109 protein-coding genes, 1 tRNA gene and 2 pseudogenes (2 of these 112 only partly in view) are annotated in these 111,390 nt (G+C 68.1%); 62 read left to right on the top strand and 50 right to left on the bottom strand.

Annotation, left to right across the window (positions count from 1 at the left end; genetic code table 11):
• The 3 genes from glp to sepX all read left to right on the top strand — a co-directional run.
• On the top strand, positions 1–362 hold the end of the coding sequence (gene glp / locus ACYVKL_RS16365) for a molybdotransferase-like divisome protein Glp (RefSeq protein ID WP_379164195.1). The gene continues 898 nt to the left of window position 1, outside the view; only the last 362 of its 1,260 coding nucleotides appear in the window; the start codon falls outside the window, past its left edge; it ends in the stop codon at positions 360–362.
• Positions 363–426: 64 nt separating this feature from the next.
• Entirely contained in the window at positions 427–1,095 is a 669-nt protein-coding gene (locus tag ACYVKL_RS16360) for a GNAT family N-acetyltransferase (protein WP_379165752.1), read from the top strand.
• A gap of 184 nt (positions 1,096–1,279) precedes the next feature.
• On the top strand, positions 1,280–2,413 hold the full coding sequence (sepX, locus tag ACYVKL_RS16355) for a divisome protein SepX/GlpR (RefSeq protein ID WP_379164192.1): 1,134 nt from the start codon (positions 1,280–1,282) through the stop codon (positions 2,411–2,413).
• 335 nt (positions 2,414–2,748) lie between these two features.
• On the opposite strand, the gene ACYVKL_RS16350 is transcribed toward sepX, so the two are convergent.
• Positions 2,749–3,849 (bottom strand): hypothetical protein, encoded by a 1,101-nt coding sequence (locus ACYVKL_RS16350; RefSeq protein WP_379164189.1) that lies wholly within the window; start codon positions 3,847–3,849, stop codon positions 2,749–2,751.
• Positions 3,849–4,595, bottom strand: a complete 747-nt coding sequence (locus tag ACYVKL_RS16345; protein WP_213559358.1) for a ParA family protein — start codon at positions 4,593–4,595, stop codon at positions 3,849–3,851. Before ACYVKL_RS16345 ends, ACYVKL_RS16350 begins: the two co-directional genes overlap by 1 nt.
• Before the next feature lie 293 nt (positions 4,596–4,888).
• Between ACYVKL_RS16345 and ACYVKL_RS16340 the strand changes: the two genes are divergently transcribed.
• Positions 4,889–5,905, top strand: a complete 1,017-nt coding sequence (locus tag ACYVKL_RS16340; protein WP_379164186.1) for a C40 family peptidase — start codon at positions 4,889–4,891, stop codon at positions 5,903–5,905.
• 167 nt (positions 5,906–6,072) lie between these two features.
• On the opposite strand, the gene ACYVKL_RS16335 is transcribed toward ACYVKL_RS16340, so the two are convergent.
• Positions 6,073–6,735, bottom strand: coding sequence for a TetR family transcriptional regulator (locus ACYVKL_RS16335; protein ID WP_213559359.1), 663 nt, complete (start codon positions 6,733–6,735; stop codon positions 6,073–6,075).
• Positions 6,736–6,824: 89 nt separating this feature from the next.
• Between ACYVKL_RS16335 and ACYVKL_RS16330 the strand changes: the two genes are divergently transcribed.
• Together ACYVKL_RS16330 and ACYVKL_RS16325 are read left to right on the top strand one after the other, a co-directional pair.
• Positions 6,825–7,907: a substrate-binding domain-containing protein gene (locus ACYVKL_RS16330; RefSeq protein WP_379164183.1), complete on the top strand. Its 1,083-nt coding sequence runs from the start codon at positions 6,825–6,827 to the stop codon at positions 7,905–7,907.
• Positions 7,908–8,113: 206 nt separating this feature from the next.
• Positions 8,114–8,824 carry a GbsR/MarR family transcriptional regulator gene (locus ACYVKL_RS16325; protein ID WP_379164180.1) on the top strand — a complete coding sequence of 237 codons (711 nt, stop codon included), beginning with the start codon at positions 8,114–8,116 and terminating at the stop codon, positions 8,822–8,824.
• Here the strand turns inward: ACYVKL_RS16325 and ACYVKL_RS16320 are convergent.
• Positions 8,818–9,057 (bottom strand): hypothetical protein, encoded by a 240-nt coding sequence (locus tag ACYVKL_RS16320; protein ID WP_357190781.1) that lies wholly within the window; start codon positions 9,055–9,057, stop codon positions 8,818–8,820. The genes ACYVKL_RS16325 and ACYVKL_RS16320 overlap by 7 nt on opposite strands.
• A 153-nt stretch (positions 9,058–9,210) precedes the next feature.
• Here ACYVKL_RS16320 and ACYVKL_RS16315 point away from each other — a divergent pair, with 153 nt between their 5' ends.
• A complete protein-coding gene (locus ACYVKL_RS16315) occupies positions 9,211–10,167 on the top strand; it encodes an undecaprenyl-diphosphate phosphatase (protein ID WP_379165751.1) in 957 nt (318 codons plus the stop codon).
• Positions 10,168–10,240: 73 nt separating this feature from the next.
• Here the strand turns inward: ACYVKL_RS16315 and ACYVKL_RS16310 are convergent, their stop codons facing one another.
• Both ACYVKL_RS16310 and ACYVKL_RS16305 read right to left on the bottom strand, forming a co-directional pair.
• On the bottom strand, positions 10,241–11,881 hold the full coding sequence (locus ACYVKL_RS16310) for a cutinase family protein (RefSeq protein ID WP_379164177.1): 1,641 nt from the start codon (positions 11,879–11,881) through the stop codon (positions 10,241–10,243).
• A gap of 145 nt (positions 11,882–12,026) precedes the next feature.
• Positions 12,027–13,430, bottom strand: coding sequence for a lipase family protein (locus tag ACYVKL_RS16305; protein WP_379164174.1), 1,404 nt, complete (start codon positions 13,428–13,430; stop codon positions 12,027–12,029).
• Between the two features lie 187 nt (positions 13,431–13,617).
• On the opposite strand from ACYVKL_RS16305, the gene ACYVKL_RS16300 reads away from it, so the two are divergent.
• From ACYVKL_RS16300 to ACYVKL_RS16290, 3 genes are all read left to right on the top strand, one after another.
• Positions 13,618–14,169 carry a DUF4822 domain-containing protein gene (locus ACYVKL_RS16300; RefSeq protein WP_379164171.1) on the top strand — a complete coding sequence of 184 codons (552 nt, stop codon included), beginning with the start codon at positions 13,618–13,620 and terminating at the stop codon, positions 14,167–14,169.
• Positions 14,170–14,278: 109 nt separating this feature from the next.
• A complete protein-coding gene (locus ACYVKL_RS16295; RefSeq protein ID WP_379164168.1) occupies positions 14,279–14,764 on the top strand; it encodes a carboxymuconolactone decarboxylase family protein in 486 nt (161 codons plus the stop codon).
• A gap of 69 nt (positions 14,765–14,833) precedes the next feature.
• Positions 14,834–15,043: a DUF5302 domain-containing protein gene (locus ACYVKL_RS16290; protein WP_379164165.1), complete on the top strand. Its 210-nt coding sequence runs from the start codon at positions 14,834–14,836 to the stop codon at positions 15,041–15,043.
• A gap of 52 nt (positions 15,044–15,095) precedes the next feature.
• Here the strand turns inward: ACYVKL_RS16290 and ACYVKL_RS16285 are convergent, their stop codons facing one another.
• Entirely contained in the window at positions 15,096–15,968 is an 873-nt protein-coding gene (locus ACYVKL_RS16285) for an SDR family oxidoreductase (protein ID WP_379164162.1), read from the bottom strand.
• Between the two features lie 104 nt (positions 15,969–16,072).
• On the opposite strand from ACYVKL_RS16285, the gene ACYVKL_RS16280 reads away from it, so the two are divergent.
• On the top strand, positions 16,073–16,489 hold the full coding sequence (locus tag ACYVKL_RS16280) for a DoxX family protein (protein WP_379164159.1): 417 nt from the start codon (positions 16,073–16,075) through the stop codon (positions 16,487–16,489).
• A gap of 7 nt (positions 16,490–16,496) precedes the next feature.
• Here ACYVKL_RS16280 and ACYVKL_RS16275 read toward each other — a convergent pair whose 3' ends face one another.
• Positions 16,497–16,856, bottom strand: coding sequence for an Rv2640c family ArsR-like transcriptional regulator (locus tag ACYVKL_RS16275; protein ID WP_379164157.1), 360 nt, complete (start codon positions 16,854–16,856; stop codon positions 16,497–16,499).
• A gap of 101 nt (positions 16,857–16,957) precedes the next feature.
• On the opposite strand from ACYVKL_RS16275, the gene ACYVKL_RS16270 reads away from it, so the two are divergent.
• The 5 genes from ACYVKL_RS16270 to ACYVKL_RS16250 all read left to right on the top strand — a co-directional run bounded on the left by ACYVKL_RS16270 (position 16,958) and on the right by ACYVKL_RS16250 (position 20,061).
• A complete protein-coding gene (locus ACYVKL_RS16270) occupies positions 16,958–17,488 on the top strand; it encodes an ArsI/CadI family heavy metal resistance metalloenzyme (protein ID WP_379164154.1) in 531 nt (176 codons plus the stop codon).
• Between the two features lie 63 nt (positions 17,489–17,551).
• The gene (locus ACYVKL_RS16265) at positions 17,552–17,929 is read left to right on the top strand and encodes an ArsR/SmtB family transcription factor (RefSeq protein WP_379164151.1); all 378 of its coding nucleotides are present in this window, start codon (positions 17,552–17,554) and stop codon (positions 17,927–17,929) included.
• Positions 17,926–18,639 carry an aquaporin gene (locus tag ACYVKL_RS16260; protein WP_379164148.1) on the top strand — a complete coding sequence of 238 codons (714 nt, stop codon included), beginning with the start codon at positions 17,926–17,928 and terminating at the stop codon, positions 18,637–18,639. Before ACYVKL_RS16265 ends, ACYVKL_RS16260 begins: the two co-directional genes overlap by 4 nt.
• A 16-nt stretch (positions 18,640–18,655) precedes the next feature.
• Complete coding sequence (locus ACYVKL_RS16255; protein WP_379164145.1) at positions 18,656–19,078, top strand: arsenate reductase ArsC; 423 nt, start codon at positions 18,656–18,658, stop codon at positions 19,076–19,078.
• Positions 19,075–20,061 carry a TauD/TfdA family dioxygenase gene (locus ACYVKL_RS16250; RefSeq protein WP_379164142.1) on the top strand — a complete coding sequence of 329 codons (987 nt, stop codon included), beginning with the start codon at positions 19,075–19,077 and terminating at the stop codon, positions 20,059–20,061. The genes ACYVKL_RS16255 and ACYVKL_RS16250 overlap by 4 nt, the downstream gene beginning before the upstream one ends.
• 49 nt (positions 20,062–20,110) lie before the next feature.
• On the opposite strand, the gene ACYVKL_RS16245 is transcribed toward ACYVKL_RS16250, so the two are convergent.
• From ACYVKL_RS16245 to ACYVKL_RS16235, 3 genes are all read right to left on the bottom strand, one after another.
• A complete protein-coding gene (locus ACYVKL_RS16245) occupies positions 20,111–20,359 on the bottom strand; it encodes a hypothetical protein (RefSeq protein WP_379164139.1) in 249 nt (82 codons plus the stop codon).
• Positions 20,360–20,760: 401 nt separating this feature from the next.
• Entirely contained in the window at positions 20,761–21,261 is a 501-nt protein-coding gene (locus ACYVKL_RS16240; RefSeq protein ID WP_379164137.1) for a CGNR zinc finger domain-containing protein, read from the bottom strand.
• 298 nt (positions 21,262–21,559) lie between these two features.
• Positions 21,560–21,883, bottom strand: coding sequence for a hypothetical protein (locus ACYVKL_RS16235; protein ID WP_379164134.1), 324 nt, complete (start codon positions 21,881–21,883; stop codon positions 21,560–21,562).
• A gap of 197 nt (positions 21,884–22,080) precedes the next feature.
• Between ACYVKL_RS16235 and ACYVKL_RS16230 the strand changes: the two genes are divergently transcribed.
• Together ACYVKL_RS16230 and ACYVKL_RS16225 are read left to right on the top strand one after the other, a co-directional pair.
• Positions 22,081–22,857 carry a DUF6301 family protein gene (locus ACYVKL_RS16230; protein WP_379164131.1) on the top strand — a complete coding sequence of 259 codons (777 nt, stop codon included), beginning with the start codon at positions 22,081–22,083 and terminating at the stop codon, positions 22,855–22,857.
• Positions 22,858–22,889: 32 nt separating this feature from the next.
• Positions 22,890–23,420 (top strand): hypothetical protein, encoded by a 531-nt coding sequence (locus tag ACYVKL_RS16225; protein ID WP_379164128.1) that lies wholly within the window; start codon positions 22,890–22,892, stop codon positions 23,418–23,420.
• Between the two features lie 66 nt (positions 23,421–23,486).
• Here ACYVKL_RS16225 and ACYVKL_RS16220 read toward each other — a convergent pair.
• Positions 23,487–23,559 (bottom strand) — tRNA-Ala (locus tag ACYVKL_RS16220).
• A 103-nt stretch (positions 23,560–23,662) separates the two neighbouring features.
• Here ACYVKL_RS16220 and ACYVKL_RS16215 point away from each other — a divergent pair.
• Positions 23,663–24,583 (top strand): phosphotransferase, encoded by a 921-nt coding sequence (locus tag ACYVKL_RS16215; RefSeq protein WP_379164125.1) that lies wholly within the window; start codon positions 23,663–23,665, stop codon positions 24,581–24,583.
• On the opposite strand, the gene ACYVKL_RS16210 is transcribed toward ACYVKL_RS16215, so the two are convergent.
• Complete coding sequence (locus tag ACYVKL_RS16210; protein ID WP_357192383.1) at positions 24,580–25,185, bottom strand: TetR/AcrR family transcriptional regulator; 606 nt, start codon at positions 25,183–25,185, stop codon at positions 24,580–24,582. The genes ACYVKL_RS16215 and ACYVKL_RS16210 overlap by 4 nt on opposite strands.
• 107 nt (positions 25,186–25,292) lie before the next feature.
• Positions 25,293–26,054 carry a uracil-DNA glycosylase gene (locus ACYVKL_RS16205; RefSeq protein WP_379164122.1) on the bottom strand — a complete coding sequence of 254 codons (762 nt, stop codon included), beginning with the start codon at positions 26,052–26,054 and terminating at the stop codon, positions 25,293–25,295.
• A 67-nt stretch (positions 26,055–26,121) separates the two neighbouring features.
• Between ACYVKL_RS16205 and ACYVKL_RS16200 the strand changes: the two genes are divergently transcribed.
• The 7 genes from ACYVKL_RS16200 (at position 26,122) to ACYVKL_RS16170 (ending at position 33,845) form a co-directional block, all read left to right on the top strand.
• The gene (locus ACYVKL_RS16200; protein ID WP_213559388.1) at positions 26,122–26,796 is read left to right on the top strand and encodes a trimeric intracellular cation channel family protein; all 675 of its coding nucleotides are present in this window, start codon (positions 26,122–26,124) and stop codon (positions 26,794–26,796) included.
• A 105-nt stretch (positions 26,797–26,901) separates the two neighbouring features.
• Positions 26,902–27,345 (top strand): GyrI-like domain-containing protein, encoded by a 444-nt coding sequence (locus ACYVKL_RS16195; RefSeq protein WP_213559389.1) that lies wholly within the window; start codon positions 26,902–26,904, stop codon positions 27,343–27,345.
• Positions 27,342–27,776, top strand: coding sequence for an effector binding domain-containing protein (locus ACYVKL_RS16190; RefSeq protein ID WP_357190832.1), 435 nt, complete (start codon positions 27,342–27,344; stop codon positions 27,774–27,776). Before ACYVKL_RS16195 ends, ACYVKL_RS16190 begins: the two co-directional genes overlap by 4 nt.
• Before the next feature lie 254 nt (positions 27,777–28,030).
• Positions 28,031–28,777 (top strand): hypothetical protein, encoded by a 747-nt coding sequence (locus ACYVKL_RS16185; protein WP_379164118.1) that lies wholly within the window; start codon positions 28,031–28,033, stop codon positions 28,775–28,777.
• Positions 28,774–30,936, top strand: a complete 2,163-nt coding sequence (locus tag ACYVKL_RS16180) for an Rv1355c family protein (RefSeq protein WP_379164116.1) — start codon at positions 28,774–28,776, stop codon at positions 30,934–30,936. The genes ACYVKL_RS16185 and ACYVKL_RS16180 overlap by 4 nt, the downstream gene beginning before the upstream one ends.
• 52 nt (positions 30,937–30,988) lie before the next feature.
• A complete protein-coding gene (locus tag ACYVKL_RS16175) occupies positions 30,989–32,812 on the top strand; it encodes a putative bifunctional diguanylate cyclase/phosphodiesterase (protein WP_379165749.1) in 1,824 nt (607 codons plus the stop codon).
• Between the two features lie 130 nt (positions 32,813–32,942).
• Entirely contained in the window at positions 32,943–33,845 is a 903-nt protein-coding gene (locus ACYVKL_RS16170) for an SDR family oxidoreductase (RefSeq protein WP_379164113.1), read from the top strand.
• Between the two features lie 9 nt (positions 33,846–33,854).
• Here the strand turns inward: ACYVKL_RS16170 and soxR are convergent, their stop codons facing one another.
• Positions 33,855–34,364, bottom strand: a complete 510-nt coding sequence (gene soxR, locus ACYVKL_RS16165; protein ID WP_213559393.1) for a redox-sensitive transcriptional activator SoxR — start codon at positions 34,362–34,364, stop codon at positions 33,855–33,857.
• Positions 34,365–34,480: 116 nt separating this feature from the next.
• Between soxR and arcA the strand changes: the two genes are divergently transcribed.
• The gene (gene arcA / locus ACYVKL_RS16160; RefSeq protein WP_379164110.1) at positions 34,481–35,710 is read left to right on the top strand and encodes an arginine deiminase; all 1,230 of its coding nucleotides are present in this window, start codon (positions 34,481–34,483) and stop codon (positions 35,708–35,710) included.
• Positions 35,711–35,717: 7 nt separating this feature from the next.
• Positions 35,718–36,092, top strand: coding sequence for a GntR family transcriptional regulator (locus ACYVKL_RS16155; RefSeq protein WP_213559394.1), 375 nt, complete (start codon positions 35,718–35,720; stop codon positions 36,090–36,092).
• A 2-nt stretch (positions 36,093–36,094) separates the two neighbouring features.
• Here ACYVKL_RS16155 and ACYVKL_RS16150 read toward each other — a convergent pair whose 3' ends face one another.
• Positions 36,095–37,702, bottom strand: coding sequence for a dolichyl-phosphate-mannose--protein mannosyltransferase (locus ACYVKL_RS16150; RefSeq protein ID WP_379164106.1), 1,608 nt, complete (start codon positions 37,700–37,702; stop codon positions 36,095–36,097).
• 137 nt (positions 37,703–37,839) lie between these two features.
• Here ACYVKL_RS16150 and rsmI point away from each other — a divergent pair, with 137 nt between their 5' ends.
• The 12 genes and pseudogenes from rsmI (at position 37,840) to ACYVKL_RS16090 (ending at position 49,225) form a co-directional block, all read left to right on the top strand.
• The gene (gene rsmI, locus ACYVKL_RS16145) at positions 37,840–38,694 is read left to right on the top strand and encodes a 16S rRNA (cytidine(1402)-2'-O)-methyltransferase (protein ID WP_379164103.1); all 855 of its coding nucleotides are present in this window, start codon (positions 37,840–37,842) and stop codon (positions 38,692–38,694) included.
• Between the two features lie 82 nt (positions 38,695–38,776).
• Entirely contained in the window at positions 38,777–40,009 is a 1,233-nt protein-coding gene (locus tag ACYVKL_RS16140; RefSeq protein ID WP_379164100.1) for a cytochrome P450 family protein, read from the top strand.
• Positions 40,010–40,160: 151 nt separating this feature from the next.
• Positions 40,161–40,763 carry a TetR/AcrR family transcriptional regulator gene (locus ACYVKL_RS16135; protein ID WP_379164097.1) on the top strand — a complete coding sequence of 201 codons (603 nt, stop codon included), beginning with the start codon at positions 40,161–40,163 and terminating at the stop codon, positions 40,761–40,763.
• A gap of 79 nt (positions 40,764–40,842) precedes the next feature.
• Complete coding sequence (locus ACYVKL_RS16130) at positions 40,843–41,724, top strand: LLM class F420-dependent oxidoreductase (protein ID WP_379164094.1); 882 nt, start codon at positions 40,843–40,845, stop codon at positions 41,722–41,724.
• Positions 41,721–42,197 (top strand): nuclear transport factor 2 family protein, encoded by a 477-nt coding sequence (locus ACYVKL_RS16125; protein ID WP_379164091.1) that lies wholly within the window; start codon positions 41,721–41,723, stop codon positions 42,195–42,197. The genes ACYVKL_RS16130 and ACYVKL_RS16125 overlap by 4 nt, the downstream gene beginning before the upstream one ends.
• A gap of 87 nt (positions 42,198–42,284) precedes the next feature.
• Positions 42,285–43,133: an SDR family oxidoreductase gene (locus ACYVKL_RS16120; protein WP_379164089.1), complete on the top strand. Its 849-nt coding sequence runs from the start codon at positions 42,285–42,287 to the stop codon at positions 43,131–43,133.
• 183 nt (positions 43,134–43,316) lie between these two features.
• Positions 43,317–44,477, top strand: coding sequence for an acyl-CoA dehydrogenase family protein (locus ACYVKL_RS16115; RefSeq protein ID WP_379164086.1), 1,161 nt, complete (start codon positions 43,317–43,319; stop codon positions 44,475–44,477).
• 35 nt (positions 44,478–44,512) lie between these two features.
• Positions 44,513–44,923, top strand: a pseudogene (locus tag ACYVKL_RS16110) (Zn-ribbon domain-containing OB-fold protein); the annotation flags it as partial.
• A complete protein-coding gene (locus ACYVKL_RS16105) occupies positions 44,923–45,972 on the top strand; it encodes an acyl-CoA dehydrogenase family protein (RefSeq protein ID WP_379164083.1) in 1,050 nt (349 codons plus the stop codon). The pseudogene ACYVKL_RS16110 and the gene ACYVKL_RS16105, both read left to right, overlap by 1 nt.
• Positions 45,969–47,150 (top strand): lipid-transfer protein, encoded by a 1,182-nt coding sequence (locus tag ACYVKL_RS16100; RefSeq protein ID WP_379164080.1) that lies wholly within the window; start codon positions 45,969–45,971, stop codon positions 47,148–47,150. The genes ACYVKL_RS16105 and ACYVKL_RS16100 overlap by 4 nt, the downstream gene beginning before the upstream one ends.
• Positions 47,151–47,158: 8 nt before the next feature.
• Positions 47,159–47,899, top strand: a complete 741-nt coding sequence (locus ACYVKL_RS16095; protein ID WP_379164077.1) for an SDR family NAD(P)-dependent oxidoreductase — start codon at positions 47,159–47,161, stop codon at positions 47,897–47,899.
• Between the two features lie 57 nt (positions 47,900–47,956).
• Positions 47,957–49,225 carry an MFS transporter gene (locus ACYVKL_RS16090; protein WP_379164074.1) on the top strand — a complete coding sequence of 423 codons (1,269 nt, stop codon included), beginning with the start codon at positions 47,957–47,959 and terminating at the stop codon, positions 49,223–49,225.
• Between the two features lie 17 nt (positions 49,226–49,242).
• Here ACYVKL_RS16090 and ACYVKL_RS16085 read toward each other — a convergent pair whose 3' ends face one another.
• The 5 genes from ACYVKL_RS16085 to ACYVKL_RS16065 all read right to left on the bottom strand — a co-directional run bounded on the left by ACYVKL_RS16085 (position 49,243) and on the right by ACYVKL_RS16065 (position 56,492).
• On the bottom strand, positions 49,243–49,638 hold the full coding sequence (locus ACYVKL_RS16085; protein ID WP_379164071.1) for a helix-turn-helix domain-containing protein: 396 nt from the start codon (positions 49,636–49,638) through the stop codon (positions 49,243–49,245).
• Positions 49,639–49,670: 32 nt separating this feature from the next.
• A complete protein-coding gene (locus tag ACYVKL_RS16080; protein WP_379164068.1) occupies positions 49,671–50,381 on the bottom strand; it encodes an IclR family transcriptional regulator in 711 nt (236 codons plus the stop codon).
• 204 nt (positions 50,382–50,585) lie between these two features.
• Positions 50,586–53,078 carry a beta-glucosidase family protein gene (locus ACYVKL_RS16075; protein ID WP_379164065.1) on the bottom strand — a complete coding sequence of 831 codons (2,493 nt, stop codon included), beginning with the start codon at positions 53,076–53,078 and terminating at the stop codon, positions 50,586–50,588.
• A complete protein-coding gene (locus ACYVKL_RS16070) occupies positions 53,075–54,676 on the bottom strand; it encodes an MFS transporter (protein WP_379164062.1) in 1,602 nt (533 codons plus the stop codon). Before ACYVKL_RS16070 ends, ACYVKL_RS16075 begins: the two co-directional genes overlap by 4 nt.
• Positions 54,677–54,884: 208 nt before the next feature.
• A complete protein-coding gene (locus ACYVKL_RS16065; RefSeq protein ID WP_379164059.1) occupies positions 54,885–56,492 on the bottom strand; it encodes a family 20 glycosylhydrolase in 1,608 nt (535 codons plus the stop codon).
• A gap of 85 nt (positions 56,493–56,577) precedes the next feature.
• Here ACYVKL_RS16065 and ACYVKL_RS16060 point away from each other — a divergent pair, with 85 nt between their 5' ends.
• The 3 genes from ACYVKL_RS16060 to ACYVKL_RS16050 all read left to right on the top strand — a co-directional run bounded on the left by ACYVKL_RS16060 (position 56,578) and on the right by ACYVKL_RS16050 (position 58,893).
• Positions 56,578–57,138 (top strand): TetR/AcrR family transcriptional regulator, encoded by a 561-nt coding sequence (locus tag ACYVKL_RS16060; protein WP_379164056.1) that lies wholly within the window; start codon positions 56,578–56,580, stop codon positions 57,136–57,138.
• 265 nt (positions 57,139–57,403) lie between these two features.
• Positions 57,404–58,156 (top strand): DUF8020 domain-containing protein, encoded by a 753-nt coding sequence (locus tag ACYVKL_RS16055; RefSeq protein ID WP_379164053.1) that lies wholly within the window; start codon positions 57,404–57,406, stop codon positions 58,154–58,156.
• Entirely contained in the window at positions 58,156–58,893 is a 738-nt protein-coding gene (locus ACYVKL_RS16050; protein WP_379164050.1) for a DUF8020 domain-containing protein, read from the top strand. The genes ACYVKL_RS16055 and ACYVKL_RS16050 overlap by 1 nt, the downstream gene beginning before the upstream one ends.
• 6 nt (positions 58,894–58,899) lie before the next feature.
• Here ACYVKL_RS16050 and ACYVKL_RS16045 read toward each other — a convergent pair whose 3' ends face one another.
• The 8 genes from ACYVKL_RS16045 to ACYVKL_RS16010 all read right to left on the bottom strand — a co-directional run bounded on the left by ACYVKL_RS16045 (position 58,900) and on the right by ACYVKL_RS16010 (position 68,402).
• Positions 58,900–60,975, bottom strand: coding sequence for an MMPL family transporter (locus ACYVKL_RS16045; protein ID WP_379165748.1), 2,076 nt, complete (start codon positions 60,973–60,975; stop codon positions 58,900–58,902).
• A gap of 127 nt (positions 60,976–61,102) precedes the next feature.
• Positions 61,103–62,287, bottom strand: a complete 1,185-nt coding sequence (locus ACYVKL_RS16040) for a peptide synthetase (protein WP_379164047.1) — start codon at positions 62,285–62,287, stop codon at positions 61,103–61,105.
• 12 nt (positions 62,288–62,299) lie between these two features.
• Positions 62,300–63,340 carry an NAD-dependent epimerase/dehydratase family protein gene (locus ACYVKL_RS16035; protein ID WP_379164044.1) on the bottom strand — a complete coding sequence of 347 codons (1,041 nt, stop codon included), beginning with the start codon at positions 63,338–63,340 and terminating at the stop codon, positions 62,300–62,302.
• Positions 63,337–63,606, bottom strand: coding sequence for a hypothetical protein (locus tag ACYVKL_RS16030; protein ID WP_379164041.1), 270 nt, complete (start codon positions 63,604–63,606; stop codon positions 63,337–63,339). The genes ACYVKL_RS16035 and ACYVKL_RS16030 overlap by 4 nt, the downstream gene beginning before the upstream one ends.
• Positions 63,603–65,423, bottom strand: a complete 1,821-nt coding sequence (locus tag ACYVKL_RS16025; RefSeq protein WP_379164039.1) for a fatty acid CoA ligase family protein — start codon at positions 65,421–65,423, stop codon at positions 63,603–63,605. The genes ACYVKL_RS16030 and ACYVKL_RS16025 overlap by 4 nt, the downstream gene beginning before the upstream one ends.
• Positions 65,420–66,331 carry a hypothetical protein gene (locus tag ACYVKL_RS16020; RefSeq protein ID WP_379164036.1) on the bottom strand — a complete coding sequence of 304 codons (912 nt, stop codon included), beginning with the start codon at positions 66,329–66,331 and terminating at the stop codon, positions 65,420–65,422. Before ACYVKL_RS16020 ends, ACYVKL_RS16025 begins: the two co-directional genes overlap by 4 nt.
• A gap of 9 nt (positions 66,332–66,340) precedes the next feature.
• Complete coding sequence (locus ACYVKL_RS16015) at positions 66,341–67,393, bottom strand: 3-oxoacyl-ACP synthase III family protein (RefSeq protein ID WP_379164033.1); 1,053 nt, start codon at positions 67,391–67,393, stop codon at positions 66,341–66,343.
• Positions 67,394–67,724: 331 nt separating this feature from the next.
• Positions 67,725–68,402 carry a TetR/AcrR family transcriptional regulator gene (locus ACYVKL_RS16010; protein WP_213559413.1) on the bottom strand — a complete coding sequence of 226 codons (678 nt, stop codon included), beginning with the start codon at positions 68,400–68,402 and terminating at the stop codon, positions 67,725–67,727.
• 190 nt (positions 68,403–68,592) lie between these two features.
• On the opposite strand from ACYVKL_RS16010, the gene ACYVKL_RS16005 reads away from it, so the two are divergent.
• The 3 genes from ACYVKL_RS16005 (at position 68,593) to ACYVKL_RS15995 (ending at position 71,112) form a co-directional block, all read left to right on the top strand.
• Positions 68,593–69,399, top strand: a complete 807-nt coding sequence (locus tag ACYVKL_RS16005; protein ID WP_379164030.1) for a helix-turn-helix domain-containing protein — start codon at positions 68,593–68,595, stop codon at positions 69,397–69,399.
• A 61-nt stretch (positions 69,400–69,460) separates the two neighbouring features.
• Positions 69,461–70,267, top strand: coding sequence for an MmyB family transcriptional regulator (locus ACYVKL_RS16000; RefSeq protein ID WP_379164028.1), 807 nt, complete (start codon positions 69,461–69,463; stop codon positions 70,265–70,267).
• Between the two features lie 23 nt (positions 70,268–70,290).
• Positions 70,291–71,112 (top strand): helix-turn-helix domain-containing protein, encoded by an 822-nt coding sequence (locus tag ACYVKL_RS15995; RefSeq protein ID WP_379164025.1) that lies wholly within the window; start codon positions 70,291–70,293, stop codon positions 71,110–71,112.
• Between the two features lie 212 nt (positions 71,113–71,324).
• On the opposite strand, the gene metG is transcribed toward ACYVKL_RS15995, so the two are convergent.
• Entirely contained in the window at positions 71,325–72,884 is a 1,560-nt protein-coding gene (metG, locus tag ACYVKL_RS15990; RefSeq protein WP_213559417.1) for a methionine--tRNA ligase, read from the bottom strand.
• 54 nt (positions 72,885–72,938) lie between these two features.
• On the opposite strand from metG, the gene ACYVKL_RS15985 reads away from it, so the two are divergent.
• Together ACYVKL_RS15985 and ACYVKL_RS15980 are read left to right on the top strand one after the other, a co-directional pair.
• Positions 72,939–73,766 (top strand): TatD family hydrolase, encoded by an 828-nt coding sequence (locus ACYVKL_RS15985; protein WP_379164021.1) that lies wholly within the window; start codon positions 72,939–72,941, stop codon positions 73,764–73,766.
• A gap of 230 nt (positions 73,767–73,996) precedes the next feature.
• On the top strand, positions 73,997–75,124 hold the full coding sequence (locus tag ACYVKL_RS15980; RefSeq protein WP_379164018.1) for a transglycosylase family protein: 1,128 nt from the start codon (positions 73,997–73,999) through the stop codon (positions 75,122–75,124).
• Positions 75,125–75,264: 140 nt separating this feature from the next.
• Here the strand turns inward: ACYVKL_RS15980 and ACYVKL_RS15975 are convergent.
• The 3 genes and pseudogenes from ACYVKL_RS15975 to ACYVKL_RS15965 all read right to left on the bottom strand — a co-directional run bounded on the left by ACYVKL_RS15975 (position 75,265) and on the right by ACYVKL_RS15965 (position 79,057).
• A pseudogene (locus ACYVKL_RS15975) lies at positions 75,265–76,880 on the bottom strand (FAD-dependent monooxygenase).
• Positions 76,859–78,199 carry a serine hydrolase domain-containing protein gene (locus ACYVKL_RS15970; protein ID WP_379164015.1) on the bottom strand — a complete coding sequence of 447 codons (1,341 nt, stop codon included), beginning with the start codon at positions 78,197–78,199 and terminating at the stop codon, positions 76,859–76,861. Before ACYVKL_RS15970 ends, ACYVKL_RS15975 begins: the two are co-directional and overlap by 22 nt.
• 90 nt (positions 78,200–78,289) lie before the next feature.
• On the bottom strand, positions 78,290–79,057 hold the full coding sequence (locus tag ACYVKL_RS15965; protein ID WP_379164012.1) for an SDR family NAD(P)-dependent oxidoreductase: 768 nt from the start codon (positions 79,055–79,057) through the stop codon (positions 78,290–78,292).
• Between the two features lie 162 nt (positions 79,058–79,219).
• Between ACYVKL_RS15965 and ACYVKL_RS15960 the strand changes: the two genes are divergently transcribed.
• Complete coding sequence (locus ACYVKL_RS15960; protein ID WP_379164009.1) at positions 79,220–80,377, top strand: alpha/beta fold hydrolase; 1,158 nt, start codon at positions 79,220–79,222, stop codon at positions 80,375–80,377.
• A gap of 24 nt (positions 80,378–80,401) precedes the next feature.
• Here ACYVKL_RS15960 and ACYVKL_RS15955 read toward each other — a convergent pair whose 3' ends face one another.
• A complete protein-coding gene (locus tag ACYVKL_RS15955; protein ID WP_379164006.1) occupies positions 80,402–81,907 on the bottom strand; it encodes an alpha/beta fold hydrolase in 1,506 nt (501 codons plus the stop codon).
• Positions 81,908–82,097: 190 nt separating this feature from the next.
• Here ACYVKL_RS15955 and ACYVKL_RS15950 point away from each other — a divergent pair, with 190 nt between their 5' ends.
• Both ACYVKL_RS15950 and rsmA read left to right on the top strand, forming a co-directional pair.
• On the top strand, positions 82,098–83,288 hold the full coding sequence (locus ACYVKL_RS15950) for a lipase family protein (protein ID WP_379164002.1): 1,191 nt from the start codon (positions 82,098–82,100) through the stop codon (positions 83,286–83,288).
• A 48-nt stretch (positions 83,289–83,336) separates the two neighbouring features.
• Entirely contained in the window at positions 83,337–84,218 is an 882-nt protein-coding gene (gene rsmA, locus ACYVKL_RS15945; protein ID WP_379163999.1) for a 16S rRNA (adenine(1518)-N(6)/adenine(1519)-N(6))-dimethyltransferase RsmA, read from the top strand.
• A 30-nt stretch (positions 84,219–84,248) separates the two neighbouring features.
• On the opposite strand, the gene ACYVKL_RS15940 is transcribed toward rsmA, so the two are convergent.
• From ACYVKL_RS15940 to ACYVKL_RS15930, 3 genes are all read right to left on the bottom strand, one after another.
• Positions 84,249–85,838, bottom strand: a complete 1,590-nt coding sequence (locus ACYVKL_RS15940) for an ArnT family glycosyltransferase (RefSeq protein ID WP_379163996.1) — start codon at positions 85,836–85,838, stop codon at positions 84,249–84,251.
• A gap of 466 nt (positions 85,839–86,304) precedes the next feature.
• Positions 86,305–86,664 (bottom strand): hypothetical protein, encoded by a 360-nt coding sequence (locus ACYVKL_RS15935; RefSeq protein WP_379163993.1) that lies wholly within the window; start codon positions 86,662–86,664, stop codon positions 86,305–86,307.
• 73 nt (positions 86,665–86,737) lie between these two features.
• A complete protein-coding gene (locus ACYVKL_RS15930) occupies positions 86,738–87,133 on the bottom strand; it encodes a VOC family protein (RefSeq protein ID WP_379163990.1) in 396 nt (131 codons plus the stop codon).
• A gap of 192 nt (positions 87,134–87,325) precedes the next feature.
• Here ACYVKL_RS15930 and ACYVKL_RS15925 point away from each other — a divergent pair, with 192 nt between their 5' ends.
• Entirely contained in the window at positions 87,326–87,691 is a 366-nt protein-coding gene (locus ACYVKL_RS15925; protein WP_460772019.1) for a chorismate mutase, read from the top strand.
• Between the two features lie 2 nt (positions 87,692–87,693).
• Here ACYVKL_RS15925 and ACYVKL_RS15920 read toward each other — a convergent pair whose 3' ends face one another.
• The 5 genes from ACYVKL_RS15920 to ACYVKL_RS15900 all read right to left on the bottom strand — a co-directional run bounded on the left by ACYVKL_RS15920 (position 87,694) and on the right by ACYVKL_RS15900 (position 92,333).
• Positions 87,694–88,086 (bottom strand): hypothetical protein, encoded by a 393-nt coding sequence (locus tag ACYVKL_RS15920; RefSeq protein ID WP_213559430.1) that lies wholly within the window; start codon positions 88,084–88,086, stop codon positions 87,694–87,696.
• A 184-nt stretch (positions 88,087–88,270) separates the two neighbouring features.
• Positions 88,271–88,771 (bottom strand): LpqN/LpqT family lipoprotein, encoded by a 501-nt coding sequence (locus ACYVKL_RS15915; protein ID WP_379163984.1) that lies wholly within the window; start codon positions 88,769–88,771, stop codon positions 88,271–88,273.
• 222 nt (positions 88,772–88,993) lie between these two features.
• Positions 88,994–91,234: a heavy metal translocating P-type ATPase gene (locus ACYVKL_RS15910; protein ID WP_379163981.1), complete on the bottom strand. Its 2,241-nt coding sequence runs from the start codon at positions 91,232–91,234 to the stop codon at positions 88,994–88,996.
• The gene (locus ACYVKL_RS15905; RefSeq protein WP_379163978.1) at positions 91,231–92,130 is read right to left on the bottom strand and encodes a hypothetical protein; all 900 of its coding nucleotides are present in this window, start codon (positions 92,128–92,130) and stop codon (positions 91,231–91,233) included. Before ACYVKL_RS15905 ends, ACYVKL_RS15910 begins: the two co-directional genes overlap by 4 nt.
• Positions 92,127–92,333 (bottom strand): heavy-metal-associated domain-containing protein, encoded by a 207-nt coding sequence (locus ACYVKL_RS15900; protein ID WP_213559436.1) that lies wholly within the window; start codon positions 92,331–92,333, stop codon positions 92,127–92,129. Before ACYVKL_RS15900 ends, ACYVKL_RS15905 begins: the two co-directional genes overlap by 4 nt.
• A 121-nt stretch (positions 92,334–92,454) precedes the next feature.
• On the opposite strand from ACYVKL_RS15900, the gene ACYVKL_RS15895 reads away from it, so the two are divergent.
• Both ACYVKL_RS15895 and ACYVKL_RS15890 read left to right on the top strand, forming a co-directional pair.
• Positions 92,455–93,393: a 4-(cytidine 5'-diphospho)-2-C-methyl-D-erythritol kinase gene (locus tag ACYVKL_RS15895; RefSeq protein WP_213559437.1), complete on the top strand. Its 939-nt coding sequence runs from the start codon at positions 92,455–92,457 to the stop codon at positions 93,391–93,393.
• A gap of 68 nt (positions 93,394–93,461) precedes the next feature.
• Entirely contained in the window at positions 93,462–95,267 is a 1,806-nt protein-coding gene (locus tag ACYVKL_RS15890) for an ABC-F family ATP-binding cassette domain-containing protein (RefSeq protein ID WP_379163974.1), read from the top strand.
• 174 nt (positions 95,268–95,441) lie between these two features.
• On the opposite strand, the gene ACYVKL_RS15885 is transcribed toward ACYVKL_RS15890, so the two are convergent.
• Positions 95,442–96,311: an Abi-alpha family protein gene (locus ACYVKL_RS15885; protein ID WP_460772015.1), complete on the bottom strand. Its 870-nt coding sequence runs from the start codon at positions 96,309–96,311 to the stop codon at positions 95,442–95,444.
• Positions 96,308–97,630, bottom strand: a complete 1,323-nt coding sequence (locus ACYVKL_RS15880; RefSeq protein ID WP_379163968.1) for a DUF445 domain-containing protein — start codon at positions 97,628–97,630, stop codon at positions 96,308–96,310. The genes ACYVKL_RS15885 and ACYVKL_RS15880 overlap by 4 nt, the downstream gene beginning before the upstream one ends.
• A 350-nt stretch (positions 97,631–97,980) precedes the next feature.
• Here ACYVKL_RS15880 and ACYVKL_RS15875 point away from each other — a divergent pair, with 350 nt between their 5' ends.
• Both ACYVKL_RS15875 and ACYVKL_RS15870 read left to right on the top strand, forming a co-directional pair.
• Positions 97,981–98,868 (top strand): Abi-alpha family protein, encoded by an 888-nt coding sequence (locus tag ACYVKL_RS15875; protein WP_246598358.1) that lies wholly within the window; start codon positions 97,981–97,983, stop codon positions 98,866–98,868.
• A gap of 129 nt (positions 98,869–98,997) precedes the next feature.
• The gene (locus tag ACYVKL_RS15870) at positions 98,998–99,519 is read left to right on the top strand and encodes a nuclear transport factor 2 family protein (RefSeq protein WP_379163965.1); all 522 of its coding nucleotides are present in this window, start codon (positions 98,998–99,000) and stop codon (positions 99,517–99,519) included.
• Positions 99,520–99,531: 12 nt separating this feature from the next.
• On the opposite strand, the gene ACYVKL_RS15865 is transcribed toward ACYVKL_RS15870, so the two are convergent.
• Positions 99,532–101,157, bottom strand: coding sequence for a peptide chain release factor 3 (locus ACYVKL_RS15865; RefSeq protein WP_357190901.1), 1,626 nt, complete (start codon positions 101,155–101,157; stop codon positions 99,532–99,534).
• A gap of 104 nt (positions 101,158–101,261) precedes the next feature.
• The gene (locus ACYVKL_RS15860; protein ID WP_379163961.1) at positions 101,262–101,828 is read right to left on the bottom strand and encodes a TetR/AcrR family transcriptional regulator; all 567 of its coding nucleotides are present in this window, start codon (positions 101,826–101,828) and stop codon (positions 101,262–101,264) included.
• A gap of 109 nt (positions 101,829–101,937) precedes the next feature.
• Here ACYVKL_RS15860 and ACYVKL_RS15855 point away from each other — a divergent pair, with 109 nt between their 5' ends.
• On the top strand, positions 101,938–102,600 hold the full coding sequence (locus ACYVKL_RS15855) for a lysophospholipid acyltransferase family protein (protein WP_379163958.1): 663 nt from the start codon (positions 101,938–101,940) through the stop codon (positions 102,598–102,600).
• 67 nt (positions 102,601–102,667) lie between these two features.
• On the opposite strand, the gene ACYVKL_RS15850 is transcribed toward ACYVKL_RS15855, so the two are convergent.
• Positions 102,668–103,141, bottom strand: a complete 474-nt coding sequence (locus tag ACYVKL_RS15850) for a hypothetical protein (protein WP_379163956.1) — start codon at positions 103,139–103,141, stop codon at positions 102,668–102,670.
• A gap of 98 nt (positions 103,142–103,239) precedes the next feature.
• The gene (locus ACYVKL_RS15845; RefSeq protein WP_379163953.1) at positions 103,240–103,500 is read right to left on the bottom strand and encodes a hypothetical protein; all 261 of its coding nucleotides are present in this window, start codon (positions 103,498–103,500) and stop codon (positions 103,240–103,242) included.
• Between the two features lie 378 nt (positions 103,501–103,878).
• Here ACYVKL_RS15845 and ACYVKL_RS15840 point away from each other — a divergent pair, with 378 nt between their 5' ends.
• Complete coding sequence (locus ACYVKL_RS15840; protein WP_379163950.1) at positions 103,879–104,475, top strand: 50S ribosomal protein L25/general stress protein Ctc; 597 nt, start codon at positions 103,879–103,881, stop codon at positions 104,473–104,475.
• A 25-nt stretch (positions 104,476–104,500) separates the two neighbouring features.
• Positions 104,501–105,082: an aminoacyl-tRNA hydrolase gene (gene pth / locus ACYVKL_RS15835; protein ID WP_379163947.1), complete on the top strand. Its 582-nt coding sequence runs from the start codon at positions 104,501–104,503 to the stop codon at positions 105,080–105,082.
• A gap of 54 nt (positions 105,083–105,136) precedes the next feature.
• Here pth and ACYVKL_RS15830 read toward each other — a convergent pair whose 3' ends face one another.
• Together ACYVKL_RS15830 and ACYVKL_RS15825 are read right to left on the bottom strand one after the other, a co-directional pair.
• Positions 105,137–106,783 carry a fatty acyl-AMP ligase gene (locus ACYVKL_RS15830; RefSeq protein WP_379163944.1) on the bottom strand — a complete coding sequence of 549 codons (1,647 nt, stop codon included), beginning with the start codon at positions 106,781–106,783 and terminating at the stop codon, positions 105,137–105,139.
• A 104-nt stretch (positions 106,784–106,887) separates the two neighbouring features.
• Positions 106,888–108,060, bottom strand: a complete 1,173-nt coding sequence (locus ACYVKL_RS15825; RefSeq protein WP_379163941.1) for an aminotransferase class V-fold PLP-dependent enzyme — start codon at positions 108,058–108,060, stop codon at positions 106,888–106,890.
• Positions 108,061–108,184: 124 nt separating this feature from the next.
• Here ACYVKL_RS15825 and egtA point away from each other — a divergent pair, with 124 nt between their 5' ends.
• The 3 genes in view from egtA to ACYVKL_RS15810 are tightly spaced (at most 43 nt apart) and all read left to right on the top strand, a layout consistent with a single transcriptional unit that may run on beyond the window.
• Positions 108,185–109,483, top strand: coding sequence for an ergothioneine biosynthesis glutamate--cysteine ligase EgtA (gene egtA, locus ACYVKL_RS15820; protein WP_379163937.1), 1,299 nt, complete (start codon positions 108,185–108,187; stop codon positions 109,481–109,483).
• Between the two features lie 43 nt (positions 109,484–109,526).
• Positions 109,527–110,870, top strand: coding sequence for an ergothioneine biosynthesis protein EgtB (gene egtB, locus ACYVKL_RS15815; protein ID WP_379163934.1), 1,344 nt, complete (start codon positions 109,527–109,529; stop codon positions 110,868–110,870).
• On the top strand, positions 110,870–111,390 hold the 5' portion of the coding sequence (locus ACYVKL_RS15810; RefSeq protein ID WP_379163931.1) for a class II glutamine amidotransferase domain-containing protein. The gene runs 334 nt beyond the window's last position; only the first 521 of its 855 coding nucleotides appear in the window; the start codon lies at positions 110,870–110,872; its stop codon lies beyond the right edge, outside the window. The genes egtB and ACYVKL_RS15810 overlap by 1 nt, the downstream gene beginning before the upstream one ends.

Genomic DNA, 111,390 nt, shown 5'->3' with positions numbered 1-111,390 from the left:
TGCCGACCTTCCTGCTGCCCTCGAATCCGGTTGGCGCGCTGGTGGTTTTCGAGGTCATGGTGCGGCCGTTGATCCGGATCGCGCTGGGCCGCCGCCATCCCATGCGGCGGATGGTGCGGGCGCGCACCATTCTGCCGATCGCTTCGATTCCGGGCCGCCGCGGTTATCTGCGCGCGCAGCTCATGCGTGACGAGCAGACCGGTGACTATCTGGTGCAGCCGTTGGGCGGCCCGAACGGCGCGTCCTCGCACCTGCTGGCGACCATGGCGGAGGCCAACAGCCTCATCGTCATCGATCCCGACATCACCGAGGTGCGTACCGGTGACGAGGTGCAGGTTGCGTTCCTTGCGCAGCGTGGGTGAGGCCCGGCATGTGCGGTCAGGGCACGAAGGAGGCAGCTTGCGTAACCACGCAGGGCCCCCGGACATGGCGAGTGGGTACAGCGTGAACGTCTTCCGTGCGGCTCAGCATCCGGGCTGGCCTGCGCATCTGGGGCCGGTCCGGGTCGCCGCGGGCACGGTCACGTTGCGGCCGATCCGGTTGCGTGACGCCTCGGCGTGGGGCCGGATCCGGGTCCGGGACAAGGACTATCTGGAGAAGTGGGAGCCCACCGGTCGCGGCCCGTGGGAGGCGCGCAACCATTCGAGCAATTGGCCCGCGCTGTGGTCGGCGTTGAAGGCCGAGGCCCGGCGTGGCGTCATGATTCCGTTCGTCATCGAGGTGGACGGCGTGTTCAGCGGGCAGTTGACGGTGGGCAATATCGTGCGCGGCGCATTGCGTTCGGCGTGGATCGGTTACTGGGTGTCGAGCGAGCTGGCCGGGCAGGGGGTGGCCACCGCGGCGCTGGCGCTGGGTCTGGATCACTGCTTCGGTGAGGTCGGGCTGCACCGGGTGGAGGCCACGGTGCGTCCGGAAAACCTTGCCAGTCAGGCGGTTCTGCGCAATGTCGGGTTCCGCGAGGAGGGCATGCTGCAGCGCTACCTGGACGTGGACGGCGCGTGGCGGGATCATCTGCTGGTCGGGATGACCGTGGAGGAGGTCTCGGGGACCGTGGTGGACAGGCTGATTCGCGCGGGGCGCGCCACCAAAGCCTGATAACTCGCTGAGCGCGGCGTGTAGAAGTTTTCGCGACCGAAATCGTGTGACTAGTGTTGCGTGTGTGGTCGGCGCGCCTGAGGGGAATGCCTGGGGTGTGGAATTAACCTACGCACGTCGGTGGTGCGTCTGTTTTCCGATCAGAAGGGACAGACAACAGGGCGGGACGGAGGTGTAAGGGCCAATGCCGAATTCGATCTTGTGGATCGGCTTGGTGGTGCTCTGGGTCTTCGTGCTATTCCCGATGCTGGCCAATCGCCATCCCCGCATCCGGCAGCACACCGACGCCGCCCTCTCGACACGAGTGTTGCATCGCGGTGGTGCCAAGCGACGCACCAGGAAAGGTCCGGCGACCGGACATGACACCGACCCGGACTACGTGCCGGTTCGCAGAAAGCTTCACCCGAGCGAGGATCCGGAGGATCGGATGACCAGATCGGACGACAGCCCCGCTGCACCGGACGTGAAGGAAGTCGGCACCGAGGACCGGGCAACCATCGCCGAACCCGAGGCCACCACCGCCGCCGCGGAGCCGCCCGATACCGCCTCCGCCGACATCGTCGCGGCGAGCGCCGAAACACCGGAGCCGGAGCCGGCTTCGGCCGACACCGAAGACGAGGACCAGGAGGCGGACACCGCCGCCGAATCCGAGCCCGCCGCAGCGGAATCCGAGACCGACCCCGAAACCGCCACGGACGAACCCGAATCCGAGACCGCCGAGACCGAGGACGCACCCGAGCCGCGTAAGCGGGTCTCCCGCGCGCCCGCCCTCCGCGCGCCGGAACCGGAGCCGGAACCCGAATCCGACGACGAGGACGAGGATTTCGTGCCCTCCCGGCGCGGCCGGGGCGGATTCGACCCCGAGGCCGACGCCGTCGCCCGCGCGGCCCGCTACACCTTCCGGCAGCGCGCCGTGCTGGGCCTGGTGCTGGCCGTGCTGCTGTTCGCGGCCTCCGGCCTGGCCATCTCCTCGATCCTGTGGTGGCTGTCGGCGCTGTCCGGCACCGTGCTGGTGGCCTATCTGGCCTACCTACGCAAGCAGGTACGCGTCGAGGAGGACATCCGCCGCCGCCGCGCCGCCCGCGCGAACCGCAAGCTCACCGAGTCCGACGAGGACGCCGAGGAGCAGCGCGACACCCGCGAACGCCCCCGCCCGGACCGCGACCAGACCCGCACCCAGCTCCGCCGCGCCGTCCTGGTCGAATCCGACGACGAGGACCCGTGCTTCGAGCACCTCGACCTCTTCGATGCTGCTGAGGCCCGTGCCACCCGCCAGCGCGCCACCAGCGCCCGCGAACGCCGCGCCGTAGGCGAATAACCCCGGACCAACCGAGAGGGGCTCCCCGAGCAATCGGGGAGCCCCTCTCGCATTCCGGGACCGGATCGGATGCAGCGGGCGCGTGGATCGGGCCGTAGGGCGCTCCGAAAGCTTGTCGGGGGTGTAGGGCGGGCTCTGCGAGCTATTGGGGGGTCTGCGGCGGGCTCTGCGGGCTATGGGGGGTCTGGGGGCCAACACTCCAAGCGTTGCCGGGGGTTCGGGGGCAAAGCCCCTGAGAGTTACGAGAGTTGTTCACCGCTTGGTGAATAGGCTTTCCCTATTACAGCGAAAGGGCTCGCCTTTCGGCGAGCCCTTTCGGCGGGTGCTGTCGCGAGCTATCCGGCGTCCGGCGTTCGTCCCGCTGCCGGAATCTGCCGCTCGATGAGTTCGGCGAGAGTCCGGAGTTTGGCCGCGAATTCGCGCGCCGCGACCGGATGATCGCCGGACCCCTTGACCACCTTCTGGGTGAGTGCGGCGAGCCGCGATTCGACCGAGCTGAACACGTCGGCGGTGGCCGGCTGTTCCTCGGTCAGGTCCCCGCGCAGCCACGCGCGCAGCCGCTGCACGACCGCGCCTTCGTCGTAGTCGTCGGGCAGCACCGCGACGGCTTCGCGGAGCTTGCCCGCGGTGACCTTCACGTCGGCGGCCAGCGTGGTGTAGACGGTGACGGCCGCGTCCTCACCGTAGGCCGCGGCCACCGGCAGCAGTTCCCGGATCTGTCCCTCGTTGAGGGCCGGTGCGACCGGATGCAGGCGGGCGGCCAGCGGCCAGGCCCGGATCAGCTTGTGCGCGTAGGACCGTTGCATGTCCCACCGCTTCTCCACGTACTCGTCGAAGGTGGCGTGGTCTGCGCGGTAGAGCCGGCCGTCGCGGACGATCTGCAGGGCGCGCCCGGCGGTCCAGAAGGCGACCCGCAGTGCGTCGATGGAGGATTCGCACACCTCGAGCTGATCGGTCTCGGTCCGGCTCAGCGGACCTTCGCCGCCCGCGGTGGGCAGCGGCATGTCGAGCACGCCGGGTCCCGGTGCGGGGGCCGCGGATTCGACCGCCGCGGCGGCCGGGGCGACTGCTGCCGGTGCCGGGGAGGTGGCGGGCGCCGGGGCCGCCGGTCTCGAGGGGGCGGCCGCCGGTGCCGCGGGCGCGGCCTTCGGCGGCGGCGTGACGGCCCTCGGCTCCGGGGTGACGACCACCGGCTCCGCGGTGATCGTCTCCGGCTTCCGGGTGGCGGTCGCGGTGGCGGTCGCCGGTTCGGCCGGTGGCGGCGCGGGCGTGCCGGGAGCCATCAGGACCGTGGTGGCGGCCTGCGACAATTTCGGTGTGCGCGGCCATTTGGCGTCGCGCAGCGGGGAGACCGGGGGAGTGTGCTCGGCCTCGTCGGAGAGCGGGTTGCGGCCGAGGCCGCCGCCGATCGAGGTCTTGCGGCGCTGCGGTGGCATCAGGCCGACACCTCCGCCGGAATGCGGGCGTCCTGGTCGGCGTCGAGGTAGGCGCGCACCAGTTCGTCGCCGACGGCCCGGTATTCGCCGAGGTCTTCGATCGGGTTCTCGGCGCCGTCGCCGACTTCGCCGTCGGCGGCCTCCCGATACCATTTCCAGGCGCTCACGTAGGAGTCGAAGACGTCGTAGCCGGCGTCCTCGAGATTGCCACGCTGCGTTCGGTATTCGGTGGACACGTTGACGCCGTTCTTCATGGTGACCGGAACCTTGGTCATGAGCACTCGCACCCGGATGGCCTTCTCGTATTCGGCCGCGGCCTCTTCGGCGGCGCGGTAGGTACTGGGTACGCGCTTGACCTCCGAGGGGCTGACGCTGGTGACGAGGATGAGTTCGTCGCTGACGGGCACGGCGGCCTTGAAGATGTCGGCGGATTCACCGCCGGCGTCGACGATGATCACGTCGTAGTTCGCGGCGTTGTCGGTGATGCAGTCGTTGACGTGCCGGGAGGGGAAGGCGAGTAATTCGAAGGGTATGTCGATCTCGGCTTTCTGTAGTCGCCGATACCAGGAGTATCCGGTCTGGCTGAGCGGGTCGGCGTCGATCACGAGTACTCGAAGTTCGTGCGCGGTAGCGAAATACGAGGCGAGGAAGAAGGCCGAAGTCGTCTTGCCCACGCCTCCTTTGAGATTCCCGAGTGTGACTACCAGGGGCTCGGGAAGATTGGGTAGCGCAGCGGTTTTGGTCATCGATCAACCTCCTGTTGATGGGGAGGGCAGCTTCCTCGATCAGTCTCACACGCGCGCGGGACGTGCCCGTGAAGGCTCGCGTGGGGGTGTCGAATTGGTGGAAAACGGCTGTGTCCAATTGGACACAGCCGTCAATGGTTACCGTTTCGTAATGAACAACATGCATGTCATTCGTTGCACTCCCTCGCCTTCCGGCGAAATATGCGATCTCGGATCTGCTGGCAGTACCGAAATTTCGCGTGATGGACGGAAACCGAATGCCTTTCACGGCAAGAATCGGAGGACGACCGCTCATGGAAACAAACGGTGATAGACAGAAGGTTCGATTACTTCCGCGGCTGAGCCTGCGGACCCTGGCGACAGGAGTCCTCGGCGCGGCAGCCGTTGGAGCGGCCCTGCTGTTCACGGCGGGCCAGGCGCACGCAGCGCCGGTGCACATCCCCGGAGTCGGGGAGTTCGAGATTCCCAACGAGATTGCCGCCCCCTTCGGCTTGGCGGCCCCCGCGGTCGACATTCCTGCTCCCGCGGTCGACATCCCGACCCCCGCGATCGGCCATCCTGCCCCGGCGGTCGACATCCCGGTCCCCGCGATCGGCATCCCTGCCCCGGCGGTCACCATTCCGGGCCCCGCCATCGGAGTCCCGACCCCCGCGGTCGGAATCATCGCTCCCGCGCCGGAATCCGTGAACGGCGAGACCGGCGCCCCGCGCATGGTCGTGGCTCCGGGACACATCGCCATCCCCCCGGCCTACCCGCTGCCGGACCCGGTGTCCGCGCTGTCGCTCGCTCCGCAGCCGCTGTACCCGACCGCCGCGACTCCGGCTCCGGAATCGCGCTCGGTGGTGGTGGCCGGTCTCGGTACCTTCGCGGTGCCCGCGAGTCTGCCCCCGCTGTCCGGGATCCCCGGCGTGACCGATTCCGCCGTGGCTCCCTTCCGCACTCCGGTGCCCGCGGCTATGCCGAAGACCGCCGGGCAGCGCGCGGTGGACGCGGCCCGCACCAAAATCGGCGCGGATTACCGCGCGGGCGGCAACGGCCCCGACTCCTTCGACTGCTCCGGTTTCGTGCAGTGGTCGTATCGGGAGGCGGGTGTCGAGGTGCCGCGCACGAGCTACTCACAACTGTCGGCCGGAACCCCGGTGACGCTGGACGAATTGGAACCCGGAGATCTGGTGTCCTACTACGGTGGTGGACACTCGGCGATGTATCTCGGTGATGGGAAGGTCATTCACGCCAGCGACTACGGTTCGGGTGTGAAGGTCTCACCGCTGTCGAATATGCCGGTCACCGGAGCGCGTCGTTTCCAGTGAGTGGGCCGCAGCTCTCATTCGTGACACATCAGATTGTCGTGATCGACCGATGGTGCGAGGACGATATGAGCGTCAGGAAATCGGCGACAGTGGCTTTGGCAGTACGGCCGTGGCGGACAAGGCTTCTCGGCCGGACGGCGGTTCGGCGTCACCTTCGACGGCGTGGTCTACGAGATCCCCGGCGGGTTCGATCCGGACGCCCGCACGGCCGCGCCATGATCGCCGGCGCGTACCGGTTCACTGAGCAGGCCGACGATCATCGCGAGGATGCTTTCCCGCGCGTCGTTTCGCTCGCCCTCGTCGGGCTGGGCGAACCGCTCGTAGTCGGCGAGCAGGGCGAACATCACCGTGGTCATGGCCTGTAGCCGGTAGCGGCGCTGCGCCGGAGTCAGTTCCGCCAGTGCGTGATACAGCCGGGCGACCAGCACTCTTGTTGTCTGCCAACGCTTTTCGTTCAGATTGGGCCCGGTGACCGCGGGATGGGCGCGGGCCTGCTCCAGGAATCGCGCGTAGTGCGTCGATCCCTCCGCGTAGGGCACGTCGAACATGGGTCGCACCAGGATGGCGACCAGCGCGGACACGCTGTCGGGTGCGCCTGAGGCCTCGTGTTCGGCGAGCAGTTCGGTACGACGGGTTTCCAGCGCGGGCTGATGCCGTTCGATGATGGCGGCGATGAGCCCGTCCCGGGAGCCGAAGTGATAGTGGACCGCGGAGTTGTTGCGCTGTCCCGCCGCCACCGCGATATCGCGCAGGGCCACGTGCGGCCCGCGTTCGGCGATGGTGCGCTCACCGGCGAGCAGCATGAGCTCGCGCGCGTCAGGACTGTTCACGGTGCTATCGTGCCTCTTCGTCTTGTGCCGCGCGGTCCCGGGTGGGCGCGTGGGCGGATCCATCGAGGCACGGACGGCGGTGATCACCGATGACGCTACGGCGGTTCCGTTCGCGCCGGGCCACGGTGGACCTCGCTCTGGTCGTCCCGATGAGCGGTTCGGCCGGTATTTTCGGGCCTTCGTGCGAGGCGTGCGCGACGCTGGCGGTCGAGGATATCAACGCGGTCGGCGGGATTCTGGGTCGTCCGGTGCGGCTGCACCCGGTCGACGCGGGCGCGCCGCCGCCGGTGCTGGCCGCCCAGATCGACCGGATGGTGAGCCGGGGCATGATCGACGGCGTGGTCGGGTGGCACCTGTCCAATGCCCGCAAGGCGATCACGCCGTACACCGCGGGCCGGGTGCCCTACATCTACACCACCTTCTACGAGGGCGGCGAGGATTCCGACGGCGTCTACATGGTGGGGGAGACCCCGGACCAGCAGCTGTTCCCCGCGCTGCGCTGGTTCCGCGCCGAATTGGGGGTGCGGCGCTGGTGCATCGTCGGCAACGACTACGTGTGGCCTCGCGAAACGGCAAGGGCCACTTGGGAATTCACCGATTCGACGGATATCGACGTGGTCGGTGAGGTGTTCGTGCCGCTGGGCGGCCGGGATTTCTCCGCCGCCCTGGACCTGATTCGCCGGTCGCCCGCCGAGGGGGTGCTGTTGTTCATGGTCGGCGCGGACTGTGCCGCCTTCAATCGCGCGTTCGCGGCGGCGGGTCTCGACTACGACCGGGTGCGGCTGAGCATGATGATCGGGGAGGATGTGCTCTACGCGGGCGGCCCCGACAGCGCGCGCGGATTGTTCACGGCCTGTGGCTATTTCGAGAGCCTGGTCTCCGGTGCGGGCATGGCCTTCGGCAGCCGCTACACCGCCCGGTTCGGTCAATTGGCTCCGGCACTGAACAATATCGGCGAATCCTGTTACGAGGGCCTGTTGTTGTTCGCCTCGCTGGCGGAGTCGGCGCGCAGTCTGGACGTGCGGCTGATCGAACGCGGCGCGGCGAAGGTGAGTTACGGGGGCCCGCGCGGTGAGGTGCGGGTGCGCGGGGCGCACACCACGCAGCCGGTCTTCCTGGCGGGCGCGGACGTCATGGACTTCACGGTGCTGGCCGACCTGACCGGATTGTGAAGCGGACGCTGTTCGACTATCGGCGAACGCTACTTTGCGTTCCCAACAGGGTCGACGACCGAATGCCGTCACGATCCTGATAACGCAAGTGCGGCACAGGATTTCGCGGATCACGATGATCATTTACGATGCCGCTCCGGCGGGGTTTGTGTTGCAATAGGGTGGAGCCACGCCGCCTCGGCGGCCTCTGATTAAGGAGCCGCTCCGTGCCCGGAGGAAGACTCAGCCAGGATGATCGCCGCCTCATCGCCGCGGGTCTGGCCCGGGGTCTCGGCTATGCCGAGATCGCCCGCCGGCTGGCCCGGCCGACCTCCACCGTCAGTCGCGAGGTGACCCGCAACGGCGGACCCGGCCGCTACCGTGCCGAGCTGGCCCAGGCCGCCACCGCCGTTCGCTCCCGGCGCCACCTGCCGCGCCCCAAGCCCGCCGAGAAGCCTTCGGGCGTAGACGAATACGGTCGTGATCCGATGCTGCTGGCCGAGTTCAGCGACCGGTTCGCGACGCTGCTGGCGCGGTCGGGAATGCCGCGCATGGCCGCGGCGGTACTGGCCCGCCTGTACGCCGCGGACTCGGGCAGCCTGACCGCCGCCGAGCTGGTGGCGCAGCTGCGGGTGAGCCCGGCCACGGTGTCCGCGGCGGTCGGCCAGCTCGAGGAGCGGGCGCTGATCCGCCGCGATCGCGATGCGGGCAGCCGCCGCGACCGCTACGTGATCGACGAATCCGCTTGGTATCGCACCACTCTCGCCGAGGCGCAGGCCAATCAGCGCTTGGCGGCCCAGGCCCGGCACGGCGCCGGCACGCTCGGCGCGACCACACCCGCCGGACTGCGACTGCTGGGCGTGGGCGAATATCTCGAGCGGGTCGGCCTGGATATGGTCCGCTCCGCCGAACACTGGCGTGCGCGGCTCGATCAGTGAGCCATGCCCGGGAATCTGCGGTGAATGCGATCGAGATACCGGCGCACCGTGGAAAGTTCGGCATTGATCGTTTGCCGGTCTTCGGGGGTGGGCGCGGTCTGTAATCGCCGCGTCAGTTTGACAACATGTCTTTCCAATTCCTCGCGGAAGATGCGGGCCTGAGCTAACTCGGGGTCCTCGCCGACATCGGGATTGTCGAATCCCCTGTACTGCATATCGCGGAAGTATTCCACGCAGCCGGTCTCCCCGCCGCGCAATTGGATTGCGTCCCGGAGTCCGCCTCCGGCGCGGGTGCGCGTCACCCCGCCGGATCGAGTAGCCTCGCCAGGCGAGCTGCCCCGGCGGGACCCGGGGTGTTCGGATCCCCGCACCGCCCCCCGACAGGAATTCGAATGGCCATCAGTTACCTGGAATCCATCATCGTCGGCGCACTGCAAGGAGTGAGCGAGCTCTTCCCCGTCTCGAGCCTGGGGCACAGCATCCTGCTGCCGGCCTGGGTCGGCGGCAAGTGGGCCGACGATCTGAGCATGTCCGCCAAGGATTCCCCGTACCTGGCGCTGCTGGTGGCCATGCACGTCGCCACCGCCGCCGCCCTGGTGATCTTCTTCTGGCGGGACTGGGTGCGCATCCTGCGCGGCCTGTGGGACGTGGCGCTGACTCGCCAGATCCGTACGCCGGAAGCGAGATTGGGCGTGCTGCTGGTGATCGCGACGATCCCGGTCGGCGTGGCCGGACTGCTGCTGGAGAAGATCGTCCGCCACTATCTCGGCACCCCGGTGCCCACCTCGATCTTCCTGGCGATCAACGGTTTCGTGCTGCTGTCCGCCGAGATCATGCGCAAGCGCGAGCCCGAGCCGGAGCTCGCCTTCGCCAGCCCGACCGGGCGCACCACGGACCTGTCCATGGAGGACACCATCGTGCTGCCCACGACCGACCCGGACCGCGCCTCGGATGTGCGCCTGTCCCGCTTGAGCATGCGCGACGTCACCCTCATCGGCGCCGCCCAGATCGCGGCGCTCTTCCCCGGCATCAGCCGCTCCGGCAGCACCATCGTGGCGGGCCTGTTCAAGGGCATGCGCCACGAGGATGCGGCCCGCTTCGCCTTCCTGCTGGCCACCCCGGTCATCCTGGCGGCCGGTGTGCTGAAGATGCCGGAGCTGTTCAAGCACGAGAACCACGCCATCCTCGGCCCGGCGCTGGCGGGCAGTGTGGTCGCGGGTGTGCTCTCCTACATCTCGGTCAAGTTCCTGACCGCGTACTTCGAGACCAAGACCCTGACCCCGTTCGCCATCTACTGTCTGGTCGCCGGACTGGGCAGCTTGGTCTGGTTCACGATTCGCTGAGTTCCGCCGACTGCTCGGAAACGCAACGCGCCCCGGTATCCGTGGATGCCGGGGCGCGTTGTTCTTTCGTCTATCAGTGCGTCGGTGTCGTGGTCGGCGGCGCCGTGGTCGTGGTGACGGCCGGGGTCGTGGTCGGGACCGTGGTCGTGGTGACCGGCGGGGTGGTGGTGACCGGCGGCGTCGTGGTGTCCGGGGCGGCCGTGGTGGTGGCCGGCGGCGTCGTGGTGGCGGCCGCCGGGGCCTGGCCGCTGGTGGTGGTCGTGGAACCGGTTGCGGGAGTGGTGGTTCCGGGTTCGCCGGACTGCGGGGCGGCGGCCAGCGCGGCCGGCGCCTTCGACGTGGTGGCCGTGGTGGTGGTCGTCGTCGAGGTCAGCGTCTTCGGGTCGAGCTGGTGGGCCTGGGCCTGCTTGGCCAGTTCGGTGAGCCAGGCGGCGGCGTACTCCGCGGAGCTGACGGGCTTGCCGTTGTCCGGGTTGGAGTCGTGCCAGTAGTCGAAGTGGTGGCCGGTGCCGTTCGGGCCCAGGGTCAGGTTGTACGGATCGTTCATCACCACCGGGATGGTGTTCTGGTTGGTGGTGATCAGGCCGATGACCTCGTTGAAGACCTTCTGCGGCAGGTACGCCAGCGGCGACATGTTCTCGGCGGCGATATTGTCCGCGGCCACCGGGGTCGCGTTCTGCTGATTCGGCTGGTAGCCCGGCTGCGACACCTTGAGCAGCACGTCGAGGAAGGTCTCCTTGCTGGTCCACCAGCCCGGGTTGTGCGCGATGTCGGCGAACGCGTTGCCCGCGATCTTGCCCAGCACGACCGCCACATCGATGCCGGTGGTCGGGTTGAGGCCCTCGTTCTGCATCTGGTCGGCATTGATCTGGCGGCCGACATTGATGGCGAGCTGCAGCAGCGAGATGTTCTTCGGCGCGGCGCAGGTGAGGTCGCCGTCGGAGCAGAAGGAGGCGATCCGGCCGTTCAGCGAGCCGAAGTCACCGGCCTGGTCGGGCAGCGCGCCCTGCCCGCCCGCGATCTGCTTGCCGGTCTGATAGCCCTGGTTGAAGTTGTCGGGGTGGCTGACGTCCTTCGCGCCCGGGAACGGGCCGTCGCCGGCCGTACGTCCCGCGTCGGCGAGAATGACCACGCCCGCGACATTGCCCGGGTCGACGATCCCGTATTTGCCGTCCGCGCCCGCGGTCTGGTGACCGATCTGCATCGCGACCCGGCGCACCACGTCCGCGCCTTCGGAATAGCCGACAATGGCGTACTTGGTGTTGGGGCAGGCCGCCGAGATATCCCGCATGACCTGCTCGGCATTGGCGACACCGGTATTCACGGCGTCCTCGTAGCTGTTCAGATTCGCGGGGTAGGAGATGTAAATGGCCGAATACGAATTCGAGTCGACCGATCCGCCCGGAGCGTTCACCACCGGGTCCACCCAGTGGCTCTGGTAATCGTCGGACAGGGCGGCGGGAAGTTCGTTGCCGTTCGCGTCGACCAGCATCTTGGTGGTGCCGGACTGCGGTGAGTCGTTGCGGCCGGCCACCGAGATGGTCACCATGTCATGGCATTCGGTGACCGACGAGGTCAGCGCCGGATCGGCGGTCCTCGTGTCCGGCCCCGTCAGCGCGTAGGTGGCCGCGACCGCGGCCGCTACGCCCAGTACCGCAGGCGCGGCGACCGCCGACGCGATCCGATGTCGTTTCGCAAACCCGCGAATATCCATGCCCGAATCCCCATCTCACCCCGACAAGTGAACTGTCAGGCCCCGTACCTGACCGGGCCGTCTACCACCGTGGACGTCGTAAGCGGAGATCCGAGTGTTACTTCGGCGAACGATTCGTTATCGCACCATGACCCGAATTGCCTGGTCAGGCGCCGATGGGCTTGCCGAAGAATGAGGCGAGCGTCTCACCCAGGGTGTCGCCCAGGGTTTGCAGCTCACCCGGCGTGCCGAGCATGGAGGGCATGTCGGTGGTGGAGCAGCCCGGCTGCGCGGCCAGGCCGTCGAGGCGGTCGAACAGCCACATGAGCGCGGCGGGTCCGCCGCTGACTTCGGCGACGATGTGCTCGCTGGACCAGTCCCGGGTGTAGGTGACCTGCGCGCCGGGCTGGGCGCAGTAGGTGTCGACCAGCTGATCGGTGGACGGCAGTGGGAGGATCTCGTCCCAGCGCGAATGCCACACGAACAGCGGCATGTCCGGCAGGCTTTTACCCAGGCGGGTGTCCTCGAGCATGGCCTGGACGGCGGGTTCCCGCAGCGGGTCGGGGGAGTCGATCATGCCCGTGATGTTCAGGAACGGCAGCAGCGCGGTCTGATACTGCACGCAGAACGGCGCTTTCACGGTGCGCAGCAGCTGCCCGAGCGGATTCAGCTTCTGGTCCAGCAAGGCATTGAAGTCCGGGTACTCGCGGGAGAGGCCCAGCACCGCGCCCAGTACCAGGCCCGCGGTGGCCTGATTGTTGGCCATCAGCAGGGTCGCGCCCAGATCGGCGCCGGTGCCACCGGAGGCGGCGCCCACGATATTCAGTTCCGGCGCATAGGTTTTGCGCATCTCGGCGGCATGCATGGTGGGCATGGAGCCGCCCGAATAGCCGTACATCGCGACCGGCGTGCCCGCCCCGACCCCGAGCGGCGCGAAGCCGGTGGCGGCGCGAATGCCGTCCAGGGTGATCCGGCCGCCCAGCGGGCCCGCCGCGTACGCCGAATTCGGGCCCTCGTGATCGGGGATCACCACCGCGTAGCCCTTCTGCAGCGCGGACTGCGCGAACAGGAATTCGGCGGGGGCGACGATCTGACCGAGGAACGGCGCGGCCGAAAGGTGTTGCAGCGCATAGGAAGGGCTGCAGTAGCCCTGGGTGGAGTCCTCGGCGATCTGCACCGAGAGCAGTTTGCGCGGGGTCGGCGACGTGCCGCGCGGCTTGATCAGCGTGGCCACCGCCGGGATCGCCGCATCACGACCGTCGTTGGAGCGGTAGGACACCTGCCAGGCGTCCACGTTGAGTGGGATCAGCCCGAAGTTGCCGAGGTTGACCTGCCGGGCCGCGATGATCTCGCCCGGCGCGGCGGCCGCCACCACGTTCGCGGGCGGGTTGTAGAAGCCCGGATCGAGTTCCGGGGGTAGTGGCAGCACCTGCGCCGGTGCGATCGGGGGCAGTGCCGGATCGGCCGGATCGGCTTGCGCCGGCCCCACCGTGAATGCCGCCGCCACCAGTGCCGTGATGGACACCGTCCCGATGCGTACGAGCCGCCCGGTCAGTCGCCTGGTCTTCATCGACCCACTTCCTCACCCTGAATCCCCATTTGTGAGACTGCCTAGTCTCAATATTGCCGGGATCACTGTGCCACAGCTGTGACCGGGCTCGCAATATCCGTGAGCGACGGAAACGAGGGTTGGCTGGAACGGGCAAACCGCACCTTCTTGACCGAAAACTTGCTGCCCGATAACTAGAGTGAGCCGGATGACAGGTATGGAGATGACGAAGAAGATCGTGACTCTTACCGTGGCCCTCGCGGCGGTCGGCGCGCTCGGTGCGTGCAGCAGCAACGACAATTCCAGCTCCGACACCACCTCCGCCCGGGCCGCCGCCACAACCTCGGCGGTCACCTCCTCCACGATGGCGATCCCGCCCGGCTCCCCGGCGGCCCTGCTGTCCTCGATCGCGTGGGAGACCACCTCGGCCACCGACGCGCACGGCAACCAGGTGCCGCTGACCGACGACAACGTCAAGAACTACGTCGGCTTCGCCTACTTCAAGCCCGACGGCACCTTCACCATGTTCAACCTCGACGACACCCCGAAGATGCACGGCGACTGGTCCGTCCCCGCCGACGGCAAGACCCGCACCATCGTCGCGAAAGACGATGCGGGACAGGAGAAGTTCCGCCGCGTCACCGACATCGTCACCTTGAACGACAAGGAATTCACCTACCGCGTCTACCCCGACGCCAACGACAAGTCCGTCTACTTCGACATCATCCACACCCCCACCACCCACCCGGAACCGAAGTAGTTCCGCGCGACCCCGCCGCCCGCGTCATCTCCGGATGCCGGGCGGTGCTTTTTTCGTCGGGCTGTCACGCCGCCGCGACTTCCGGCGTCTTATGGCCATGAATGACAGCATGGAACCCCGAATCAACCTGTACGCCAACGCCGTCGGCGCCAAGCTCGGCAAGCGCTTCGCGAGTGTGGGTGTGGCCGTCCAGCAGACCGGCTTGCCGAAATCGCTGCTCGAACTGGTCGAGTTGCGGGCCAGCCAGATCAACGGCTGCGGCTTCTGCGTGGACGCGCACACCAAGGAATTGGCCGCCGCCGGCGAACCGGCCGTCCGCATCAATCTGGTGGCCACCTGGCGCGAATCCACCGTGTTCACCGAGCCCGAACAGGCCGCCCTGGCCCTCACCGAAGAGGGCACGCGGCTGGCCGACGCGAGCCCCGGCGTCTCCGACGAAACCTGGTCCCTGGTCCGCAAGCACTACGACGAGGACGAAGCGGCGGCCCTGGTCTACGCCATCGCCTTGATCAACGCCGCCAACCGCCTAGGGGTCATCACCAAGACCAAGGGCGGCTCCTACGAGCCCGGCACTTTCGAGAAGATGGCCGACTGATCCGGACCGGATCCGGCCGTGGCGACCGCACTGGCGCACGGCGGGGCTCGGAGGTGGCAGGCTAGCGGGATGGCCGATGAACCGGAAGTCCAGAAGGATCTAGAGAACGACGCGGCGGAAACGCCTGCGGAAGCCACGAAACGGAAGTTCCGGGAAGCGCTCGAACGCAAGAACGGTCACGCCACCGCCGGTGGGGCCGGTCAGAATGCCGCCAAGGTGCGTGGCACCCACGCGCAGGCGGGAGGCAAGCGCACCTTCCGCCGCAGGGCGGGCGGATAACACCGAAACCCCCGGCAGTCGGACTGCCGGGGGTCGGTTTTCGGGGGAGTGGTCAGGCGCCGAAGTCGGCGCGGTGGTCGGCGGCCCACTCGGACAGCGGGCGTCCGGGCTTGCCGGTGACGACGGTCGCGGGGCGCACCCGGTCGGGGGTGGTGAGGGTGTCGGACCAGTAGTCCAGCAGCATCTTCATGATCGGCTCGGGGATGAATTGCGAAGTCTCGGCGCGGAATTCGTCGGCGGTGATCTCGATCAGCGGAATCTCCCGGCCCAGCGCGGCGGCCAGCGTGGCGACCTGCTCGGCGCGGGTCAGCGCCTGCGGGCCGGTGATCGGGATGATCCGCCCGGTGTAGTCATCGGACAGCAGGGTTTCGGCGGCGGCCTCGGCAACGTCGAATTCGTGGATCGGAGCCTGCGCGGACCCCAGGTACGGGGCGCGGATCGGCGCGCCCGAGCTGATCTGCCAACGCCATTCGAGCAGGTTGTTGGCAAAAGTGCCGGGGCGCAGGATCGTCCACCCGCCGGTGCGTTCGGTCACGGCCGCTTCGATGGCGCTGTGGTGCAGCTGGCTGGCCGAGCCCCGGTCGCGGGGGAACTCCATGGCCGCGGCCAGCGAGGACAGCACGGTGAAGCGCTGGACCCCGGCGGCGACGGCCGCGTCGAGGAAGACCTCGATCCCGCGGGTGGGGAAGACGAACACGGCATCGACGCCGTCGAAGACCTGCGCGCCGAGCGTTCCGGCGTCGGTGAGGTCGCCGGCGACGACCTCGACCGCTGCGGGCAGGTTCGCGTCCTCGGGCTTTCTGGTCAGCGCGCGGACTGTGGCGCCGCGGGCGAGGAGGGTGGTGACCAGGTGCCGGCCGACCGCGCCGGTGGCGCCGGTGACGAGGACGGTGGGGCGGGAGTTGCGAATCTCTGTGCTGCTCATGACATGAATGTTTCCGGTAAAGCCCCTGCCCCCACATCACGAGAATTCGTTATTTACCGCGCCTGTCCGTGTCACAACCGGGCCGTGCGGTCGGTCATGGAGGCATGACCATCGCACACACCTGGCCCGGATGGGTCGCCACCGCTTTCCTCTGGTTCCTCGCCCTCGAGTTCTCGATGGGCGCGATCACAAAGTTCTGGCCCGGCCCCACCTTCTTCGGGCCCGCCTACTCGATCAAGTTCCCGGAGTGGGGCTGGCCCGCCTGGTCCCGTTTCGTCGTCGGCGGCATCGAAGGCGTTTGCGCGCTGCTGCTGGTGATCCCGTTCCACGAGGCCAGATTCCTCGCCGCCGCACTCTTGATCCTGGTGCTGACCGGCGCCGTGGTCACCCACATCATCAATCACCACGGCCCCAAGGAAAGCACCGCCGCCCCAGTGCATTTGGCCATCATGGTGATCATCGCGCTCGCCACCTGGCCGCCGCACTGGACCGATGTGATTCAGCCCGGGCAGTGGTCGTAGCGGGTGTTCAGCGGCAGCAGTTCGGGTCGAGGACCAGGCACAACGCCGAGAGCGCGTCGCGCAGGGCGCGGTGGTAGGTGTTCATGCCGCGGCGTTCGGATTCGACGAGTCCGGCCTTCTTGAGCTGGCCGAGGTGGTGGCTGACGGTCGATTCGGCGAGGCCGACGGCCTCGGCCAGCTCACCGGTATTCCGCGCCCCGGTGGGGTCGGTGAGCAGCAGGGACAGCAGCTTCACTCGCACCGGGTCGGCAATGGCCTTGAGCCGCAGGGCGATTGCGAGGGCGGCGGCGTCGTCGATCGGTCCGGCCGCGACGGGTGTGCAGCAGACCGGGGCGGACATGTCGATCACGGGCAGCGCCTTGGGCATGAATCCACCGTACCAACCTTCTTGACATATGTCGAAAATGTGGCGCAGACTCGGGGTTGCCAGTTCTTTGATATATGTCTCACAAGTGGAGGTACGGTCTCATGTCCCGTGTTCAGCTCGCCCTCAATGTCGATGACCTCGATCAGGCGGTCGCGTTCTACTCGACGCTGTTCAAGGTCGAACCGGCCAAGCGCAAGCCGGGGTACGCCAACTTCGCGATCGCGGAGCCCCCGCTCAAGCTGGTGCTGATCGAGAACCCCGGTCAGGGCGGCAGCCTCAATCACCTTGGCGTCGAGGTCGAATCCAGCGACCAGGTGCACGGCGAGATCGCCCGGCTGTCGGCCGCGGGCATGTTCACCGAGGAGCAGATCGCGACCACCTGTTGCTTCGCCACCCAGGACAAGGTGTGGGTGACCGCGCCCGATGCCGAGCGCTGGGAGGTCTACACCGTTCTGGCCGACAGTGAAACCTTCGGTACCGCACCGGTATCGGCCTCCGGCGAGACCGCCGACGACGCACAGGCCATGGCGATCTGCTGCGGCACCGCCGAGGAAGCCGCCGCCGAGGGTGCGTGCTGCGGCAGCTCCGCCAAGGCCGACGCGGTGGCCTCGGGTGCGTCCTGCTGCGGCTGAGCAGCGGATTCGTTCACCCGACATCCGCTTGCCAACGGATTCGATATCCATCAATATCGATCAGTGTCGAAACAAGAACTGCCGCTGCTGGGCGTGACCTCACCCGCATGTGAGGTCACGCCCTTGGCCCGCCAACCCTTGACACCGCAGGCCGCCACGGACCTGGCCGCGGTCTTCAAGGCGCTGTCGGACCCGGTCCGGCTCCGGCTGCTGTCGCTCGTCGCCAGCCACGCCGGGCAGGAGGCCTGCGTGTGCGACCTCTCCGCCGGCTTCGATGTCTCGCAACCCACCATCTCCCACCACCTGAAGGTGCTGCGCGAGGCCGGGCTGCTGTCGAGCGAGCGGCGCGGGTCCTGGGTGTACTACCGGGTCGAGCACGCCGCCCTGCGTCAGCTGTCGGCGCTGCTCGACATCACGCTGCCCGAGGCGGTCACCCGATGAGCCTGCTGGGACGCCGGCTGCTGGCCGAGTTCATCGGCACCGCACTGCTGGTGTGCGTGGTCGTCGGCTCCGGCATCGCGGCCCAGCAACTGTCGGCGCACGATGTCGGACTCCAGTTGCTGGAGAACTCGACGGCCACGGTGTTCGGTCTCGGGATCCTGATCCTGACCCTCGGCCCGGTCTCCGGCGCGCATTTCAATCCCGTTGTCTCGGTGGCGGATTGGTGGGCGGGCCGCCGCACCGGCACCGGATTGACCATCCCTGACCTGGCCGCCTACATCAGCGCGCAGGTGCTCGGCGGGATCGCCGGCTCGGTGCTGGCCAACATCATGTTCGACCTGCCCGCCGTCCAGATCTCCGGCCACCACCGCGTCACCTCCGGTCACCTGGTCGGTGAGGTGGTGGCCACCGCCGGCCTGATCGCGGTGATCTTCGCACTCGCCCGCACCGGCCGAGCCGCGCTCTCGGCCGTCGCTGTCGCCGCCTACATCGGCTCGGCGTACTGGTTCACCAGCTCCACCAGCTTTGCCAACCCGGCGGTCACGACGGGACGAATCTTCTCCGACACCTTCGCCGGTATCGCCCCCGCATCCGCCCCCGCCTTCATCGCCGCCCAAGTCCTCGGTGCCGCACTCGGATTCACCCTGATCGGGTTGCTGTATCCCGGCCCCGTCCCGGCCGAGAACATCGTCACCCCCAACCCCGCCTGAAAGGTCGTGCCCGCTGATGAGCGCGAAACCCAGTGTGCTGTTCGTCTGCGTCCACAACGCCGGCCGCTCGCAAATGGCGCAGGGCTTCCTCGCCCACCTCGCCGGTGACGCCATCGAAGTGCGTTCCGCCGGAACCGCGCCCGCCGAAACCATCAACCCGTCGGCGGTGGCCGCGATGGCCGAACTCGGCATCGACATCATCGCGCAGACGCCGAAGGTCCTCACCCCCGACACCGTCCAAACCTCGACCGTCGTCATCACCATGGGCTGCGGCGACACCTGCCCGTATTTCCCCGGCGTCGACTACCGCGACTGGACCCTCGACGATCCCGCGGGCAAGGGGGTCGACGCCGTGCGGCCCATTCGCGACGAAATCCGGACGCGGGTGGAACAACTCGTCAAGGAACTGCTCGATCCCGGTCAGGACCAAACGCGATGACCGATGCCGATCCCGTGCGGTCACCCGCGGCGTGGCGTGGCGCGGACTTCACCGATCCCGCCGAATGGGCGACGGTCCTCACCGACACCCAGCGCGAGGAGATCGCCGCCGCCGCCCACGCGGCCACCGCCGCCGGCCTGACCGCCGGGACCTTGCGCCGTGAGGACTTCTCGCTGCCCGGACTGGCTGAGCTGCTGCAGGATTGGGCGCTCACCCTGTCCCAGGGCCGCGCGTTCGTCCTCATCCGCCGGTTCCCCATCGACCTGCTCACCGACGCCGAAACCGAACTCGCCTATGTCGGTCTCGGCTTGCATCTGGGTACCCCGGTCAGCCAGAACGCCGCCGGTGATCTCCTCGGCCACGTCCGCGACGAACGCGTTCCGCGCACGGGGCCCGCCGTGCGCCTCTACACGACGAATCAGCGTCAGGACTTCCACACCGACGGCTCCGACCTGGTCGGACTGCTGTGCCTCGAGACCGCGAGATCCGGTGGCGAAAGCCGCATCGCCAGCTCCCTCGCCGTCTACAACCACATTCTCAGCCACCGCCCGGACCTCATCGAGGTTCTGCGCCAACCCTTCCATTGGGACCGCAATGATGAGCAATCACCCGGTGAGACACCGTATTTCACGCTCCCGGCCATCCACGACATCGACGGCACACCCCGAATCTTCTACATCGGCTGGTACATCCGAGATGCCCAACGCCACCCGGGGGTCCCGCCTCTGACCGCGCAGCAGCTCGAAGCCATGCGCATGCTGGAGGACACCGCCAACGACCCCGCTTTCTACCTCCCCATGGAGTTCGCCCCCGGCGACGTCCAAATCCTCAACAACGCCAAGATCCTGCACAGTCGCGAGGCATACACCGACCACGAAGATCCGGCCCGCCGCCGCCACCTGCTGCGCCTCTGGCTCACCGCCCATGCGTTCGCCACCGTCGAAGACTTTCTCCGCGAAGGCATTCCACGCCGTCAGGATTGACAGACGAAAGGGCCGGTCCGCACCGCGGACCGGCCCTTTCTCGTGTGCGCTAAGGGTTGTAGATCTCGACGTAGGCGTTCGTCGCCACGGCGAAGACGCCGGGACCCATCCCGGTGCAACCCGCGGACACTCGATCACCCGACGGCGTGAACGGATAGCTCAGCACCTTGTAGGGGCCGATGGCGTACAGCGGGAACGGTCCGCTGGCGTAGAGGCCGACGCAGTCCAGGTGGAGCACATAGTTCGAGCCGCCGTCGGGCGCGCACACCGCCGACGCGTCGAACATTCCTTTCGTCACGCTGCAGTCCTGCGGCGCAGCCTGTGCGCTGCCCGATCCGATTACAGCGACGAATCCCAATCCCGTAATGCTCGCGGCCGCAACTCGCGCGACAACACCCAAAGACCTTCGCATGACACCCCTTCAGTTCGCGTTGCATGCAGAGCTACGAATCGAGACGTTCCGATGGCTATCGGGCAGACACCCGCTTTTGTTGCGCCCTCCGTCTGGGACCGCCATCCAAATCCGCCCGGATTCAGCTGCTGACCAGCCCAAAGTCTTGGCAACAAAATTCTGTGGATCCACTCGAAATCATAGTTTCACAGCCAAACGGCATTGCCTTACAGCTCTGCCGTCGAGTGTCGGAAGACAGTCACCTCGCAGCTACGCAAGCGGTCTGTTCCCAGTCCGCTGCCTTCAGGTCACCTCGCGGTGCGTCGGCGATGCTCGGCCACGTGCACCCGGGTCGAGCATTGGGTGGTGCAGAAGCGGCGCTTGCCGTTTCGGGAGGTGTCGACGAAGACGGTGTCGCATCCGGCGCGGGCGCATCGGCCGATGCGGGTCGGGGCCTCGCAGAACAATGTCGCGAGACCGAATGCGGTGTAGGCCTTCACCCGTTCGTCCACCGGGGCTGTTTCCTCGGAGTAGTGCAGGTGAGGGGCGCGGCCGTCGTGCACCGAAATGTATGGGCGGCCAGTGGTTTTGGCCAGCAGCACGTTGAGCCGCTCGACGGAGGGATCGCGGAATACCGCATCGAGTTCGCGTATCCACCGTCGCAATTCGGCATCCTGTCGTGCATCGATCACGCCGATCGGCTTGTAGCCGATCTCGGCGAGCAGACGTCCGAGATCTTCGTCCGGTGCCGCGTTCACCAGTCGGACGGCCAGCTCGGCGGCTACACCACCGTAAGGGTTGAAGTGCACTGAACCATTACATCAAGGTGAAGGCATGTGCGCCACCTGCCCCGAATGTTCCTGGCCGACACCCACTGTCGTCTCCGCCCACGGCAGCGTCCGCTATCTCCGCTGCGTATGCGGCAAATGGTTGGTCGAGTCCCACGGCGTGATGCTGGCAACCGCCGGCACCAGCGCGTTCGCGAATCAGAACACCTCATCATGACAACGGCTGACACTGCGATCCGATGGGCCCCGCGAAACGCAGAACCGCCCGTGATCTCTGCCGAGGCCACGGGCGGTCCGTCGTGTTGATTGCGGGCGGGTACTACCTGGCCGCGACCGCCGACCAGCCGTAATAGCTAGCGGAGGTGCCGGCCGCCACGGTCGCGACAGGGTCGCCGCTGCAGTCCTTCGACGCGAACACCAGGAAGTCACGCGAGCTTCGATTCTCGAACCGGATATCGCGTGGGAACCCGCTGGCCCAGCACGAGTCCAGATCGCTGAGTTCCAGCGTCCCGTCGACGATCACCACCTGCCGTCCATCCCCGGCACCGAACGACCCGGTAGGCAGCGCCGAAGCAACCGGCGCACCGAGACTGACCACCGCAATAGCGAGAGAGCTTATGGCAGAACGCATTACAAAAGTCATCCGGTGATGGTATCGCCCAACCCAACCCAAGCCCGCCCGCGTGCCACGCACCGCGTAGGGTGCTCGGCTGCGGCAGCGAGCGGTTGCCGACCACCGCAAACGTATAGGGGCCAGGGGGTCTCGGTGCGAACCCGTCTGTCGGCGCAGCTCGCTACCGTTGAGGAATGGGGTTGGATAGCCGAGTTGATCGTTCATTTGTGGCTGAGATTGCCGAGGCTGCAAGGGGGTTCGAGTGGGTATGGACGCGTTCTGGCGTCGAGGGGTTTCGTGTCCAGCCAAGGGATGATGTCCGGGTTTCGGGCACCGATCGGGTGGACTACATCGTGGTGACGGTCGCGCAGGCGAGCGGTCTGGACGAGGCCGATGATCGAGCGTGGCTGCCGATCGTTTTTTTCGAGGTGGGCACCGAGTTGTGGAAGCTGTGGGGCGCGCCGACCGGTGTGCGAGTAGCTGGGGAGATTGGTGCGAGTTGGACCTTTCCGAATGTCGTCGTCGGAGTGGTAGCCGCCGCGCGGTCCGTCGAGTTGTGGCTGATCAATCCAGCCGAGCAGATGCGCTTGGCTGACATCGAACGCCGGGCGATCGCAGAGTTCACTACCTCGGTGGAATGGACCGACACGGTCGCCGCTGTCGCGGTGCTTGCGCGGATCGATCCGGGCAGCTGGACGCGTACGGATGTGGACCGCGTCTTCGATGCGGTCGAGTGGGGGCGCGAGGGGGAGAACGACGAGTCGGGGACGGTCAAGGGCGGCTCCGGCACTGCGTCCCTCTACGCCTTTCGCACCTCGGATTATCAGCGCCGTTACGGCTACGGCGAGTTCGAGGCCATGTGGCTGACGGCAGATCTGCCCGAGGAAGTCTTGGACCTGGCGTATTCGGATCTGTTGGCCGATGCGTTCGAATACTCGGCACGCCGTCGTATGTGGGCGGCCCCAAAGCGTTCGCTACCTGGCGAGGGAATACGACGACGCTGACCCTGTCCCGGAGTGCGCTGTTGGGGGTCGAAGTGGATCTCTACCCAACCGAGGCCAAGGAGAACGAGGAGTATTCCAACGCCAAGTGGGACGAGCGCTGGGAACCGTCGGATCTGTGGCGGATCCGCCCGGACCACACCTCCAGCCGCGCTGATCTCGACGGAATGTGGTTCCCGCCGGATCGGAAGGTCACCGACTGGGAGTCCTTCGATCGAAATGTGCAGCGGCTCTTCACTTCACTCGCGGCCGACATGCCGGTACTCCATCCCCACGCAACCTCGATCATCTGGGTCATCGTTTCGGCGGACGAGCAGATACTCGCCGCCCAGGGCTGGTTCGAAGCCACGCGCAGCCGGGTGGAGACCAAGAATGGTGACGAGCTCGAGTTTCGAGACTTTCCGCCCGGCCCTGCTGCTGCCGAAGAGATCGTGAAGCTCACTCAGGCGGTGGTGCGGACGGTTGCCGAGACTCCGGACGGATTGCGGTACTACGCGTTCGCTCCCTCCACACCACAGGCGTTGATGGACTTCCGGCTCGGCCTCGCCGACAGCGTCAACAGGTAGTCCGAGCGCGCACAGGTAGGAACGACAAAGGGCCCGATCCTCTGTGAGGATCAGGCCCTTTGATTGTGGAGCTAAGGGGAATCGAACCCCTGACCTTCTCGATGCGAACGAGACGCGCTACCAACTGCGCTATAGCCCCGCGTTGATCGTTTCCGATCCGCGCTCGGAGAACTTTAGCAGGTGGGATGGGGAGTCGACGAATCGGCTGGTTGGGGGTGGTTTTCTAGGATGGGTGGGTGGACATGAGCGGGCATTCTCGGGTGGGGGCGTGGGAGGGGCCGGTGCGGAGGATGCTGGCCGGGTCGGGGCGGCCGGAGTTGGGGTGGGCGGAGCTGCGGTTGCTGGGGGAGGGGCAGGACAGTGTTGCCGTGTCCGCAGTGGACAGGAGCGGGCGGTATGTGGTGCGGATGCCGAAGGGGGCGGACGGGGCGGTGGGGGTGCGGGTGGAGGCGCGGCTGTTGCCGGAGTTGCGGGTGGGGGTGGCGATACCGCGGTTCCTGTTCACGGCGCCGAATCCGCTCGGACCGGGGGAGTGCTGCGTGTATCCGGAGGTGCCGGGGGAGGTGTTGAGCGCGGACGAGTGGCGGCGGCGCGGGTTGTCGCGGCGGGCGGAGACGGCGCGGACCGTGGCGGAATTCGTGGACGCCGTGCACGCGTTTCCGGTGCGGCGCGCACGGGAAGTGGAAGTGGCGGACTGGGATACGCGGCGGGAATTCGCGAGCGATCTGGAGTTGGTTCGAGCACAGGTGATTCCGTTGCTGCCAGCGGCGGACGGGCAGCGGCTCCTGGATTTGTGGGATGAATTTCTGTCCACCGACCGGAATTTCGAATACGAGCCGATGCTGATTCACGCCGATGTGAGCGTCGACCATCTGCTCGTCACCGGCGACCGCATCACCGGGGTGATCGATTTCGGTGACGTCCGGATCGGCGACCCCGACTACGACCTGTGTTACCTGTGGACCGGGGCCGGCCCCGAATTTGTTCGACAGGTGCAGGAATTCCGCGGGCAACCGTTCGACGACCGGCTCATCGCCAAACTCCGGTTCTGGGAGCGATCCGACCGCGCCATCGACATCCTGCACGCCATCGAACACCGCCTCCCGGACTTCCGGGACGAGAGCGTGCACGCGCTACGCGCCACCCTGGCCGGGCCGGACTAGACAGGTTCGCTGTAGGAGTCGAGAACGCGCAGGAACAGGTCGATCCGGTAGTCGAGGACCGCGGCGTTGTCCGGCTCCAGCAGACACTGGCCCAGTGTCCCGTCGTGCACGGCGACCAGCGCCCGCCCCAGCGCCGCCGGATCCGGCACCCGCCGGCCGTTGCGTCCCAGCAGCGCCACCACCACCGGTGTGAGCGCCGCCGCGATCGCCTCCTCACGCGCGACCATCACCTGCCGCAACGCCGGATTGCGCAGCGCGTGCGCGGTGAATTCCGAGGTGATCCGAAACCATTTGTCGTCCACCGGAACTGCCGTGAGCACCTGCTCGACCGCGCGCCGCGGATCCGCCGCCACACTGCCCGGCGCGTCGAGCACCGCCGCGGCCTCGTCCAGCATCAGCGCCGAACGCTGCTCCCACATCGCGAGAAACAGCTCCTCCAACGAGGTGAAATTCGAGTAGAACGCGCCGCGCGTGAAGCCCGCCCGATCACACACCTGCTCGACCGAGCACCGGCCGAAACCTTCCTCGGCGAACGCCTCGAAGGCCGCATCCAGCAGCCGCTGCCGCGTCTCGGCCCGCCGCCGCGTCCGGACACCGGTCACGCCACCCCCGCCGGAAGTGGCGCCGTCGCGCCCGGATTCGTCATCGGCCCTGCTCACGTCCGTATCGTAACCGGTGCGCCGGGGTCGGCCCCGCCACTGCCGACGGGTCAGGGCAGGCCCGCGGCGCGGGCGGCGTCGCGCAGGACCTGCTCGAGCATGGCGGGGGTGAGGCGGCCGGTGAAGGTGTTCTGCTGCGAGGGGTGATAGGCGCCGAACAGGTGCACGGGGGAATGCCCCTGGGCCGCCGGGGCCAGTTCGACGTGGGCGCCGTGACCGAATCGGGGCTTGGGTGTGGGGATCTCCCAGCCGGATTCGGACAGGGCGGGCAGCGCCGCCTGCCAACCCCAGCCGCCGAGCACGACGATCGCGCGCAGCGTGGGAGCGAGCAGGGTCAGTTCGGTGGTCAGCCAGCGACGGCAGGTGTCGCGTTCCACGGTGGTGGGCTTGTTGCCGGGCGGGGCGCAGTGGACGGGCGCGGTCACGCGAGTTCCCAGCAAACGCAGCCCGTCGTCGGCGGAGACGCTGGTGGGCTGGTTGGCCAGGCCGGCGGCGTGCATGGCGGCGATGAGGAAATCGCCGCTGCGGTCGCCGGTGAACATGCGGCCGGTGCGGTTACCGCCGTGCGCGGCGGGCGCGAGACCGATCAGCAGCAGCCGGGCGTCGGCCGGACCGAGGCCGGGAACCGGCTTGCCCCAGTAATTCTCGTCACTGAACGCGGCGCGTTTCTCGTGTGCGACCTGTTCGCGCCACGCCACCAGGCGCGGGCAGGCGCGGCAGGCGATCAGTTCCGCATCGAGCTGGGCAATTGTGCGGCACACCAGGAGACTCAACCACAGCCGAGCCCACACCGTGCGGCTGCGCGGCGGCATGGCGTACCGGGCATACTGGGCGCCGTTAGCCGAGAGTTAGCGATCTAGGAAGGGAACCGGGCGTGCAATGAGTGATCTCGTCGAACTCGGCACCGCCGCCGATGCGGCGCAGAGCGCGGGAAACCTGATGGGAGTGTTCGCATTCGGCGTCTCGGGCGCGCTGCTCGCGGTGCGCCGCCGCTTCGATGTGGTCGGCATCGCGGCGCTGGCGATCGCCACCGCGACCGGTGGCGGCGTCATCCGCGATCTGGTGATCGGCCGCACCCCGCCGCGCGCCTTCGTCGACCTCTCCTACGCCGGGACGGCGCTGCTGGCCGCGATCCTCATCTTCTTCTGGCACCCGCCGGTCCGGCTGACCCGCACCCCGCTCAATATCGCCGACGCGGTCGGGCTCGGCATCTTCTGTGTGACCGGCACGGTCACCGCCTTCCAGTACGGCATGTCGGCCACCTCGGCGGCCGCGCTGGGTCTGGTGACCGCGGTCGGCGGGGGTGTGATCCGCGATGTGCTGGCCGGGGTCACACCGAGCGTGCTGAGTGACGGGGAGCTCTACGCGGTGCCCGCGCTGCTCGGTTCCGCGGTCACGGCGACCCTGCTGCACTACGGCCAATACACCTACTGGACAGGCGGTTTGGCCGGTGCCGGGGCGGTCGCGCTGCGCCTGATCGCGCTGTATCGGCACTGGCACGCACCCATGGCCCGCCCGCACCGCCGCCGCCAGGACGACCCCGCGGCCCGGTGAGCCGTGCGGCTCTGTCGTGTCGCCCGGCACGCCCCGCCGCGATTGATAGCATGGCGAAGGCTTGGCCCACCAGCTGTGAATCACACCTCGAGAGAGTTCCTTCCAATGCAGTTCGAGATCGTCGAGCGGGACGAGACCTGGGTCGCCGGTTTACCGGTGCGCAGTCCCAAACGCGCCCTCGGTGAACTGCGTGACCACGACCTGGAGGTGGCCTGGGCCGCCGTCCTGCACCAGGACCTCGGTGGCCCACTGGCCTCGGCCTACACCGACTACGCGGCGGAACTGGGCACCTACAACACCCAGATCGTCGGCTACCAGTGCAGCTCCCTCGACGAGGTGACCCGCGGCCATCTGGTGGCCCGCCTGCCCCGCGGCACCTACGCCCGCTTCTCCTCGATCGGCAATTTCCCGCAGGTGATGACCGACCTGTGGACGCAGATCGCCTATGCCGAGGAGCACAACCAGATCAAGCGCATTCACACCGGCGATTTCGAGACCTACCCGCACGCGTACAAGATCGATTTGTATCTGGCGGTCGAGCCGTCATGACCTATTCGATCGTGGTCCGCTCCGGCGGTGTGTACGGCGGCCTGGTGGTCCCGCGGGTGCGCCCCAGCTTCAAGGTCTCCAACAGCGAGCTCATCGAATTCCTGCGCGACCGTCTGCGCGACCGCGACGAGGTCGAGCGTCCCCTCGCCACCGTCTACGTCCCCGACCCCGCCGGCAACTACAACGTCCTGGTCTCCTACGAATACCCCGGCCCCGACGAAGCCCCCATCGGCGACATCCTCATCCGCGTCCCCAAGGGCGTCTACGCCCGCTTCCGCCCCAACGGCGACTACCACGACCCCGTCGAGGACGTCTGGGCCCAGGTCGACGACGCCACCGCCTCCGCCGAGATCACCCGCGCCTTCCGCGAGGAGATCGAGATCTGGCACGGTCCGGCTGAACTGGAGCTCTTCATCTCCATCCTGGTGTGATAGCTAATTGTTAACTGATCGAGAACCAACCGGTCTTGTTGTGGGTTTTCATGACTGATAGCAATGGTTTGACCAGCATTGATTTCTGGAGATGCGTTTGGATTTCGGGGGATTAGCCGGATGCCTGGACAATTTCAGTTGGCTGGCGGATACTCCCCTAGGTGCCTCAGCCGGGCCCGGCTGAAGCACGACCGTACCCGGTGGGATACGCAAGAGGGTTGCGCGAAGTAAGTGCATTAGTGGAGCGGAACTATATGGCTGTCGAACCGATCGCGCTTGCCCCGACGGAAAGCCCTGGTAGCGGGATGCTCCGGTGCGCGGATACGCAGTCCGGATACACGATTCTGATCGGCCCGCCGCACGCGGATCCGCGGTTGTGGCGTGAGTACCTGGCCGGCGCGCTCGCGGTCTACCGGCACTACGGAGCCGAGGAGGCCGTCGAATACGACGCCTGGCTGGACGGTTCCACCACCGCCCTGTTCTGTGTGGCGCTGGACTCCGACGGACGCGTGGTCGCGGGCGTGCGTGCCGAAGGTCCGCATCAGCATGTCGACCAGGTGCATGCGGTCCGAAGCTGGGCGGGCCGGGCGGGTGACGCGGCCTTTCGCAAGCTCGTCGCTGACCAGATTCCCGATGGCGTCATCGAATCCAAGACAGGTTGGGTGGCCCCGGACGCCGAGCATCGGCACGCGCTGGCCGACTGGGTCGCGCGGGCGATCGTGCAGAGCACCGTGCTGCTGGGCGCTCGGTATTCGACGGGCATCGCGCCGTCGCACGTGATCGATCGCTACCGAACGACCGGTATGGCCGTGGTGTGGTGGGTTCCGTCCTCGGGCTATCCGAACGATCGCTACATCACCCACCCCGTGTGGTGGGACATGGAGAACTACCGGGAGCGCGGCACGCCCGAGCAGGTTCGCCGGGTGGAGTCCGAACTCGCCGAACTGTACGCCAGTGGGCCCGTGGATTGGACCGGCGGCGAGAGACTGGCCCAGGCATGAGCGGCGATTTCCCGGCGGTCGGTGAATATCGGCCGCTCTTGCTCGATGAATTCGATTCGGTCGACGCCGCGAAACTCGGAAGATTGCGCGCAGACCCCACAATTGAATTTACCGATTTGCGCGATTTGCTGCGTTCGGAATTCGCAGGACTGCTCGATCCGCCGGAATTGTCGGAAGGGTCCGAATCTGATCGCTGGATTCATTATCCCTGGCGCCGTGCTGTAATTGCGCTGCCCGGTCCGCAATTGCTACGGGCGCTGCGGCTGGACCGTAATCGCAACCATCTCACCCGCCATGAGCAATCCAGGCTGTCCGAACTGAGCATCGGCGTGGTCGGGCAGAGCGTCGGCCATGCGGTGGCGTACACGCTGGCGCTGGAAGGCATCTGCGGCCGGCTGCGGCTCGCCGACTTCGACACCATCGAACTGTCGAACCTCAATCGCATCCCCGGATCGGTCTTCGATATCGGACGGAACAAGGCGGTGGTCACCGCCCGGCGCATCGCCGAACTCGACCCCTATCTGCCGGTCGAGGTGTACGAGGCGGGAGTCGCCGACCACAATCTGGACGATTTCCTGACCGATCTGTCGATCGTGGTCGAGGAATGCGACTCGCTCGACATCAAACTGGCCGTGCGTGAGGCCGCCCGCCGGCATCGCATGCCACTGATCATGCAGTCCAACGATCGTGGGCTACTCGACGTGGAGCGGTTCGATCTGGACCCGGCGCGACTGCCCTTCCACGGCATGCTCGGCCATACCCGGGCCGCTGAGCTGCGCGGACTGTCCACTCGCGACAAGGCGCCGCACGTCATCCGAATCCTGGACGGCGCCAGGCTGTCCGACAAGCTCGCGGCCAGCATGGTGGAGGTCGGTGAGACCCTCAACAGTTGGCCGCAGCTCGGCTCGGAGGTGCTGCTGGGCGGTGCGAGCGTCGCGACCGCGGTGCGCCGGATCGGGCTCGGCCTGAAGCTGCCTTCGGGGCGTACCCGGGTGGATGTCGACCGCTCGCTGGACGAGATCGCCGAACCGGCGCCGGTCGAGGATCTGGTGTGGCCCGAGGAAGAGGCCGAGGATTCGTTGCCCGAGTCGGGCATCGCGGCGATCCTGGCCTGTGCCCAGCGTGCGCCCTCCGGCGGCAACGCGCAGCCGTGGAGACTGCGTGCGGACTCCACCTCGATGACGATTTCCCTTGCGCCCGAACGCTCTTCGATGATGGATATCGGGTACCGCGGCAGTGCGCTGGCGGTCGGCGCGGCGTTGTACAACGCCCGTGTCGCGGCTGCGGCCCAGGGAATGCTGGGCGACAGCGAGCTGCACACCGGCGGGCCCGACCTGCTTTCCGCGGTGCTGCGCATGGGGACCGGCGCCGATTCGGAACTGCGCGGTGACTATCACGCTCTGCTCGCCCGGCACACCAATCGCCGCGACGGTACCGGTGTGCCCGTGCCGACGGCAGTGATGTCGGAGCTGGCCGAGACCGCCCGGCGTGCGAATGCCGAGTTCCGCTGGGTCGATGATGTCGAGAGTGTCGCCGAGGCCGCCGAGGTGCTCGCCGAGTCCGAGCGCGCCCGATACCTGACTCCGGCGATGCACACCGAGATGATGGCCGAGCTGCGCTGGCCGGGTGACGATCTGCGGACCGGCATGGACCTGCGCACGCTGGACTTGGCGCCGGACGAGCTGGCCAAGCTCGAGATCGCCCGCCGCGCCGACGTCATGGCATTGCTGCGCTCCTGGGCGGGCGGGATTGCGCTGGTCGAGGGCACCAGGGACAAAGTCCGGTCGAGTTCGGCGGTGGCGGTGCTGACCTTCCCCGCCCCGGCCCCCGGTGATCCGGCCGAATTGGCGGCCTACGCACGTGCCGGCGAGGCGCTGCAGCGGGTCTGGATCGCCGCCGAACGCCACGGATTGGCCGTGCAGCCCGTCTCCCCGCTCTTCCTGTTCGCACGACGCCCCGAGGAACTGAGAGCGGTTTCCCCGGAGTTCGCCGATACACTAGCGTCACTTCAGGGCCGCTTCGTGGACCTGATGGGAGTGCCGAGCACAGGAACGATGGCATCGATTCTGCGTCTCGGCTACGCGGCCGAGCCAACGGTTCGAAGCAGACGGCTTCCCATACCCGATGCGACGCCCGCGGCGAGTGAGATCGGAGACTAAGGTGCCCCGGCGAACGCTCGACTCATTGGTGACCCAGGTTGCCTCCGAGTTGATGGCGGTCGATGCCACCACCATGGCGGCCGCCAGTGAACAGGTGCTGTCGTGGCTGGTCGAGCACTTCGACGTCGATTTCAGCTTCCTGCGTTTCACCGATCAGGTCCGGCGGGTCTCGGTGCTGGTGGCCGAATGGCCGAAGCGACCCCCCAGCGAGGACGACGACCTGCTACAGGTGGCGCATCTCGATGATCCGCAATCGGCGCTGGCCCAGTTGTCCCACACCACCGAGCCGATCATCATCCGACCGATCCCCGAGTTCGCCGACTACCAGACCCTGATTCAAGAGGCCACCGGGATCGACTCGGTGTCGGTCGCGGCCGTGCCGCTGGTGTCGCGTGGCGAACCCACCGGCATCCTGGGCTTCATCAAGGCGGGTGACCGGGAGTGGAGCACCCGGGAACTCAATGTGCTCAAGGCGATCGCCGCGCTGTTCGCGCAGTTGCAGGCGCGCGTGGTGGCCGAGGAGCGGTTGCGGTTCATCGCCATGCACGACGACCTGACCGGGCTGGCCAATCGGCGGTCCTTGCTCGAGCACATGGAGGATCGGCTCAGATCGGGCCGGCCGGGGCCGGTAGCGGCGTTCTTCCTGGATCTGGATCGACTCAAGGCGCTCAACGACTTTCTCGGGCACACCGCCGGGGACAATTTCATTCGCACGCTCGCGACCCGGCTGCGCGAGAATCTGGATCCGGACGACATGATCGCCCGGCTCGGGGGCGACGAGTTCGTGATCGTGCCCGCCAAGCCGATGGACGCGGAGGCCGCGGGACTCGCGGCGACGCGGATTCAGCAGCTCATCGCCCGGCGCGTGACGGTGGGGGAGGAGACCGTCAGTCGCGGCGCCAGCGTCGGCGTGGCGCTGGGGATTCCGGGGGAGACCACGGTCGCGGACGCGTTGCGGCGCGCCGACCATGCCCTGCTCTCCGCCAAGTCCAGCGGTGGCAACGGCGTCGCGGTGTTCACCGACGCCATGCGGGCGCAGTTCGAGCTGCAGGACGATGTGGAGTTGAACCTGCGTAGTGCGGTGTCCGACGGGTCGCTGGTGTTGCACTATCAGCCCGAGGTGGATTTGCGCACGGGGCGGGTCGTCGCGTTGGAGGCGTTGGTGCGGTGGCAGCATCCGACGCGTGGGTTGTTGCCGCCGGGTGCGTTCGTGGGGGTGGCGGAGGCTACCAATCTGGCGGGTGAGCTGGGGCGGTGGGTGATCCGTACGGCCAGTGAGCAGTTCGCGTTGTGGCGGCGGCGGGGGCTGGCGTCGAATGTGGTGATCCGGATCAATGTGTCTCCGGTGCAGCTGGTTTCGCTGGACTTCGTGGAGACCATGGAGGGGATTCTGCGGCGGTACGGGATCGACGGGTCGTCGGTGTGCCTGGAGATCACCGAACATGTTGTGGTGCAGGATCTCGCGCGCACGCAGGTGACGTTGCGCGGGCTCAAGCGGATGGGCGTGCAGATCGCGATCGACGACTTCGGGACCGGGTATTCGTCGCTGTCGCATCTGAAGGCGCTGCCGGTGGACGCGGTGAAGATCGACCGCGGGTTCGTGCAGCGGCTGGGCGCCAGCGCGGACGATCTGGCGATCGTGAAATCGATTGTGGGGCTCGCGGGTTCGTTCGGCCTCGGGGTGGTCGGCGAGGGTGTGGAGACGACGGTGGCGGCGCGCACGCTGGTGGCGCTGGGCTGCTATCGCGCTCAGGGCTTCCTGATCGCGCGGCCGATGCCGGCCGAGGAGGTCGAGGAGCATCTGGCGGCGGGCCGGATCGCGCTGGATCTGGACCTGCCGGGGACCAGCCGGTCGGTACTGCCCGGCCCGAACTGACCGCCTCCGAAAATTATCCGAACCTCCAGGAAATCGGGTCGGAACCGGTACTCGTACGACTCGCGAACACTATTGTTCGTGTTGTAGCGTGCGGTTCTGACAGGGCTGTCGAAGTGAGGGATGGATCGGCGTGCGTGATCGTGGCCTGAGTGGCAAGAAGACATTGATTACCGGCGCGGCCAGCGGCATCGGCCGGGCGACGGCCCTGGCCGCCGCCCGCAAGGGCGCCCGGCTGGTGCTCACCGACGTGAACGCCGAGGGCCTGGACGCGACCGTCGAATCCATCCGTTCCGCCGGCGGCACCGTGGAGCTGGCCCTTGCCCTCGACGTCAGCGACTACGACGCCGTCACCGCCTTCGCCGAGCAGGTGCACGAGCAGCTCGGTCCGATGGACGTGGTGATGAACATCGCCGGCGTCTCCGTCTGGGGCACCGTCGAGAATCTCGAGCACCGCCACTGGAAGCGCATGGTGGACGTGAACCTGATGGGTCCCATCCACGTGATCGAGAACTTCGTGCCGCCCATGGTCGCGGCGAAGCGGGGCGGCGCGCTGGTCAACGTGTCCTCGGCTGCCGGTCTGCTGGCCCTGCCGTGGCACGCCGCGTACAGCGCCAGCAAGTTCGGTCTGCGCGGCGTCTCGGAGGTGCTGCGCTTCGATCTGGCCCGCCACGACATCAACGTCCACCTGGTGGTGCCGGGCGCGGTGGACACGCCGCTGGTGCAGACCGTGGACATTGTCGGCGTGGACCGCGAGGACCCGCGAATCCAGGCCTGGATCAAGCGCTTCCGCCGCCACGCCAAATCGCCCGACGACGTGGCCGAGACGATCCTGCGCGGCGTGGAGAAGGGCACCTACCTGATCCACACCCAGTTCGACATCCGGTTCGGCTACTGGTGGGCGCGCAAGTTCGCCTGGCCCTACGAGTTCGTCATGCGCCGCGCGAACGACCTGTTCACCACGTTCCTGCCCCGGCCGCAGCCGAATTCCGGCCAGCAGCCCGCCGAAGTGACGGGTGCGCGCGCGACGGAGTGACTCGCGGTGTCAGGCCGGATCGGCCGTGGGCTCGCAGACGCCTGGCTTGGCGCAGTTCTCGGCGGCGTGCGTGTCCAGCACGCGCGCGCCCGGTCCCTCGTCGCCGAGGTGGTCGTGGGCGTTGAAGATCTTGCAGACGCCCAGCGACAGGCAGCCGCAGCCGATGCAGCCGGTGAGGTTGTCGCGCAGCCGGACCAGCTGTTCGATGCGGTCGTCGAGGTCGGCGCGCCAGGTGGTGGACAGGGTCTCCCAGTCGCGGCGGCTGGGGTTGCGGCCGTCGGGCAGGTTGTCGAGGGCGCGGCGGATCTCGGCGAGCGGAATGCCGACTCGCTGGGAGATGCGGATGAAAGCGACCCGGCGCAGCGTTTCGCGGGAGTAGCGGCGTTGATTGCCGCTGGTCCGGCGGGCGCTGATGAGGCCCTCCCGTTCGTAGAAGTGCAAGGCGGACACCGAAACTCCGGCTCGTTGCGCGAGCTGACCGGGAGTCAGCTCCTTCGCCTGCCACGACGCGGTCTGCATACCTGAACATTACTCCAGGTTTCCGGTGGTCGCGAGTCCAGCCGGCCGGGGCGACTCGAGGTTTTCCCAGGGTCGAATTGCATGCCATCCGCGCCGCGGGCAACTACCGTCGTGTCATGGGAACAAAGGCCGCACCCACGGCGCGACCGTTTTCCGTGACCTCGGAGGTCGGGGCGTTGCGCACGGTGCTGTTGCACCGCCCGGGCGATGAGCTGCGCAGGCTCACCCCGCGCAATAACGACCAGCTGCTGTTCGACGCCATTCCCTGGGTGGAGCGCGCCCAGCAGGAGCACGACATCTTCGCCGATGTGCTGCGCGGGCGCGGGGTCGAGGTGCTGCTGCTGGCCGATGTGCTGACCGAGACGATCCAGGGCAGCGGCGCGGCACGGATACAGGGCATTTCCGGCGCGGTCGACGCGCGCCGCCTCGGTCACACGCTGGCCGACGAGCTGGCCGCCCACCTGCGCCGGGTGCCCGCGCCGGAACTGGCGCAGATCCTCATGTCCGGCATGACATTCGACGAACTGCCGTTCGGTCAGGACGCCACCTCGCTGGTGCGGCGCATGCACCACGGGCACGATTTCGTCATCGACCCGCTGCCGAACCTGCTGTTCACGCGCGATTCGTCGTTCTGGGTCGGCCCCCGGGTGGCCATCACCTCGCTGGCGCTGCCCGCGCGGGCCCGCGAAACCTCGCTCACCGACCTGATTTACGCCTTCCACCCGCGCTTCCTGGGCGTGCGCCGGGCCTACGAATCCCACACCGCCCCCATCGAGGGCGGTGACGTACTGCTGCTGGCTCCCGGCGTGGTGGCGGTCGGGGTGGGCGAGCGCACCACGGCCGCCGGTGCGGAAGCGTTGGCGCGCAGTCTGTTCGAGGACGATCTGGCGCACACCGTGCTCGTCGTGCCGATCGCCCAGACCCGTGCGACCATGCATCTCGACACCGTCTGCACCATGGTCGACGTCGACGCGGTGGTCATGTATCCGGCCATTCAGGATGAGTTGTGCGCCTTCACCATTCGCCGGGAGGAGGGGCACGGGGTGAGTATCTCCGGTCCCGATCCGTTCCTGCGGGTGGCGGCCGAGGCCATGGGCATCGGCAAGCTGCGGGTGGTCGACACCGGTCTGGACGGCGTCACCGCCGAACGGGAGCAGTGGGACGACGGCAACAACACCCTCGCGCTGGCCCCCGGCGTGGTGGTGGCCTACGAACGCAATGAGAACACCAATGCGCGGCTCGAAGACGCCGGAATCGAGGTGCTGCGCATCCCCGGCTCCGAGTTGGGTTCCGGCCGTGGCGGTCCGCGCTGCCTGTCCTGCCCGTTGTCGCGTGACGAGGTGTGATGAAGCCATGCTGGACATCCCGGTCGACCACCACTCGACGGTCCCGCCGTATGAGCAGCTGCGCCAGGGCATCATCGCCCGGGTGCGCTCCGGCGAGCTGGCCGCCGGGACCAAGATCCCCACGGTCCGGGCGCTGGCGGCGGCGCTGAAGCTGGCCCCGAACACGGTGGCGCGCGCCTACCGCGAGCTGGAGCAGGATGGCATGCTCGAAACCCGCGGGCGGCTGGGCTCTTTCATCGCGTCCTCGGGCGACCCGACCCGCGACCTGGCCGGCCGCGCCGCCACCGAGTACGTGGCGGTGATCAGGCGCCTGGGTCTCGACGACGGTGCCGCCGAGCGCTACCTGCACGCCGCACTCGGTGAAACCGATACGGCGTCATAGCCTTATCGCCAGCTGGGCAGCCACAGGTGGTCGTGCCAGTTGCCCGGCGTGATGGGCATGCCCGTCAGGATCGGCCACAGCCAGATGAAATTGGCGATGACCAGCGCCAGGTAGAGGCAGACCAGCAAGAGCCCCAACCCTTGTCGTTCACTGGGCGGGGTGGCCGGCTGCCAGCCCGGCGCGCCGGAGAGCCGGCGTCCGCTGGGCGGGGCGTGGCCGAGGATGTCGCCGAGGGCGAGCGCCACGCCCATGGCCAGGAACGGGGCCAGCGGCACCGCGTAGAAGAAGTACATCTGCCGGTCCAGGTCCAGGAACCAGGGCAGGATGCCCGCCCCGTACCCGACCAGGACGGCGGCGTAGCGCCAGTCGCGTCGTACCGCGCTGCGCCACAGCGCCCAGCCCAGCATGGGGAACGCGACCCACCACAGCGCGGGCGTGCCGATCGCCATGACGGCCTTGACGCAGGCGGCCTGACCGCAGCCCTTCACGTCGCTGTCGGCGTAGTAGTAGAGCATCGGCCGCAGGCCCATGGGCCAGGTCCACGGCTTGGATTCCCACGGATGGTGATTGCCCGCCGAGTTGGTGAGTTCCTTGTGGAAGTTGAGGACTTCGCCGCCGTAGTACCAGAGTCCGCGCAGCGCGCCGGGCACCCAGGAGAAGTCGCCGCCGCGCCCGACCCGCGACCCGACCGCGTACCGGTCGTAACTGGTCTCGCTGGCGAACCAGCCCCAGAAGGACAGCAGGTAGACGAACACGGGGATGACGACGAGCGCGTAGACGGTCGGCCCCAGATCGCGGACCCGGACCCCGGCCCAGGGCCGACGCACCCGGTAGCCGCGGCGGGCCGCGAGGTCGAAGGCCAGCGAGAGCGCGGCGAACCCGACGATCCAGTACGCGCCGGACCATTTGGTGCCGCAGGCCAGCCCGAGCATCAGGCCCGCCCCGAACCGCCACCAGCGCACCCCGAATCGTGGCCCGAACTCGGTGTCGTCGATGCGGCCCTCGGCCGCCACCCGTGCCATGCGCGCGCGAATGTCGTCACGGTCCACCACCAGGCAGCCGAAGGCCGCGGTGACGAACAGCGCCTGGAAGATGTCGAGCATGCCGATGCGGGAGGACACGAAGGTGAGTCCGTCGCAGATCAGCAGGATGCCGGCGAACGCGCCGATCAGCGTGGACCGCGTCATCCGCCGCACGATGCGGATCACCAGCAGCACCAGCAGGGTTCCGGAGACCGCGGCCGTGAACCGCCAGCCCCAGGGGCTGTATCCGAAGAGGGCCTCGCCGAGCGCGATCATCTGCTTGCCGACCGGCGGGTGCACCACCAGCCCGTAGCCGGGGTTGTCCTCGATGCCGCCGCCGGTGAGTACCTGCCAGCCCTGCGGCGCGTAGTGCTTCTCGTCGAAGACCGGCGTGTGCAGGTCGGTCGGATAGTTCAGCAGCAGGAACCGGGTGACGGCGGCGATCGCGGTGAGGAACAGCGTGACCACCCAGCCGCGCGCCCAGTCCGTGGGCCCGAAGTCGGGTGAGGGGACCAGCGGGGCCGGACTCGACAGCGCCGCCGTCTCCGCCTCCACCGCTGCGGGTCGCACGTCGGTTACCTGGGTCACGCCGTCGATCGTAAGCGAGCCGGGCCCCCGAGTCCCGCCCCGGTGAGCCACCGCCACTCCGGGGCGACCCTCGGGGCCGGTTCCCGCGCCCGCGCCGGTAGGTTCGGCAGGTGTCTCGGAATGGAACAGCGGAACAGATGAGCGCCGACGCCGGTGCGCCCGGTCGGCTGGTTCTGGCGGCGACGCCGATGGGGGATATCGGCGACGCCTCGCAGCGGCTGCGGGACGCGCTGTCCACGGCGGACATCGTGGCCGCGGAGGACACCCGGCGGACGCGGTCGCTCGCCAAGGCCCTGGACCTCGAGATCTCGGGCCGGGTGGTGAGTTTCTACGACCACGTGGAGACCGCGCGGATTCCCATGCTGCTCGAGGAGATCGCGGCCGGGAAGACCGTCCTGCTGGTCACCGACGCGGGGATGCCGTCGGTCAGCGATCCGGGCTATCGGATGGTGGCCGCGTGCGTGGAACGCGATCTGCCGATCACCTGCCTGCCGGGCCCGTCCGCGGTGACCACCGCGCTGGCGTTGTCCGGTCTGCCCGTCGAACGCTTCTGCTTCGACGGTTTCCCGCCGCGTAAATCCGGTCAGCGCAAGGAGTGGCTGCGCACGCTGACCTCGGAAGCCCGCGCGGTGGTGTTCTTCGAGGCCCCGCACCGGCTCGCCGACTGCCTGGCGGACGCGGTCGAGGTGCTGGGCCCGAACCGGCGCGCCGCGGTCTGCCGGGAGCTCACCAAGACCTACGAGGAGGTCGTGCGCGGCACCCTGTCGGAGCTGGCGGCCTGGGCGGTCGAGGGCGCGCGCGGTGAGATCACCGTCGTTCTCGAAGGCGCGCAGCCGGTTTCGGCCGCGCCCGCCGATCTGGTCGGCCAGGTCGAGGCGCTGATCGCGTCGGGTCTGCGCCTGAAGGACGCCTGCGCGGAGGTGTCCGCCGCCACCGGCGCCTCGCGTCGCGAGCTCTACGACGCGGTGCTCGCGGCGCGCTCCGCCGAATAGCGGTTGTCCGGCGAGTGGGCCCACTGAACAGGGTGGGCCGATGCCGCGCCGGGGCGGGCCGCCGCTGTTACAGTCCCCGATCATGGTGCATGAGACAGCCGCTCCGGCAAGCGAATTGGCGCGGGAGCCATTCGAGCTGACCGAGGACTTCTATCAGCACCCGCACGCCGCGTACGACCTGCTGCGTGAGCGCGGGCCCGCGCATTTCGTACGCTTCCCGGACGGCGGAACCGGTTGGCTGATCACCGATTTCGAGGCGGCCAAGGCCGCGTTCCTGGACCCCGCGATCAGCAAGGCCCTCAAGTCGGAGGGCGCGCGGGCCGCGCTCGGCGGTGACGCCGCGGGCGCGGCCATGTTCGGCGACATGATGCTGTTCTATGACCCGCCGACGCACACCCGGCTGCGCACCCTGGTCAATCGCGCGTTCAGCGGCCGCGCCGTGCGCGAACTCGCCCCGCGCATCGGCGAATTGGCCGATGCCCTGCTGGCGGACCTGGCCGCGGACGCCGCCACCGGCCAGGATCTGCTGGACCGCTACGCGTTCCCGCTGCCCATGCTGGTCATCTGTGAACTGCTCGGCGTCCCGAACGAGGAACGCGACAACTTCCGGGCCTGGTCCACGACGCTGGTGAACGATGACGAGCCGGCCGCGGCGCGCGGCGCGGCGGCCCAGCGATTCGTCGCCTACATCGACGCGCTGATCCGGGCCAAGCGCGAGACCCCCGCCGAAGACCTGCTCTCCGAACTGATCTCGGTCAGCGAGGACGGCGACCGGCTCTCGCACGCCGAGCTGATCAGCATGGTGTTCCTGCTGCTGGTCGCGGGTTTCGAGACCACCGTCAACCTCATCTCCAACGCCGTCGCGATCCTGTTGACCGACACCGCGGTTCGCGCGACGCTGGCCGCCGATCCCGGCCGCGTCCCGGATTTCGTGGAGGAGGTGCTGCGTTTCGAAGCGCCCGCGAGCGAGGGCACCTTCCGCTACACCACGGCTCCGGTGATGCTGGCCGGCGTCGAAATCCCGGCGGGGCAACGGGTTCTGGTGTCGATGGCCGCCGCCGACCGCGACCCGGCCCGCTTCCCCGACCCGCACCGGGTGGACCTGGACCGCGCCGACAAGAACCATCTCGCCTTCGGTCACGGCATCCACCGGTGTGTCGGTGCGCCGCTGGCCCGAATGGAGGGCGGTGTCGCCCTGACCCGCCTGCTCGCGACCTATCCGGACCTGGAGTTGGCCGCGGGCGCGCAGTTGTCGTGGCGCAAGTCGCTGATCGTGCGCGGACTCACCGCGCTGCCGGTGCGACTGCGGCCCTGACCGGTCTGGGGTTCGCGCTTCCGCTGACCGGAATCGTCACCCGGGCAGGTGAGCGCTGAGAGGCACCATGGCACGGTCGGTCGGGCTCGGCGGCGGGTAATTTTGGGCTGAGACGACAACGACGGCCAGACATCACACACGGAGGGACGCTGTGCCACGCATCGCCGAGGACCGGCTTCCGGCCCAGCCGAGTTCACCCGAACAGGAGTCGCGTCGTCAGGCGATCCTGCGTGCCGCGGCGCACCACGGGGCCGAAAAGGGCTTGGAACGGGTCCAGATGCACGACGTCGCCAAGGACGCCGGGGTGGCGATCGCCACGCTGTACCGCTATTTCCCGTCCAAGACACACCTGTTCAACGCACTGTTGTCCGACCGCGTGAAGCATCTCGCCGAGCGCACCCCGCTGCCCGGCCCCGGCGTCGACCGGGTGCAGGCGGTCAGCGATCTGCTCGTCGAAGGCGGCCGCGAGCTGCTGTCGCGACCGTTGCTCGCGCACGCGATGCTGCAGTCGAATCTCGCCGCCGTCGCCCAGGCCGGCGGCGTGGTGACCAACCGCTTCAGCGGCTTGATCACCCAGCTGCTGGGGGTCGAAGACGCCAGCGACGCCCAGGTCCGCCTGGTGCGCATCACCGAGGCGGCCTGGTACGGGGTGCTCAACGCGGCGCTGAACCACCACATCACCGCCGAGCAGGCCGAGGAGGACACCCGGGTGGCGTGCCGCAAGCTGCTCAGCGGTATCGAGGAACTGGCGTGATGATCGCCCCACCGGCGATGTCTCGCTCACCGAAAACCTTCCACTTGCGGTGCCGCGCGGCTCCGTAGCATCGCCGAGCATGAAATACGCGATCATCGCCCCTGCTGCCGCGGGCACCAGCGCCGATCCCGCTTGGATCTCCGGCTTCGCCAAGCATGTGGAAGCGTGTGGCTTCGAGTCTCTGGTCGCCATCGAGCACGCCGTCGTGATGAGCCACTACTCCAGCGTCTATCCGTACGCGTCGTCGGGAAAGATGGAGCTTCCCGACGACTGCGATATTCCCGATCCCCTCGAACTGCTGGCGTTTCTGGCGGGCCAGACCACGACGCTCGGCTTGGCGACCGGCGTGCTCGTGCTGCCCAATCACCATCCCGTGGTGCTGGCCAAGCGGCTGGCCACCCTCGATCGGTTGTCGAACGGGCGGCTGCGGGTCGGCATCGGCATGGGGTGGATGAAGGAGGAGATCGAGGCCTGCGGAGCCCCCTTCGAGGCCCGCGGTCGACGGGCCGACGAGCAACTGGAGGTGCTCGCCAAATTGTGGGCCGAGACCGGCGAGACCGGCGTCGACCACAAGGGTGAGTTCTTCAGCTTCCGATCGGCGATGTGCTACCCGAAGCCGGTCCGGGCCGGCGGTGTGCCGATTCACGTCGGCGGCCACACCAAGGCCGCCGCGCGGCGCGCGGGACGATACGGCGCCGGGCTGCAACCACTGGGAGTCACCGGCGACCAGTTGGCCGCGCTGGTCGCGCTGATGCACGAGGAAGCGATCCGGGCTGATCGCGACCCTGCGGAGCTGGAGCTGTCGCTGGGCCACATGGTCGCCCGTATCGACCTCGACCGGGCCGGCCGCCTGGCCGAACAGGGCGCCGATCGGATCCTGCTGGCCACGACCCCGACGGCGGATCTGGACCAGGCGATGGACGAGCTGTCGGCCTGCGCGCAACGGCTGGGCCTGTCATGACCGCGCTGACCATTCATGACCGAATCGCTCTGCAGGACCTCGTCCACCGCTACGCGGAAGCGATCGATGAGCGTGATATTGCCAGGGCAGCAGCACTTTTCACCGGCGACGGGGTGCTGGAACTGCCGAATCCGCCGGCCGCTCTCGACCCGGTCGTCTCCCATACCGGGATCGACGCGGTGACCGCGGCACTGCTCGCCGTGGCCGCGGTGCCGGTGACGTTCCATGCGATCGTGGGCGCCGTCTTCGATCCCGGGCCCACCGCGGCAACGGCCGTCGGGCGGGTCACGTGCACCGCCCATCACCTCACCCGGCGCCACGGCAAGGACGTCGACCTGGTCTGGCACATCATCTACCGCGACCTCTACCGCAGTACCTCCGCCGGCTGGTTGTTCGCACGTCGCCGCCTGCATGTGGCATTCATCGAATCCCGGTCGGTGGCGGCGATGCGGGCGCCGGGCCCGACGAGGTAGTCGTCGCCGAACCTGCGCCCCGGCAGCACCGGTGATCGGCTGCCGCCCAACGACGTTCGTCTCCACTTGTCCCGAGGAGCTTCACACATGTCTTCGTCTCGTCCCACCGCACTCGTGACCGGCGCCAGCCGAGGTATCGGCCGCGCCACCGCGCTGGTGCTGGCGGGCTCCGGATTCGATGTCGCCTTCACCGCGCGCACCGTGGTGGAAGGCGAAGGGACCGTGCCGGCCCGCACTACTCGGGAAGGGGAAGTCAGCTTCGGAGTGCCGGGCAGTCTGGCCACCACCCGCGCCGAGATCGAGGCGCTGGGAGCGCGCGCGTTGCCGCTGCGGATGGACCTGGCGGATCCGGCCTCGGTGACCGCGGCGGCAGCGGAGTTGCTGGACCGCTGGGGAGCCCCGAACCTGGTGGTCAACAACGCCATTCTGCACAAGCCGCACGCCCGGTTCCTCGAGCTGGATCTCGATGATCTGCGGGAGTCGCTGGAAGCCAATCTCATCGAGCAGATCCGCCTGACCCAGGCGCTGCTGCCGGCGATGATCGACACCGGCGGCGGCACGATCGTCAACCTGTGTTCGGGCTCGGCCGTCGTCGATCCGCCGGCCCCACCCGGCGAAGGAGGTTGGGGCCTGGGCTATTCGGCGGCGAAGGCGGGTTTCGGTCGCCTGGCCGGCGCGGTCAACGCCGAGCACCGCGGCGACGGGATCCGCGCGTTCAATATCGAGCCCGGATTCGTCATCACCGAATCGGGCGCCGCCCGGGGCGGCACCGCCGATATCAAGGCCAGCGGCTTCACCGGGGCGCCCCCGGACGCCTCGGGCCGCGTGATCGCCTGGCTGGCCTCGGCCCCGCACACCGAAACCGACCGACTCCTGGGGATTTTGATCAACGCCCCCCGTCTCGCCAAATCCTTGGGCACGAACACGCCACAGTAGGTTTTCTGCCGACAAATTCCACACCGAACCGCCTCGGGCGGCGTCGTCGATAGACCATCGACGACGCCGCCCTGTCTGGCGTTCGCTGACGGTCCACGACCGCCCGTCACGCACCGAATGCCTTGTCCCGGTGAGCAGAAGGGCCGGTTGCTGGTTCTCGTCTCGACAGCAGAATGACGACCCATGGATCTGCGAGAGACGACCCAGCAGAGGGCCCTACGCAGAGAGCTGCGCGAGTATTTCGCCCGACTCCTGCCCCCGGCGCAACGTCGGGAGGTGGCCGAGGCCGGCGCCGGCGGGCCGCGCTTCCGTGAGGTGACCCGCATGCTCGGCCGGGACGGCTGGCTCGGCGTCGGGTGGCCGCCGGAGTACGGCGGCCGCGGGTTGACCGCCGAGGAACAGTTTATCTTCTACGACGAAATTCAGCGCGCGGGAGTGCCGTTCCCCCTGGTCACCATCAATACCGTGGGCCCGGCCCTCATGCAGTACGGCACCGAGGAGCAGAAGGCCAGGTTCCTGCCGGGCATGCTCAGCGGCGAGATCGTGTTCGCGATCGGCTACACCGAATCCGAGGCGGGAACCGACCTCGCGTCCCTGCGGACGCGCGCGGTCGCCGACGGTGACGGGTTCGTCGTCGACGGCGCCAAGATCTTCACCACCGGCGGCAATACCGCCGACTACGTGTGGCTGGCCTGCCGCACCGACCCCGAAGCCCCCAAGCATCAAGGCATCTCGATCCTGATCGTGCCCTGCGATGATCCGGGCTACTCCTGGACCCCGATCAACACCGTCGGCGGCATGACCGTGACCGCCACCTATTACTCCGGCATCCGTGTCCCCGCGTCCGACGTGGTGGGTGAGGTCAACGGCGGCTGGCGGCTGATCACCACCCAGCTCAACCACGAACGGGTGGCGCTGGCCGCCCTGGGTGGCCGGATGATCCAGCTGTGGGAGGAGACGCTCGCCTGGGCCCGGGACACCGGCGCGGTCGAACAGCCTTGGGTGCGGCGCGAATTCGCGCGCACCCATGCGCGGCTGGAAGCGATGCGGCTGATGAATCATCGGCTCGCCGCCGAGGTCGGGGACGGCACTCTGAGTCCCGAGAAGGCCGCCGCCGCAAAGGTTTACGGCACCGAAACCCATATCGACCTGCAGCGGTCGATGAGCTTCGTGCTCGGCGCCGGTGGACGGCTCCGCTCCGAGGCGGCCCGGGCCGCGTTGCACGGACAGGTCGAACAGCTGTCCCGGCAGGGCATCGTCAACACCTTCGGTGGTGGCGTCAACGATGTCCTGCGCGACATGGTCGCCACCGGCGCCCTGGGCCTGCCCCGAGGTGCGCGATGAACCACGAGTTCTCCGACGGCGCCGGAGCGGAAGTCCGCGAGCTCCGCCCGCGGCCGGCGATCAACCTGGACAACCAGTTCTGGTTCGAAGCCGCACGCCGCCATCAACTTGTGGTGCAACGCTGTGCCGCGTGCCGGACACTTCGGCACCCACCCGGTCCCCAATGCCCGCGGTGTCAGTCCTTCGACTGGGACACCGTGCAGGCCACCGGCCGGGCCACCCTCTATTCCTGGGTCGTTGCACACCATCCCCGCCACCCCGCCTTCGACTACCCGCTGATCGTGGGGCTCGTCGAGCTCGAAGAGGGAACCCGGCTGATCACCGATCTCACCGACGTCGCCGTCGCCGACCTCGAAATCGGCATGCCGCTGACCCTCCGCTGGTTCGACGCCGATTCCGAGCTGAGCCTGCCGGTCTTCGGACCGGCCACTACCGAGGAACGCTGATGGACTTCCGACTCACCGATGAACTGCTCGAAGTCCGAGCGCTGGCCGCTCGCGTGTTCTCGTCGCTCGGCGATTCCGACACCAAGTGGACCGAACTCGGCCGTACCGGACTGCTCGGCTTGGCCCTCCCCGACGAGCACGGCGGTGCCGGACTGGGTTTGGACGCTGCCTGCGTGCTGCTCGAAGAACAGGGCAGGACCGTCTCGGCGGCCCCGGTCTGGCCACACATCGTGGCCGCCTCGGCGCTGGCCCGCCACGCGAGCGGCGACGTACTCACCGGCATAGCCGACGGCGCCGTCCGACTGACGGTCGCGCTCGAGGAGTACGGCAGCGTCGCCGCGACCGCACCGACGTGCCGAGCCACCCCCGCAGAAGGCGGAAGTGGTTCGGGCACATGGCGACTGTCGGGTATCAAGGCCGCGGTCCCGACACCCGAGGGCGTCGATTTCGTGCTCGTCTCCGCCGTCGCCGACGACGGCCCGGGCCTGTATCTGGTGACGAACCACGACGTGGCCTGGGAACCCGCGCCGACGACCGATCTCGACCGCGCGCAGGATCTGGTGCTCGAGTCGGCACCGGCACTGCGGGTCGGCGGTAGGCAGGCGTTGACCGAGGTGGTGCGCTGGTCGCGGCTGGCGGTGGCCGCACTGCAGGTGGGTGTCGCCGACGGCGCGCTGCGCCTGGCCGCCGACTATGTCCGCGACCGCCGCCAGTTCGGCCGCTCCATCGGCTCGTTTCAATCCGTGCAGCATCAGCTGGCCGACTGCTGGACCGACGTCGACGCCATGCGCCTGACCCTGTGGCAGGCCCTCACCTGTGACATCGACGAAAACGACGCGGACAGAGCGGCATTGGTCGCCGCCTGGTGGTGCGGGCAGGCCGGGCTCGATGTCGTGCACCGTGTCCAGCATGTCCACGGCGGCATCGGAGTCGACACCGATTACCCCGTCCACCGCCACTTCCTGTGGGGCAAACAACTCGCCGCCACCTTCGGCGGACCCGAAGCCGTCCTGCAGGAACTCGGCGAACTACTCGGAAGTGAACGATGAGCCCATCCCTCACCGGTGCGGCGGCGATCGCCGGCATCGGGGCCACCGAATTCTCCAAGGCGTCCGGGCGCAGTGAGCTGCAGCTGGCCTGCGAGGCGGTCACGGCCGCCATCGCCGACGCGGGGCTGACCCCGGGCGATGTCGACGGCATGGTGACATTCACCGCCGAGTCCTCGTCCGAGAATCACGTCGCCCGCAATGTCGGCATCGGCGACCTGTCGTTCTTCTCCCGGGTCGGGCACGGCGGTGGCGCGGCCTGCGGCACCGTCGCCCATGCGGTCGCGGCGATCGTCGCCGGGCTGGCCGAGGTCGTCGTGTGCTGGCGCGCATTCAACGAACGTTCCGGTGAGCGTTACGGTTTGGGGCAGGCCGACCGGCCCATGGACACCAGCGCCGACCGCGCGAGTTACTCGTGGATGACCCCCTATGGTCTGTCCACCCCGGCGCAGTGGGTGGCGATGTTCGCTCGCCGCTATATGCACGAATACGGCGCGACGAGTGCGGATTTCGGTCGCGTCGCGGTCATCGATCGCGCGCACGCGGCAACGAATCCACAGGCCTGGTTTCACGGTCGCCCGATCACGCTCGAGGACCACCAGAACTCGCGGTGGATCGCCGAACCTCTGCACCTGCTGGACTGCTGTCAGGAAACCGACGGCGCCCAGGCCCTGGTTGTCGTGTCCGCGGAACGGGCACGTGACCTGCGGCATCCGCCGGCCTACGTGCTCGGTGCGGCCCAGGGCGCCGGCGACGACCAGCTCATGATGACCTCCTACTACCGGCCCTCGATCTCCGGCATTCCCGAGATGGGAGTGGTCGGGCGGCAGCTGTGGAAACAGAGCGGGCTCGGGCCGCGCGACATGGGAGCGGTCATTCTCTACGACCACTTCACGCCCCTGGTGCTACCGCAACTCGAGGAGCTCGGCTTCTGCGGCCGCGGCGAAGCGCGCCATCTCCTCGCCGACGGCCACCTCGACCCGGGCGGCCCACAGCCTTTGAACACTCACGGCGGTCAGCTGGGTGAGGCGTACCTGCATGGAATGAACGGCATCGCGGAGGCGGTGCGCCTGGTCCGGGGAACAGCGGTGAACCAGCCGCCGGACCTCTCCAGCGTCCTGGTCACCGCGGGCACGGGCGTGCCGACCAGCGGCCTCGTTCTCGGCAACAACAAGAAATGAGAAGGCATATGCAAACACTGAACGGCAAAGTCGCGATCGTCACCGGAGCGGCCGGGGGAGTGGGTCGCGGTATCGCGCTCGCCCTCGCACATGCGGGAGCCCGCGTGGCAATTCCCGATATCAAACCGGCCGACGACCTGGTCGCTGAACTCGGCGCTGAGAACGTACTCGCCAAGATCTGCGACATCCGGGACAGTTCCCAGGTCAATGCATTCGTCGACGAGGTGGTCACCAAGTTCGGGACCGTCGACATTCTCGTCAACAACGCCATGGCGTCCGCACTCGTGCCGCTGACCGAAACCAGCGACAAGGACATCGAACTGGCGATGAGTACCGGCCCGATGGCCACCCTGTACTTCATGCGCGCCTGCTATCCGCACCTCGTCGACGGAGGCAGAATCATCAACCTCCGATCCGGCTCCGAAGTGACCGCGATTCCGAACTTCGTCACCTACATCGCGGCGAAATCCGCGATCGCGGGCATCACCCGCGCCGCCGCGCGCGAGTGGGGCCGATCCGGCATCACCGTGAACGCCATCTGCCCGTTCGTGCTGTCCGACTCTGCCGCAGCCGAATTCGAGAAGCACCCGGGACAGCTCGACAACATCCTCGCCAACCTGTCGATCCCCCGCCTCGGCCATGCCGAGAACGACATCGGCCGAGCCGTGGTCTACCTGGCCGGACCGGACGCGAGCTACGTCACCGGGACCACCATCAGCGTGGACGGCGGCGCCGCCTTCATGGCGTAGCGGCCGCTTCGCCCTCGAACCCTCATCCGCTATCGACAAGCGCCCCAAGGACATCCGATGGCCTCAGCCACCTCGACCGACGCCAGCCCTCCGCCGTCCCAGGTGGGTCGCCCGATCGCCGACCGTTCCCTGCGGCGCTTGTTCCTCAGCGCTCCGTTCGCGCATGTCTGCCCGCAATTGTGCTTCGGGTCCGTCGGATACTTTGCCGCGCTGCAGGTTCAGTCGATGGACCCCGACCACAAAGTGCAGCAGCTCGCACTGGTCAACGCGGTCGTCGCGACCGTCTCGGTGCTCACGCAACCGGTGGTGGGCGTCTTGTCCGACCGCACGCGGACTCGGTTCGGAGCCCGATCGCCGTGGATGCTGGCCGGCGCGGTGCTCGGATTCCTGGGTCTGATCGCGGCCGGGTCGTCCACGTCGGTCGCGATGCTGCTGATCACCGCGAGCATCGCCTACCTGGGCTTCAACACCTTCGGTGGCCCGCTCACCGCGATCCAGCCGGACCGGGTGCCGGTGGATCGCCGCGGCCGCTATTCGACCCTGGCCGGCCTCGGAACGGTGATCGCGGCGATCCTCGGGCCGGTGATCGGGGCGAGCTTCGCCACCCGAATCCCCTTGGGATACACCGTTGTCGCCACCATCACCCTCGTCTTCGCGCTCGGATTCCTGATGGCGAACCCGGACGCCGACAATCGAAACACCAGCCGACCCCCGCTTTCGGTCGCCACTGTGCTGCAGATGTTCTGGGTCGACCCCAGACGCCATCCCGACTTCTTCTGGGTGTTTCTCGGCCGGTTCCTGATCTGCGGCGGCTACTACATGGTGCTGACCTACCAGCTCTATATCGCCCAGGACTACGTCGGCCTGACGCTCACCGAAGCCACGCATCTCACCCCGATGATCAGTCTGGTCAGCTTGCCCGGATTTCTCCTGGCCCTCGGCATCGCGGGACCGCTCTCCGACCGAATCGGACGACGCAAACCCATCGTTCTCGCCGGCGGCATCATCATCGCGGCCTCGGCGCTGCTCCCGATCTGGGCTCCGACCGTGGGTGGGTTGATCGGATCCACCGTGGTGCTGACGATCGGATTCGGCGCCTTCCTCGCCGTCGATCAAGCCTTGGTCACCCAGGTGCTTCCCGACGCCGACAGTGCCGCAAAGGATCTCGGCATCATCAATATCGCCTCCACCCTGCCGAGCACCTTCGCGCCGATGGCGGCCGCGGCGATCGTCACGGCCTCCCACGGCTACGGCACGCTGTATCCGGTGGTGGCGCTGGTGGCCGGCCTCGGCGCCCTGGCGATCCTTCCGGTCAAGACTCGATGACCTCGCCGTCCGGCGCCTCAGAGCAGGTTCTCGACGCGGCGCAACCGGGCGGCGAGCACGATCAAGTAGTCGAGGGAGTCGGTCGACAGCTCGGTGGCCGTGCTCAATAGTTGCCGTAGCGCATCGTCGTGGATATCGGCGATGACAGCGTTGTTTTTCGTTGCGTCGCAGTGCATCGCGCCGTCGCCGAAGTAGTCCGGGTCGACGCCGAAGAAGTCGGCCAGTGCGGCTGTCAGCGCGAATGAGGGATGAGAGCGGCGACCGCGGCGCAGTTGGGACACATACGGTTCGGATACCGAGAAGCCGCGACGGTGGAGCTCGGTAACCAACCGATGATTGGTCAACCGCTCCTGGTGCTGTCGCGCCCACTGGTCGAACAGGGCGTTCAATCGCCGACCGAACTGGCTGGGCATCAGCGAACCCTCGATGTCGGAAGATGCACGAATCAAGGTTGGGGGAAGATCGCGGCGTTGACCTGTCGGGCAATAGCGAGCACCAGTGGCGCGACTCGGTCGAGTTGCACGTCGCCTTTGCCGGTCAACGAGATCGCGCCGATCGTGCTGTTGAGAGGGGTGCGGATAGCGACAGCGGTGCAGGCGATGTCGTCGAAGCATTCTCCGCGCTCGAACGCGATGCCGTTTCGGTCGCGGACGGCGCCGAGTTGCTTGTGCAGCAGGTTGATATCGGTGATGGTGCGCGCGGTCGACCGGGTCATCGCGCCGGCGACGCGTCGGTCCACTTCTTCGGGCATGAGCCAGGCCAACATTGCTTTGCCGAGCGCCGTCGCGTGCGCGGGTGCTGTCGCACCGACCCGTGAGGGCACGCTGGTGGCGGAGTGGCCACCCATCTTGTCGAGGAACCACACCTGCCCGTTGTCGAGGGTTGCCAGGTGCACTGTCATACCCGTGCGCAGCATCAAGGCGTGCAGCAACGGCGCGGCCGCTGATCTGAGGGCGTTGGTGTCGTCGTTGCTGCCGACCTGCAGCGCCCGTGGTCCCAGGCTGTAGCCCGAGTTGGTGCGATCGAGCCACCGGACTCGGACCATCTGTTCGATGATCCGGTGGGCGGTGGAGCGAGGCAGCCGGGTGGCTCGGGCGACATCGTCGAGGGTCAGGCGGCTGGTGCGGTAGGGGAACGTGTCGAGGATCAGGCTCATCCGCTCGATCATCGAGGGCGGGAGCTGTGCACTCTGGGGGTGTGAAGCTGCGAGGGCTGAGGCAGTCACGGGACCTCCGGAACTGAACTGAAATGAATTCTAGTGGCGAGATCCAGGTTAGCAGCGCCCTGACCTCGCGGGAAGGCAAAACTGAAATTCATTCTGCCCAGTGGTCGGCGGTGTCTGCCTTCCCGCGAGATCGGATCAGTCGCGCGGGGCGGGGATGTCCACCGCTGCCCCGAGCTCGGCCACGCCGGCGCCGACTCGGATGCTGAACGTGCCGGGTTCCCGGATCCATGCGTGCTCGTCGATCGACCAGTGCTCGAAGGAGCGGGGTTCGATACCGATCCGGGCGGTCACGGTCGCGCCCGGTTCCGCGTGCACCGGTGCGTAGCCGGCGAGCCAGCATGCGGGGCGATCGATCGCCGACGATGTGGTACGCGAAAGATACGCCTGCACAACATGTTTCCCGCGTCGCGATCCGGTATTGGTGACGTCGACGGTGAGGGTGGCCGAGCCGTCGCTCGCCGTCTCGACGGCCGGTTTCGCGATCTCCCAGGTGGTGTAGCCCAGCCCGTGCCCGAACGGGATGGCCGGTGCGGGACCGCCGACAGCGTTGCGGCGCAACCACTCTCGGTAGCCGACGTGGATGCCCTCGGTGTATTCGAGTCGCCCGTCGACCGGCTCCACCCGCCAGACCGGCACGTCGGCCTCGGCGGCCGGCCAGGTGGTGGGGATGCGGCCGCCGGGTTCGCGGTCGCCGCTGAGGACATCGGCCAGCGCCGCGCCGAATTCCTGGCCCGGGAACCAGGCGAGGAGAGTCGCCGGAACGTCCCGCAGCCACGGCATCAGCACCGGGCCACCGGAATTCACCACCACGACCGTGCGGGGGTTGGCGGCGAGCACCCGGCGCACCAGCTCGTCCTGGCCCTCGGGCAGGGCGAGAGTGGGCCGGTCGAGGCCCTCGGATTCGATGGTCTCGGTGGTGCCGACGACCACGATCGCGATATCGGCGGCCGCGGCCAGTGCTTCGGCCCGCGCCAATTCCTCCGCGGGCGTGCCGAATACGTCCTCGGTGCCGAGTGCGAGCCGCGCGAGCGGGAAGCCGCCGGGCAGATCGGGCTGGAACTCGAGGGTGATCTCGACCGGCCGCCCGGCCTCGAGTTCGACATCGAAGGCCCGCGACGGCGGATTCAGAATCGCTTGCAGGACATCGTCGCTGTCCGCCGCGACCGGGCCGGTGCTGAGCACGCGGTCGTCGATCCGGAACGTGTGGCGGCCGATGCCCGCGAAGCCGAGCCGGTGATGGCCGGCGCGGTCCGGGGTGTAGTGGGCGGTGATCTGCAGGGTCGCGGTTCGGGCGAGCCGTTCGTCGCCGAGCCAGCCGAATCGGCCGGACGGGAAGACCTCCTCGGCGAACGGTGTGCCTTGCGAGTCCAGATGGCGTACCCGGATGCCCGGTCCGCCGGTGACCGGGTCGGTGACCGTACCCCGTTCGAAAGGGGCCAGTTCAGCGCTGGGCACCAGACCGGGCGCGTAGGTGACGCGGTCGGCGCCGAAGCGCTCGCGCAGGCCCTCCAGTGGTGAGACCACCGTCTCCGGGAAGACCATGGCCGAGCCGCCGCCCTGATTGCGGCCCCGGCGAGCATGGTGGCCGATGACCGCGAGCCGAGGTGCGGTGTCCGCGGCGATCGGCAGGACGCCGTCGTTGCGCACCAGCACCATGGCGTCCGCGGCGACCTGCCGCAGCAGCGACCGGATGTCATCGCGCTGCCACGGCGTGGGCGGAGTGGCCACCGGCGCAACGGAATCCAGTGCCCCGACCCGGGCGGCCAGCCGCAGCAACCGCAGCGCCTTGTCGTCGACGGCGGCCGGGTCGACCTTTCCGGCTCGGATCGCCTCGACCAGTGCGTCACCCCACGGAGTGTCGGGGCCGGGCATGACCAGATCCTGACCGGAGGCGGCCGACTCGACGGTGTCGCGGACCGCGGTCCAGTCCGAGACGACCGCGCCGTCGAAACCCCACTCGTCCTTGAGCGGTCTGCGCAGCAGCGGATTCGCGCTCATGGTGGCGCCGTTGACCTGGTTGTAGGAGGACATGACCAGCCACGCGTCACCCTCGACGACCATCCGCTCGAAGGGCGCCAGATACACCTCGCGCAAGGTGCGCTCGTCCACCCGTGCGTCCACGGTGAGCCGCTCGGTCTCACTGTCGTTGGCGACATAGTGCTTGGCGGTGGCGCCCACACCGTGCGCCTGCACCGCCGCGACATAGGCGGCGCCGATCCGGCCCGAGAGCCACGGATCCTCACTGAACGCCTCGAAATGCCTTCCACCACGCGGTGTTCGATGCAGATTCACCGTGGGCCCGAGCACGATGTCGACATTCTTCGCGCGAGCTTCGGCCGCGATCAGCGCACCGAGCCGGTCCACGAGGTCCAGGTCCCAGGTCGAGGCGACCGCGGTGGCCGAAGGCAGACTGGCCGAGGGGTCCCGGTCGTCCATCGACACACCGCGGACGCCGGAGGGACCGTCCGACATGACGATCGACCGCAACCCGATGGCGGGCTCGGCGGGTAGCGACCAGGCCGATTCGCCGCTCAGGAGCCGCACTTTCTGTTGCGTCGTCAGCTTGTCCAGCAGCGCGGTCAGATGCGCTTCCAGATCGGGCGAATCGGCGGGCAAGGGGTGATTCATCTCTTCTCCGGTGTGAGGTCTCGGTTTTCGGAATCGGAGTTCCTGCCGGTGCCGAGTGGGGATCGGGAGGGTCGGACCAGCAACGACAGGACCAATGCGCCGAGCGCGGTCGCGGTAGCGAACCAGAATCCCAACTCGAAGCCGCGGTCGGCGAACACCCCGGGAACCGGGCTGGGCAGGGGCGGCATTCCGGGGACACGCACACTGGCCGCCATCGGATGCGCCGCTGCGGAGGCGATGACAACAGCGACACCGATCGCCGTACCCACACCCTGGACCAAGGTGAAGATGCCGAAGCCAGCGCCGGTCTGTTCGCGCGGCACCGTCTCGGCGACGAGAACCGCTGCGGCCGTGTAGAAGAAGCCGAGCGCGAGCCCGAAGGCCGCGTTGGTGAGGGTGAGAATGTCCCAGGTGTGCGATCCGGCAGCCTCGACCAGCGCGATCGCTACGAACAGCACCGCGGCGGACAACAGTGGGATCCGGGCGCCGAGCCGACGCGCCACGATCGCGCCGATCACGCCGAAGACAATCGTGACGATGCCCTGCAGCAGCGCGATTCGCAGGCCGTACTCGTGCGTGGTGAAGCCACTGCTGTAACTGAATCCCGGGACCAGGCTCACCACGACGGCTTCGGGCGGTAGAACCATTCCGCTGGCCTGCGCGATCTTTGCGAGTGTTCCTGCGACAATGCTGTTTTCGATCTCGGCCGGGCTGGGCGTGCGGGCCATGTAGGTGATCGCGTAGGTCTGGACACCGATCGTGCACGAGGCGAGCAGTCCCACCGCGAGCAGCAGGCCGAAGCGGGGCCGGCGCAACACGGGAGGATCGATCAGCGGCGCGTTCAGCCGCGGCTGCACGAGGGCGAACAGGACCAGCAATGCCAGCCCGCCGACCAACCAAGCCAGGCTCGCGGGTCTGGTCCAGCCCCAGTCCTGTCCCCGGTCGACATAGACCATCACCAGTGCGGCGCCTACTGTGACCAGGACGGCATCGGTGAGGCCGAGACGCTGGCGCGCAACGGGTTTCGAACTTGGCACGGCCACCACGATCAACGGGATCAGCACCAGTGCGAACGCCGGCGACAGCCAGAATGCCGCGCTCCAGCCGTGCGTGCCATTGAGCCAGACGGCCAGCGGCGCTGCGGCCGTGGCGAACCCGGATCCGGCGGCGATCGCACCGAACCCGAGCGCGGTGTCCTTGTGCGGCAGCAGATCTCGGACCAGCCCGTAGGCAATGACCGCACCCGCGACCGCGAAGGATTGCAGGCAGCGGCCGAACAGGAAGACCGCCCAGCCGCCGGCCAACGCGCAGACCAGAGACCCCGCCGCGAAGAGCGCGCCGCAGGCCACGAAAGTCCGCTTGCGGCCCCAGCTGTCGCCGATCTTGCCGATCAGCGGTGCCGCGGCGGCTCCGATGAGACCGGACACGATGATGGTCCAGGCGGAATTCGTGCCGCTGTCCGGGAAGGCGGCCGCGATCTTGTCCAAAGCGGCTGCGGCCATCAGCGTTTGGATCGGTGCGAGCTCGCTGAACAACACGATCAGCACCACTGCGATGAAGGCTCGGGCTCTGGGCTCGACAGTGGGAGTTGTGGACATACCAACCCCTTTCGGGAATTCAACTGACGACAAACGCGTGACATCACGCAATGCGAGCAGCGAACGGGATGGTCACACCGGAAATGGCGGAATTGAACGCGCTCATGTCGTCTCGACGAACTCAACTACCAGATGAGTTGAGTGAGCGAATTATGGCACGAGAGGGGATTGAAAGCCGTGAATTCGAGTTTTTCTCGAATATCGCCCCTCAGCTATTGCCCGGTGCGTCGATCCAGGGCACCGATGACGCCGTGAACCAGTTCCATCCCCGGGCATTCCACACGCTCGAATGAGCGGCGAGCCGCTGCCGGTAATCGGGCCAGTCCGTTCTGGTGCGGGCGCGCCAGGATCGTTCACCCACGCCGGCCAGTCGCGGCAGCAGCAGGAGCTCCAAATCCTCCCGCCCGGTGACCGTTTCACACCATGCGGCGGCCTCGAATCCAACCAGCTGGGTGTCCGGATCGACACCGGGCAGCTCGTCTTCGATGTCCCAATTCACCCCGTCCTCGATCGAGGTCGGCGTATAGGCGGCCATCCCGAGACGGCTTCGAGCCTGTTCGTGGCTCGGGTTCAGGGCCGAATCCGCGAACGGGCGGTCCAGGTAGTAGCGGGACGTCGGCGACGCGATGATGTTCGCCCCCAAGGCGAGTGCTCGATGCAGATCGGTCCGGCCGCGCTCCAAGTTCTCGCGCACCACATCGACGAATTCCGCGGGGATGAGTTCTTCCAGCCGTTGTGACCCGAGCATCGCGTCCACCTCGGACAGGCTCATCCAATATTGCACGGTTTCTCTCGAGGAGACATTGGTGCGAGCCATCTCCTGCCAGCCGATGACAGCCTTGCCCTGCTCTCGGACAATCGCCGCGGCTGACTCGAGAAACGCGATGTGAGCCTCGGCCGGCATGCCGAACGCTTCGTCTCCACCGATGTGAATGAACGCCGAGGTCTTGAACTGGTGGGCCAGTACCGCCACCACGTCCTCGACGAACAGCCACGCTCGGTCTGCCGTCGGGTCGAGATAGACCGCGCCGCTGTGATTTTCCGGCGCCGGCCCCAATTCGGGATACGAACGAATTGCGGCTGCGCTGTGACCTGGCATATCGACCTCGGGCACCACGGTCACGAAGCGGTCCGCGGCGTATTCGACCAGCTCGGCGATGTCCGCCCGCGTGTAGTAGCCGCCCGGACGGTCTTCCGCGGCTCCGGCGGCTCCGACCGTAAGGAGTTGCGGCCACCCGGGAACGTCGAACCGCCAGCCTTGGTCGTCGGTCAAGTGCAGGTGCAGCACGTTGAACTTGTAGAGCGCCAACATGTCGATGACCCGTTTCACGGTGTCCACGTCGTGGAATGTCCGGGCCACGTCGAGGGTCAGCCCCCGCCACGAGTAGTCGGGCACATCGCGGATCGACACCGTCGGGATGTGGGCAGCCCCTTCGGTCAAAGTGATCGCGGCCAGTTGGCGAAGTGACGTCAACCCTCGGTAAACGGCTTCTGGGCCGGGGCCCCAGACCGTCACGCCATTCTCGTCGATCTGCAGCCCGTGCCTTTCGTCCGCGGAGTCCGAGCCATCGGCGCGGCCTCCCCGGGACCGGGGCAGATCGTCGAGTCCGAGGTCGCCGAGCCGCACACACAGCGCCGCCGAGGGTACGGGATCCACCGTCACGTGCAGTCGGATACCGGTATCGGTCCGAAGCTCGTTCGCGAAGCCCTCGGCGACAGCGCGGAGTTCGGGTGAATCCACCGCCACGGTCATGCCGTCCGCCAGCACGAACCGGCCGGTGCCAGGCCGGTTTTCGTATGTCTTCGGAATGATCAAGGCTGCTCCTCTTCACTATCTAACACGTGTAAGATAGTGTGAGCATAAGGGTGATCGGACCCGCATCGCAACGAGGAGGGCAATTGTGGCCAAACGGATGACGCCGGAAGCTCGGCGTCTGGAGATTCTGGCCGTTGCCCGCCAGACCATCGCCGAACAGGGGATTCGGGCGTTGTCGATCCGTGAGCTCGCACGCCGCTGCGGCATGTCCGCGCCGGGGCTGATGCACTACTTCCCCGACATGCAATCCTTGCTGGCCGCGGTACTCGATGAGCGCGACAGGACGGATTTGGCCGCTGTATTCGACCAAGCCGGCGGCAAAGGGTTGCTGGCACTGCTCGACGCGGGGGTCGACTACTACAGCTCGCGTGCTCAGGAGTCGAACAACTTCGATGCGCTGGAGGCGGAAGCCCAGGATCCTTTCCATCCCGCGCATGCGTATTTCGCCGAACGATTCGACCGGATGGTGGAAACCATTCGACCGTCGGTGGCGGATGAATCCGGCGATCCTGACGATCTGTTCAGGGTTATCCGGCTGATTCTCGAAGGCTCTCGGGCTCAAGCTCTTCGCGGCATGTCTATCGAAGAACGGCTCGCTGACTGGCATGCGGTGCGCAAGGTGCTCTTGGCGCACCTCGATAACTGAACTCGGAACTCTTCTTGCAATTGCATGTCAAACAATTGGTGTCGGCTGGCGGATATGCCAATCGGCACCTATTCGTGTTTCTGAAAATTCTCGCCCGAAATTGATTCTCCCGATCCTTTCCGAAGTCTCCCCAATTCGCCGACCTTTATGTAATCTACGTCATCGGCGCGACTTCGAACGCGCAGCCGATTAGGCGCTGCGCATCCCAGTATCTGCTGTCTACGGTCGTGCGATTTTCTCAACCGCCTAATCAAAATCGGAATGAATGAGGATCAAGATGAAGCTCTACAGGCGAATGAGTCCGGTGGTGATCGCCGCCGTGATGGCGACTGCCGGAGTCGCCGCGTCCGGTAACGCCACCGCGTCGCCGGGGTCCACCGCCCCTGTGGATTCGACGCACTATCAGGGGGCGATCGTCGGCGACAGTGTTGTCGCGACCGTCGGGGACGGAAAGTTCGTGCAGGACACGGACACCGAGACGATCTCGCTGCACAACTCGTCGGGCGCAACGATCGATTCGACACCCACGGCCTACGTTCTCGACGGACAGCGCTACCCGATCGCCACCCAGATCTCGGCCGATGGCCACACATTGCGGCTGACGCCGCAGCTGCCGGCGAATACCGGCGGGCCGGCGGTGCGCCCGGTCGCCTCGCCCCTGGAAAACCAGCTGGCCATGAACGATTTGATGAACTCGGTCGGCTTCGGTTTGTCCACCGGCACGCTGGTCGGGACGATCGTCGGCGCGGTGATCGGTGTCGGTGCCGGACTCGCTATCGCCGGGGCCTCGTGCCTGGTTCTCAGCATCGGCTGTGTGCTGACGGTGGCGCCGTTGATGTCGATGATGGGCGCGGCGGGCGGAGTCGTCGGTCTGGCGTTGGGCGGCGCTCCCGGACTGCTGCAGGGACTGTGGAACTACTACTCCACGATGCAGGCCGCTCCCGGGCAGAGCCAGTACGCGTCTCAGCTGCCGGGGCTGGCGAAGCCGGCCCCCGAACAGCCGGAGGCCGGACAGTGATGATCCGCAAGGCTGCCATCGTCACCGTCGCGGCTGGATCGTTGCTGTCGGCGTCGGCAGCGGTGATGCAACCAGCTGTGGCCGACCCGGCGAAACCGGCCGTGGTCGGGTACCGCAGCGAGGTGTCCGCGGAGCGGGTCGTCACCACGATCGACGCGGGCACCTTCGCGCCGGCCGCCGATGGCGGATCCATCGTCGTTTCCGACGCTGCCGGGCAGGTCGTCGGGCAGCTGCCACTTGCCTTCGCCCTCAACGGAATCCGATACGACATCCGGCACGACATCTCGGCTGGCGGTCGAACCCTGGACCTCGCCCCCGATCTGGCGAGCGCGCAGCCGATCGCATCGCCGCTGGAGAATCAGCTCGCCGCCAACGACAGCCTGGGCAACTTCGGCACGGCGCTGGCGCTGGGGCCGCTCGCGGGCGCGGCCGCCGGAGCCATCGTCGGTGCGGTCGTCGCGGTGGCGACGTGCGCGGTTATCGCGGTGGGCTGCCTGGTGACGGGATTGCCGATCATCGGGATATTCGCCGCCACCGGTGGACTCGGCGGCACCATCCTGGCCGGCCTGGTCGGGGGCTGGAACAGCGGATTGAGCTACCTCAACACCCTGAACGCACCGCCGGGACAGAGCAGTTACGCGAAGGACGGCCAGGGCACCGACGGCGCCGGAATCCCCGACTCTCCCTTGCGATTCCCGCGGCTGCCCAGCGGTTCCTCGTCCGGCAGCAGCAAGTAGCGGACATCAGGTTCGCGGGGCCCACCAGTTGGCGGGCCCCATCAGCTTGACCAGTGCGGGTACCAGCAGCATGCGGACCAGGGTGGCGTCGATGATCAGGGCGATCACCATGCCGAGGCCCAGGAAACGCATGGGGGTGAGTGGCGAGAGCGTGAACGCGCCGGTGATCAGCACCAATAGGGTTGCCGCGGCGGTGATCACGCGGGCGGTCTGCACCGTGCCGATGCGCACCGATTCCTCCGTGTCCGCGCCCGCGTCGTGCGCCTCCACCATCCGCGACAGCAGGAACACCTCGTAGTCGGTGGAGAGCCCGAAGACGACGGCGATGATCAGGACCAGCATCCCGGCGGAGAGCGGACCGACGCTGACCTGCAGCGCGCCGGCCAGATGCCCCTGATCGAAGATCCAGGTCAGCACGCCGAAGGTGGCGGCCAGGCTGAGGAAGGCCATGAGCACGGCCTTGAGCGGCAGCACGATCGATCGGAACGCGACGGCCAGCATGAGCAGGGTGACCGCCACCATCACCGCGATCATCAGCGGCAGCCGGTCCAGGACGGCGGTGATGCTGTCGACGGTGGTGGCGCTCTCCCCGCCCACACGCAGGTCGAGCCCGTCCGGGTGCAGGGCGCGCAGGTCCCGCACGATGTCCTGGGCTCGCGGTGAGCGGTCCGGTGCGGCGAGCGCGGCGTGCACGATGGTGGTGTTGTCGCGGGTGTCGAGCGCGGTCGCCTGGCGGACCCCGGGGACCCCGCCGATCTCCCGCAGCGCCCGGCTGATCGCCGCCGGAGTCGGTGCGCTGCCGTCGGTTTGGCGGACCAGGATGGTCGCGCCGCTGTTCGCGGCGGGGAAGTGTGCCGTCAATTCCTCGACCGCGACCCGGGTCTCGTTGCCCGCGGGCAGGGCGGTGTGGTCGATGTCGCCGAGCCGGACACCGGTGAGGGGTGCGGCCAGGACCAGCAGGATCGCGCCGACGGCGATGGCGATCGTGCCCGGGCGTCGCAGCACCGCGGTGACCACCGCACCCCAGAATCGTTGCGCCCGTGCCTCGGAGCGGTCGAAGGCGTCCGCGCGCCAACTCCACTTGCCGATGCGCGGCCCGAGCAGCGCGAGCAGGGCGGGCAGCGCGGTCACCGACAGCGCGGCCGCGAGCCCGACCGCCGCGATCGCCCCGATGCCGAGCGAGCGCAGCACCGCGAGCGGGAAGACGAAGGTTCCGGCGAACGCGCACATCAGCAGCAGCGCCGAGAACAGCACCGTGCGTCCGGCGGTCGCCAGCGTGCGGGTCACCGCGGCCTCGGTCGTGCTCCCGTTCGCGAGCTCCTCGCGGAAGCGACCGACGATGAAAAGCCCGTAGTCGATGGCCAATCCGAGACCCAGCAGCGACACCACGTTCATGGCGAAGATGCTCACTTCGGTGAGCCGCGCGATGAGCCCGACCGCGCCGAGCGCCCCCACCACCGCGAGTGTGCCGATCAGCACCGGAAGCGCGGCCGCCACCACGCCGCCGAACACGAGCACCAGCACCAGGGCGGTGAGTGGGATCGAAATGGATTCGGCCAGCACCAGATCGTGCCGCGACTGCTCGCTGATGGTGTCGGCGAGCGCGCTGTACCCGGTCAGTTTCGTATCGAGTCCCGGAACCCGCAGTGCGGCAGCAATTTTCGGATATTCGGCGACCCGCTGATTGTCGTCACCCGCCGAGAACACGACCGCGACGGCCTGGCGCCCGTCGGCGGACCGCAGATACGGCGATCGCGCACTGTTCCAATAGCTTTCGACCGGTCGCTGCAGCAAGGCCGGGTCGACCGCCGCGATCGCCGCCGTCACCCGCGGCCCGATATCGGCCAGCGACTGCCCCTCCGGCGCGGTGTACACCGCGATCACATCCGGATTCTGCGGCCCCAGCCGCTCACTGACCCACCCGTCCACCTCGGTCGATTCCCCGTGCGGCACCACGAACCCGGCCGAACTCACCCGCTGCTGCAGCCCGGCCGCGAACAACCCGCACGCCAATGCGAACAACACCGCGACCACCAGCACGGTCTTCGGCCGGGCCACGACCACCCGAGCCCACGCCGCCACCACCCCGCGCGATGTCGCGGGTTCGGAAGGGCTGACCTCCGTGGAATTGCCGGTCGCCTCGGTGGCGTCATCGATGGCGGTCATGAGCGCTCCGATCCTGTAGTGCGCGAGTGACGGAACCGGAGGACTAGCGACCGGCGGTCGAATTCTCGGGGGCGAGTTCGGTTTCCAGGGTCCGGACGATGCGATCGAGCAGGGCGTCCAGGCGTTCGGGCACGCCGCGGCCGTTGCGGACGGAGACGGTGAGTTCGGTGCGGCCGCCGCATTCGGTCATGCCCATGAGGAGCGGCATGGCCACGCTGTGCTGGGGCATCACCTTGATCGCGGTGGGGGTGAAGCCGGGCACCGCGAGCGCGTCGAGGTCGTAGCGGCCCATGTGGGAGACGGTGGCGGAGGCCAGGTTCCGGCCGGTGCGGGCGCCCAGCAGGTTCAGCGTGCGCAGCAGTCCGCGTCCGGCGGCCTGCGGCAGGTATTTGAGTCCGCCGTTGTCCATCTGGTTGAGTTCGCGGTTCTCCTGCAGCCCAGCGCGTTTGATCTCGTTGAGCTGCTTCCAATCCATTCCCGGCCGCACATCCAGGAACAGCGGCAGCGCCAGGTTCGCCGTCGACCGCAGTTCCGGGTCGTGGCGGCGGATGTCGACCGGGATCATGATGCGCGACACCGGGCCGCCCTCGTCGGCCAGCATCGCCGCCACCCGCATGAGCGCGCCGGGACCGGTGGCGTGAATCGTGCGGGTGCGCAACAGGTGCCGGTGCTCGCCGGGATCCTGGCGGCCGTGCCCAGTGGCCGAACGGAAGCGCGGCAGCATCAGGGTGGGCCGGCCGGGCGCGCCGATCCGGCGCACCAGCTCGGCGTCGGCGATCGGGTCGGGGGCGCCCACCGGGTCCTCGCCGCGCAGCACGCGCAGCACATCGGTGGCCCACATGACCATGCCCATGCCGTCCATGACGCCGTGGAAGACCCGGAAGATCAGGGTGGTGGGGGCGGCGGTGAGCAGCAGCACCTCCACCGTGGCGTCCGGGGTCGGCCCGATCGGGCTGGTGAGCACCGGATCCGCTTCCAGCGCCGGGTATTGCAGCGCGTGATCCACCACCCGCACACCGGGCGCGACCCCGCTGTCCACCCACTGCTTGCCGTCGCGGACCAGGCGCGCGCCCGGATTCGCGTCGGCGGCGGTGGCGACCGCGCGCCGCAAGGCCTCCGGGTCGATGCTGCCCGTGCCCTCCACCACCAGCTGCATCAGGAACGGCGGAGCCAGATCCCGCATGGGGAAGTAGATGAGTTCGGTGGGGGAGATGGGACGGCGGAACATGTGCCTACCTGCCTAGATCTGTTCGTTCAATGCGACTGCGCCGCCCTGGCTTTCGAGCCAGGTCAGGAATCCGGCCAGTCCGGTGTCGCGGTCCACGATCGGGTGGTAGCCCAGATCCCTGGTGGCGGCGGTGGTGTCGTAGGTGGCGGTGCGGGTCATCAGGGCCACCACATACCGCGACAGCGGCGGCGACCATCGGACGGCGACGAACGGTATGCGCCACACGGTTTCGATGGCGGCCACGATCGCGGCCAGCACCCGCGGGTTCGGCCGGCGGGTCGGCTTCGGGTAGCCGAGACCGGCCGCCACCTCGCCCAGGAAGCCCCACACGTCGGTCCGCTCGGCGTCGGCGATGAAATACGCCTTGCCGCCGGCCTGTTCGCTGCGCGCGGCCAGCACGCACGCCTCGGCGATATTGTCCACGTGGCACAGCGAGGCGTACACCTGCCGGCCGTAGGACAGATCCGGCAGCGTGCCCTCGCCCGCGCGGCCCAGCAGCCGCACGATCGGCCCGGACCGGTCGCCCGCGCCCCAGATGGCGCGCGGCCGCAGCGCGCAGGTGCTGAATTCGGGTGTGTTCGAGGCCAGGACGAGGCGTTCGGCCGCGGCCTTGGTCTCGGAGTAGTGGTTCAGGTAGCGGCTCGGATACGGCACCGATTCGTCGATGTCGATCTGATCGCCGCCGTCCCGGTCCATCAGGGCGCTCGGGCTGGAAATGAACACGAAGCGCGCGGCCCCGTTGCGTTGTGCCGCCCGCAGCAGATTCTCGGTGGCCGTGACGTTCTCGGCCACGAACTGGGCGCGGGTGCCGCGATCGTCCACCCGGGCGGCGCTGTGGAACACCACGTCCACGCCCTTGGTGGCGCGGTCGAGGGAGGCCGCGTCGGTGAGATCGCCGGTGACGACCTCGACCCGGTCGATCACCTCCGCCAGGTCGCGCAGGTCGCTGGTGGGCCGGGCCAGAATGGCCACCTCGTAGTCGCCGTCGCGGACCAGGCGGCGCACGATCGCCCCGCCCAGGAACCCCGACGCCCCTGTAACCAGCGCCTTCATGCCGCCTCCTGTGTCTTCCACCAGGTGATTCCGAAGATCTGGGTCATGGCCGCGGTCTTGACCGGCGAATGCCCGGTGTCCGTGGTGGCGCGCAGGGCGGCCGGGATCTGGGCGGCGTGCACGACGACGCTGAGGAACGCGTCGATCCAGAACACCGCCCGCAGCAGCCGGTTCGCCGGCGCGCGATCGCCCGCCGCCAGCAGTACGCCCACGGCCAGGTACAGCCAGCCCAGGACCGGAATCGCCCGTAGTGCGAGCACCTTCATCGTCGTTCGTCCTTTCCGAGCCGCTCCGCCGCCCAGATCGCGAGCTGTTCGCGGCCGATCTTGGCATTGTGTCGGATGTCGACCGGGAACTTCGGGTGGAACAGGAACGTGGAAACCGGTGCGGTGACCTCGAATTGGGTGGCGCGCTCGCGCAGCCGGACCAGCAGGGCGGCGGTGTTCGCCTCCGGCGCGGCCTCCACACAGAGCACCGGGCGTTGCGCGCCGCGCGGGCCCACTCCGACCAGCGCGGTGCGCACCACGTCGGGCACGGTGTTGAAGACCTGCTCGACCTGCACCGAGAACATCGGCCCGGCGGCGGTCTGCAGGCGCTGGCTCTTGCGTCCGCAGAACCAGATCCGGTCCTCGCTGTCGATCCAGGCCAGGTCGCCGGTGCGATGCCACACGGTGTCGCCGTCGTGGATCTTGCCCGCCGTGTTCGCCGACTCCGGCCAGTAGTAGCGGGTGCTCACGTTCGGCCCGGACACCACCAGTTCGCCGATGCCGCGGGTGGCGGCCAGCTCGGTCGAGCGGGCCTCGGCGTGCGCCCAGGTCGGGATCGGGTCGTCGGTGATCGCGACCAGCCGCGCGCTCACGCCCTCGGCGGGCCGCCCGACGCAGGTCCCGTCACCCAGGCGGGCGCGCTCGGCCAAACCGCCGAGCAGCTCCCGCGATTCGATGGTGGACATCGGCAGCGCCTCGGTGGAGCCGTATCCGGCGTACACCTCCGCGTCCTCGGCCAGCACTCGCCGCAGTCCGGCGATGCAGTGATCGGGGACGGGCGCGCCGCCGGAGAAGATGCTGTGCAGCGTGGGCACCGGCGTCTTGTGCGTCTCCAGGTGCCGCAGCAGCGGGATCAGCACGGCGGGGGAGGCGAACATGGTCTTCACCCCGAACCGGTTGATCGCGTCGACCACGTGCGCAGGCTCGGTGGAGCCGACCTTGCTGGGCACCAACGGCGGCAGCACGCACCGGGATCCGAGCAGCATGTCGAGAATGCCCACCAGCGGCAGCGTGATCAGCGAGGTGCCCGGCTCCACGTGCCCCCGCGCGGCGTGCACCTGTTCGACCATGGCGCTGAGATTGCCGTGCGTCATCTCCACGGCCTTGGCGGGGCCGGTGCTGCCGGTGGTGTAGGCGATGAGCAGCACCTCGTCGGCGGGCGCGGGCACCCGCTCCCGCAGGGTGAAGGCGTCGAACGGGGCGCGGTGCTCGCCCGCGGGCCGGCGGGCGTCGGCCACGGTGGCGAGCAGTTCCTCCAGCCGCGCCGCGACTTTCGCGGCGGCCGGACCGGCGGCGTCGGCGCGGAATCGGGTGCCGAACCGGCTCGCCGTGGCGGGGGCGTCCCAGCTGCGCAGCGTGGGTCCGCCCCAGAACCAGCGCGGGCCGACGGTGAGCGTCACCCGCACATTGCGGAAGTACTTGGCGAACAGCACCCGCGCCGCGTGCGCCTGCGGGATGCCGATGAACGCTTCGGCGTTCGCGGCGCGCAGGCAGTTCAGCATCTTGCGCACACCCATGCCCGGATCGATGACGACCGGAATGGCGCCGATCTTCAACAGCCCCAGCATGATCGCGTACAGCTCCGGGCTGGGCAGCACCAGCACGATGGTGCGGGTGCCGCGGCCCACCCCGGCCGCGGTCAGGTGCAGGCCGATGGTGTCGGACCACTCGTCGAGCTCGCGGTAGGTGAGGTGGCGGTAGTCCGGCAGGCCGGAGGCGGTCTTCCCCGCGGGGTAGATCACCGCCTCACGGTCCGGATCGGCGGCCACCACCGCGCGGAAGCGGTCGATGGCCTGCCAATAGGTCGCGGTCGTCACGCCGCGGCCCCGACGGTGGCGGGTAGGCGGTAGACGACCGCGGCGGCCGAGGGGCCCGCGCCCGCCGCCACGAACAGGACGTCGCGGTAACCGGTGAGCGAATCAGCTTGTGCGGCAGCGTCATACGCGAGGGTCAGCGCGGCGGTGTGCGGGTCGCCCTGGGACAGGTCCGGGGTGAACACCGCGTCCGGCGCGAGCCCGAGCTCGTCGGCCAGCCGGGCCGGGAAGTCGGCGCTCGGGGTGGCCGCGATCAGGGCGACGGTGGTCTCGTCGATGTCGCTGCCCGCCAAGGCGGCGCGGGCGGCGTCGGCGGCGACGGCCAGCAGGCGGTCCAGGTAGTCCGGCTCGCGCTCGACCGTCATCAGGCCGCGGCCGCGGTCGCCCATGGTCTCGACGTCCACGTACGACTCCAGGCCCGGCGTGCCCGCGGCGGCGCGGGTGTGGACCTGACCGAAGCCCTCCGGCTCACCGGTCTGCTCCAGCAGCAGCGCGGCACCGGCGGTGGCGTAAGGGAATTCGTCGTCGGCGGCGGCGCGGGTCAGCGACGGGTGGGTGTCACCCGACACGATCAGCACGTGCTCGGCGCTACCGGTGGCCAGCACCGCCTGCGCCACCTGCACCGCGTTCAGCACGCTGGTGCCGGCGTTCATCAGGTCGAAGGAGAAGGACCGCGGGTCCTCCTTCACGTAGTCGAGCCCGATGCCCGCGGCCTTCTGGATCAGCGCCGACACGGCCGGCTCCACGGTATTGCTGTCGCGGAAGATGCCCGCGTTGATCATGACCCCGACCCGGCCGGGCTCGACGCCGGCGGCTTCCATGGCCCGCCGCGCGGCCCGGCCGCTGAGCTCCACGATGCTGAAAGTATCGGCGTCCCGGGCGATTCCGGTGGATTTGATGCGCACACCCATGGCAGGACCTCAGACCTTCAGCGACGAGATGGTGGTGGACAGGAACCCGCCGACGACGCCGGACGCCGCCGGGATCATCAGGATCTTCGAACCGGCGGCCAGGTTCTGCTGGCTCAGCTGATCGTGCAGCACGATGAAATGTGAAGTGCTGGAAGTGTTTCCGTACTTCTCGATGACATTGAGGTCCGGCGGCATGGGGTGGCCGAACTCGCGTTCGGCGATGGCGTTCATGAACGGGATCGCGGCCGCGCCGAACTGGTGGTGGATGATGTAATCGAAGCCCTCGTCGGCGAAGGTGATGCCCCGCGCCTCCATGAAATTGCGCTGGGTGTCGGTCCACAGCAGGAACCGGGCCTCGTTGTGCATCTTCCGGTTGTCGGTGTACAGCGCGACGCCGTTGGATTTGTCGCTCGGCATGCCCAGACAGAGGTGGGAGAACTCCGACGCGGTGGTGAGTTCGATGTAGTGGATCTTGTCGTTGTCGTCGACGGCTTCGTCCAGCACCACGGCCGCGCCGGAATCGCCGACGGTCAGCGACGCGAATTGCAGATCGTATTTGCTGGCGATCTCGTGCACGGCGGTTTCCGCGATCGGCGTGATCGCCTCACCGCTGACCACGATGCCGCGTTTCACCGCGCCACTGCGAATCATCCGGTCGAGAATGTAGACGCCGCTCATCATGCCCGCGCAGGCATTCGAGAGATCGAAGGCGATGACATCCTCGCGCGCCCCGATGGCGCGGCCGATGGCCCCGGCGAAGGACGGCTCCATGTACATCTTGGTGCCGTGCATGCTGCGGGTGATGGAGGTGGAGATGATGATGTCGAGATCGCCCGCGGCATAGGACGACCTGGAAAGACAGTCCTCGACGGCCTTCATGGCGAGCGCGAAGGAATCCTCGCGGCTCTCCGGGCGGGTATCGCGGAATCGTCGTTCCTTGACTCCCGTGATTCGTTCGAGATCGAATTCGGGAGCCTCCTTCAATCGCGCGACGAGTTCTGCTGTGGTGACCCGGTTCTCGGGTAGATAGGCGCCGATTGCTTCGAATCGAGATTGCGGCACAGGGGACTCCTGAAACTGGGGAGGCTGAAAAGCATTGGGGGGGAAGGTGATCGACTGTGATCGTCAAGCTCGGATGCGCTGAGGCTACCCGACGGTAACTGGCTTGGGGAACTGTCGCGTTCCGTGTAACCGTCCGAGGCGAGAGGTGAACAGTCGCTTACTGTTACGAACAGTGACAGAAAAAGCCCTCGCGCAGCCAGCCCCGCCAAGGTTGCACTGAAATGGGGGTTTGACCTTCTCCGGCAATGCAAGTGAACATCCGGCTATCCTCGGTCATGCGCCTTCGGCATGGCCTGGATATGGCAGGACGGGGCCCTCGCTGTGAGTGAGTTCACGCGTCGGAACGTGCGGGCAGCCCTAATACCGCGTTCACGAATTCCACGAACAGCGGCGCCAATTCGGGCACCCGATGCGCCCCGTCGGCGACGATGACCCGCCGCGTGCGTTCCCCGATCGCGTCCGGGATCAGCGCGAACAGCTCGTCGGCGATCACCGGCAGGCTCGGATCGGTCACCCGCGCCTCGGCGTAGAAGGCCCGGTACAGATCCGCGAACCGATCCACCGACAGATCCCGCAGCGCCACCGACTCCTGATCCACCTTGAACGCCTCGACCAGCATGAGCCGCGCGAAATCCGGCTCGGACGCCACGGTTTCGCAGAACGTCACCACGATGGACTCGATCCGTTCGTGCGCGCCCGCGTCGATCGGCAACTGCCCGAGCTCATCCACTATCCGGGTGGCCATGATGTCCGAGGCGGTCCGCACCGCCTCGATGAAGCACTGTTCCTTGTTGGTGAAATGCTCGTAGAACGTGCTCCGCGAAACCCGCGCCCGCGCCACGATATCGGTCAACGTGATCGCGTGATACCCCTTGGCCTCAACGCATTCCACCATCGCCTCGATCAGTCGCCCCCGCTGCGATGTCAGCACCGCATCCCGCGCCGCCCGATGTCGCTGATCGAAATGCGTGCGCGTCAATCCAGCGTTCGGGACAAACCGGTCGCGCATCCACACTCCCTACTGAACAGCATCCACTTCAGAATCCTTATTATCGACGGATAGCCGACAACCCCCCGTCCCGGGATTGATGTCACGTGCCATCAATTCCCCCGCCCACAACCTCTCCGCCGGTACCCATGTCACTGTGACCTGCGGTGGACCGTATCCTGGCCGAGGATTGAGGAAGATAGGCAGACAGGTGCTCGAAGCATTCGACGGGATTCCCGGACAACCCTTGCTCGGGATGTACATGCGGCATCGACGTGAGACGCTCGGCCTGACACAGGAGGACACCGCACGGCGCATGTTCGTCAGCGTTTCGCTCTACCGCAAACTCGAGAGCGGGGAGCGTGCGATGACCGCCGAGCGACTCGAGGACTGGTGCGCGGCCGTCGACGCGCCGAGCTGGATGCTCGAGAAAATGGTCTCGCTCACGATGCCGAAAATCTCGACCGTGACGCGCGGAGTCTGGCCCCCGATGCTGCGCCGGGAGGACATCGAGCATCTGAATGCGCTTCCCTTTCCAGCCTATTACCACCGCTTCCCCGAATACGAGGTGCTGGCGGCCAATCCGGTGGCGAACGGCATGTTTCCCTGGCTGGCCCCGGCCGCCCCGAATACAGAGCGCCCGGTGAACGTCATCGAACAGATGATGACCGTGCCCGAGGCCCGCGAACTGCTGGTCAACTGGAACACCATCGTCCACAGGCTGGTGTACAGCCTGCGAGTCTTCTCGCCGGGCGTCGTCGCCCCCGAGCGGCTCGCGCAGATCATCGAGACCTGCAGTGTGAATCCGGAATTCGAGCGCATGTGGAACACCTCGATGGACGAGGACCTGTACAACGATTCGCTCATGCTGGTCCGCAACCCGGAATCCGCCGAACCTGTGGCCCTGACCATGCGCGCCTATAACCCGTATCACCCCCAGGAATGCGCCTACCAGCTGTTCATGCTCACACCGCGGGCGCCCGGCACCCGCACCGTCGATCCTTTCGCGCGCGCATGACGCTCGCTGGCCGTCCGATCGGCTGGATTTTCGGACGCAATGAATTCGGAGGTGGATCGTGGTGATCGACGGGCCCCACCCGCATCCCGAACAGTCGTTGGTCGCGATGTACTTGCGATATCGGCGTGAGACGCTGGGCATCACTCAGGACGAGATCGCGCGGCGCATGTTCATCAGCGTCTCCCTCTATCGGAAGCTGGAGAACGGCGACCGCGCGCTGTCTCCGGAGCGGCTCGCGGACTGGTGTGTGGCCACCGAGGTTCCGCGCTGGATGGTCGAGAAGATGGTCACGCTGGCCGTGCCGAGGATCATGACGCTGGCTCGCGGGGCCTGGCCGCCCGCGCTGCGACAGGAGGACCTCGACCATCTGTACGCGCTGCCGTTCCCGGCGTACTTCCACCGCTTTCCGGAATACGATGTGCTCGCGGCCAATCCGGCGGCGACCGGGGCGTTTCCGTGGCTGGCGCCCGCGAACCCCGACGCCGAACGTCCCGTGAACGTCATCGAGCAGATGCTGACGGTGCCCGAGCTGCGCGAGCTGCTGGTCAACTGGGAGACCATCGTGCATCGGCTCGTGTACGGGCTGCGCGTCATCACACCCGGGATCATCGCCCCCGAGCGGCTCGCGCAGATCATCGAGACCTGCAGTGTGAATCCGGAATTCGAGCGCATGTGGAACACGCCGATGGACGAGGAGCTGTTCAACGACTCTCTGGTCCAGGTCCGCAATCCGGAAACCGGCGAGATCATCAGCCTCACCATGCGCTCCTACAATGCTTCCCTCCCGCAGAATTGCGATTACCAGCTCTTCATACTCACGCCCCGCGACCCCGGTACCCCCAGCGTCGACCCGTTCGCAATCGATTGACCCCGACCAGAGGAGGTGGACTGTTGGTTTTCGGTGAGATCGGGCCCGTCCCGGAACAACCCATGCTCGGAATGTTCATGCGTTACCGGCGTGAGCATCTGGGTCTGACCCAGGACGATGTCGCGCGGCGCATGTTCGTGAGCCTGTCGTTGTATCGCAAGCTCGAGAATGGTGAGCGCGCCATGACGCCGGATCGGCTGGCGGACTGGTCGCGGGCCATGGACGCGCCGCCGTGGCTGTTGCGCAAGATGGCTTCGCTGGCCCTGCCGATGGCGTCGGCGGTCGAGGCCGGGGTGTGGCCGCCGGCGTTGCGGGCCGAGGATATCGAGCATCTGGAGGCGTTGCCGTTTCCGGCGTTCTATCACCGGACGCCGGAGTACGAGATTCTCGCGGCGAATCAGGCCGCGCGGGAAGCTTTTCCGTGGCTGCTGCCCACCCATGCCGATGCGGAGCGGCCGGCGAATGTCATCGAGCAGATGATGACCGAGCCCATCGCGAGGGAGGTGCTGATCAACTGGGAGCTGATCGTGCATCGGCTGCTGTTCATCCTGCGGGTGAACGCGCCCGGCACGGTGAATCCGGAGCGGCTCGCGCAGATCATCGAAACGTGTCGGGTGAATCCGGAATTCGAGCGCTTCTGGACCACCGATCTCAGCGAGGACGAGTTCAACGATTCGCTGGTGCTGGTCCGCGACCCCGAGACCGGCGGGCAGCTGGCGTTGACCATGCGCTCCTACAACGCCTGGCATCCCGACAACTGCCCCTACCAGTTGTTCGTGCTCACGCCCCGCGCCGACCCGACCCCGAGCGTGAGTGCCCCAATTCGTGCCACCTCCGCGGGTTGACCGTTGGCGCCACGGGTCGGATGCTTGATCGGCGAGATCAAACTGCTGCTGCCCGGTCCGATGCCCGTGCTTCGGATCGGGCAGTTTTGCGTTTAGCGCGGCATTCCCGTCCAGTGCCGGTGGAGTTCGGAGGGGAATCTCCACCCGTGGTGGAACGGGTGTGACGACTCGGTGACCGCCCGCCGAAGGGGGGCGGGCGGCACCGGATCTCGCTACTGCTTGGGGGTCACGTACTTCGGGAAGACCACTTCCGGCTCCGGCAGGGCCGTGCCCGGGACGAGCGGGGTGGCGATGTCGGTGAAGGCGCGGTCGGTGACGCCGAGCAGGTCGAGGATCTTGCCCGCGGAGGCCGGGATGACCGGCTGTACCAGGATGGACACCACGCGCAGCACTTCCATGGTCACGTAGAGGACGGTCGCCTCGCGGGCCACGTCCTCGGGGGTGCCCGACTTGGCCAGCGTCCACGGGGCCTGGGCGGAGAAGTAGCGGTTGGTCTCGCCGAGGGTGAGCCACAGCTGTTCCAGGCCGAGATGGATCTGCTGCTGGTCGAATTCGCCGCGCACCTTCTCCAGCAGGCCGTTCGCCCGGTCCAGCAGGGCCTTGTCGTCCTCGGTGAAGTCGCCCGGGGTGGGCACCACGCCGGCGAAGTCGCGGCCCACCATCTTCAGGCAGCGCTGGGCCAGGTTGCCGTACTCGTTGGCCAGGTCGGAGTTGATGCGACCGACGATCGCCTCCTCGCTGTAGGAGCCGTCCTGGCCGTAGGAGATCTCCCGCAGCAGGAAGAATCGGACGGAGTCCAGGCCGTAGGTCTCCACCAGCTCCATCGGATCGACCACATTGCCGACCGACTTGGACATCTTCTCGCCCTTGTAGGTGACGAAGCCGTGCACGAAAACTCGCTTGGGGAGCTCGATTCCGGCGCTCATCAGGAACGCGGGCCAGTACACGGTGTGGAACTTCGAGATGTCCTTGCCGATGATGTGCAGGTCCGCGGGCCAGAAGCGCTGGAACGACGCGGACGAGGTGTCGGGGAAGCCCGCACCGGTCAGGTAGTTGGTGAGCGCGTCCACCCACACGTACATGACGTGATCGGGGTGGCCGGGCACCGGGACGCCCCAGTCGAAGGTGGTGCGGGAGATGGACAGATCCTTCAGCCCGGACTTCACGTAGGAGACGATCTCGTTGCGGCGGGTCGCGGGCGCGATGAATTCCGGCTGGGTCTCGTACAGCTCGAGCAGCTTGTCCTGGTATTTGGCCAGGCGGAAGAAGTAGTTCGACTCCTCGGTCCACTCCACCGGGGTCTTGGTGTCGGTGGAGATGCGGGTCCCGTCCTCGAGGACGGTGGTCTCCTCCTCGGTGTAGAACGCCTCGTCGCGGACCGAGTACCAGCCGCCGTAGGTGTCGAGGTAGATGTCCCCGGCCTCGACCATCCGCTCCCACAGCGCGACCGCCGCGGCGAGGTGGTCCTCGTCGGTGGTGCGGATGAAACGGTCGAACGAGATGTCGAGCACTTTGTCCATGTTCTCGAAGACGTCGGAGTTGCGCGAGGCGTACTCCTGCTCGGAGAGACCGGCGGCCTTGGCGGCCTGCTGCACCTTCTGGCCGTGCTCGTCGGTGCCGGTCATGTAGAACACATCGAAGCCGTCCAGCCGTTTGAAGCGGGCCAGGGCATCGGAGGAGATGTACTCGTAGGCGTGCCCGATGTGCGGTGCGCCGTTCGGGTACGCGATGGCCGTGGTGACGTAAAAGGCGGGGCGATCGGATGCGCTCATGGTGTGTCTACTCTATCTGCGTGTCCTTCGTCGCTCGCGTGAATATCCCCGTCCATGAGTAGCCGCCGACCTGCGCCCGAGCCGCCCGAGCCGCTGTCGCCGCTGATCGACGCGCACACCCACATCGACGCCTGCGGGGCGACCGATCCGGAATCGGTTGCGGCGCTGGTGGACCGGGCCCGAGCGGTGGGCGTACGGGAGTTGGTGACGGTCGCCGACGATCTGGAGGCCGCCCGTTTCGCGGTCCAGGCCGCCAACTGGGACGACCGCGTGTACGCGGCGGTCGCGCTGCATCCGACCCGCGCCAACCACCTCGACGACGCCGCCAAGGCCGAGCTCGAGCGGCTGGCCGCGGATCCGCGCGTGGTCGCGGTGGGGGAGACCGGTCTGGACTACTACTGGCCGGGCAAGCTCGAGGGCTGCGCCGGCATCGAGGAACAGGTCGAGGGTTTCCGCTGGCACATCGACCTGGCCAAGCGGCTGGGCAAGCCGCTGATGATCCACAACCGCGAGGCCGACCACGACCTGCTCGCGGTGCTGATCGACGAGGGCGCCCCGGACGAGGTGATCTTCCACTGCTTCTCCTCGGACGCGAACATGGCGATGGCCTGCGTGGAAGAGGGCTTCGTGCTGAGTTTCTCGGGCACCGTCAGTTTCAAGAACGCGCACGAATTGCGTGAGGCCGCGAGACTCGTTCCGGACGAACTGATTCTGGTGGAGACCGACGCGCCGTTCCTCACCCCGCACCCGTTCCGGGGTGCGCCGAACGAGTCGTACATGCTGCCGTACACGCTGCGCGCGCTGGCGGAACTGCGGGAACAGGATCCGGTGCAGCTGGCCAAGATCACCACGGCGAACGCGCGGCGGGTTTACGGAATCTGAGCGCGGCCGCGGAAACGCGGTCGCCGCACCTTTTTTCGTGTTCGCACCATTCCTGCGTTGCGTACGGCACGAGTTGAATCGATGTGGTTCGGCTCACTATGATCTGCCGCGATCGTGATCCACCTGCGGTCCGATATCGGGTCGTCACCGTCGTTCCCGCAGTTCCGCCGCGAGTGGTTGTGATTCCCTGACCCCCTCGTTATCGTATTGTGACCATGCCGGGATTTCCGATGCACGCTTTGGCGAAGATCAACTCGTCGCGTTCCCCGATGTTGTACGGGGCCATCGCGGCGATGCTCGTCACGCTCATCGTCGGCGCCGGTGTCGCCATCATGAGCAAGAAGCAGGTGACATTCGTCGTCGACGGCAAGAACTTCGTCGAATCCACCATGCGCGGTGATGTGCGCGGCGCGCTCGCCGACGCCGGCTACGGCATCACCGGCCGCGACGACGTATCCCCGTCGGCCGGCTCGCATATCGGCGACGGCGCCACCATCACGCTCAACCGCGCCCGCGAGGTGTCGCTGATCGTCGACGGCACCCCGTCCAAGGCGTGGACCACCGCGCTCACCGTGGCCGAGGCCGTCGTCAAACTGAACCTGCCCGGCGACGTCTACACCTCGCCCGCCCGCCCGACCCCGCTGCCGCTCGAGGGCGCGCAACTGCTCATCACCAACCCGCACACGGTCGAGTTGAGCGACAACGGCGTGCCCGCCTCCCTGGTCCGGCTGGCCGCGCCGACCGTCGGTCAGCTGCTCGAGGTGCAGGGCCGGCCCCTGGTCAATCAGGACTTCGTGGTCCCGGCCCCGAACACCCCGCTGACCGAGGGCATGAAGATCACCGTCACCCGCAAGATCGTGCAGAACCGCACCGAGCGGGTGCCGCTGGATCCGCCGGAGAACACCATCGACGACGTGACGCTCAATATGAGCCGCACGATCGTCGAGAACCCGGGCGTACCCGGCACGCAGGACGTGACTTTCGCGGTCTCCATCGTGAACGGCCAAGAGGCGGCCAAGGATCCGATCAAATCCACCGTGATCGTCCCCGCTCAGCCCAAGACCGTGCGCCGCGGCGCCAAGCCCGGCACCGAGGTCCCGGAGGTCCGCGACGGCCACACCTGGGACGCCCTGGCCGGCTGCGAATCCAACGGCAACTGGGCGATCAACACCGGCAACGGCTACTACGGCGGCATCCAGTTCGACCAGGGCACGTGGGAACGTCAGGGCGGTACTCGCTACGCGCCCCGCGCCGACCTGGCGACGCGCGAGGAACAGATCGCCATCGCCGAAGTGACGCGCGCCCGGCAGGGCTGGGGCGCCTGGCCCGCCTGCACCTCCCGGCTCGGCATCGGCTAGTCCGGACCCCTCATCGGCCCGGACGCCACATCGATCGGTGGAACGGCTGTCCGGCGAGCGTGGACAATGAGCTGTCACCGGGATGTCGGTCCTACATGGCAGGCTGTTATCAGGAATCGATGCGCGATATGCGTGGCGGGTCAGCGGAAAGTGGCTTCGAGGTAGCCGATCAGGTCCTCGGTGGCGGCCGCCCGCCGGGCGAAGCCCAGGTAGCCGTCGGGCCGAACCACGAACACCGACCGATGGTCCGCGCGGTAGGCGCGCGCGAATTCGCCTGCGCTGTCGCGGATCACCGGGAGGGTGGTCACGTCCGCCGCGGCTTGTGGGGTGGCGATCAGATAGATGTTCAGCCGGCAGTGCGCGGCCTCGATCGCGGTGGTGGCCAACTGTTCCAGTTCGCGCAGATCGGATTCGGTGGTGGCGTCGCCCGCGTACAGCAGCAGCGTGTGGTCGATCCCGTCCAGCAGTGGGAGCAGCCGGAATTCGAACGCGACCGCGTCGCGGGTCAGCCCGCGGGCGTCGGGGGCGCGGGCGCCGGACCGCGGGGCGGGCTCGCCGGCCGGGGCCGCCGCCACGATCGGACTGCCCGCGTAGTCGATGAGCAGCTGGGCCTCCCGGCGCAGGACGTAGTCGGGGTCGGTGGAATCCGCCCCGATGCCTTCGCGGGCGCTGCGCACCGTGCGGCCGACTACCTCCTCGCCGACAGGGCGGCGTTCGGCGTCATAGGAGTCGAGCAGTCCGGGCGCGGCGTCGCCGGCGCAGGCCAGCGCCAGTTTCCAGGCCAGGTTGTGGGCGTCCTGGATGCCGGTGTTCATGCCCTGCGCACCGGTCGGCGGGTGGATGTGGGCGGCGTCGCCCGCCACGAAAACCCTTCCGCGACTGTAGGAGTCGACGATCCGATGGCTGATCCGGAACACCGAGGACCAGCGCAGGTGCGACACCTGCGCCGGTTCGGGGGCGAGCCGGTCGACGACGGCCTGCAGATCCGATAGCTCGGGCGTCCAGCCGGTGCTGAAGCCGTGCTCGACGCCATCGACCGTCGGGTCGGGCGCGTGGCCGTCGGGCAGCAGCATGGAGATGCGGTACCGGTGCAGGCCGGGCAGCGGGATGCAGACCAGCACGTCGTCGACGACGCCGTCGACGTGACGACTCGCGCGAATGTTGTACCCGCGCGGCATCGACCACCCGAGTTCCACATCGCCGAGCATGTACTGCTCGGCGAACGCGGCCCCTTCGAACGACAGGCCCAGTGTCTTGCGCACCGTGCTGTGCGCGCCGTCGCAGCCGACCAGATAGCGCACGCGCGCGGTCGTGCCCCGGCGCCGTTCTCCAGCAGCACGGTGACCCCGTCGGGGTCCTGCTCGAAACCCGTTACCCGCGTACCGCGTTCGATGACGCCGCCCAGCGTGGTGAGGCGGTCCCGCAGGATCCGCTCGGTCTCGTACTGGGGCAGGCCGACGAATCCGAACGGCACGTCCGGTGGGAGCGTCAGCTGCATCGTGGCGGCCGGCCGGCCGTTGACGTAGCCCAGCTGTCCGCGCAAAGGGATTGCGGCGTCCAGGATTTGGCGCAGTACCCCCATCTGCTCGAACACCTCGAGCGCGCGCGGCTGGATGCCGACGGCCTTCGCGTAGGGCGGCGGTTCGAGCAGCGGATCGAGGATCCGGCACGGCACACCCCGGCGGCACAGTTCGATGGCCGCGGTCAGGCCGACGGGTCCGGCGCCGGCGACGATTACCGCGGTGTCGTGGTCCACGGCGTCGACTCGGTCGGCGAGGCGGGTGTGGTGGTTTCGGTGCCCGAATTGCGTTGCGCCGGATCGTTTCCGGGCACGGCATTGGCGCCGTAGAACACCGGCAGCATGTTCTTGACCAGGACCAGGGCCGATCCTTCGCCGGAGGGGACCGCCGCCAGATTGGTGGCGACCACGATGGTGAGCCCGGAGTCCGGGTCGGACGCCATATAGGTCATGAAGCCCGGCAGCTGGCCGTCGTGCCCGAACTGATGCTCACCGAATCGCACCAGGCCCAGGCCGTAACCGGCCACCGCCGGATTGGCCGGATCGATCGGCTGGATGCTGTCCATCCGCAGCTTCTGGAACTTGGCGTCGAGCAGTTTGCCTTCGACGAGGGCCTTGGTGAACGTGGTCATGTCGTCGACCGTCGAGATCGCGGCGCCCGCGGTCCAGGCCCAGGACGGGCTCGAGGTGGTCGAGTCGGTCGGTTGCAGGGTGCCCGCCAGCGCCGCGGCCTGCTGATCCGGCGGCAGTTCGTAGGTGTTGATGGTGGAGACCATGGTGCCGAAGGTGTAGCCCTGCGGATGCGGATCGGGGATCGAGGAGTCGGTCACCGCCGGGAACGACGTGTTCTTCAGTCCGAGCGGTTCGAAGATGCGTTGCCGGAAGGCCTCGGCCACGGGCATTTTCGTGACCTTCTCGATGACCAGACCGAGCAGGATGGTGTTGGTGTTGCAGTACTCGAACTTCTCGCCCGGCTGGAATTGGATCGGGTGCGCGAACGCGATGGCCAGCAGCTCTTCGGGCTTCCACACCTTCTTCGGGTCCTTGTCGACCGCGGCGCTGAAGTCGTAGTCGAAGGTGTAGCTGTAGAGGCCGCTGCGCATTTCGGCGAGCTGGGCCAGGGTGATCCGGTCGCCGTTCGGTACGCCGGGCCAGTGTTTGTCGATCGGGTCGTCGAGCGAGAGCTTGCCCTCCTGGGCGAGCTGCATCAGCACGGTGACCGTCATGGTCTTGGTATTGCTGCCGATCCGGAAGTGGTCGTCGACCTTTATCGGATCGTCCTTGCCCAGGGTGCCGGTCCCGAAGGCGGCCTTCCAGTTTCCTTCCTTGGGCGAGGTGATCATCACGACCGCGCCCGGAATCACGTTGTCCTTCATCAACTTCGTGATGATGGGACGCAGCGTCGCGGCGTACGCCGGTTCCGTGGATCCGTTCGAGTCCGGGGATCTGCTCGATGATTCTTTCGACCCGCTCGAGTCCTTCGAGGACTCGCATCCCGCCGCGACCACCAACCCCACGGTCGCGACAAGCACTCCGAAACTCCGCCGGTTTCCCATGACTCTCCGTCCGGGTCCGCTGATCGTGGTTATGAAGTGCTTGCCAGCCTAACTCCGTACCGACTGGTCCCGATTGAAAATCGCCGACGGCTACATCAGCGCGCCGCCGTCGACGCGGAGCTCGGTGCCGGTCATGTAGCGGCCGTCGTCGGAGGCGGCCATCGCGACCACGCCCGCGATGTCCTCCGGCTTGCCCAGCGCGCCGCCCTCGATCCAGCCGGGCAGCCGGGCCATCAGTGTCCAGTCCGCGTCGGGCGGCAGCGCCAGGCCCGAGGTGATGCCGGTGCTGATGCCGCCGGGCACGATATTGACCGCGCGCAGGCCCTTCTTCACGTATTCCAGCGCGATGGAGTGGGTCAGCGCGTTCACGCCGGCCTTCGACGCCGAGTACGCGGCCATGTACGGGTTGGAGCCGAACGCCGAGGTGGAGGAGAAGTTCACGATCACGCCGTGCCCGGATTCGATCAACGCGGGCAGGGCCGACTGGATCATCAGGAAGGTGCCGGTCAGGTTGACCGAGATGACCTTGTTCCAGTCCTCGAGCGGCATTTCATGGGTGTGGGCGGCCCGCAGAATGCCCGCGGCATTGACGAGAACGTCCAGGCCGCCGAGGAATTCGAGGGCTTCGGCGGTGACGGCGCCGACCGATTCCGGGTCCGAGATATCCAGGGTGAGGGTGCGCAGGCGCTCACGCTGCGCGGCGGGGACGGCGTCGACGGTGGCGGCCAGTCCGGCCGCGTTCACATCGGCGGCGACCAGCTGTGCGCCCTCGGAGAGCAAGCGCAGGGCCACGCCCTGGCCGATGCCCGATCCCGCTCCGGTGACAATGACTCGACGGCCTTCGTATCTGCTCGACATGGCGAGAAATTAGAACAAGTTTCAAGGCGCGTCAATGGCCGGCGTTTTCGAATGGCGAGTCGGCTGTCTGCCAGAGAGTTCTCACATTTGAACGACAGTCCAGTAGATAAACTCTCTGCCCGTATGTGATCGGTAATTGGGTCGGGACTTGACGGAGGATTCATGCGTTCGGTTGGTTGGCGTACTCGCGCGTGCACGGCGGCCCTGGCGGCAGCCGGTGCCCTGCTGGTGATTCCGGGCGGACCGGCACACGCCGACCCGGGCACGGCTTTCGCCACCACCCCCGCGTCCGACGGCTTCCGCGGCCTGTCGAACGGCACCATCATCGACTACTGGACCACCCGCTCCAACGGTGAACCGGTCCAGGCCAGCGGCGCCCTGTTCGTCCCGCCCGGCCCCGCGCCCGAAGGCGGCTGGCCGGTCATGGCCTACGACCACGGCACCTCCGGAATGGGACCGGGCTGCGGCGGCCAGACCGACACCGGCCACATCTTCCGCCCCACCGAAGAGCGTTTCCTGCAGTACCTGGTGAACAAGGGCTTCGCCGTGGTCGCCCCCGACTACCTCGGCCTGGGCCGCTTCGACACCGGCCCGCACCCGTACCTGGAGATCAGCACCGAGGCGGGCTCGACCATCGACCTGCTGAAGGCCGCGCGCGCCGCCACGCCGTCGCTGTCGCGCACCTGGGCGGTCACCGGCTTCTCGCAGGGCGGTCAGGCGGCGCTGGGCACCGCGCACCTGCAGGCTTCCGCCGCACCGGATCTCGACTTCCGCGGCACCATCACCGTCGACCCGGAATCGGATCTGGAGAAGATCACCCCGTTCGTCGGCCCCTGGGTGCCCGAGATTCCGGGCCAGGCCGGGACCGCGGTCAACGGCTTCGTGGTCAGCATGCTGGCCGGGATGCGCGCCACCCACCCGGAGGCGAACATCGACAGCTTCCTCACCCCGCGCGGCCGCCAGGCCCTCGACGAGTCGCAGAGCCTGTGCTTCGTCGACATCATGAAGCAGGTCGAGGGCATGGGCATCGGCGACATGCTGTCGCGGCCGCTCAACGATCCGGCCTTCCAGACCGCCATGAACGAGTACATGACCGTGCCCGTCAACGGCTACGACGCGCCGATCCTGTTGCTGGTCAACGCCACCGACACCACCGTGCCGTCCCCGCTGCACGCCGCGCTGGCCGCCCAGTTCGCCGCCAACCGGGTCGACTTCCAGACCGTGGTCGGCACCGGCACCCACACTCAGCTGAACCCGGCCATGTGGGACGCGATCGGCGCGTTCACCGATCGCATCCTGGCCACGCCCACCCTGCCCTGAGCCGGTTCGCCCGGCCCGGACCGCCTACTTCGGGAACCAGTTGAAGTCGGGCTCGCAGGTCAGGTCCGCGGCCGGGCGCACGCCGGTGGCCAGATAGGTGTTCACGGTGTCGTTCACGCACGGGCTCAGATCGTCGCGGAATGACGCGTGAATCCTGGTGTCCGCCAACGTGACCAGACGTGACTGCGGCATCTTCGCGTGCAGCGCAAGGCCTTCCGCGTAGGCGGTGCGGGTGTCGTGGACATTGGCCAGCATCAGCACCGGGGTGTCGTTGCCGATCTCGGTGGGCGCCTCCACCGGGTCCGGCCAGAAGGCGCAGGCGGTGATGTTGTTGGCGAAGGCCCCGAACACCGGCTGGCTGGCGCGGGTGGCCTCGACATTCTTGTAGTACCAGGCGGGATCGCGCGGCGCCGCCTTGTCGCCGCACATGATGGCGGCCATGGCGGAGGCGTCCAGCGGCACCACCGAGAAAATCCGGGACTGCAGGGCGTCCATGTCGATCGGACCGCCCGCGACGCCGCTGGCCACCATGGTGAGGATCTCGGCGAGATTCGGGTTGAACTGCGGATTCGGCAGCAGCGCAACCAGAATCATCGGGATGGTGTGCTCGTCGACGAGGAACCCGCTGCCGTAGATCTCGTGGCCGGCGGACCGGCGGATCAGGTCCTCGACCCAGGCGCGCACCTGCTCGGGGGTGGTGCCGAAGTGGTAGAGGTCGTCGTGGCGGGCCGCCCAGGTCGCCCAGTCGTCGAGGGCCCACTCGTTGATCGGGCCCATGTCCTGATAGAGGCCGATGTAGTAGCGGTCCGGGTCGATGGGGGAGTCGAGGACCATGCGGTCGACGCGGTCGCCGAACAGCTGCGTGTAGACCGCGCCCAGGTAGGTGCCGTAGGAGGCGCCGAAGAAGTTGATCTTCTGCTCGCCCAGCACGCTCCGGATGACGTCCATGTCGCGGGCCGTGTTGCGGGTGGTGATGTACCGGAGCTTCTCCGGGTCGGTGGCCACGCACGCGCTCGCCAGTCCGGCGGCGACCGTGCTGTCGCGGGCGAAGCCGAGCAGGTCGAAGCCGGCCGAGAACAGGATGGTGGGCACCGGAATCGTGCAATTGACCTTGTCGGAGCGGCCGATTCCGCGCGGGTCCATGCCGATGATGTCGTACTGGGCGCGCACGTCGGGGGACAGGTTCGTCAGGTAGTTGGCCGGCATGCGCAGGCCCTGGCCGCCCGGACCGCCCGGATTGGTCAGCAGGATGCCGCGGCGGCGCTCCGGATCGGTGGCAGTGACGCGGGAGATGCCCAGGGTCAGGGTGCGGCCGCCGGGGTTGGCGTAGTCGAGCGGGACGACCACGCTCGCGCACTGCGCGCCCGCCTTGTCCAGGACCTTGTCATTGCACGACTGCCAGTTCGGCGTCTGATGAGTGAACCGGTCCGGCACCGGGGATTCCGCGTGCACCGGGCCCGCGGGCAGGGTCGCGGCCGCGGTCACCAGCGTCGCGCCCAGAACGAACCGTCGAATCCGCCGAGCGGGCATCAACTCTCCTCCAAGGTCGTGGTTGCCGGGTGGCGACGCTACCCGGGGGTGGGCTGAAAAGCCGTGAGACAGGGCGTTTTTGGTCCGACGCGCGCAGCCGCCACGCCGTACGGATGAACAGGCAAATGTTTGGCGAACCCGGTGGATAGACTGCGGCGATCCAGCTCGCCGCCCCTTCTCCGGAGGATCCATGCGCGCGTTTGCTCGAACCCTCGCCGTCACCGCGCTGGCCCTCGGCGGTCTGCTGAGCGCGCCGGTCGTCCAGCCGCACCCCGCCACCGCGACGCCGGACGGAAGCGACTGGGCCGCGGGCAGTCTCATCACCGCCACCGCGCAGCCCGACGGCTGGCACCAGCTGTGGGGCGGGGCCGCGGTCGAATACTGGACCACCCGATCCACCGGCGAACCGGTGCGGGCCAGCGGCGCGCTGTTCGTGCCCGCCGGGCAGCCGCCCGCCGGGGGCTGGCCGATCATGGCGTGGGATCACGGCACCACCGGCCTGGGTCCGCGCTGCGGCTGCCAGGCCGACCCGGAACGCGAGGTGCGGCCCTACCGCCGCCGCGAGGAGGACGCGATCATGCGCTTCTTCCTCGCCAAGGGCTACGCGGTCGTCGCACCCGACTACCTGGGGCTCGGCGTCTTCGACACCGGCCCGCACCCGTACCTGGAACTGAGCACCGAGGCGGGCGCCACCATCGACCTGGTCAAGGCCGCCCGGGCGGCCCGGCCCGAACTGTCGCGGACCTGGGCGGTGAGCGGCGCCTCGCAGGGCGGGCATGCGGCACTGGGCAGTTCGAGCTATCAGGTGCGGACCGCGCCCGAGCTGGACTTCCGCGGCACCATCGCCATCGACCCCGCCTCCGATGTGGAGAAGGTGCTGCCGATCGCCGGTCCCTGGGTACCGGCCCTGCCGGGGCAGGCGGGACAGGATGTCGACGCCTTCTTCGTGTCGATCATGATCGGGATGCGCGCGGCCCGGCCGGACGCGCAGGTCGACAGCTATCTCACCGACTTCGGGCGGCAACTGCTCGACAGCGTCCAATATGACTGCCTCGGTGAGCTCACCGATCGCATGGCGGGTATCGCGCCCGGGTCCGTGCTGTCCCGGCCGCTCTCGGAGGGGCCCTTCCCCGCCGTGCTGCGCGACTACATGACCGTGGCAACCCGCGGCTACGACGCGCCGATCCTGTTGCTGCTCAACGCCACGGACATTACCGTCCCGTCGCCGCTGCACGCCGCCCTCGCGGCGCAACTCGCCGCGAATGGTGTCGGGTTCGAGACGGTGGTCGGGACCGGCGGTCACACCGAGCTCAACCCCCAGATGTGGGCGGCCATGGACGCCTTCACCGACCGTGTCTTCGCCGCCCCGACCGTGTCCTGACCGGGGTGTCGGTGCGAGTGATCCGCGCAGCTTGATAGGTTTTCCAGAATGTCCGAACCCGAAGTCGCCGGTCGTGGAAAAGCCGCCCTGCTGGGCCCCGCCGAAGTGCGTGAGCTGGCCGAGCGATTCGGGGTCCGCCCCACCAAGCAGCTCGGGCAGAATTTCGTGCACGACGCCAACACCATGCGCCGCATCGTCGCCACCGCGGGCGTCAGTCGCGACGACACCGTGCTCGAGGTCGGGCCCGGGCTGGGCTCGCTGACCCTGGCCCTGCTCGATGTGGTCGAGCGGGTCGTCGCGGTCGAGATCGATCCGACGCTCGCGGCCAATCTGCCGCAGACGGTCGCCGCCCGCGCCCCGGAACTCGCCGATCGCCTGACGGTCGTGCCGATGGACGCCATGAAGGTCACCCACGCCGACTTCCCCGCCGAGCCGACCGCGCTGGTCGCCAACCTGCCCTACAACGTGGCCGTCCCGGTGCTGCTGCATCTGCTGGCCGAATTCCCCAGCATCCGAACGACTCTGATCATGGTGCAGCTCGAGGTCGCCGACCGGCTCGCGGCCACGCCCGGCGGCCGCATCTACGGGGTGCCGAGTGTGAAGGCGGGCTTCTACGGCAATGTGCGCCGCGCCGGAACCGTCGGCCGCCAGATCTTCTGGCCGGTGCCGCAGGTCGAGTCGGGGCTGGTGCGCATCGATCGCTTCGACGAAGCGCCGTGGCCGCAGGACGAGGCCTTCCGGCAGCGGGTGTTCGCGGTCGTGGACGCGGCCTTCGCGCAGCGGCGCAAGACGCTGCGCGCGGCGCTTGCCGGGTGGGCGGGGTCGGCGGCCGAGGCCGAGAACCGGCTCACCGCGGCCGGTATCGCGCCCACCGCGCGCGGTGAGACGCTCGATACCGCCGCTTTCGTCCGTCTGGCTCAACAAGGCTGAAGCTCCTCAGCCGGGCCGAGTCCGGGGCTCTCAGATTCCGCTGGGGAAGGTGAGAGTCTGCAGGCCCGACCAGACATCGGCCCACGGGTGCTTGGGTTCGCGGCACACGTAGACGGTCATCAGGCGTTCCAGGCCGGGCAGGCCGTTCGGGTCGTTGATCTTGGTGACCACGGTGGTGGACTCGAACTGGGCCAGGAAGTCCTTGTCGCCGACGCCGTCCACCGAGAGGTAGACGATGGTGCGGTAGGAGTCAGACGGCGGGCCGAAGTAGCCGAACCCGCGGTTGGGGCTGAACACCGGGGGCAGGTTGTAGTCGCGGCCGAATTCCTCCAGGGCGCTGGCCTGCACGTAGGCGGCGCCGACCACGGCGGTGTTCTTGCGCTCGGCTTCCGGCAGTCCGGCGACCGCGTCGGCGACGGCCTTGGTGAAGGTCTCGTAGCCGGCCGGGCCGGTCAGTGATTCACGCTGCCAGTACTGCGCCTGGTCGGTGATCGGCTTGTCGATGCCGGTGAAGTCGCGCGCCCATTCCCAGCTGTACGGCACCGGGATCGAGCACATCCACGCCGTGTACAGCACCGCCGACACCACCGCGAGGGCGTTGACCGCCGTGCGGATCCGGCGCCGCGCCTCGACCGTGCTCAGCGCGAACGCGCCCGCGCCGATCAGCGCCGGCCAGAAGCCGGCGACATAGTAGGAGCGGCCGTTCTCGACGAGCACGATCACCAGCAGGCCCAGGCCCGCGATCAGGGCGAAACGGTAGGGGCGCAACGCCTCCAGCCGGGTCAGGCCCCACAGGCCGAAGATGCTCAGCAGGCCGCCGATCAGACCGCACTGGAAGGCGATCTCGATGGCGCAGATCAGCGGTCCGGTGTTGGCGGCGTACTGCTCCTGGGCGATGATCTCGGTCATCTGGGATTCCACCCAGCCGTGCTGCACCTGCCACACGATGCCGGGAATCATCGACACCGCGAGGATCAAGGTGCCCACGTACAGCGCGGGGCGGCGCAGCAGTTCGCGCGGTCCGGCGATCAGCACGCCCAGACCCAGCAGCGCCCACACGCCGGGCATCATCCACTTGGCCTGGAACGCGAGCGCGGCGGCCACACCCGCGACGATCAGCAGCCAGTCCTGCCGGGTCCGCACCCAGCGGATCAGCAGCCAGATGATGGCCGCCTGCAGGGGAATGTCGAAGGTCAGCGTGATCAGCTGCATCTGGTTGAACGCCAGCGGTGACACCGCGTAGGCCAGCGCGGCCAGCACCTGATAGCGGGCGCCCGCGCCCAGCTCCCGCGCGGTGGCGGCGGCCACGACCGCGGCGGCGGCCATCAGCAGCAGCGCCGGAATGCGCAGCGCCAGTACCGAACCCGGCGCGATCAGATCCATCAGATGCGCGACGAACGGGGCCAGCGGTCCCTGGTCGGGGTAGGCCCACGCCAGGCGTCGCCCGGCGGCCAGGAAGTACAGCTCGTCGCCGAAGTAGTTGATCCGCGCCGCGGGAATGCCGAGCACGACGGCGAACCCCAGCGAGACCGCCAGCACGCCCTTCCAAGCGAACGGCTGCACCCGATCGGCGGCCGGTTCGACGGCGACCAGCTCAGGGGCTACATCGGTGGTTGACACTGATTCCCTCCCAGGAACACGAAAACGCCCGGCAACACCGAAAGTCGGCAATGCCGGGCGTCGATCACGCAGCAGAATATCCGCAAACCCCCCTCGCAGTCGCCCCGAACTTTCAGGGGCTTGCCGTGCCCTCCTAGGCAACCCGGCCCGCGTGGTCGCCCACCGGGGGTGCTCGGCCGGGGTCCACGCGCACCCGGATGACCCACTTCAGCACTCGGCCAGCAACACCCTGGAACCTGTTCTGACCACGCCGAACGATCCTGCGGTGAGGTCCCCGCCGAGGATTCCCGTCGCCGTATCCGATCCCCGTCTCCGGGCTCCGAGACCCGTCTGCCGCAGCCCCTATTTGGCGCAAATGCGACAAATCACATTTGCGCCATCGGCTGCGCTTATCAGACAGTGCGGATTCGCCGGCTACCTCCACAGCCTGCGCCGCCCCGGCCCCGTCGACCGGGAGGCTGCCCGATCAACTCGGGTGCGGCGCGCCACCGAAGTCGAACGCGATGAACAGCAGCGAGATCGGTACCGCGATGACGGCGAACGCCAGCGTGGCGGGAGTCGCGAACTCGCGCGGTCGTCCACCTCTCGAGGACGCGATACCGATCGCGAGGATCAGCCCGAACGTCACGATCCAGCTCGCCCAATACCCAACCGTGCCCACCCCGTACTCGACAGGCCCGTCTGGGGTGACGATGCTCGGCCGCCCGGGATCGGTGATCCCGACAACCCGCTGCAACACGATCATCGACCCCGGATAAACGAATCCCGCTATCGCACCGATGATCCCCCCGACAACCGCCCAGCCGGTGCCGCGTGTGTCTTCCAACTGAGCCATGGTCCTTCTATCCGCTAGGCGACTGAATCGACCCGAAGTCTCTCCGCCCCCGCTTACCGGATTCTTAAGAATCCCTGTGGCACACCGCTTCCAGCATCACGCCGTCGTAGCCGGTCCAGAAGGTGGCGTAGTAGGGCGGCGGGTATTGCGGGAAGTGTTGTGGGGTGTGGATGATTTCGTCTTCGTTGGCCGATGCCCATTCGTGGACTCGGTCGACGTCGGCGCGGGTGGGGACGATGAAGGCCAGGTGTTGGAGACCGGCGTGGTCGCGGGAGTAGCCGGGTTCGGGGGACGGGTAGAAGAAGATGTAGGTGCCGGGCTTGCGGTTGGCGGGCCAGTAGGCGAACTGGGTGTCGTCGGCGAGCAGTTTGTCGTAGCCGACCAGGGGCATCAGCTGGTCGTAGTAGTGGCGTGCCGCAGCGAGATCGGTGACGTTGACGCCGAGGTGTCCCAGGGGCATGGGGTGGAATCTACTGGCTGGTTGGCGCTGCGGAGCGGAAGTGGTTCGGGTTCGGTGCAGGGTGTCGGCAACCGTTGCGGGGCAATCGCATCGGCGCTGTGGTTTGATGGCGGAGTGATGTTGATGGCGCAGTCGTGGTGGTGGCCGGGAGTTCGGCGGCCCTGATTTGCGCATGTGTATCGGCCGCCGGGTGTGGCAGCCGATCCGTCACGCGGTGCTCGGTTGGTGCGCCGCGGTGGCCTCGAATCGGAAGGATCGAGGTTCATGGCTCTGGAGGAAATTCGCGGCGAGATCGACGCCATCGACGCGCGAATCGTCGAATTGCTCGGTGCGCGACAGCAATTGGTGATGCGGGCGGCCGCGTTCAAGCGCAATCCGCAAGAGGTGCGGGCCCCGGACCGGCGCGCTCGGATGATGGTTCGCCTGAATGAACTGGCGATCACTCACGGCGTGGAGCCGGAGCTCGTCGAGCGGGTCTACACGACCTTGATCGACGGATTCATCGAACTCGAGCAGCGCCGGCACGAGGTGATCACAGCCTCGAAATCCACCGCCTAGCGTCAGGCGGCGTCGAGCGCCGAGGTGATCTTGCGAGCCATCTCCGCGGAGGTCGGGGAGGGCTCGGCACCCGCCGCCGACTCGATGGCGACCTGGATGGTGGCGCGGAAGTTGTCGGCCTCGGCCGGATCCTGTTCGCGCAGCAGGGTCATGGCCGCGGTCAGCGTCGGCAGCACCTGGTCGGCCAGGTCGGCGACCGTCTTGCCCTTCAGCTGGATGTCGCGCGACTTCGCGGTCAGCACATGCCCGACCAGACCGGTCGCCGAGGACAGCGCGATGGTGCCGTTGGTGGACGCCTTGTGCGGTGCGCGATCGGCGGCGGCCATCAGCGAGACAGCACCGTAGGCGGCGTTGCGCAGGGTGGCCTTGTCCTGGTCGGTCAGGGTGACAGTCATGATGATTGCTCCTCATCTCGGTAATCGGCTCTCCCGGAACCGTTCCGGTCGAGCTGTTCGATGTACCAACTGTCGCCGCACCGCCTGACAGCTCCCTGACACCCGCCTGACACGCCCACTGACACAGCGACATCAGCGGAATCCGCGCGCCCGCATCGCGAGCGCGCGGTGCCGGCGTGGGCGCTCAGGCGGAGATGGACAAGCCTTCGAGGATGGTGGTGGGGGCGGTGCCGTCGCTGTCGTTGCGGGTGGTGATGGTGAGTTGGACCAGGTATTGGGCCGAGTCGGAGTTGACGATGATGTAGCGGTTGTAGGCCCAGAGGGTGAGGTTCTGGACTTCGTAGGTGCCGGTGATGGCGGCGGAGGGGAGGCCGTCGAAGTCGGCGGTGTCGGTGTCGATGTCCTGCCAGGCGGGGAGCTGGCGGGCGTCGGCGAAGGCGTGGGAGAGGAGTTCGGCCGGGTCGACGGCGGGGGTGAAGGTGGCGACCAGGAGGACGGCGTTGTCGGCCCAGCCGTTCGCGGGGGGCTGGGTCCAGACGCCGTAGGAGCCGGGGAACATCTGCGGGGGCACCTGCTGCCAGCCTTCGGGGATGCCGACGGTGACCTTCGGCGCGCCGGGGGCCGCGGGGTCGACCGGTGCGGCCTGGATCTGGGCGGCGGCCAGGTATTCGGCGATGGTGGTCAACGAAGCTCCTCGAGAGGGGGCGGCGGTGGTCACCCGACATTCAACACGATGCCGCGCGCCGGGGAGGGACGATGCCCCGTACGTCGGAGAGCCGAGCGCCGCGCGTCCGTAGGCGACGCCCCGGAGTGCTGGAGCGGCGGTCGCGGCTCGCCTGCGCAGGTTCTCCGTCCATGCGAAAAGGCCGCTCGAATCACACGATTCGAGCGGCCCTTTCGCGGTGCCTCATCCGCGGAAGCGGCGCAGGCGCAGGCTGTTGCTGACCACGAAGACGCTGGACAGAGCCATGGCGGCACCGGCGAGCATCGGGTTCAGCAGGCCGGCGGCGGCGAGCGGGATCGCTGCCACGTTGTAGCCGAAGGCCCAGAACAGGTTGCCCTTGATGGTGCGGAGGGTGGCGCGGGACAGCTTGATCGAGGTGGGTACGGCCCGCAGGTCGTCGCGGACCAGGGTGAGGTCGGCGGCCTGGATGGCGACGTCGGTGCCGGTGCCCATGGCCAGGCCGAGGTCGGCCTGGGCCAGGGCGGCCGCGTCGTTGACGCCGTCGCCGACCATGGCGACCACCTTGCCCTGATCCTGCAGCTGCTTCACCACGTCGAGCTTGTCGCTGGGCAGCACCTCGGCGATGACCTCCGAGATGCCCACCTGATCGGCGACGGTGCGCGCGGTGGCGGCATTGTCGCCGGTCAGCAGCACGGGGGTGAGGCCGAGCGCCTTCATCTCCGAGATCGCCTGGGCGCTGGTGGGTTTCACGGCGTCGGCGATGACCAGCACGCCGCGCGCCTTGCCGTCCCACGCCACCACGATGGCGGTCTGACCGGCCTGTTCGGCGCGAGTCTTGGCGTCCGCCAGGGATTCCGGCACATCGACCGACCAGTCCGCCATCAGCTCGCTGCGCCCGATCACCACCGCGCGTTCGCCGACCAGACCCTGTACGCCCTTGCCGCCGTGGCTGACGAACTGCTCCACCCGTTCGGTGTCGAGTCCGCGCTCGGCCGCACCGGCGACCACGGCCTTGGCGACCGGGTGCTCGGAGCCGTGCTCGACGGCCGCGGCCACCGACAACAGTTCGTCGACCGCCACGCCGCCCGCCGGAATCGCTTCCGCCAGCGTCATTTTGCCGGTGGTGACGGTGCCGGTCTTGTCCAGCACCACGGTGTCGATGCGCCGGGTCGATTCCAGCACCTGCGGGCCCTTGATCAGGATCCCCAGCTGCGCGCCGCGCCCGGTGCCGACCAGCAGCGCGGTGGGCGTGGCCAGTCCGAGGGCGCACGGGCAGGCGATGATCAGCACCGCGACGGCCGCCCCGAACGCGGTCGCCACGGCCGAGCCGGTGCCGAGCCAGAAGCCCAGCGCCGCCACCGCGATCGCGATGACGATCGGCACGAACACGCCCGCCACCCGATCGGCGAGCCGCTGCACGGGCGCTTTGCCGTTCTGCGCGTCCTCGACCAGTGAAGCCATCTGCGCCAGTTGGGTGTCCGCGCCGACGCGGGTGGCGCGCACGGTCAGCAGTCCGCCCGCGTTCACGGTCGCGCCGACCACCTGGTCGCCGGGACCGGCTTCGACGGGCACGGATTCGCCGGTCAGCATGCTCATGTCGAGCGCCGAATTACCGCTCACCACAACACCGTCGGTGGCGACCTTCTCGCCGGGCCGGACCAGGAATTCCTCGCCGACCCGCAGTTCGGCGGTGGGAATGCGGGTTTCGACCCCGCCGCGCAGCACCGACACATCCTTTGCGCCGAGTTCCAGCAGGGCGCGCAGCGCGGATCCGGCCTTCTCCTTGGACCGCACCTCGAAGTAGCGTCCCGCGAGGATCGCTGTGACCAACGTTGCGGCGACCTCGAAGTACAGCGCCGAGGACGAATCACCGCGCTCGATGGCGAAACTGAACGGGTGCTTCATACCGGGCATGCCGGCGTTGCCCCAGAACAGGGCGTACACCGACCAGCTGAAAGCGGCGAGGGTGCCCAGCGAGATCAGCGTGTCCATGGTGGCCGCGCCGTGTTTGGCGTTCACCCAGGCGGCCCGGTGGAATTGCGAGGCGCTCCAGACCACGATGGGCGCGGTCAGGGTGAGCGAGAGCCACTGCCAGTTGGTGAACTGGAACACCGGGAACATGCCCATGGCGACCACGGGCACCGCCAGCGCGAGCGTCACCAGCAGCTTGTGCCGCAACAGATCCGCCGCCGACGGCCCCGGCTCGGCCGCGCCCGCCTCGGTTTTCACCGGTTCGGTGTGGTGCACGGCCGCGGTGTAGCCGGTGTCGACGACCTTGGCGATGAGATCGTCGGTGCTCACCGATTCGGGAAAGCTGACCTTCGCCTTCTCGGTCGCGTAGTTGACGGAGGCGGTGACGCCGTCCATCCGGTTGAGTTTCTTCTCGATCCGGGCCGCGCAGGAGGCGCAGGTCATCCCACCGATATCGAGTTCGATCGAACGCTCGGGTGCGGGCGCGCTCATGAGTGACCTCCTCCGTGCTGTGCGGGCGCACCCGAAGCGGGTGCGGCGGTGGATGTTTCGCTGGTGAATTCCGCGGTGTGGACCGTGCCGCCGTGCTGGAAGTCCAGGTACAGGCGGTAGGCGCCGTCGCTGGGCGCTTGCGCGTGGAACGCGACGCCGGGGCCGGGCGCGGTCTTGCCGACTTCCCCTTCGGGGTGGACGTGCAGGTAGGCCAGGTCCGTGGCCCGCAGGGCTACCAGGTGAGCGTACGCGCCGAGGTAGGGCTGCAGGTCGGTCACCGGCTTGCCGTCGCGGGTGATGGTGAAGTTCAGTTCGCTGCCCGCGGTGTTCAGGTCGCCGGTCAGGGTGACCCGGTAGCCGTCCACGTCGGCGGTCCGCGAGACCGGCGGTAGCGGCTTGTCCGTCACGTTGCCCGCGACCGCGACGGTGCGGCTGAGCACCAGTTCGCCGGGCCCGCCGGTGGGGGAGAAGTCGGCGAACACCCGGTAGCTGCCGGGCGCGGCCCACTTCCAGTCCAGTGACCAGGTGCCGTCGGCGGCCCGGGTGGGATGCACGTGCCGGAACTGGCTGGCATCGGAGCGGACCACGATCAGGTGCAGGTCCTTGTCGTGGAGGTTGTCGTATCGGGTGACGGTGCCCTGCGGGCCGGTGATCCGGAAGCGCAGTGCGCCTTGCTGATCGGGGGTGGCCGGGGCGCTGATCTCACCGAGGGTGTAGCCGGAGCGGCTGTCCTGGAGTCCGGTGGGCGCGGCGGCGGTGTCGTGCTGGGAGTGCTCGGTGGTCTCGGCCGAGGCCGCGCCGGATCGGTCGCCCACCAGGGCGCCGATGCCGAGCGCGGCTCCGAACAAGACGACCAGTCCGCCACCGAAGGCGGCGAACTTCAGTCGATCGTTCACCTGGCCACCTCGTAACCCGCTTCGTCGACGGCGGCGATCACGTCGGCGTCGGTGAGCGGCGCGGCCGACTCGATCTGGACCCGGCCGCTGGCGAGGTCGACATCGACGCTGGTGACGCCGTCGATCTTGCCGATCTCCTTCTGCACCGAACCGACGCAGTGGCCGCAGGTCATTCCGGTGACGGTGTAGGTGCTGGTGGCCATGGTGGTCTCCTTCGGTCGCTTCTCATACGGTGAGGGGGTATCCCCGACATCTGGAAACATACCCCCCATGGGTACCTGGCGCAAGTACTCGAGCGGGAAATCTGTCGACTAGGCTGTGCCCGTGCTCTCAGTTGTGCCCAGCCCCGTCGTCGTGCGCGCGCCCGCGAAGGTGAACCTGCACCTCGGAGTGGGCGACCTGCGTGAGGACGGCTACCACGACCTGGTCACCGTGTTCCAGGCGTTGTCGCTCAGCGACGACGTCCACATCACGCCGTCCACCACCCTGCGCGTGAAGGTCACCGGCGAAGGCGCCGAGGACGTGCCCACCGACCGCGGCAACCTGGTCTGGCAGGCGGCGGTGAAACTGGCCGACCTGGGCGGCCGCGCACCCCTGGTGGACTTCGCGATCAGCAAGGGCATTCCGGTGGCGGGCGGCATGGCCGGGGGCAGCGCGGACTGCGCGGCGGCCCTGGTCGGGCTGAACGACCTGTGGGAACTCGGCCTCGGCCGCGCCGAATTGTCCGATATCGCAGCCGAACTCGGCAGCGACATCCCCTTCTCCCTGCACGGCGGCACCGCCCTGGGCCGCGGCCGCGGCGAGAAACTGCTTCCCGTCCTGTCCCGCAACACCTTTCACTGGGTGCTGGCACTGGCCAAGGACGGCCTGTCCACCCCGGCCGTGTTCAAGGAACTCGACCGCCTGCGCGAGGCCGGCGACCCGCCACGGCTCGGCAGCCCGGAGGACCTGCTCCAGGCCCTGGCCTCCGGTGAGGCGACGCAGCTCGCCCCGCTGCTCGGCAACGATCTCCAGGCCGCCGCGCTGTCACTGAAGCCTGAGCTGCGTCGCACCCTGCGCGCGGGCGTCGGCGCGGGAGCCCTCGCGGGCATCGTCTCCGGCTCCGGCCCGACCTGCGCTTTCCTCTGCGAAAGCGAGGAGGCCGCGGTCACCGTCGCCGCCGAACTAGCGGGCGCGGGGGTGTCCCGCAGCGTCCGCACCGCCCACGGCCCGGTCCCGGGCGCGCGCCGGATCACCGATCCGCCGGATGCCGCCAAGCGCTGAGCGCGGGGCGGTCCCGGCTGCTCGGTAGGCTTGCCCGGGGCAAGCAATCGACCGACGCAGAGGATCCCGTGGCCAACCTGATCAACCTTGAAGCCGTCAGTAAGAGCTTCGGCATCAAGCCGCTGCTCGACAAGGTGAGCCTCGGGGTTCAAGAAGGGGAGCGGATCGGCGTCGTCGGCATGAACGGTGGCGGTAAGACGACGCTGCTGGAGGTGCTGACGGGTCTGGAGGAGCCTGATTCGGGTCGCGTGAGCCGGGTCGGCTTCCTGCGCATGGCGGTGGTCACCCAGCGTGGCGTCCTGCCCGAGGGCGCGACGGTCGGCGAGGTCGTTCTCGCGGGTTTGGCCGAGGACCAGCGCACCGACGGTGTGGCCGAGCACGAATGGGCCTCGAACCCGCGCATCCGTTCCGTGGTCGAGGGCATCGGCATCGCCGACCTCGGCATGGACACCCCGGTCGCCGGTCTCTCCGGTGGTGAGCGCCGCCGCACCGCCCTGGCCGCCGCGCTGGTCCGTGACCTGGACCTGCTGGTCCTCGACGAGCCCACCAACCACCTCGACGTCGAGGGCGTGCAGTGGCTCGCCGAGCACCTGACCGAACGCCGCAGCGCGCTGGTGGTCGTCACCCACGACCGCTGGTTCCTCGACACCGTGGCCACCCGCACCTGGGAGGTGCAGGGCGGCCGGGTCGAGACCTACGACGGCGGTTACAACGACTGGATCTTCGCCCGCGCCGAGCGTGTCCGGCAGGCCGACGCCTCCGAGGCCCGCCGCCAGAACCTGGCCCGCAAGGAACTCGCCTGGCTGCGTCGCGGCGCGCCGGCCCGAACCTCCAAGCCGCGCTACCGGATCGAGGCCGCGGAGGCCCTGATCGCCAATGTCCCCGCCCCGCGCGACACCGTGGAGCTGGCCTCCTTCGCGCGCAAGCGGCTGGGCCGCGTGGTGATCGAACTCGAGGACGCCACCCTCGCCATCCCGGACGGCCGGGAACTGGTCACCGACCTGACCTGGCGGCTCGCCCCCGGTGAGCGGGTGGGTCTGGTCGGCGTGAACGGTTCGGGCAAGACCACGCTGCTGCGGGCGCTGGCCGGGGAGCGGGAACTGCAGTCCGGCAAGCGGATCCAGGGTCAGACCGTCAAGATCGGCTGGCTGCGCCAGGAACTCGACGACCTGCCCCTCGATATGCGCGTGCTGGAGGCCGTGCAGGACGTGGCGCAGCGAATGATGCTGGGCGACAAGGAGATCAGCGCCGGTCAGCTGGCCGAGCGGCTCGGTTTCACACCCGCCAAGCAGCGCACCCCGGTCGGTGACCTGTCCGGTGGTGAGCGCCGCCGCCTGCAGCTGACCCGCATCCTGATGGCCGAACCCAACGTGCTGCTGCTCGACGAGCCCACCAACGACCTCGACATCGACACGCTGCAGCAGCTCGAGGACATGCTCGACGGCTGGGCCGGAACCATGGTGGTGATCTCCCACGACCGCTACCTGATCGAGCGTATCTGCGACAGCACCTGGGCGCTGTTCGGCGACGGCAAGCTCACCAACCTGCCCGGCGGCATCGAGGAGTACCTGCGCAAGCGTGCCGCGCTCAGCGGTGGCGCTACGTCCGCCGCGGGCCGCTCCACCGCCCCGGCCGCCGCGAATTCCGCTGCCCCGGCGACGGATTCGGCCGCCTACCGCGCGGCGCGTAAGGAACTGGCCAAGCTGGAACGCGCCTTGGAGAAGCTCACCGAACGTGAGGCCAAGCTGCACGCGGCTTTGGCAGAGGCGGCCACCGAGCCCGACAAGCTGGTCAAGCTCGGCACCGAACTCAAGCAGGTGCAGGCGGAGAAGGAAGCCACCGAGGAACGCTGGTTCGAACTGGCCGAGGGCTGAGCTGGATCAGCGACGACGCTCGAGCGAGATCCTTCGGCGGGCGCCGACCATGTCACGCCCGCTGCGGTTTCTTCGTATGCGGAGGCGGCAACTGATTTCGCAACGGTCGGGGTAACTCGCCGGGTACGCCCGGAATCGGTTCGGTGTCCGACGTCAGTGCGGGTGCGTGGCGTGCTACGGCTCTCCGGCCGCCCGCTGAAGTCCCGGGGAGGCGGGGGAGTCGAGAGAGGGCACCGGCAGGCAGGTGCGCACGAATCCCGCGCCGAACGAAGTCAATTCGATGGTCCGGTACAGGACCTTGGTGCCGAAGCCGGCGCGCTTGAGCAGTCGCCGCACGTCCGGCATGGCCTCGAGCAGCTGGTACCGGTTCGGGTTGCCCAGCGCCTCGCGGGTCACGTCGATCAGGCCGAGGCGATCCAGGTTGGCCAGGTACGCGTCGATCCGGTTCGGGTAGCGCAGGGCCGCGTCCTCGCCGAGCAGGTTGAAGACGCCGCGGTAGGAACTGCGCCCGGTCTTCACCTCGACCGCGGGCTGCGGACCGTCCAGGTACAGGTGCCGGACGACGCGCGCCTCGTCGGGCGCGAGCTCGCTCAGGATGCGGGCGTAGGCGGTGTGGTGGTGAGTGTCGTCCTCGGCGTGGAAGTCCGCGGAGCGGCGCAGCAGTTCCGCGCCGCGAGCCCGCAGCAGCGCGGTGTGGCCGGAATCGGCGGTGGCGTCCAGGTTCTCGGGGACGGGCACGCCGAGCGCCTGCCGGACCGAATGCCGGACCTGGGCGCCGGCGTCGGAGAGGATCTCGCGCGGCGGCTGCCCGGCCATGCTGCCGCGCAGCACCACCGAGGTCACCCCGAGCGCGGTGTGCAGGCTCCAGAAACTGGCTTCGACCGCCGCCGACATGGCCACCCGAACCACTCCCGTGGCGGCGCGGACCGGCCCGGCCGAACCCCGTCGCTCGCCCGGATGCACCGGCAGCGGAGCGGTCTCGCGAACGGCGATGTCGGTGCCGGGATCGGCGGGATCGTCCTCGCCAGAGGAGGATTCGGTCATATCCATGTGGTAGCGACTCCTGTTCCGAAGATCAGGAGGTGAGCGTAACCGGCGAAGAGCCCCAGCACGCCGCCATGGACGAACAAGAGCCATTCATCCTGTTTGATGGCCGATCGCAGCATGTCCACGAACTCGGGCGGGGGCAGCGCCGACATTTGTTTGGCGATGTACTCCTGCACCTGCCGGCCCTGCTGCGCGTTGAACGCCGGGTCGGCGAAGGCGATGGGCGCGATGGTCATGGCCTCGGAGGTGAGGGTGTCCTGCAGCGAGTCGTATTCGCGCCCGCCCATGGCGAATCGGACCACGGATCGGGCCGGGCCGAGCGCCCGGTCGGCCGCGGGCTTGAGGGTGTCGGTGAGCATCTGCATGGTGCGGTCGGCGCGCGGCCCGTTGAGCAGCTCGTCGCCGATATTGGCGACGGTCATGATCTCGCTGGCCACCAGCGCCGCGTAGCCCTCGGTGATCTCGTCCTGCCGTTTGATCAGCAGGCCCTGCCGCCACGGGCACCACCACTTCGGGTAGGCCGGTTCGAAGATCAGGTTGATGCCGATCCAGTTGACCACCCAGCCGATGATCACCCCGCCGACGGGCAGCACGACCAGCGACGACCAGTGCGTCCAGTGCAGGACGCCGACCAGCACCAGGCCCATGGGCGCGCCGAAGTAGAAGCCGAAGTTCTGCATGAATCGCAGTTCCTTGGCACCGAGCACCTGGAAGACCGAATTCAGCATCTGCGGCCGCGCCTGGAAGTAGCGGATGGTCATGGACTTGACGTCCAGCAGCTGATCGATGTTCTTGCCGAGTTCATCGGTGAGTTCCCGGAGAATATCCGGCAACTGTTCCTTCACGCGGCTGTGGACCATCTCCCGCACGCCCGTGGGCAGGTTGTACCAGAGCTGCGGGTGTTCGCGTTTGAGGATGTCCTCGACAATGTCGCGAATCTGAAGATCGGCAATTTCAACAAAATGTTCAGCGAGCTTGTCCGGTTCGAGTTCGCGATAGAAATCCGCGACACTCCCGAGTTTCGCCAATCCTTTGTCGACCGCGATGCTGGCCATCTTGTCCGCACGCGACGGCACGATCCCCTGCCAGCCGAAGCGCCCGTCGTACTGCAGCAGCGGGAGCACCTGAATCCGCTTGGGCAGCAAAGGAAACACGGTGGCCAGCCCGGGCAGCCGGAATCCGTGGAAGCGGACCGGCTTGAACAACATGAGCACGCCGGTCCAGTTGGTGATATAGCCGATCACGCCCGTGAACAGTGGAATCGTGATCAATTCCAATAGGAGGGTCGGACGCACCCCGAAGACACTCTCTAGCACGCGACACCCTCCTGCCGACCCGCAACGCACCGCCGTCGGCGTTGACTACCCCATCGGCGGTCTGGACCTTACTGGCTATTCAGGAAGTGAGTCCAGCCGCAGAGTGTCTGGGTCGGAGATCTCGGTCACACTGCGCGGGCTCGATGTTCCTCTGTCTTGATGGGACCACGAGAATGGCGGGGACCACATCCATATCGTTCTTTCATCGTTCGTGTTGGGGGTCATGTGCGTCGTTACTCGGCGGACGTGGACTGGGGTAACCTTCGTCGGGCTCACGGGTTCAACGTGCCCGCAGGTCCGTCGGGGGCAATAATCTGTGGACGATTGTGTTCACCTGGCGATATTCGGAGATGGACGTGGCGGAAGACAGGATCCCGGGGCAGGACGTGACCCGTCCGGGACCTCGTGCCGTGGAACGCAGTTCCGATGTGGAGCAGCGGCAGATCAGCAATGAGGCCCGCCTGATCCGCGGGGCTTTCCGGGCCGCCGGCCTGGCCGTCGGCACCGCGGTGCGGGGAACCGAGTGGGCGGTCGGCACCAGCTACGAGATCACCAAGCAGATCACCCAGGCCGCGCTGGACGGCGAGTCGTCCGCCGATATCGCCGAGCGCACGGGGGCGGCGCTGCGGTCCATCGCGCGCAGCGCGCTCGGCGTCACCGAGGGTTCGGTGCGCGAGATCGTCAGTTACGTACCGACTCCCATGGGCGCGCCGCAGCAGGCCATCGCCAATGGCAGTGGTCTGGTGCGTTCGGCCACGACCGATGATCTGCGCCGCCGCGGGGACGCGCTGCTGGCCCGGTCCGCCGATGTCTACTTCACCGAGGACGTGCACCCGGCCTACGACCGCATCCTCGATCAGCTCGCCCCCGACGAAGCTCGCATCCTGCGTTTCATGGCCTTGCAGGGCCCGCAGCCGTCGGTGGACGTGCGTACCAATCGGCCGTTGGGTATCGGATCGGAGCTGGTCGCGGGGGATCTGACCTCGGTTCCGGAGCAGTCCGGCGTCCGCTACCCGGACCGTGCGCGCAACTACCTGATCAATCTGAATCGCCTCGGTCTCACCATGACCTCGGAGGATCCGGTCGTTTTGTCGCGATACATGGTGCTTGAGGTCCAGCCCGTCGTCGAGCAGGCGCTGAAGAAGGCGGGCCGAGTGCCCAAGATCGTGCGAAAGAGCCTGCGCCTGACCGAGTTCGGCGAGGACTTCTGCAACACCTGCTTCTCCATCAACAACTGACGCCGGAACGCTCGGGTGTGATCGGGGGCCCACGCCCCCGAACGCCCAACGTTCCGGACTGATAGCGATCCGATACAGATCTGTGCCGATTCCTGAAGGTTTGTGACACCTGATGGGATTGTGGATCTTATGGATTCCGATGCCGTCGCGGCGATCAGCCGGCTGAAGTTCCGTTACCTGCGCGCCTTGGACACCAAGGCGTGGGAGGAGTTCGCCGACACCATGATTCCGGAGGCCACCGCCACCTACAGCGAGTACCTCCAGTTCGAATCGCGCGACGCCTTCCTGGCCTTCATGCGCAATACGCTGGGCCCGCACGTCATCACCGAACACCGCTGCGACCACCCGGAAATCGATGTCGACGGCGATGAGGCGACCGGCACCTGGTACCTGGCCGACACCGTGTTGATCCCGGGTCACAACATGCTGTTACGCGGCGCGGCCTTCTACACCGACAAGTACGTGCGTTGCGACGACGGGCACTGGCGCATCGCGCATACCGGCTACGAACGCACCTACGAGGTGGTGCTATCGCTCTCGGATCTGCCCAGCCTGCGCCTGACGTCCAGCCGCTGGGGGCTGATCGCCCGCGATCCGGCCGACACGCCTCGCACCGAGCCCAGCTCGGACGGCTCCGGCACGCTGGGCTGACCCGCCCGGGCCCTATTCCGTTCCGGCGACCAGTAGTTCGAGGGTCAGCTTCGGCATTTCCTTGACGATGTACTGCAGCCGCCATTTGTCGCTGAACAGGGCGAGCAGCGCGCCGTCGGACCGGGTGAACACCTCGACGCCACGTTGCCGGCTCAGCTCCTCGGCCGATTCGGCGTCGGTGCGCCGGGCCAGCTGGTAGGGCAGGTGGTCGAGCTGGGTCTCGACATTGAACTCGGATTGCATTCGGGCCGTGACGACTTCGAACTGCATGGGGCCGACCGCGGCCAGCACCGGCGACTGGTCGCCGCGGGCGTCATTGCGCAGCACCTGCACCACGCCCTCGGAGTCGAGCTGATCCATGGCCTTGCGGAACTGCTTGTACTTGTCCGCGGTCTTGGCGCGCAGCGAGGCGAAATGCTCGGGCGCGAAGGACGGGATCGGCGGGAACTCGACCTTCTTGTCCACGAACAGCGTGTGGCCCGGCGCGAGCGCGGTCGCGTTGACCAGACCGACCACGTCACCCGGGTAGGCGGTGTCGACGGTGGTGCGCTCGCGGCCGAAGACGGTGAGCGCGTACTTGGTGGCGAAGGGCCGCCCGGTCTGGGCGTGGGTCACCACCATGCCGCGCTCGAATTCGCCGGAGACGATGCGCATGAACGCCAGCCGGTCGCGGTGGGCGGTGTCCATGCCCGCCTGCACCTTGAAGATGACGGCGCTGAACGGCGCGGTGGTGTCGCGCGGTTCGCCCTTGATGTCCTTGCGTCCGCGCGGCGGCGGCGCGAGTTCGACGAGGGTCTCCAGCAGTTGGCGCACACCGAAATTCAGCATGGCGGAGGCGTAGATGACCGGCGAGGTGTGCCCGGCCAGGAACAGTTCCTGATCGTGGTCCTGCCCGGCGGCGGAGAGCAGTTCGCTCTCCTCGGCGGCGGTGCTCCACACGTCGCCCTCGCGTTCGGCGGCCTGCTCGGGGGTGTAGCTCTCCTCCGGGGCGATGGTCGCGCCGCCGGCGGTGCGGGTGAAGTGGATGTATTCGGTGGCCGCGCCTTCCTCGCCGCGGCGCAGCAGGCCGCGGAAGTCGCCGGCGATGCCGACGGGCAGGAACAGCGGGGTGGGGGTGAGGCCGATGCGGTCGACGATCTCGTCGAGCAGTTCCAGCGGCGCCTGGCCCGGGCGGTCCCACTTGTTGATGACGGTGATGACCGGGATGCCGCGGTCGCGCGCGACCTGGAAGAGCTTGAGGGTCTGCGGTTCCAGGCCCTTGGCGGCGTCGATGAGCATGACCGCGGCGTCGACCGCGGTGAGCACGCGGTAGGTGTCCTCGGAGAAGTCGGAGTGGCCGGGGGTGTCGACCAGGTTGATGACGCAGTCGCCGTATTCGAACTGCAGCGCGGTGGAGCTGACCGAGATGCCGCGGGCCTTCTCCATCTCCATCCAGTCGGAGACGGTGGACTTGCGGCCCGCCTTGCCGTGGATGGCGCCGGCCTCGGAGATCACCTTGGCGTGCAGCGCGAGGGCTTCGGTCAGCGTGGATTTACCCGCGTCGGGGTGGGAGATCACCGCGAAGGTGCGCCGCCGCGCCGCCTCACCGGCCAGCCGACCGGCGGTAGCTGAGGACGCGCTGGCAGTCGGGGAACTCACGGCGGGGGACTCCTTCGTGCGGACGAGGCAACCGCACCAGGGTACGCGACCGGCCCCGCGCCCCGACCGGCCGGTCCGGCCCCGGGTGGTGGTCGAACGGGTGGTCAGCCCGGGTGCGGTGCGAGATGCCGGGCGACGGCCCGTGCGACCAGCGCTTCGATATCGGTACCGGGTGCGACCGCCTCGATACTGCGGTTCGCGACCACCACCGCGATGCCGTGCAGGTGGGTCCACAGGCTCAGGGCCCGCTCGTCCGCGTCGGTGCCGCCGCAGTCGGCGACCAGTTCCCGCCAGCGCGTGAACAGCGGCAGTGTCCAGTTGGCCCGCAGGTTCTCACCCGCGCCTTCGAGCAGGTCGTGGCGGAACATGAGGGTGAACATCTCCGGGCGCGCGGTGGCGAAGCGGATATAGATGAGGCAGGTGCGGCGGACTCGTTCGAAGGCGGTATCACCTTGTGCCGCATCGATTTCCGCGCGCAGGTCCGCGTAGCCGTGCGCGGCGATCGCCGCCAGCAGCGCGTTGTGGGTGGGGAAGTAGCGCCGGGGCGCGCCGTGTGAGACCCCGGCCTCGCGGGCGATGGCCCGCAGCCCGAGCTCGCGGGCGCCGATGTCCTCGAGCATGGTGACGCCCGCGGTCACCAGTCGTTCGCGCAGTGGCTCGGCCGAAGTCATGGGTCACATTCTCCCGTATTCGTAGACAGTGTCTACGTGGTCCGGTACAAAAGAATGCGTAGACACTGTCTACGCAGCCGTCGAATTCCCGAGAGTTGGGTGGATCTCCATGTGGTACTGGCTCCTGAAACACATCGTGGTGGGGCCGGTGCTGCGGCTGCTCGGGCGGCCCAGGATCGAAGGGCTGCACCATGTTCCGAAGAATGGCCCGCTGATCATCGCGGCCAACCACCTCGCCGTGGTGGATTCGCTCTACCTGTGCCTGGTGCTGCGCCGCCGGGTCACCTTCATCGCCAAGCAGGAGTACTTCACCGAGGGCGGCTGGCGCGGGCGGGTCAATCGCTTCGTCATGAACGCCACCGGTCAGGTGCCGGTGGACCGCACCGGGGGCAGCGCGGGCTCGGATTCGCTCGCGGCGGCGGTGCGCATTCTGGAGTCGGGCGGCGTCTGGGGCATTCACCCGGAGGGGACGCGCTCGCCCGACGGCCGGGTGTATCGGGGTCGGACCGGCGTGATCCGGGTGGCCATGCAGACCGGAGCTCCGGTGATTCCGGTGGTGCTGTCGGGGACCGATCGGGTGAATCCGCGGGATGGGCGTTTCCTGCGCCCCGCCAAGGTGCACATCTCCTTCGGCCACCCGCGCTACTTCCTGCCCGCCGGTCAGCAAGCCGTGCGCCGCGCCACCGACGAGCTGATGGCCGATATCGTCAGTCGTTCCGGCCGCCCGTACGTCGATTGCTACGCAACCACTTTCAAGCAGCAGGCCGCCTGAGACGAGAACGGCCGGTGGTGCGGAATCCGATCGGGATTCCGGACCACCGGCCGTTGCGCTGTTCGTCTCAGCTCACGCGCGCGTTGGCGCTGGAGCCGGTGATGCCGAGGGACTTGAGCAGGCCCGCGGCGCTGCCCGTGTCGAGGCCGCTGTCACTGGCGGCGGTGGCGGAGACGGTGATGTCCACCGGGCCGACGGCGACGGACTGGCCGGCGCCGTTGAGGGTGACCGTGATGTGGTGGGTACCCGCCGACGTCGGAGTCCAGTTGATGGCGGCCGTGGTGGCGGTGCCGGAGGCCGGGGTAGCGGTGCCGATGGACACGGTGCTCGACCCGGTGGTGTCGAAGACGTTCGCGCTGACGCTGGGCGAGCCGGTGACGACGGTGATGGTGTACGTCTGGCCCACGGTGTAGCCGCTACCCGACACGGTCAGACCGTTGACGGTGGTGTCCGCGGTGGCGAACGGAGCGGCGATGGCGATGGTGGCGGAGATGGCTGCGAAGCCCGCGGCGCTCAGGCCGGCCTTGCGGATGTTGGTCATAGATCTCTGTTCCTCACTCAGGAGACACGCTATTCAGCGTGTCGATCAAAGTGCCTAGCACCGGAAAGGAATCCCCGCTACCAAAACCGGGGTTTTTATCAGGAAACGGAAGCACCCGTGCCGTTGGCGGTGGCGCCGCCCGCGGAGCCGGAGCCCAGACCCTTGAAGAGCCCGCCGAGGTCCGGCAGGGTGCTGGGCTTGGCCGGGGTGGTGGCCGGCGGCGGCGGGGTGGTGGTGTGGGTCGGCGGGGGCGGGCAGTCGTTGTTGGTGGCGGCTGCGAACGGCGCGGTCAGGGCGACTGCGGCGGAGACGGCGGCGATGCCCGCGGCGCTGAGGCCGATGCGGCGGATGTTCTTCATCAAGCGTTTTCCTAACTCAGGAGCCAAGCTACCCAGCGTGCTCATCGAATTGCCCGGTACCAGGGAGGGGTTCGGATCGATGGCGGCGGCGCTGAGTGATGCGAAATACTAGTGTGTCAAATTGCCGGGGACAAGAGCGGAAAATGCGGTCGCCGAGGGGGTGCGGCAAGTGCCTTCCGGCAGCGTGTTAAAGTCTTCAGGTTGTCTCGGCGAGGGTGTGGCACCCAGTTGTCCACCGTGATCGACGCGGCTCGGCCTATTTCGGCCGTCCATGTTGGTCTTCGCCGATGAGCAGACCAACCACTTCGCCAGGGCGGCCCACGTCGCCTGGCGACACGCTGACATTACAGCCGGACGAGCCGTAGGGAGTAGACAGTCATGTCCGACGCCAACCTTCTCGAAGCCACCGTACGTACCGAGTTCGGTAAGGGTGCCGCCCGCCGTACCCGCCGCGACGGCAATGTCCCCGCCGTGCTCTACGGCCACAACGAGGAGCCGCAGCACCTGTCCGTGAGCGCCCGCGCGTTCGCCGCCATCCTGCGTGAGCACGGCACCAACGCCGTCCTCGAGCTGGACATCAACGGCAAGAAGCAGCTGGCGCTGACCAAGTCGGTCGTCGTTCACCCGATCCGCCGCTACATCGAGCACGCCGACCTGCTGATCGTGCGTCGTGGCGAGAAGGTCACCGCCGACGTGAACGTCGCCATCGTCGGCGAGGCCGCCTCCGGCACCCTGGTCACCCAGGACGCCACCACCCTCTCCATCGAGGCCGAGGCCCTGCACATCCCCGAGTCCATCGAGGTCTCGATCGAGGGCGTCGAGGCCGGCACCCAGATCCTCGCCGGCGGCATCGAGCTGCCGAAGGGCGTCACCCTCGCCGGTGACCCGGAGGCCCTGGTCCTCAACGTCATCGCCGCCCCGGCCGCCGCCGCCGAGGCCGAAGAGGCCGCCGCCGAAGAGGCCGCCGCGGAGTAACTCCCTACTCCCGCAACGGTTCTCGATGACCGAGGCAACGGCCGGGCCCGCGCTCGTGATCGGTCTGGGTAATCCCGGATCCGAGTACGAGCGCACCCGGCACAATGTCGGTTTCCTGGTCGCCGACCTGCTCGCGGAGCGGGTCGGCGGTCGTTTCACCGTGCACAAGAAGTCCGGCGCGGATCTGCTCGAGGCGCGCCTGGACGGGCGTAAGGTGCTGCTGGCCAAGCCGCGTACCTACATGAACCTGTCCGGGCGGCCCGTCGCGGCGCTGGCCAAATTCTTCTCCGTGCCCGCCACCGAGGTGATCGTCGTGCACGACGAACTCGACCTCCCCTTCGGCCAGATCCGCCTCAAGCGCGGCGGCGGCGAGGGCGGGCACAACGGGCTGCGTTCGATCTCGCAGGCCCTCACCACCAAGGACTATCTGCGCGTCCGCTTCGGCATCGGCCGTCCGCCGGGCCGTCAGGATCCCGCCGATTACGTGCTGAAGCCGTTCTCCGCGCCGGAGCGCAAAGAGGTTCCGGTGATCGTCGAGCAGACCGCGGACGCGGTCGAGCTGCTGCTGCGCGTGGGCCTGGAAACCGCGCAGAACCAATTGCACTGAGCCCCAGGGCCTTCATTCCCTGAGGCCCCGCGTTCCCCGGGGCCCTGCAGTCCGTCAGGACAAGGTGGTGGCCGTCGCCGAGCGGCGCAGCTTGCCGGAGGAGGTCTTGGGCAATGCGCCGGGACCCAGCACGGTGACGCTGCGCGGGCGCACCCCCACCTCCGAGAACACCGCGTGCACGATGTCGTGCTCGATGCGGCGCACCTCGTCCGGGTCCTGATGATCATTGGATTCCACCACTACGGCGAAGCTTTCGCGCTTCTGGCCCGCGTCGAGCCGGACCGCCACCGCGTTGCCGGGCCGAACGCCCTTGACGCGCAAGGCGGCTCGCTCGATGTCGGTGGGGTAGATATTGCGGCCGGCCATGATGATGACGTCCTTGATCCGGCCGCAGACCACCACCAGGCCCTCCTCGGTGAGGTAGCCGATGTCGCCGGTGTCGAGCCAGCCTTCGCCGTCCTGGGCGGGGCGGAAGCCCTCGACGGTGACATAGCCGGAAGTCACCGCGGGGCCGCGTAATTCGATGACCCCGACGCTGCGCGGGGGCAGTGACCGGCGTTCGGCGTCGACCACCCGGCCCTCGAGATTGTCGACCAGGTAGCCCAGGGTGGGCAGCCGGCGGATCCCGCCGTGATGGTGTTCGGGATCGCGGACCGGCACCGCCTTGCCGAGGGCCTCGAGCAGGTCGGCGTCGACGGTGTCGAGGATCTGGCCCAGTCCCGGGTCCGGGATCGAGACCGCGAGGGTGGTCTCGGCCATGCCGTAGACGGGGGTGAGGGCCATCGGGTTGAGGCCGAAGCGTTTTCCGGCCTCGGCGAGCGTGTCCATGGTGTCGGCGTCGACGGGCTCCGCGCCGTTCCACATGTAGCGCACGCTGCTCAGGTCGAGGGACCCGTCGTCGGCGTTCCGTAATCGCCGGGCCAGCAGCGAGTAGGCGAAATTCGGTGCGGCGGTGACGGTTCCGCGGTACTTCGAGATCAGCTCGGCCCACAGGATGGGCCGGGCCAGGAAGTCCAGCGGGGTCACGCAGACCACTTCGGCGCCGAATTGCATCGGAACGCTGAGGAATCCGACCATGCCCATGTCGTGGAACAGCGGCAGCCAGCTGACCATCACGTCGTCGTCGAGCTGGAACTTCACCCGGTCGAACATGGCGTAGGCGTTGACGAAGAAGTTCCCGTGCGTGATCCGCACCGCCTTGGGCGAGCCGGTGGAGCCGGATGTCAACTGCTGCAGGGCGATATCGTCCTCGCCGGTCGGGACCGGGTCGATCGGGGCGCCCGCGCGCATGGTGTCGAGGGTGACCACCTCGATGCCGCGTTCGCGCAGTAGGGGTTCCGCGATCTCGAACGGTGCGCCCAGGATGACCGCGCGGGCTTCGATCATGCCCAGCACGGTCTCGGTGTCGTGCGCCCACACCTGCAGATCGGTGCGCGGTGTGGGCTGGTGCAGCATGGTGATCGACGCGCCGCGCATCCACGCGGCCTGGCAGGCCGGTGCGATGTCGACCGGCATGCCGGCCAGCACGCCTACCGCGTCGCCGGGGCCGATGCCGGCGGCCGCCAGCCCGCCCGCCATGCGGCGTGCGATGTCGTGGATCTCGCCCCAGCTCTGCCGTAGTGGCGCATCGGGTTCTCCGGTCACCAGGCCGCGGTGTGAAACGCGGGCGGTGGCATACATCTCGTCGGTGAAGCGACTCACGCAGGACTCCTCGAATGCCGGACCAGCATTCAAATATCCCGTGTCGGAAGGGCGCTGTTAACCGTTTCGGGGTGATCCGGTCCGCTATGTGAAGTTCTGATCGCCTACGCGAGGGTTCGAACGGCTCCGACGAATCGATCCAGGTCCTCGAAGCTGACGAAGCAGTGCGGGGAGGCCCGCACCACCGAGTTCAGTTCCCGGGCCGACATATCCAGCAGAGTGGAGCTGCGGTGGCTCACCGTCACGGTGATGTCGGCGGCGGCCAGCCGGTCGCGCACCTGGATCGGCTCCTGCCCGGCCACGGTGAAGGACACGATGCCCGCGTGCTGGATGCCCCGGTCGCGTACCTCCACCCCGGGCAGCTCCTGCAACGCCTTGCGCAGGTACTCGGCGCGTTCGGCGATGGCCGCGTAGACGGCGGCCGGGCCCAGGTCGAGCAGGTAGCGCACGGCCGTGCCCAGGCCCAGCCGGGTCGCGACCGAACATTCCCAGAATTCGAAGCGGCCGGCGTCGGGGGAGAGCACGTAGTCGCCGGGGGCGGTCCATTCGGCGCTGCGCAGATCCAGGCGGCCGGGTTCCAGGCTGCGCGCCAATTCTGGTCGCACGTACAGGAATCCGGTGCCGCGCGGGCCGCGCAGCCATTTGCGGCCGGTCGCGGACAGTGCGTCCACTTCGAGTTCGGCGACGTCGAGGGGCAGTTGTCCGGCGGACTGGCAGGCGTCGAGCACCACCAGCGCGCCCACCCGGTGCGCGATGCGGGTGGCCTCGGCGACGGGGTTGACCAGACCGCCGTTGGTCGGAACATGTACCAGCGACACGAGTTTCACGCGTTCGTCGACCATGGCGGCGAGCGCGTCGAGGTCGAGTTGCCCGCTGCCGTCGGCGGGGATGGCCTCCACGACGGCGCCGGTCCGGCGGGCGCGCTGCAGCGCCGCGATCGCGTTGCTGCCGTAGTCGGCGCCGGAGATCAGGATGCGGTCGCCGGGGGCCAGCGGGACCGAGTAGAAGAAGTCGCTCCAGGAGCGGCTGGCGCTGTCGCTGAAGGCGAGTGCGGCCGGGTCGGCGTTGATCAGCTCGGCGATCGCGGTTCGGACGCCGTGCAGGTCGTCGAGGCGCTCGTTGGCCGCGCGATAGCCACCGATCTCGGCCTCGCGGCGCAGGTGTGCGATGGTGGTTTCGACGACCGCGCGCGGGGGCAGCGAGGAACCCGCACTGTCGAGAAACACTCGGTTTTCACAACCGGGTGTATCGGCCCGTAATCCAGCGATATCCAGCATGGAATCGACCATATAGGTTGTCGCGTTCTCCATTTCGTCAGATTTCTTGTCACAGTGGATCGCTACTCTGGTTTGGTCGCCGTTCCGATCCCCCCACGGCGACCGCATCCGACGGAGGTTGGCAATGGCTGTCACAGCGTCACCCGCCGATGTGCTGCGCAGTGGCCTGGATGTCTCGGAGCCCGGCGGCGAGTTCTCCTCACGCGCCGCCGCCGAGGCTTATGTCGGAAAAGTCTGTTTCAAACAGGGCCCACCGCTGCTCATCGGCGCCGAACTGGAGTGGCTCACCGCGCAAGGTGAACTTTCGGCAACGAATTCGCGTCCGGACCTCACGGTCCTCGCCGACGCCCTGGGGCCGTACGCGCCACGGTCCATTTCCCCCGATTCCCCGGCCGATCCGTTGCCGGGCGGCAGCCGGGTCACCCTCGAGCCCGGCGGTCAGATCGAATTGTCCAGCGCCCCGTTCGGCACCGCCGCCGAATTGTGCGAGCGCTTACGGGCAGACACGACCAGCCTGCGGGAGCTGCTCGAATCCCGCGGAATCCGCACCCTCTCCGCCGCCGCCGACGCGGTCCGGCAGCCGTTGCGTGTCCTGGGCCTGCCGAGGTACCAAGCTATGGAACGGTCCTTCGCCGCGCTGGGGCCGTTCGGCGCGCTCATGATGTGCAATACCGCCGCCACCCAGGTCAGCGTCGACGCGGGCGCCGATCCCGCCGAGATCGCCGCCCGCTGGCGGGTGCTGCACGCGGTGGGACCCGCCTTGCTGGCCGCCTTCGCGCGCTCTCCCGGCCTGCACACCGCACCCCCGGGTGTCTGGGCCTCCCAGCGCATGCGGGCCTGGCAGCGGCTCGATCCGCTGCGTACCAGGCCCCCTGTGCAGGACTGGGCCGATCCGATCACGGGATACGCGCGCTGGGCGCTCGACGTGCCGCTGCTGTGCGTGCGGTCGGCGGACCCGCAGGCCGCCGACTGGTCGGCCCCGCCCGGCGCCACCTTCGCCGACTGGCTGTGTGGCGCGCTGGACGAGGAGATCGGCCGCCGTCCGGACCGTTCGGATCTGGACTATCACCTCACCACCCTGTTCCCGCCGGTGCGCGCCGCCGGACACCTCGAGGTCCGCTATCTCGACGCGCAGCCCGGCGACGACTGGTCGGTGCCGGTGTACGCCATCGACGCACTGCTCTCGGATCCCGGAACCATCACCGAGGCAACGGCTCTGGCCGCCGGCACCGCCGACCGCTGGTCCGAGGCCGCGCGGTGCGGTCTGGCCGATCCGGACCTGCGGGCCGCCGCGGTCGCGCTGCTCGACCTGGCCACCGCGCACGCCGCGACGCCCACGGCCGCCGCCGAATTGGCCGCCGCCACCGAACGATGTCGTCGCGGTCTGATGCCCACCGGCCGCGAAGACGATGGCGGCGCATGACCTCTCAGTCGAACCGACTGAGCCACGAATCGGGAGTTCTCTCATGACTGTTCAGCATCTGCCGGGGACGGACCGGTCCGAGGCCGAGGCGCTGCGCGGCCGCATCGCCGAGGCCCTCGAACGGGCGCGGCGGCGCACCATCGGCCTGACCGAATGCCTCGACGAGGCCGAACTGGTGGCCCAGCATTCGCGTTTGATGAGTCCGCTGGTGTGGGACCTCGCGCACATCGGCAACCAGGAAGAACTGTGGCTGGTGCGCGATGTCGGCGGCCGGGAACCGGTGCGGCAGGACATCGATCAGCTCTACGACGCCTTCAAACACGCGCGCGCCGACCGGCCCGCGCTGCCGCTGCTGGATCCGGCCCAGGCCCGCGACTATGTCGGCACGGTGCGGGACAAGGTGTGGGATGTGCTGGACCGCAGCCCATTACACGGCCGGGATCTGGTCCGCGACGGGTTCGCCTTCGGCATGATCGCCCAGCACGAGCAGCAGCACGACGAGACCATGCTCGCCACCCATCAGCTGCGCGTCGGCGAGGCGGTGCTGTCCGCGCCGCCCACCCCCGCCGCGCGGGTGGCGGTCACCGGTGAAGTCGTCTTTCCCGCAGGCGAATTCACCATGGGCACCGACTCCGATCCGTGGGCGCTGGACAACGAGCGACCCGCACACCCCGTCCACGTGGACGGGTTCGCCATCGACGCCGCGCCGATCACCAATGAGCAGTACCTCGCGTTCGTCGACGACGGCGGGTACGAGCGGCCCGAACTGTGGTCCGAGCGCGGCTGGGCACACCGGGTGGACGCCGGGCTGACCGCTCCCCAGTTCTGGGAGCAGGACGGCGGAGGTCGCTGGTGGCGGCGGGTTTTCGGGGTCATGCAGCCGTTGCGTGCCCAGCAGCCGGTGGTGCACGTGTGCTGGTTCGAGGCCGAGGCGTACGCCCGCTGGGCGGGTAAGCGCCTGCCCACGGAGGCGGAGTGGGAGAAGGCCGCCCGGTTCGACCCGGAGTCGGGGCGGTCGCGCCGATTCCCCTGGGGCGATGGCGATCCCACCGAGGCGCTGGCGAATCTCGGTCAGCACCACCTGGAACCGGCCGATGTCGGCGCGTATCCCGCCGGTGCGTCACCGGCCGGTGTGCACCAGTTGATCGGTGACGTGTGGGAGTGGACGTCTTCCGGGTTCGAGGCGTACCCCGGGTTCCGGGCGTTCCCCTACCGCGAATACTCCGAGGTCTTCTTCGGCGGCGACTACCGGGTGCTGCGCGGCGGTTCCTTCGGCGCCGACCAGGTCGCCTGCCGGGGCACCTTCCGCAACTGGGATCACCCCATCCGCCGTCAGATCTTCGCCGGCTTCCGGCTGGCCAGAGATCTGCGATCGGACGAACGCTGATGTGCCGTCACCTGGCCTACGTGGGTCCGCCGACCCCGGTCGGCTCCCTGCTCACCCAGGGCCCGCACTCGCTGCGCACCCAGTCGTGGGCGCCGCGGGAGATGCGTGGCGGCGGCACCATCAATGCCGACGGTTTCGGCGTCGCCTGGTGGCATCACCCCGACGCCGCTGCCCTCGACCACGGCCCCGGTGTCATCTGGCACGGCGGCGCGGCCGGTGATCCCACCGAAACCTCGCCCGCGCCAACGGGTCCGGTGGCGAGTCGATACCGCAATCACGTCCCGATCTGGACCGATCCGGCCGTGGACGAGGTGCTTCCGCAGATCCGTTCCGCCGCGGTGCTCGCGGCGATCCGTTCCGCCACCGCGGGCATGCCGGTCGAGCGGGCCGCGTGCGCGCCGTTCCTGCACGGCGGCTGGGCGTTCAGCCACAACGGCGCGATTCCGGAGTGGCGCGGCGTATTGACCGCCGTCGCCGCCGAATTCGGGTCGGCGTCACTGCTCGACGCCGAGGCGCTGAC

It is taken from the genome of Nocardia tengchongensis (assembly GCF_054781395.1).
Note: the sequence above shows the minus strand (reverse complement) of the source record. Positions and strands in the feature narration are given on the sequence as shown.

Excerpts from the sequence above, each read along its gene's own strand:
- ACYVKL_RS16360 (WP_379165752.1), top strand. The coding sequence starts at position 427 with ATGGCGAGTGGGTACAGCGTGAACGTCTTCCGTGCGGCTCAGCATCCG.
- sepX (WP_379164192.1), top strand. The coding sequence starts at position 1,280 with ATGCCGAATTCGATCTTGTGGATCGGCTTGGTGGTGCTCTGGGTCTTC.
- ACYVKL_RS16350 (WP_379164189.1), bottom strand. The coding sequence starts at position 3,849 with ATGCCACCGCAGCGCCGCAAGACCTCGATCGGCGGCGGCCTCGGCCGC.
- ACYVKL_RS16345 (WP_213559358.1), bottom strand. The coding sequence starts at position 4,595 with ATGACCAAAACCGCTGCGCTACCCAATCTTCCCGAGCCCCTGGTAGTC.
- ACYVKL_RS16340 (WP_379164186.1), top strand. The coding sequence starts at position 4,889 with ATGGAAACAAACGGTGATAGACAGAAGGTTCGATTACTTCCGCGGCTG.
- ACYVKL_RS16330 (WP_379164183.1), top strand. The coding sequence starts at position 6,825 with ATGACGCTACGGCGGTTCCGTTCGCGCCGGGCCACGGTGGACCTCGCT.
- ACYVKL_RS16310 (WP_379164177.1), bottom strand. The coding sequence starts at position 11,881 with ATGGATATTCGCGGGTTTGCGAAACGACATCGGATCGCGTCGGCGGTC.
- ACYVKL_RS16305 (WP_379164174.1), bottom strand. The coding sequence starts at position 13,430 with ATGAAGACCAGGCGACTGACCGGGCGGCTCGTACGCATCGGGACGGTG.
- ACYVKL_RS16300 (WP_379164171.1), top strand. The coding sequence starts at position 13,618 with ATGACAGGTATGGAGATGACGAAGAAGATCGTGACTCTTACCGTGGCC.
- ACYVKL_RS16295 (WP_379164168.1), top strand. The coding sequence starts at position 14,279 with ATGGAACCCCGAATCAACCTGTACGCCAACGCCGTCGGCGCCAAGCTC.
- ACYVKL_RS16290 (WP_379164165.1), top strand. The coding sequence starts at position 14,834 with ATGGCCGATGAACCGGAAGTCCAGAAGGATCTAGAGAACGACGCGGCG.
- ACYVKL_RS16285 (WP_379164162.1), bottom strand. The coding sequence starts at position 15,968 with ATGAGCAGCACAGAGATTCGCAACTCCCGCCCCACCGTCCTCGTCACC.
- ACYVKL_RS16280 (WP_379164159.1), top strand. The coding sequence starts at position 16,073 with ATGACCATCGCACACACCTGGCCCGGATGGGTCGCCACCGCTTTCCTC.
- ACYVKL_RS16275 (WP_379164157.1), bottom strand. The coding sequence starts at position 16,856 with ATGCCCAAGGCGCTGCCCGTGATCGACATGTCCGCCCCGGTCTGCTGC.
- ACYVKL_RS16270 (WP_379164154.1), top strand. The coding sequence starts at position 16,958 with ATGTCCCGTGTTCAGCTCGCCCTCAATGTCGATGACCTCGATCAGGCG.
- ACYVKL_RS16260 (WP_379164148.1), top strand. The coding sequence starts at position 17,926 with ATGAGCCTGCTGGGACGCCGGCTGCTGGCCGAGTTCATCGGCACCGCA.
- ACYVKL_RS16255 (WP_379164145.1), top strand. The coding sequence starts at position 18,656 with ATGAGCGCGAAACCCAGTGTGCTGTTCGTCTGCGTCCACAACGCCGGC.
- ACYVKL_RS16250 (WP_379164142.1), top strand. The coding sequence starts at position 19,075 with ATGACCGATGCCGATCCCGTGCGGTCACCCGCGGCGTGGCGTGGCGCG.
- ACYVKL_RS16235 (WP_379164134.1), bottom strand. The coding sequence starts at position 21,883 with ATGACTTTTGTAATGCGTTCTGCCATAAGCTCTCTCGCTATTGCGGTG.
- ACYVKL_RS16215 (WP_379164125.1), top strand. The coding sequence starts at position 23,663 with ATGAGCGGGCATTCTCGGGTGGGGGCGTGGGAGGGGCCGGTGCGGAGG.
- ACYVKL_RS16205 (WP_379164122.1), bottom strand. The coding sequence starts at position 26,054 with ATGCCGCCGCGCAGCCGCACGGTGTGGGCTCGGCTGTGGTTGAGTCTC.
- ACYVKL_RS16200 (WP_213559388.1), top strand. The coding sequence starts at position 26,122 with ATGAGTGATCTCGTCGAACTCGGCACCGCCGCCGATGCGGCGCAGAGC.
- ACYVKL_RS16195 (WP_213559389.1), top strand. The coding sequence starts at position 26,902 with ATGCAGTTCGAGATCGTCGAGCGGGACGAGACCTGGGTCGCCGGTTTA.
- ACYVKL_RS16190 (WP_357190832.1), top strand. The coding sequence starts at position 27,342 with ATGACCTATTCGATCGTGGTCCGCTCCGGCGGTGTGTACGGCGGCCTG.
- ACYVKL_RS16185 (WP_379164118.1), top strand. The coding sequence starts at position 28,031 with ATGGCTGTCGAACCGATCGCGCTTGCCCCGACGGAAAGCCCTGGTAGC.
- ACYVKL_RS16180 (WP_379164116.1), top strand. The coding sequence starts at position 28,774 with ATGAGCGGCGATTTCCCGGCGGTCGGTGAATATCGGCCGCTCTTGCTC.
- ACYVKL_RS16175 (WP_379165749.1), top strand. The coding sequence starts at position 30,989 with ATGGCGGTCGATGCCACCACCATGGCGGCCGCCAGTGAACAGGTGCTG.
- soxR (WP_213559393.1), bottom strand. The coding sequence starts at position 34,364 with ATGCAGACCGCGTCGTGGCAGGCGAAGGAGCTGACTCCCGGTCAGCTC.
- arcA (WP_379164110.1), top strand. The coding sequence starts at position 34,481 with ATGGGAACAAAGGCCGCACCCACGGCGCGACCGTTTTCCGTGACCTCG.
- ACYVKL_RS16155 (WP_213559394.1), top strand. The coding sequence starts at position 35,718 with ATGCTGGACATCCCGGTCGACCACCACTCGACGGTCCCGCCGTATGAG.
- rsmI (WP_379164103.1), top strand. The coding sequence starts at position 37,840 with ATGAGCGCCGACGCCGGTGCGCCCGGTCGGCTGGTTCTGGCGGCGACG.
- ACYVKL_RS16140 (WP_379164100.1), top strand. The coding sequence starts at position 38,777 with ATGGTGCATGAGACAGCCGCTCCGGCAAGCGAATTGGCGCGGGAGCCA.
- ACYVKL_RS16130 (WP_379164094.1), top strand. The coding sequence starts at position 40,843 with ATGAAATACGCGATCATCGCCCCTGCTGCCGCGGGCACCAGCGCCGAT.
- ACYVKL_RS16125 (WP_379164091.1), top strand. The coding sequence starts at position 41,721 with ATGACCGCGCTGACCATTCATGACCGAATCGCTCTGCAGGACCTCGTC.
- ACYVKL_RS16120 (WP_379164089.1), top strand. The coding sequence starts at position 42,285 with ATGTCTTCGTCTCGTCCCACCGCACTCGTGACCGGCGCCAGCCGAGGT.
- ACYVKL_RS16115 (WP_379164086.1), top strand. The coding sequence starts at position 43,317 with ATGGATCTGCGAGAGACGACCCAGCAGAGGGCCCTACGCAGAGAGCTG.
- ACYVKL_RS16105 (WP_379164083.1), top strand. The coding sequence starts at position 44,923 with ATGGACTTCCGACTCACCGATGAACTGCTCGAAGTCCGAGCGCTGGCC.
- ACYVKL_RS16100 (WP_379164080.1), top strand. The coding sequence starts at position 45,969 with ATGAGCCCATCCCTCACCGGTGCGGCGGCGATCGCCGGCATCGGGGCC.
- ACYVKL_RS16095 (WP_379164077.1), top strand. The coding sequence starts at position 47,159 with ATGCAAACACTGAACGGCAAAGTCGCGATCGTCACCGGAGCGGCCGGG.
- ACYVKL_RS16090 (WP_379164074.1), top strand. The coding sequence starts at position 47,957 with ATGGCCTCAGCCACCTCGACCGACGCCAGCCCTCCGCCGTCCCAGGTG.
- ACYVKL_RS16085 (WP_379164071.1), bottom strand. The coding sequence starts at position 49,638 with ATGCCCAGCCAGTTCGGTCGGCGATTGAACGCCCTGTTCGACCAGTGG.
- ACYVKL_RS16080 (WP_379164068.1), bottom strand. The coding sequence starts at position 50,381 with ATGAGCCTGATCCTCGACACGTTCCCCTACCGCACCAGCCGCCTGACC.
- ACYVKL_RS16075 (WP_379164065.1), bottom strand. The coding sequence starts at position 53,078 with ATGAATCACCCCTTGCCCGCCGATTCGCCCGATCTGGAAGCGCATCTG.
- ACYVKL_RS16070 (WP_379164062.1), bottom strand. The coding sequence starts at position 54,676 with ATGTCCACAACTCCCACTGTCGAGCCCAGAGCCCGAGCCTTCATCGCA.
- ACYVKL_RS16055 (WP_379164053.1), top strand. The coding sequence starts at position 57,404 with ATGAGGATCAAGATGAAGCTCTACAGGCGAATGAGTCCGGTGGTGATC.
- ACYVKL_RS16050 (WP_379164050.1), top strand. The coding sequence starts at position 58,156 with ATGATCCGCAAGGCTGCCATCGTCACCGTCGCGGCTGGATCGTTGCTG.
- ACYVKL_RS16040 (WP_379164047.1), bottom strand. The coding sequence starts at position 62,287 with ATGTTCCGCCGTCCCATCTCCCCCACCGAACTCATCTACTTCCCCATG.
- ACYVKL_RS16035 (WP_379164044.1), bottom strand. The coding sequence starts at position 63,340 with ATGAAGGCGCTGGTTACAGGGGCGTCGGGGTTCCTGGGCGGGGCGATC.
- ACYVKL_RS16030 (WP_379164041.1), bottom strand. The coding sequence starts at position 63,606 with ATGAAGGTGCTCGCACTACGGGCGATTCCGGTCCTGGGCTGGCTGTAC.
- ACYVKL_RS16020 (WP_379164036.1), bottom strand. The coding sequence starts at position 66,331 with ATGGGTGTGCGCATCAAATCCACCGGAATCGCCCGGGACGCCGATACT.
- ACYVKL_RS16010 (WP_213559413.1), bottom strand. The coding sequence starts at position 68,402 with ATGCGCGACCGGTTTGTCCCGAACGCTGGATTGACGCGCACGCATTTC.
- metG (WP_213559417.1), bottom strand. The coding sequence starts at position 72,884 with ATGAGCGCATCCGATCGCCCCGCCTTTTACGTCACCACGGCCATCGCG.
- ACYVKL_RS15985 (WP_379164021.1), top strand. The coding sequence starts at position 72,939 with ATGAGTAGCCGCCGACCTGCGCCCGAGCCGCCCGAGCCGCTGTCGCCG.
- ACYVKL_RS15980 (WP_379164018.1), top strand. The coding sequence starts at position 73,997 with ATGCACGCTTTGGCGAAGATCAACTCGTCGCGTTCCCCGATGTTGTAC.
- ACYVKL_RS15970 (WP_379164015.1), bottom strand. The coding sequence starts at position 78,199 with ATGGGAAACCGGCGGAGTTTCGGAGTGCTTGTCGCGACCGTGGGGTTG.
- ACYVKL_RS15965 (WP_379164012.1), bottom strand. The coding sequence starts at position 79,057 with ATGTCGAGCAGATACGAAGGCCGTCGAGTCATTGTCACCGGAGCGGGA.
- ACYVKL_RS15960 (WP_379164009.1), top strand. The coding sequence starts at position 79,220 with ATGCGTTCGGTTGGTTGGCGTACTCGCGCGTGCACGGCGGCCCTGGCG.
- ACYVKL_RS15955 (WP_379164006.1), bottom strand. The coding sequence starts at position 81,907 with ATGCCCGCTCGGCGGATTCGACGGTTCGTTCTGGGCGCGACGCTGGTG.
- ACYVKL_RS15950 (WP_379164002.1), top strand. The coding sequence starts at position 82,098 with ATGCGCGCGTTTGCTCGAACCCTCGCCGTCACCGCGCTGGCCCTCGGC.
- rsmA (WP_379163999.1), top strand. The coding sequence starts at position 83,337 with ATGTCCGAACCCGAAGTCGCCGGTCGTGGAAAAGCCGCCCTGCTGGGC.
- ACYVKL_RS15930 (WP_379163990.1), bottom strand. The coding sequence starts at position 87,133 with ATGCCCCTGGGACACCTCGGCGTCAACGTCACCGATCTCGCTGCGGCA.
- ACYVKL_RS15920 (WP_213559430.1), bottom strand. The coding sequence starts at position 88,086 with ATGACTGTCACCCTGACCGACCAGGACAAGGCCACCCTGCGCAACGCC.
- ACYVKL_RS15910 (WP_379163981.1), bottom strand. The coding sequence starts at position 91,234 with ATGAGCGCGCCCGCACCCGAGCGTTCGATCGAACTCGATATCGGTGGG.
- ACYVKL_RS15900 (WP_213559436.1), bottom strand. The coding sequence starts at position 92,333 with ATGGCCACCAGCACCTACACCGTCACCGGAATGACCTGCGGCCACTGC.
- ACYVKL_RS15885 (WP_460772015.1), bottom strand. The coding sequence starts at position 96,311 with ATGACCGAATCCTCCTCTGGCGAGGACGATCCCGCCGATCCCGGCACC.
- ACYVKL_RS15875 (WP_246598358.1), top strand. The coding sequence starts at position 97,981 with ATGGACGTGGCGGAAGACAGGATCCCGGGGCAGGACGTGACCCGTCCG.
- ACYVKL_RS15870 (WP_379163965.1), top strand. The coding sequence starts at position 98,998 with ATGGATTCCGATGCCGTCGCGGCGATCAGCCGGCTGAAGTTCCGTTAC.
- ACYVKL_RS15860 (WP_379163961.1), bottom strand. The coding sequence starts at position 101,828 with ATGACTTCGGCCGAGCCACTGCGCGAACGACTGGTGACCGCGGGCGTC.
- ACYVKL_RS15855 (WP_379163958.1), top strand. The coding sequence starts at position 101,938 with ATGTGGTACTGGCTCCTGAAACACATCGTGGTGGGGCCGGTGCTGCGG.
- ACYVKL_RS15850 (WP_379163956.1), bottom strand. The coding sequence starts at position 103,141 with ATGACCAACATCCGCAAGGCCGGCCTGAGCGCCGCGGGCTTCGCAGCC.
- ACYVKL_RS15845 (WP_379163953.1), bottom strand. The coding sequence starts at position 103,500 with ATGAAGAACATCCGCCGCATCGGCCTCAGCGCCGCGGGCATCGCCGCC.
- ACYVKL_RS15840 (WP_379163950.1), top strand. The coding sequence starts at position 103,879 with ATGTCCGACGCCAACCTTCTCGAAGCCACCGTACGTACCGAGTTCGGT.
- pth (WP_379163947.1), top strand. The coding sequence starts at position 104,501 with ATGACCGAGGCAACGGCCGGGCCCGCGCTCGTGATCGGTCTGGGTAAT.
- ACYVKL_RS15825 (WP_379163941.1), bottom strand. The coding sequence starts at position 108,060 with ATGCTGGATATCGCTGGATTACGGGCCGATACACCCGGTTGTGAAAAC.
- egtA (WP_379163937.1), top strand. The coding sequence starts at position 108,185 with ATGGCTGTCACAGCGTCACCCGCCGATGTGCTGCGCAGTGGCCTGGAT.
- egtB (WP_379163934.1), top strand. The coding sequence starts at position 109,527 with ATGACTGTTCAGCATCTGCCGGGGACGGACCGGTCCGAGGCCGAGGCG.